Origin of the sequence: Flavobacterium sp. K77, from assembly GCF_021608205.1 — a bacterium.
GTDB classification, from domain to species: domain Bacteria; phylum Bacteroidota; class Bacteroidia; order Flavobacteriales; family Flavobacteriaceae; genus Flavobacterium; species Flavobacterium turcicum.
In genome coordinates this window covers 1-115,343 of sequence record NZ_JAKIHO010000001.1, presented here as the reverse complement: position 1 = coordinate 115,343, position 115,343 = coordinate 1, and the positions used below count along the sequence as shown (strand labels likewise).

The following is a 115,343-nucleotide window of genomic DNA, read 5'->3' as shown; positions in this document are numbered from 1 at the left end:
GATCCAAGCTGCAGTAATTCTTACACCATCCTTTAGAGTATATGGTAACGGTCCACAAAGTTTTTCTAAAGAAGTCGTATCATATACCATATTTGTAATTAAATTATTCAATCTAAAACTAGTAAGAGGTGGGTTTTTCCAACCTAGTTTTTGAAGATAATCTCCTATTTTTGAAGCCATTTTTAAAGGTAAAAAGGCAATCGTTTTTGATTTTTCTTGGTGAAATTCGTGTGCAATCATATCAGCCCAAGACTTTAATTCTAAAGCGGGATAATCTGCTAGGTAGTAATTTTGTTCGAGTGCTTCTTTTGGCGCAAATAATATTTTTTCGAGTTGATATGTAGTATTATGTACAAAACCAAAAGATTTTTTAGGGTTGTAATTGTTTGGGATAAAAAATATTTTTTTGCGAACGGTATCAAAAAATGTTCGGTACGGAATTTCGAAAAAAGGTCCCCAAATAGAGGTAGGTCGGACAATTACAAAATCATGTTTTGCCTTTTCTTGAACTAATTTTTCTCCAATTACTTTGCTTTCGCCATAAAGATTAGGAGGACAAAAATCATCAAATGATTGTGGAATGTAATCGATTTTACACACCATCCTACTTGAAGCATAAATCGTTCTTTTAATATTAGGATGTGTATTAATTACTTTTATCAGGTTTTCAACTCCTTCAATATTTGCAGCATAACCTTCAATTGATTGTGATTCATTTAGATCTGTACGAGCTGCTAAGTGAATTACATAATCAGGTTGAAATACATAAAAACAAGCTTGAAGCTTTTTTATATCAAGAATATTCCCTTGTATCCAGTTATCTACAAACACTTTATTTCGCGGGCTCTTTACATCATAATTGCCTACTTCATGATTTTTTGATGATAAGTATTCGACAAGGTTCGAACCTATAAAACCAGAACCTCCTGTTACTAGAATCTTTGCCATAGGAGTTACTGCTTAGTTGTAGTTTTTTTATACAAAAAGTCAACTTCAATATACTTATTACTTCGGCCTAAATTGAAATCAAGCATGCCTGAAAGTTCAAAGCCAATACCCATTAAATAGGCATTCATCTCAGCAAACGACGGCTGATTAGTGTACAACTGCTCTAAATTAGCTTCGATTATTATGTATTCGATGTTTTTCAATGAGGCTTCAGCTCCTTTTAATACTTCCAACTCGTATCCTTGAACATCTAATTTTAGTAACACAACTTTATTTTCGGAGGCACTTGTGAGCGCAAGAGCATCTAACTTTTTTATTTGCACCTCTATCTGAGATAAATCATTTTCTTGATTTGGATAATGAATATTTGTGGTACTAATATTTAAAATCGAACTGATGTGACCGTACTTATTTTTATTAAAATTGATAGCTCCATCTTCGTTTCCTAAAGCAAGATTGTAGGTTGTAATATTAGTATTTGACTTAAATTTTTTTGCGATTTTTTTGTATAAATCTGGTAAGGGCTCAAATGCATGCAACTTAGCCTTTGGATATAAATGGGTGGCTACGTTTGAAAACTGTCCTGAATTTGCACCAACATCAATAATGGTATCTATATGCGGAACCGTTTTCTTTAAATTAGAAACTACTTCAAACGAGGCCAATGAAAAAATTTTTCCTTGCACTAGTTGTAAAACCCATCTAGACTTCACAACGATAAACAATTGCTTGATCAGTGTAGAATACCTCATTATATTGTCATTATTTTTTTTATAAAAAATCTTATTTTTAATGGTGCAAGATAAAATAAAACCCTCACAATTTGAGATTTGTTAGTAGTGTTTTGTTAGCATTTTAGAATTAAAAAAAACGAGTTCTTGAGTGAATAATTTATTAAATGCAACCCAAATTAAATATTTCGAATAAATATCAAAATAGTAATTCAGTTCTACGTAGTACATTCTTCGCTTATAAATTTACCACTGTAAATCTAAATAACTAGTCTGTCTAGCTTATTTAAAATGAATCCTTTTGGCCGTAAGATCCTTCTCAAATTGAGGTAAAATACTTTCGATAGCAACATTATTAATAACGTACTGTCTTGCCTTCAAGCCCATTTCTTTGGTTTTTTCCGGTTCTGATTTCATTTGAAAAAGCACAGTCTTAATCTGCTCCACAGAATTTTCAGAAAAGTAAAAACCTCCCTGCGAGTTTTTAAAGGTTTCCTTTATTTCAGAACTAGCATGACCTGTAATTATAGATGGCTTTGCGCTAGCCATCATACCTAGAATTTTTGAAGGCATTACAAGATCTTTAAACTCTGGTTTTTGAAATAATACATGCACATCAGCATGGCATAATAAATTACTTAATTCAGAGTACTGTACTGGCGCCAAATAGGTACAATTATCTTTTCCTTGTAATTTTCGTACTACTTCTTCTCGTTTTGCTCCCTCTCCTACTAGATAAAAATGAAAATCTGGATGCGCTTGCATAGCTGTTACAAATTCAATGTAAAAGTCCCAATCTTGTTTTTCGCCAATATTACCTGAGTAAAGAATATTAAATGTATTAGATCTAAAAACAGAATTAACCGATTTCTTATCAGGATCAATTACGGAATAGTCAATCCAATTAGGAAAAAAAACAGGAACAAGAGTCGCTTTTTCTGCTAATTTAGACATCATTCCTTTACTAATTGTACTAGTATAATCGGCTCGGTTAATGATCCATCTTTCAATTGAAAATAACATTTTTGTGTACCATTTACTTTTAGAATCTGATACCATATTACAAGCAGCATCAAATTCGAAATCTTGTATGTGCACCCAAAGCATTCCTCCGTTAATACATTTTATAAACCAACCCAAAATTATCGAAAGTGTAAACGGCATGATCACGATAATAACATCTGCTTTTTTCACTTTAAAAGTATTTACCAAGGAGCCCATAAAAAAATGAAGCATTTGTAAAACACGTTTAAAAAAATTAGGCTTGGCGGGTGTATATTGCTTGAATCTATATACTTTGACATTATTTATGGTTTCCATGAAAAACAACGAACTATTCACATAATTTTCATGTATTTGCCATTGCGGATAATATGGTACTCCAGAAATTACACTTACATCATGTTTTAAGGCTAAAAATTCAGCCATACCAGTCGTGTATAAACCTATGCCACTATCCTCTGGAAAATAATTATGCCCAATAATTGTTATTTTCATAAGTCCCTTTTACCTACTTAAGGTTTCTAAAATTATTTCTTCAATCGCATTAATAAACCTAGTTTCGGTAAAGGTTTCTCTAGCAAATACGCCATTTGCAATCGCTTTCTTTTGTAGTTTATCCCAGTTCTCAATCGTGTACTTCAATTGTTTATACAAATCATCTTCACTTTTTTCAAGACAAAAAACAGCATTTAAATCTGAACAGATATCCGGAATTCCTGCATGTTTTGTAGTCACAATAAAAGCATTAAAGGCCATTGCCTCTAGGATACTAATGGGTTGTCCTTCCATGCTGAAAAATGTTGGCAAACAAAAAACATTACCCCAAATCAACAAATCTTGCTTAGCCGTACCTGATACGGTCCCTAAATAGGAAACGTTATCTAAGTTCAAAAATAAATCATCCAGATTATTGCTTGCAATTGTATTACCTGCAATTCTTACTTCGAGCAACAAACCTTCGTTTTGAAATCTTTGCAGTACTTTAAGCAAAATATTTATGCCCTTTTCTTCCAATAAATTACTTAAAAAAAATAGCTTTACTTTTGAAAAATCTTTACGCTCATGCAACACTTGTTCTGAAACTACTAGTTGATCCTCAACAAAATTATAGACTTCATAAACAGACTCATTTGCGATGAAAGGAGTTAAGTTATCCCTAAGAGACTTACTAAGAACAATTCCCGAATCAAACGAAGCAAGGGTTTTAAAAAAGAATTTCTTTTTGAATCCTTTTAAAGAGCTATATTCTTTTTTGAGATGGTTACTGTGCAGATGCACTACAAGTTTCTTTTGTAAAATTTTTGCCAAGAAAATAAAAGGTGCATATTTTAGAACTCCAAAAAAAGTAATACCTATAGTAATATAGACTACTTGAGCACTCCAAATTTTGTACAACTGTAAATAGGTTTTAAGAAAAGATAATTTATCGATCGAAAATTGTCCAATACTGCTATTTACAGCCTCTGATACTTCTGTATTTATTTGTGAAACATGCCAGTTTTTCATGGAAAATCCATTTGCAACAACTTGATTTGACAAGCTAATTCCTTTTGGTGGTCCGGGAAAAGGTCCTATTAGTAACAGATTTTTTCTCATTGTAAAGTACGTTTACCACACTTAGAAGTGTAAAGTTGCATACAGATTACAAACGAGTATAAGATGATGCCATTTTGCCGTTCTAAAACACTTTCAAAAAGAAATGTAAGCATAAAAAATAGCAGCATAATTACTGCTTCAATATTTTGTTTTTTGATAAAGTCTAATAGAATACAACCCAATGATAAAACATAAAGAACAATACCAAAAATACCTGTAGCAATTCCTATTTGTAAATATTGATTGTGAGCATTGTAATTTTCTTTTGCTAAAACAGTATAACCATCTCTTGCTAATTCGTGGCTCAACACCTTTTGAACATCTCCTACGCCAACACCCAAATAATTTGAATTCTCAATTGCTTTTTGACTTGTACTCCATAAAATGTATCTAATCCCAGAGGAAGTTTCCTTATTGTTAATAACCTTACTGCTATCAAAAACTTCTAAAAATCGGCCTCTAATCTCAGCGACAGAAAGCGACAAAAGGAATAAAGTACTGAAAATTAATACTAATCTAAGAGTCTGTTTCCTGTCACTTGTGCACACTACAAATACACCAGCAAGTACAAAAAACGCTACAATCACTCCTTTTCGAGCCAGAATTAATAGTCCACTAATTATAATTAAAAACAAAATGGCATTCGCAATTTTGCTTTTAAATCCTTGCATTAAAATAAAAAATAAAGCTACTGAAAAAAATAGCGAAAGATAAATAGGATGCTCATTAAAACCCCAAAATTCATAAGTTATAAAAGAATAACAGTAAAATAAATCATGCTTTTGACTAAAATAACCCAGTTGAAATAAGTAAAAATATACCAAACAAGAGTATATACTAGCCGCAATAATAAACGTTTTTTTGAAAATTTGGTTGAATTGTATTCGTGCGTCGTGTGTTAGAAATAAATACCCTAGCGGAATTGCAACAATTGGAATGCAACGTACTAAAACGGTTATTCCTTTTTGAATATTTTCAGAAAACAAAAGACTAACAGCATAGATAAGAAAAAATGTACTAGCTAAAACAAGAGTTTTTAAATTGACTTTTTTCTTTATTTCATTTTTACGAATGTAAAATAGACTCCAAATAAAAAACACAAACACGATTAAAGGTTTTACTTTAAAAGGCAGTAATACATACAAACCACAAAAAAAAGCTACATAGGACGCCATTTTTTCAAGAGTCACGCCTTTCATTACACTTTTCATATTTTACTTGTAGTGTTAGATTTTGTTTTATAGGGTAATTTAACAGCTTTAATAATAACGTAGAACCCATAAAGCACCATGGAATAATAAATAAACCGATGTGAAGATCGCAGGTTGTACTCAAAACTATGAACAACATATAAAACTAAAAGTAAAAATTGCAACGCCGCCCAAAAGTATTTTTTATACAGCACTTGATTTTTTATAAAATGATCCATGACCGAAAAATAATAACCCAATGCAATATAATACAAACAACTAAAAACTGGATATTTTGCCATTTCGCCAATAGCAGTGTAAGGAGCAATCTCGTTTATTCTTAATCTTGAAGCGATTGCATACCAATTTGTCAGTCGTCCTGGCAAAGGACTTAAAGTGGTAATTAAGTTTGATACAGAAGCATTTTTATATAAGACTATGGTCTCTGAAGTAGCATAAAATCCAAAAATGAAAGTATAATAAATATTCATTGCCGTATACTTGAACAATATCTCTGGTTTAGAAATTGTGACTTTGAGATATGGAATTAGACCATGCATATTAGACTCTAAACGCAGGGAAATGTTGTACCCAAAAAATAAGATGACAAACGGAATAAAAAGTAAAAAAAATATCTTTGCCTGTTTTTGAGTCAAAAAGACGGCATAACTCACACCAAATGCTACAAGATAAATAGTAGCTGACCTACTGCCTACTCCTATTCCTATAGTCATTGCAATAAAAAAAGCCGTTAAAGCAACCGATTTATTAGTTCTATAAAGTATACCAGATAAAAGACATAATACAATCAATAAATTTTGATACATGATTTTGAAAATAGAGTTTTCCTTAGGAATATAAGCCACTCTAAAAAACAACAAGGATCCATAATCAATGTAAATTAAAACCAAACAAACCGCGGCTATTACTATAATTACGGTACGTATTTGACTAGTATTTATCTTTATGTTTTGAACATTAATTAGCTTTATACGCTGTTTCGTTAAAACAAAATATGATTTATTAAAAAAACCATATAAAAAAACACCTATGACAAAGAGCGCAAGCATTTTTATATACACTAAAAATGTTCGGTCAAACTTATTTTTACTAATAAAATCAAAATCAAAGAAATTAAATTTCTCGTGTCTTGGATAAAAATTATGATATAAAAATGTTGAGGCTAGTACGGCAATAAAGAACAAAACAAAAACATCAACAGGAGATAGCAAAAATATTTTTCGCTTCCAATAGAACGTGCCTATCAGCAAGATTAGAAAAAATAAACTTACCATCATTTCAAAAATATTAAAAATTACAGCTCTTCAAGCGCTTTAATAGTAGCATTTGCGTTGTAAAAATTAGCCGTATGGCCAACAATATACATATACAAATCACCTTCTTTTTCATCCATTAAAGCAATTTGAGGACTTGATTCAGGACCTTTAAAAACTTTTATAGAGTACGTTGGTGTTTTATATGCTGTGATACTTTCTGCATTCGTAGCTTCATACCATCCAGCAGCATTTTTACCGATAAAAACTTTTCCTGTAAATCTATTCAAAACAACCACTGTATATTCATTATCTTGTACTTGATACAATTCCATTTGGTACTTTTGCTTATTTACAATTTCTTTTGAACTGAATGGATCCGTTTTCTTTTCCTCTTCTTTGCAAGAAACTACTAGCATTAATACAAGTACTAAATAAATAAAGTTTTTCATTTTTTATTTTTTTTAATTCAATTTTTTGCACAAATATAGTTGCAATTTTTAATTTTCATCATTGAATTTTACTATAATAACCACCGCATTAGTGCATTTATTCGAATGGTTTTCAGGGGAATTAAAAAAACGTTTTTCTTTTAAATGCAAAATAAAAAAGAACCAAGACCATAATTACATCTACACCAATTCGAAGTGTTATTAAATTTGCAAAAGATATTTGGTCTAAAAAATACATCAGCATCACCACACAAACATATAACATACACGACAACAATAATGCATAATTGTATTCTTTCAAAGCACCAAATGCGACTAAAGAACAACTTCCTAAAACAACAGAGCAACTTATTACAGGAATAAGTACCACTAAAAGCTCTAATAAACTCGAATATTTTGACATTTGAGTCCCACCAAAAAAAGTCATGAATTCAACTGAAAAATAAAAAATAATTACTGCAAAAAGCAACGAACTACAAAAAGTAAAGAGCATTAATTTTTGTAAAAACACTTTACTTTTGGTTCTAACAATGGAAGGAAAAACTGCTTGTTGAATAACTTCAAATGGAAACACAAAAGCAAACAATATTTTAGAAGCAATATCAAAACCAGAAACTAGACTTTTTGAACAGAAATATCCAATTAAAAAAATAGTTCCAAAGTTCAAAAAAAGTGTAGAAAATCGTCCTAAAAAAAACAAATATCCTTCCTTAAAATAATGTTTTAGAACTGTGCAAGGAACAAGTACAAATTCAAATTTGGCGATCTTAACCAAAAAATAAAAACCCAATCCTCCCCAAACAAGATTAGTAACAACCAAAATCAACACATATCTGACAAGGTCATGCGTATTATTTACAAACAAGAAAGTGAGGACAACAAGCAATGTTCGCGAAACAACACTCACAATTGCGATGGGTTTCATTTTTTCTATTCCTTGAAAATACCAGATCGGAAATAGAATTTCGCCAATTCCCATACACAGCATTAAAAAAATTAGGTGGATATGCTTAGCAATTTCTGCGTTCAAAGAAAATAATCCCACGAGCACAAACCCAATGATAAACAAAAGAGTTTTTATGGTTAAAACAGTCGAAATTATCTCATTTATTTTCGATTTGTTCTCTTTGTTTTCAACAATGTATTTTGCAACATACATATCAAAACCAAAATTAACAAGTATCAAAAAATATTGGGTGAACGAATCAACCCAAGTCAAAATACCATAGCCTTGTTCTCCCAAGGTACGCACCAGATAACCCAACAACAGATACTTTGAGACAATATTAGCAAACTTCACTACTCCAAAATAAAAGAAATTTTGGGCAATTTGAGTGCTAAATGACTGGTATAATTTTTTCAACATGTACTTTCCAGTTAGTTTTTGCACTGTTACAGTGCCTTATCCCATGTTCTAATAGTAATGTTAAATGCTTTTTTAATTTTTTCTTTATTTAAAACACTATAGCTCGGACGCTTGGCAGGTGTTGGATAACTGCTACTCGGAATTGGTTTCAAATCAATATTAACATTATTTACCTCAAAAATTTTCTTAGCAAATTCAAACCAACTGCAGGAGCCTTCATTGCTAAAATGATACAATCCATGCGCTTGGTGATTAGGATTTTTTGATGCAAAAAGAATAATTTGTACCAATGCATGAGCCAAATCAACTGCATGCGTTGGCGTGCCTATTTGATCGTCAACAACTGATAGAGAATCTCGTTCAGCTCCTAGACGCAACATAGTTTTCATAAAGTTCCCTGCAAATTGTGAGTATACCCAAGATGTTCTAATGATGAAATAAGCACCAAAAACCGCTTGAATTGCTTTCTCACCGTCAAGTTTTGTTTGCCCATACACACTTTGCGGATTAGGCAAATCGGTTTCCACATAGGGTTCTACCGCAAGTCCATCAAAAACAAAATCAGTGGATACGTGCAACAATTGCGTTTTAAATTCATCACAAACCTCGGCTAAATATTGTGCGGCGTTTGTGTTAATTGCAATTGCTTTTTCAGGTTCTTGCTCTGCTTTGTCAACCGCAGTATAAGCTGCTGCATTGATACAAAAATCAGGTTTGTATTTTTCAAACTGACTTTGAATGGCTGCTTTATCGGTAATATCTAGCGTTTTTGAATCACAAAACACAAAATCTATTTCAGCGTATCCTGAAGCAATATGCTGCAAGGCTTGGCCTAACTGACCGTTGGCACCGGTCACAAGCACTACCAAACGCATTTGGCTTGATCTAGATTAGGTAAAATTTGATCTTTATCGGAAATCAATAAATCTTCTTCCGAAAATTTCCAATCTATTTGCAAAGCAGAATCGTTGTATTTTAATCCACCTTCCGACTCTTTATTGTAAAAATTATCACATTTGTAGAAAAAGGTTGCCGTTTCGCTTAGGACAACAAAACCATGTGCAAAACCTCTTGGCACAAAAAACTGCCTCTGATTTTCAGCAGATAGTACAACCGAAACATGCTCGCCAAATGTCGCAGATTCGGGACGCAAATCGACTGCTACATCAAGTACCTCGCCACTTAAAACACGAACCAATTTAGCCTGCGCATGCGCTCCAGTTTGATAATGTAATCCCCTAAGCACTCCTTTAGTAGAAAATGATTGATTGTCTTGTACAAAATGAACTTCCTTTTGCACACCGTCTTGAAACGTTTTGGCATTGAAACTTTCCATAAAGTAGCCTCTTTCATCTTGAATTACTTTGGGTTCAATGATGCAACAGCCTTCTAGTTTGGTTGTATTAAATATCATAAATTATTAAATTATCTCTAATAAATGCGAACCGTATCCGCTCTTTAGTAAAGGTTGTGCTATCGTTTTTAACTGCTCTGCCGAGATGTAACCCATTCTAAAAGCAGCTTCTTCAATGGAACCAATTTTTAATCCTTGACGCTCCTCAATTACTTGTACGAATTGAGAGGCTTGCATTAACGAATTGAATGTTCCTGTATCAAACCATGCAGTACCGCGATCGAGAATACTTACTTTTAATTTGCCTCTGCGCAAATATTCTTTGTTGACATCAGTAATTTCAATTTCTCCGCGTTGACTTGGCTTTATATTCGCAGCTATAGCAACCACATCGTTATCATAAAAATAAATTCCAGGAACTGCGTAATTGGATTTTGGTACTAATGGTTTTTCTTCAATAGAAAGTACATTTCCCTCCGAGTCAAAATCAACTACACCATATCGCTCTGGATCGTTTACATGATAGGCATAAATAATACCACCATCAGGATCGTTATTGGCTTGCAAAAGTTGTGACAAACCTGTTCCGTAAAAAATATTATCTCCCAGTACCAAGGCTACTTTATCGCCTCCTATAAACTCTTTACCAATAATAAAAGCTTCGGCAAGACCATTTGGATGTTCTTGCATGGCATATTCAAAACGACAACCCAATTTAGAACCATCGCCTAACAATTGTTGAAACAAAGGCAAATCATGTGGTGTCGAAATAATCAAGATCTCTCTGATTCCTGCCCACATCAAGGATGACAATGGATAATAAATCATAGGCTTGTCATAAATAGGCATCAGTTGTTTACTCACTGCTAGTGTTAACGGATGCAAGCGCGTACCTGAACCTCCTGCTAGAATTATTCCTTTCATGGTAGTTATTTATTGTATTTAACTTTTAGTTTTTGATAAAAACTAACGAATAGGCTACCAAATATGAACAGTCCCACAAACAATAATGGAGCTAAAAATTTAAGTTTGCCATTGATAGATTTTACATTCTTGATGTTGGTCACTAAACTAATTTCTTTGATAACACTATCAAAGTTGATTTTATCCAAACGATTATTACCTTGCTGCTTGATTAGTAACTCTTTATTTTTAATCAAGTCGTTTAGCTGCGTATTTTCGTTGTAATATACCAAACTACTGCCTGGTCCTTTCGGATTTTTGCTAAAATTGTTGACTAAGGTATTTATTTGTTTGATTATCGAATCATTCTCTTTACGGGTCATTTCCAGGTTTTTCAAACTTTCTTTTTTGATTTCCGAGAAATATTTTGAATCATTCAAATACGCCTGCAAAGGTTTCACAAAATCATCTTGACCTACTTTCTTAACTGTAGAAATAGACAATTGATGAAACGGATAATTCTTGCTCGTTAATTCGTTTTCAATTGACTTTGCCGCGCCGCCTTCATCGGCCATGAGTTTTACTAACTCTAAACGCTGCTCATCATTACCTACAAATTTATAGACGTCAATAACTGGAGTTATCTCTATATTTCGTAATTTCAACCTCGTGTCAAACCCTAATTTTTGCAAAAACAAGCTGTCGTTTTCTTTGATTTTAGAATTTAGCAGAGCCACTTTGCCATACAAATAATCCGTAGAGCCAAAATTTGGCATCACAATGATTTCATGATCATAAGCTGTTCTGGATTTATCTAAAAAAAAACCAAGTCCTGCTCCCAAAACAAACAAAACAATCAATACCAAAACATTTCGTTTCAGGAACAAAAAACCTTCAAATAGTCGCAAAAAAACACGATCTACAAAAAGACCCATTTTTGAAAATATTTGAGACAAATCAACTTCTTGATCACTCGAATTAAGTGGCCTATTTTCGCTCATAGGATTGTTATTTTACGTTGAAAATTTGTTCCAATATTTTAATGGTAATCAAATAGGTAGGTTTTACACCAGTTGTTCCTAAACCACCCGAAGCTAATGTACTTCCTGTTTCTAAAGGATTATCTGAGGCATAATAAGCATAACGAACTTTTATATCGCTTGGTACACTTCGTCTGATTTTTGAGGCCGATTGAATGGCTTTTTGATAGTAGGAACCTTCCATTTCAAGACCAATAATTCCCCAAGTTGATTCGTGGAAAAACTTTAATAAATCTCTGTTCTGTAATGAAGTACCCAAAACAGTTACCATTGGACCTGCAAAGACAGCAATGTCATTTCCTTCAAACATGTCGGCAGTTAGTTCGTTTTCAAAGAAATAATTGTCAGCAGTTCCTTCGTTAATATGTGCGTTAGGAATCATGATATCTCCTTTTCCTCCTTCAAGAATTCCTGCTTTACCCATAATCGAAACCGATTTTACATTCAACAAAGTATCTTTCTTGAATGGTTTCAATAACTCATCAATAGTTTCATAAGCTTGTTCTCCAAAAGCATAATCCATAACAATTAGCACCGGTTTTTCAGTATCTACTTGCGCCGTAGGAAACGATGTTTTGGTCCAATTGATTTTAGCTGTATCAAAAATTTGTACATCAATATTAGTTCCTGATGTATCTGGCAAAGAGATCATTCCTTGTTTCAATGCAACTGCTGTAACTTGATTGCGTACCTCATCAGCACCTGATCTACTTAGCTCCTCATAAATAAAGAAATCTGATTTGTCTTTGAACTTCGTTTTCAACACTTCGGTAGCAAAAATCGAATTCATCACACTGTGCATGTTGGCACTGATTACGTGAATTGGTCGGTCTAAAAGCTGATTGGCTTTTAAAACTTCTTTGATATTGGTTGCCCAAATTTCGCCGTGAATGTGGTGTCCTAAACGCTCTCTTAAAATAGGGCTGAAAGTAATCGTTCTTTTATTATCCTCTACAATTTCTTCAATGGCTAGTTTACCCAACCAAAAAATCACGTGTAAAAAACGGTCTGGAGCAGCTGCTGAACCAAAGGCATCATAAATATCTAAAACCTCAGCAAAAGTTCTCCCTAAAATGTTAGCTGCATGCGAAATGGCTTTTTCCTTCTCTATTTGAGTTAGCTTTTTCTTTGATGAAACGGCCTGCTCAAGCTTGATCCAATCACGAGAAACCTCGCCGGCATCATCTAATAAAACACGGTTTCTGATTTTATGTGATTCGATAAAAACAAAAGTCAAGTGCGTTAAAATATCATAAATATCAGATCTTCCTCTTGTAATTTCCACATTCATTTGCTCCTCGTCAATACGGTAGCAATTACGACGTCTTTTTGGAGGAACAATCGCTTGAAAATGCGATTTTGAGTAACCTTCATCCGAAGTAAGATTAATAAAACGACATTCTTCAATTCCTACTGGCAAACGCTCAATTACGTATAAAAGTCCGTTCAATTCTACTTTCTCTTCGGCAATATTCCCGTAAATCTCTGGTCGTAATGCTAACAATGCTTCGCGAAGTGTATCACCAGAAACTCCCATTGGTTTGTAAAATCCTCTATTAAAAAGGTGGCGCATTGTAATGTACATTTTTTCAATGGCTGCCGATGATTCTTGTGCTCTAGAGCGCGATATATTTTTTGTTTCTTTCATTTTCTACTTATTTTTTAACCTGCAAATGTATGACATTTATTGGGTCTTTAACAAATCTGCTATTTTTCTGTCATTAGATAAGCGCGGCACTTTATTTTGGCCACCTAATTTACCAATCGATTTCATAAAATCTTGGAAACCGTTTTTAACTACTTTGGTAACCACTACTTTTTGCAATACCTTGCCCACAATCAAATCGTCATAGTAAACATTTTGTTTGCGCATGGCATTATCTAGCGCTTCCCCAAAAGCTTTGCTGTCCTGTGGTTCGTTCTCAAACTCTATAAACCATTCGTGATACGGCAATCCCTTGGATGGCGTGATTTGTGGGGCTACTGTAAACTCGTTAATTCTGATTGATGTTCCAATAATGGCTTCTTGCAAAGCACTTTCTACCTCTTTGCCGATAACATGTTCTCCAAAAGCCGATATGTAATGTTTAATTCTGCCCGATACAATTATTCGGTACGGTTTTAAACTCGTGAACTGAACGGTATCACCAATGTTATACCCCCAAAGTCCTGCATTGGTAGAAATTATCAAAACATAATTGACATTCAATTCTACTTCACCTATGGTGTAACGTCTTGGATTTTCGGTATAAAATTCGTCACTTTTGATAAACTCATAAAAAATTCCGGAGTTCAACAATAGTAACATTCCTTTTTCCTTTTGAGAATCTTGATAGGCAAAAAATCCTTCCGAAGCGGGAAACAATTCAATGCTGTCTACTTTTCGACCAATTAAATTCTCGAATTTAGCCCGATATGGTTCATAGTTCACACCACCGTAAATGAACAAATTAAAGTTTTTGAAAATTTCGCCCACAGGCTTCCCTCCTTTTTGATGCAGTTTTTCAAAATACATTTGCACCCACGACGGAATCCCGGAAATCACAGCCATATTCTCATGAAACGTTTCTTCTACAATCGCATTTACCTTGGTTTCCCAATCTTCGATGCAATTCGTCTCCCAAGACGGCATTCTATTTTTTTGAAGGTATTTTGGAACAAAATGCGCTACAATTCCGGATAAACGCCCTAGTTTTATTCCGTTTTTTTCTTCTAAAATCGGACTTCCTTGCAAGAAAATCATTTTACCATCTACAAAATCAGCCTTACCAGTTTCGTGAATGTAATGCAAGATCGCGTTGCGGGCGGCCTCAATGTGATACGGCATTGATTCCTTAGTCAACGGAATGTACTTTGCTCCAGATGTAGTTCCTGAAGTTTTGGCAAAATACAACGGTTTCCCTTTCCACAGAATATTGGCTTCACCTTGTACCACTCGGTCAACATAAGGTTTCAGCGCTTCGTAATCGCGCACGGGAACGTACTTAGCAAAGTCGGCCGCAGTTGTAATTTTATTAAAATGGTGGTCCTTGCCAAAAGCCGTATGTTGTGCTTGAGTGATTAATTGCTGCAGTACCTTTTGTTGAGCTACCACTGGATTTGTAGCCCAAACTTGGGTTTTTTGATAAATATTTTTGGCAAAAATCTTTGCTATAATTGATTTTAATGACATCCTGATGAGATACTTTTGAAATGTAAAATACGATTTATTTCGAACTTTTTCTTTTGGCCGCAGCCGTATTTGATGCTGCTTTTTGCTCCTCGATAGCCACTTGTTTGCGCAACTCCAATTCTGCTTCTGATGGAGCTAAATCTAATTTTTCTGCTGTTACTTCAGAAGTTTCTAAAATAGAATCTTTGTTGAATTTAGCATATTCTAACTCACCCGTTAAAACTTTCTTGATGGCTTTTAAATACAAATCATTCTGTTTTATGGCTTTAGAAAGCGAATCTGATTTGAGAGCCAATTCAGTAGCCTCTTTTTTCAATTGCGATGACGAATAGCCTGGAATGAACTCTCGTAAAGGCGTGAATGCAATGATAAATGTAGTTACAAAAATGATTAAGATAGCACCCACACTAGCTACAACAAAAACATTCATTAAGGTGAGTTTTAATGAAAAGGTCTCTTCAAAAGTATCTTCGTTTAGAATTACGAGACGTCTTTTGTTGAATAAATTTTCTTTTATGACTTTTCGCTTTTGTCTTTTTTTGGACATATTCATTGATTATTGAACAAATATAACAATTATTGTGCTTGCATTTACTGCCTTTACAGCAATACAAAAAGCAATTGGTGCAGTGACGTTAATAAATTTTTAACGCTTCGCCCATTAAATAAATGCTGTAAAATGAATTTGTATTCAGTAATTCTATATACCTTTGCTATTAGGTTATTTACAAATTTGCTTCGGCATAAATTATACTATCATGGGAAGATTAGGTGTTACAGAAATCCTTATAATATTAGCTGTCGTTTTATTACTTTTTGGAGGTAAAAAAATTCCAGAATTGATGAAAGGTTTAGGAAGCGGAATCAAAGAATTCAAAAACGCAGCAAAAGACGGTGAACCAGCCAATAAAAAAGAAGAAGCTTCTACAAAAGAATAATTCTTTATAACTAGAATAGAAAGACCCAAATAGCAACTACAATTGCTGTTTGGGTTTTTTTGTAAATTTTTTTGATACTTTTTTTTATATTATTACATCAATAGCTTCTTAAAATTTAATTTGAAAACATTGAAAAAATAACAACAGGATATAATAAAAATCAATTTGCTAAAAACTAAGACCACAATCAAAAAACAATGAAAACAACTCTTGTAACCGTATTGCTTTTAAGTATTCAACTCCTTTTTGCACAAGAAATAACAGGTTCTTGGCAAGGTGAACTAGACGTTCCAGGAATGAAATTGCCACTAATTTTTCACATTAAAAAAGAAGGTGAAAAACTCATTTCAACTCTTGACAGTCCAAAACAAGGGGCCACAAATATTCCGGTTAGTACAACAAGCTATTCTGCTGATCAATTAACGCTTGAGCTTCCTGCATTGGGAATCTCCTACTCCGGAAAAGTAACAAATGAAAGTATTAACGGTACTTTTAAACAAGGTGGAATGGAATTACCCTTGATCCTTTCTAAATTGAACAGACCGCAAACTCCTAAAGCACCCTTTACATATAAAACAGAGGAAGTAACTTTTATCAATTCCTCCGATAAAAATACTCTAGCTTGCACACTATCTGAACCGAACAATTTCAATAAAAAAGAGCCAATTTTGATTATGATTACTGGTTCAGGAAAACAAAATCGTGATTCAGCGCTTTTTGGCCACAAACCCTTTGCAGTAATCGCTGATGATTTTGCTAAAAAAGGTATAGCCACTCTCCGACTAGACGATCGCGGAATTGGTGGCTCATCAAAAGGTACTCCTGATGAAACTTCTTTTAATTACGCTACTGATATCAATGCAGCAGTATTATTTTTAAAAGCAAAAGGTTTTGAAAACATTGGTTTAATTGGTCATAGCGAAGGCGGTATGATTGCTCCCATTGTGGCTAGTACAAACAAAGACGTTAAATTTTTGGTGTTGATGGCTGGGCCAGGTCAACCTATAAACGAACTTCTAGTACTGCAAAATTATTTGGCGGGAAAACTAGCGGGTATGAGTGAAGAAGCGCTTCAAAAAAGCAGTCAAATAAACAGAATGATCTATGATTTTATAAAAAATTACAAAGGCAGCACTTTTGATTCCGACTTTGATAAGTTTATAAATTCATCCTCAGAAAAATTGCCAGACGATGTTAAAAAACAAGTATCAAATGCTTGGTTCAGATATTTTATTGCTTTTAATCCAGACGAATATGTTTCTAAAATAAAGATTCCAGTTTTGGCTATCAACGGAAGTTTAGACTTTCAAGTACCTGCTAAAGAAAATTTGGAAGCCATAAAAAAATCATTGACAAAGGCTAAAAACAAAAATTTCGAAACCTACGAATTTCACGGCATGAATCATCTTTTTCAGGAATGTACAACAGGTGCTATGAGCGAATATGCCGAAATTGAGCAAACCATTTCACCAAAAGTGCTTGATAAAATGAGCTATTGGATAATCGCTAGAAAATAAAAACCGTTTGCTTACAAATTTAGAAATCCCAAAATTCAATGAACAGTATTGAATTTTGGGATTTTTCTATTTTACAAAACCATCGTCAACTGAATTCGCTTTCTGTCTTCATCGACTTCCGTGACTTTTACGGTAACATGTTGGTGGAGTTTGACCACTTCGTTTACATCGCTTACAAAGCCTGCTTTTAGTTGAGAAATGTGTACCAAACCACTTTCTTTAATACCCAAGTCTACAAAACAACCAAAATTGGTAATGTTATTGACAATTCCGTTCAAAATCATTCCTGTTTTTACGTCTTTAATAGTTTTTACATTCGGATCAAATTCAAAAACTTTTGCAGATTTTCTGGGGTCTAAACCAGGTTTTTCTAATTCCTTAATAATGTCTTTTAAAGTCAATAAACCTATTTCAGCCGTAACATAATTTTCTGGTTTGATTAAGGCTGTTTTCTCTTTGTTTCCAATTAAATCAGTTACTTTCAACTTCAAATCTTTGGCCATTTTTTCCACAATTGAATACGCTTCAGGGTGAACTGCCGAGTTATCCAATGGATTTTTTCCGTCTTTAATTCGAATAAAAGCTGCTCCTTGCTGAAAAGCTTTTTCGCCCAAGCGAGGTACTTTTTTAAGTTGTTTTCGATCCTCAAAAGGACCATTTTCTGAACGGTAATTCACAATATTTTCGGCTAGCTTCTCTCCTATTCCACTCACATAGCTCAACAAATGTTTACTCGCCGTATTGATGTTTACTCCTACTGAATTCACGCAACGCACCACAGTGGTATCAAGTTCTTCCTTCAATTTACTTTGATCTACATCGTGCTGGTATTGGCCTACGCCAATGGCTTTTGGGTCAATTTTTACCAACTCGGCCAAAGGATCACTCAATCGGCGACCTATAGAAACCGAACCACGAACCGTGACATCAAAATTTGGGAATTCTTCACGAGCAATTTTTGATGCCGAATATACCGAAGCACCCGCCTCTGAAACAATGAAAACCTGAACCGCTCTATCAAAAGCAATTTTTTTGATGAAGAATTCGGTTTCGCGCGATGCTGTTCCGTTTCCTATTGAAATTGCGTCGATGTTATAGGCGTTTACCATTGATTTTATCTTTTTCATGGCCATAGCGGTTTCGTTTTGTGGCGCATGAGGATAAATGGTTTCGTTGTAAATTAAATCACCTTTTTCATCTAAGCATACTACTTTACAACCTGAACGAAATCCTGGGTCGATGGCTAAAATTCTTTTTTCCCCCAAGGGTGGCGCAAGCAATAACTGCCCTAAATTAGTAGCAAAAACTTGAATAGAATTGGCATCAGCCTTGGCTTTCGCTTCTTGCAAAGCTTCGTTTGAAATGGCAGGATTTAGCAATCGCTTGTAGCTATCTTCAATGGCTAATTGCACGTGTGGCGTGGCTGGACTGTCTCCTTTTAAAACCAATTCGTCAATAATATCATAGGCTTCATCGAGATCTACTTCGACTTTAAACTTGATAAAACCTTCGTTTTCGGCACGAAGCATTGCTAATAATCTATGCGAAGGTGCTTTTGTCAACGGTTCAGACCAATCAAAATATTGATTGAATTTTTGAGCGCCTTCTTCGTCTTTTTTGGTTTTTACTACTTTAGTCGTGATGGTTGCTTTACGCTCGTAAAGGCTTCGTAATTGTTTACGAACAAAAATATTTTCGTTGATCCATTCGGCAATAATATCTCGTGCGCCTTGCAAAGCGGCATCTTCATTCATCACATTATCGTTCAAATATTTAGTAGCCAGGAAATCAACATCATCTTTGTTTTGAGCCATGATGATTTTCGCTAAAGGTTCTAAACCATTTTCTCGAGCCACATCAGCTTTGGTTTTTTTCTTCTTTTTGAAAGGCAAATACAAATCTTCTAATTCTTGTAAATCAAAACTTAGTTGTATTTTTTTATCTAATTCTGGCGTTAATCCGTTTTGCTCTTCAATTGATTTTACGATTGCTTCTTTGCGTTTTGCAATTGCTTCGTATTCTTTTTGAAGCTTGGCAATTTGTTCAATTTGTACTTCATCTAGATTTCCAGTGGTATCTTTTCGATAACGGGAAATAAACGGAATCGTACAATCTTCTTGTAAAAGTTGAACTGTTTTTTGAATATTTATGGCGGCTGTAGCAACCTGTTTTTTAATGAAATCTATATTTGTCATTGTCTCTATTTTCTAAAGGCTAAAATAATATCTTTGACTTCAATTTAAATCAAATGACTGTTTTATTCTATTACTTTTTTGTGATAAACCTAATTGCTTTTGTGAGTATTGGTTATGATAAATATTTAGCTAAAAATCAAAAAAGACGAATATCAGAACGAACTTTGTTAAGTTTTGTATTTTTTGGCGGAACAATTGGTTCAGGAATTGCAATGATAATTTTTAAACATAAAACAGCCAAAAAAAGCTATTTATGGAAGTTTTGGTTACTTACTACTGTACAAATCTTACTGCTTTTTCTGGTCTATTATTTTGGTCTCTTAGGTAATAAAATCTAAATAATTCCCCTTACTAATCACGTCAAAATTAGCTTCTGGATACGCTTTGGCGAAAGCCGTAGGAATTTTTGCTTTTCTGTTTTCGTTCCATTTGAATTCGTACCCTCTCAAAATACCGTTTTCTTCTTCAAGCCAATCTAATTCTTGTTGGTCATAAGTTCTCCAGAAGTAATTAAAAACCGTTTTCTGTGTGTAATTTTGATTTTTTATACGTTCCGAAGCCAAATAATTTTCCCATAAGGCTCCCACATCTGTTCTGGAATCTAACCGACTAAAATTAGCGATAATTGCATTCCGAATCCCGTTGTCATAAAAATACCATCTGTTTGATTTGGTTACTTCTTTGCGTAAATTTTTACTAAAACCAGTAACTTTATAGATAACAAACACTTTCGAAAGTAAATCCAAATAACTTTCAACAGTATTTTTAGAAATACCCAATTGTCTTGCTAATTCTTGCAAGGATACCTCCTGCCCTATTTGAAAAGCAATTAACTTTAATAAATCCAGAATTTTATTGGATTGTTTAATTCCTTCGTAAACTAAAATATCTTTAAGTAAATACGAATTCACGATTTCTTTCAGGTAGTTAATCTTTTCCTCCCATTCTGGATATTGCTCTAATTCTGGATAGGATCCAAAAAGCAATCGTTCTTCTAATTTTTGAGTGGTTTCTTTAAAGTTTTCATACTTAGCAAATTCCATTTGTGCCAATGGAAATAAGTAAATAGTATTTTTTCTGCCTACTAATGGCTCTCCTAACTTACTAGATAAGTCAAAAACCGAAGATCCTGTAGCAATAATTTTGATGTCATCAATAGAATCAACTATCAATTTTAAAATGAGCCCGATATCAGGAATGTTTTGAGCCTCATCAATCACTAACAATTTTACTTTATTTAAAAGACGTTTATAATTAGCAACTGACCTTTCTTTGAGTAAATCAGCATCTTGAATATCTTCGCCATTCAAATGCAAATAATCTTCTTTTGGAATGGTAGCAAGATAATTTTTAATAAAAGCTGTTTTACCCACACGTCTTGCACCTAATAAAATCAATACTTTATTAGGCAAAACTCTTTTAGAAAACAATGTATCTATTCCTCTTTCTAAAAAATTCATAAGCTTGAATTTTAAATATTTAGATACAAATATACTTAAAAAACGTTAATTCAGTCAGTACATTGACCGAATTTACATTAATTCAGTCAGTACGTTGACTGAATTTACATTAATACATTCAATAGAAAATAAAAAAAGCTCGGTTTTTCACCGAGCTTGGTGTAATTATAAAGCTGCGAAGCAGCCAAAATTTTATTGACAGGCTATTTTATTGACACGATTTTGGTGTCTGCCACCTTCAAAATCAGTAGTAATAAAAGCTTCTACCATTTCTAATACTTGTGGAATTGAGGTAAAACGAGCAGGAATACTTATAATATTAGCATCATTATGTTGGCGTGCTAAAATTGCAATTTCTTTGGTCCAACATAAAGCGGCACGAACTTGAGCATGTTTATTAACAGTCATTGCAATTCCGTTTCCGCTTCCGCAAATAACAATTCCTAAATCAGCTTTACCTTCTGTTACATCAGTGGCCACTGGATGCCCAAAATCAGGATAATCAACGCTATCAACTGAATCAGTTCCGTAATTGGTTATTTGATGTCCTTTTGCGATAAGCATTTCAACAATTGCCTTTTTGTAATCTGGTCCGGCGTGATCGTTTCCTATTGAAATTTTCATTTTGTATGTTTTAAGTTGTGTTTTGCAAATTTATATAAAGTATTCAACTATTAAGGAGTAAATACCACTAAGTTTGTTGCCACAAATTGATTGTTATAAACACAATTTTCGGGCTATTTTTATAGTCTTATTTAAAGACTTAATAATGAAATATTTAGCAGTTATTAACAATTTTAATAAGTGTATAAATACTTGTAAATCAGTATAAAATGTATGATTTAAATGTTAAAATTTTGCATTGTTAATACCAAAACGCAACTACTTGATATTCAGTTAACTTTAAGTTAACATAAAATGTTCATAACTTGGGATAGAAAATAAGAAGTATTTTTTGGTTGAATCGAAAAAATAACTAATCAAAAATTGACTTATTAATTCCTAATTTAGTTTGATGAATTTTTAGAAAAGTTATCAATACTCAAAACCACTTTATCAACTGAATTTTTAAAAATACTTATTTACAATTTTTAATTGTTTACAATTATCAACCGTTGTTAATTAAAATTGAAAAGACTTTTAAAATCAACTATTTACTATTTTACAAGTATGTTGATAACTACAAATAACATCTTAAAACTGAAATACAATACTATTTTTAAAAAATTTATTGCCACTATTAACACACTATAATAACAACCAAGAAGATTTTAAAATTTAAATTTTCTTTTTGTTTATTTTAATATATGTTCACAACTTTCAAAAAAGAAAATTCAAAAAATTTTAAAATTGATCTCAAACGATTTTCAAATTGTTGTTCAGGTGATCCAAAAGAGCTTGTACTTTTTCAAAATCGTTTTGATGAATTTTGAGTTTGATTCCGCCGTAGGCAAAACTTCCAAAGGGATCGACTGAAACAAGATTTTCGTTTTCGAACAAATGTACAATCGATTCTTGCTCGAGCAAATGTTTGATAACTATAATTTCGTGAGCGTAATTGAATATGGCAATCGTTTTAAATGTGTCCATTAGTGTTGTTTTTATAAAGATACAATTATTCCGTTATAGTTATATTTTCTTTAAAACTAGGTTGCTTTGGTCGAATACAGTTTAGTATTTCGTAATTTTAGACTTTTAAGAACAGATTTATGAGTAAAAGATTAAGAAAGCCGATAAAGAAAGAGAAAGATTTCTCAGATAAAATTTTAAAAATACTATCGCAAAGTGCCAATAAAGCATTCAATTATAAACAAATAGGAGCTAAGTTAGAATTAGATGATACCGCTAGTAGAAATCAAATCATTAAAGATTTAAAAATATTAGCCTCACAAAACAAGATTATTGAGTCGGAACCAGGGAAGTATTTGGTAAAAGCTGCCAGTCAAGATTATTACGAAGGTAAAATTGATATGACGGGTCGTAAAACAGCCTTTTTTGTTTGTCCAGATCTTGAGGATGATGTTTTTATTCCTACTGCAAACTTGAATCATGCTTTAGATAAAGATATCGTAAAAGTATATGTGTATAACCGCAGAAAAGGAAAACGTCCTGAAGGTGAAGTAATTGAAGTTATAGAACGACACAAAACAGATTTTGTAGGTGTAATTGATATTCAACCTAATTTTGCTTTTGTGTCTACAGCCAATCCTAAAATGTATACTGATATTTTTATTCCAAAGGATAAAATAGGCGAGGCGGAGCAAGGTGATGTAGTTTTGGTGCATATTGAAGATTGGCCAAAACGTGCTGATAGTCCGTTTGGGACTGTTGTGAAAGTTTTGGGTAAACCAGGTGAACATGATACTGAGATTCATGCTATTCTTGCTGAATACGGTTTGCCATCAGAGTTTCCTATTGAAGTTGAAACTTATGCACAAAAAATAGATACTTCGATTACGGAAGAAGAAATTGCCAATCGTCGTGACATGCGTGATACATTGACCTTTACCATAGATCCAAAAGATGCTAAAGATTTTGATGATGCACTATCATTCAAACAATTAGAAAATGGTAATTACGAAATTGGAATTCACATTGCTGATGTATCGTATTATTTAGAAGAAGGAACCATCCTTGACGATGAAGCTTATCAACGTGCTACATCGGTTTATTTAGTGGATAGAGTAGTACCTATGTTGCCTGAGGTGTTGTCAAACTTTGCGTGTTCCTTGCGTCCGAATGAAGAGAAATATACTTTTTCGGCCATATTTGAAATTACTGATAAAGCGCAAGTTGTAAACCAGTGGTTTGGTCGAACCGTAATTTACTCGGATCAACGTTTTGCATATGAAGAAGCGCAACACATCATAGAAACGAAACAAGATGTGATTCCTGTAGAAATTTCGATCACTGGAGCAGCTTATCAAGTTCCTGCAGAAATTGTTGCAGCAACGCTTAAAATGGACGAAATAGCTAAGATTTTTAGAAAAAAGAGAATGGCTGATGGTGCTATTTCTTTTGATAAAGTAGAAGTAAAATTCAACTTAGACGATGCAGGTGAACCTCAAGGTGTTTACTTTAAAGTGTCAAGAGATGCCAATCATTTGATTGAAGAGTTCATGCTTTTGGCTAATAAAAAAGTAGCCGAATACATTGGTAAACAAAAGAAAACCTTTATTTATAGAATCCATGATGAGCCTAACGAAGACAAATTAATAGCCATGCAAACCGTAATTGCTAAGTTTGGTTACAAAATTGATTTCAGAAACAAAGGCGATATTTCGAAATCTTTGAATCAATTAATGGCGGATGTTAATGGTAAAAAAGAGCAAAATTTAATTGATACATTGGCTATTAGAAGTATGAGTAAAGCCAAATATTCTACTGATAATATTGGTCATTACGGACTTGCTTTTGAATATTATTCGCATTTTACATCACCAATTCGTCGTTATCCTGACGTTATGGTACACCGTTTGTTACAGTTTTATCTTGATGGAGGAAAATCTGTTGATGAAGAAACGTATGAAACCAAATGTTTATATTCTTCAACTATGGAAGGTTTGGCAACCAATGCGGAGCGTGATTCTATCAAATACATGCAAGTAAAATACATGCAAGATCATCAGGATCAAGAGTTTTTGGGTGTAATTTCGGGTGTGACAGAATGGGGAATTTATGTTGAAATTATCGAAAATAAGTGCGAAGGAATGGTACGTATTCGCGATATACGTGACGATTATTACACTTTCGATGAAAAACAATATGCCCTGACAGGTGCAACTTCGGGTAGATTATTGCAATTAGGAGACGAAATTTTCGTTAAAGTTAAAAATGCCGATTTAGTTAAAAAACAATTGGATTTTAATTTTTTAAGAAGAAATGAATAATAATTAATTCAAAAAAGTATGAAAAAAATAGCACTATTGGTTTGCCTTGTTGTTGCACAATGGAGCCAAGCACAAGTAACTAGAAATTTAGGTGATTTTGACGAAGTTAAAGTTTTTGACAAAATCAAAGTATTGTTAATTCCCGCCAATGAAAATAAACTCGAAGCCACAGGAGCTCGTGCTGCTGATTTAGAAACAGTAAATAAAAATGGCGAATTAAAAATCAGAATGCCGCTTACTAAATTATTGGCTGGAGAGGATATTACTGTAAAATTGTATTTTAAAGAAATTCAAGCTGTTTCAGCAAGTGAAGGAAGTAGTGTAGAGAGTGAACATGTTTTTAAGCAAACTAGCCTTACTGTAAATTCTAATTCAGGAGCAAATGTTAAACTAGAGCTTGACGTTGATAATGCGACGGTAAAATCAAATTCTGGAGGAATTGTTCACCTAAGCGGAAAAGCGAGCACACAAGACGTAAAAATTACTTCTGGAGGTATTCTTGAAGCAAGAGATTTAAATACGTCACAAACTAGTATTAATGTTTCTGCAGGAGGACAATCAGAGATTCAAGCAAGTGTGCTTGTAAACGCAAAAGTACGTGCTGGTGGATCAATTTTTATCTACGGATCACCCAAACAAATCAATAAGGAAGTATTTATTGGTGGTACTATTTTGGAAAAAAAGTAGTACTTTGCCTTTCCTTTTAGGATAATAAATAGATTTTTAATGATAAACGATATACTGTCTGGAATTCCGTGGGGAGTTTTTCTAAGTTTTATGATTGGTCCCGTTTTTTTTATTTTACTAGAAACGAGTATTATAAAGGGATTTCGTGCAGCTTTGGTTTTTGATTTAGGAGTTGTTTTAGGTGACGTTGTTTTTATTGCAATTGCTTATTTAGGCAGTTACAGATTGATTCAAAGCTTGAAAGACCAGCCTGCTTTGTTTATTTTTGGAGGAGTTATCATGTTGGCTTATGGTGTGATTTCATTTGTTCAACTCAAAAAAGTCGAAAAAATAAACACTGATTCTATTGACAGAGAAATTGTAAAGAAGAATTATTTCAGTCTTTTTATGAAAGGTTTTCTACTTAACATTATCAACATTGGTGTGTTGGGTTTTTGGTTGGCAATTATTATATCTATTGGCCCGAAATTAGAGATGCAAACACCAAGAATGTTGACTTTTTTCGTATCGGTGATCTTAACTTATTTAATTATAGATTGTTTTAAAATACTGTTGGCTAAACAATTAAAAACAAAACTGACTCCCGTAAATATTCTTAAAATAAAAAAAGGAATAAGTGTAGTGATGATGGTTTTTGGGATCGTTTTAATCACTCAAGGTTGGTTTCCTGAAGAAAAAGAAATGGTTAAAAAAGCATTTGAAAAAATAGACAATAAGTAAAACTAAATTCTAATTAATTGACAAAGCCTTGATTCTAATACAATAGTTTCAAGGCTTTTTTATTTTAATATGTAAGTCATTTAAGCTTTATATATCAATTGTTTTCTTTACTATTCTCTTTGGTTCATGCTTAATTTTCTTAATATCTTAATGGTTTAAAAGAAAGAATTGTTCTAAAAATAAATCATAAAAAAAACCTCCAATTTTCTCTGATGGTTAGTAGTTTATCCTACGAATCTATTGGACGGATTCGAACCGTTATTTTATCTTATTTTTTCTAAAAATAAATCATAAAAAAACCTCCAAATTGCTTTGAAGGTTTTAGAGGCATGTCCCTATGCTTGGGGACGGATTCGAACTATAACTTTACCTTATTTTTTCTAAAAATAAACCATAAAAAAACCTCCAAATTGCTTTGAAGGTTTTAGAGGCATCGTCCGGATTCGAACCGGAGTAGGAGCTTTTGCAGAGCCCAGCCTAGCCGCTCGGCCACGACGCCATTGTTTAACGGATGGCAAAAGTACTTAAAAACTTTAATGTTTAAAAGTATTCACTTTAAAACTTTTAAAAATATTTTTTAGAACTCACAATTCACTTTTAGTTTTAAGACCGGAATTCTTCAATTTCGATTGTAACTGATTCAACATCACCACCAATTGGCGGATTTAATTTTGATACTTGTACACGTGCTCTCGTAACACTTTGGCTTTCGTTAAAAATACGTTTGATGATTCGGTCAGCTACATGCTCTAATAAGTTAGAACGAATAGCCATTTCAGTCACGACAATGTGATTTAACAGCACGTAATCTACTGTATCTGCTAGTTGATCAGATAGGCGAGACGTGGCCAAATCAGTTGTAATATCAAGGTTTACCAAGTAATCTGATCCTATTTTTGATTCTTCAATCAAACATCCATGGTAAGAATAGGTGCGGATGTTTTTTAATGTTATAATTCCCATTTGTACTTTTTAAACGTATTTGGTATAAAGTAATTGTAACACTGTGGTAGGTTTCTAACAAACAGTAAACATTAAACCTTAAACTTTTTTATCTTTGCTAAAATAAAACAAAAAAATGTCAACTGAAGAAAAATCACTCCATTTTATAGAACAAATCATAGAAGACAGCATAGCAAACGGTTTCCCGAAAGAGTCTTTGCGTTTTCGTTTTCCACCAGAACCAAATGGTTATTTACACATTGGTCACGCTAAGTCTATTTGCTTGAATTTTGGTTTGGGTTTAAAGTACAATGCGCCAGTAAATTTGCGTTTTGATGATACTAATCCTGCTAAAGAAGAGCAAGAATATGTAGATGCTATTAAAGAAGATTTGCAATGGTTGGGCTTTGAATGGGCTGAAGAACGTTACGCATCTGATTACTTTCAACAATTGTATGATTGGGCTGTAACGATGATTAAAAACGGAAAGGCGTATGTAGATAGTCAGTCTTCTGAAGAAATGGCTGCTCAAAAAGGTACACCTACGCAACCAGGTGTTGATGGACCATATAGAAACCGTTCAGTTGAAGAAAATTTAACTTTATTTGAAGGTATGAAAAATGGAGATTTCCCAGAAGGAAGTCATGTTTTACGTGCCAAAATTGATATGGCTTCTACCAATATGTTGATGCGTGATCCATTGATGTATAGAGTCTTACATCGTCATCATCATAGAACAGGTAATGATTGGAAAATTTATCCAATGTATGATTATGCACATGGAGAAAGCGATTTTATCGAACAAATTTCGCATTCGATTTGTACCCTAGAATTTGTAATGCACCGTGAGTTGTACAATTGGTTTTTGGATCAAATTTATGACGATACGAAAGTGCGTCCGAATCAATACGAATTTGCTCGTTTGAACTTGAATTATACCGTAATGAGTAAGCGTAAATTACTCCAATTGGTTCAAGAAAATATTGTAAACGGTTGGGATGATCCTAGAATGCCAACAATTTCTGGTTTACGCAGACGTGGTTATACCGCTAATTCTATTCGTAAATTTTGCGAAATTATCGGAGTTGCAAAACGTGAAAATATCATCGATTATTCGTTGTTAGAATTTTGCTTACGCGAAGATTTAAACAAAACTGCACCACGTGTAATGGCTGTTTTAGACCCAATAAAGTTGGTTATTACCAATTATCCAGAAGGTCAAGAAGAGTGGTTAGATGCTGAGAACAATCAAGAAGATGAAAGCGCTGGATTCAGAAAAGTACCTTTTTCAAAAACATTGTTTATTGAAAGAGAAGATTTTTTAGAAGATGCTCCTGCTAAATTTTTTAGATTAAGTATTGGTCGTGAAGTACGTTTAAAAAATGCCTATATTATCAAAGGTGAATCTGTTGTAAAAGATGATTCTGGAGAAATTATTGAAATTCATGCTACCTATGATGCAGATAGTAAGAGTGGAAGTGGAAGTGAAGCTAGCCAACGTAAAGTTGCTGGAACATTGCATTGGGTTTCAGTAGCTCATGCTTTGGAGACTGAAGTTCGTTTGTATGACAGATTGTTTTTAGATCAAGCTCCTGACAGTCATAAAGATAAAAACTTCTTAGATTTTATGAATCCGAATTCACTTCAGGTTGTAAAAGGTTATGTAGAGCCTAGTTTGGCTACTGTAAAAGCAGGTGAGAAGTTTCAATTTCAACGTTTAGGATACTTTAATGTTGATAAAGATAGTACGGCTGAGAACATTATTTTCAACAAAACTGTTGGATTAAAAGATGCTTGGGAAGAAAAGGGTAAAAAGGAAGAAAATCTTTTGATGAACACTCAAAAAGATTTGAATAAGTACGTGAAAGAAAAGGATGAAACTGCTGCAGCTTCTCTTTTAATTCCTATTATTGAAAACATTAAGAGTGTTGATAACTACAGTTTGTTAGTGCAAACAGTTGCAAAAAATATCAAAAACGACAACAATGCGTTGTTGTTCGCAAATTTGATTATTCAATATTCTGATAAAGTTGAAATCAATTCGTTTGATGCAGATGTGGTTCAAAAATTCTATACAATGTCGTTAAAAAGTCAATTAGCTTCGGTGCGAGTTGCTGCAATTTTGAATTTGAAAAATGATGCTGATAATTTAGTTTTATTTGAAGCTGTTTTATCAGAATTGAAAAATGTAGAAAAAAACGAAAAAGTGCTTGCTTTACTAAATTAGAAAATCACTTTTTTAATTATAGATATTACCAATACTAAAACTCCTTTAATCGGGAGTTTTAGTATTATTAGTAATTTCTATTTTATTTTTAAAAAATATTATTTTTAACTATTAAAATTGACTTTCATATTTTAAATTTAAGCTATTATTTTTGTTTAGTTATCAGTTTATATGTTTTTAAAATTTTCGTTTATTTAAAGTAATTTATTTAGGTTTTAGGGTGAAAAGTGCTGCTTATTTTGGAATTATGGTCCAATTTGCGCAATGAGTTTTAAAAATGGACTTGTTTTTGATTTTTTCACGTGAAATTTAATTTTTTGAAAATTTTAAAGAAGAATTTTGGTTACCAATTTTATTTTAAAATGAAAGAGTAGGTGATTAGTCAATTTTTGATTTAGTTTTAAAAATAAGTACAGCACAAAAAAAAGAGGCACTTGGCCTCTTTTATTATTTTTCCTCTTCAGGAGTTTCAGTTTCGTTTGTTAGCGGTTCTTGAATTTGTGTTCGCTTTCTATTTTCAGATGGTGCTGATTTTTTTTTCATTAATTCGCCAACTTGGTTTGAAGCACTAAAAGAAGCAATCATATTATTTAGCATATCGCTTCCGGCTTGTGGTGAATTTGGTAACAAAATTAAATTCGAATTTGTGTCGGCGCCAATAGCTTGTAAAGTGTCATAATGTTGCGTAACTACGATTAAAGCCGATGCTTCTTGGGAGTTGATACCTACACTGTTTAATACATCCACACTTTCTACGAGACCTTTAGCAATTTCTCTTCGTTGGTTAGCAATACCTTGTCCTTGTAAACGTTTGCTTTCTGCTTCTGCTTCTGCTTTTGCAACGATTCTAATTCTAGATGCTTCTGCTTCAAATTCTGCTACTGTTTTTTCTCTGTCCGCAGCATTAATTCTGTTCATTGCATTTTTAACTTGAATGTCTGGATCAATATCAGTTACCAAAGTATTTATTATTGTGTATCCATACGTAGTCATTGCTTCGTTTAGTTCACGCTTTACAGCGATGGCAATATCGTCTTTTCGTTCAAAAACATCATCTAGTTTTAACTTAGGCACTTCGGCACGAACTACATCAAATACATAAGAAGTGATTTGATCGTGTGGATATTCTAGTTTGTAAAAGGCATCGTAAACCGTTTCTTTGATTACCATAAATTGAACAGAAACTTTTAGTTTTACAAAAACATTGTCCTTGGTTTTTGTTTCGATGATTACATCTAATTGTTGGATTTTTAAGTTAACACGACCTGCAATGCTATCAATAAGAGGAATTTTTAAATGTAATCCAGATTGTCTGATACTTAAAAATTTACCAAAGCGTTCAATAACAACCGCTGTTTGTTGTTTTACGGTGAAGAAGGAGGACAGTAAAATAAATAGACCAAAGACCAGTAAGATAATTAATGCAATATCCATAATGTTTTTATTATTAGTTAAAAATTACCTCACAATTTACAAAAAAACTTTAGGTTTGTCTTTGTTAATATCATTAATATGAAAAAAATAAGTTTTCTTGGAATCCTGGTTTTTTGTACTAGTATTTCTTTTGCTCAATACAGGTATAAAGATGCTAATCGTATAGGTATTTCTGTAGGAACAAATTATTTTAATTTATTGACACCTGATTTTGAAACCAATCCGGAGTTAGGGTGGAATGCCGGCCTTTCAATGAGAGGTAATTTTTATAACAATTGGGATTTGGTTTATGCGATGCAGTTTAGTGAGCAAAATTTTTCTGTTACAAATAGTAATTTAGAACGCATTTCGTATAAATTAGCGAATGCACAACTGTCCCTACTAGCTAGTTGTAAAGTAGTCGAAAATCATTTGAGTTTTGAATTTGGTCCCGCAGTTCAAGTGAATGGAAAGTTAGGTTTGAATGCTAGTGATGAAAACGATTTCATAAAAGGAACTACTTTGTTAGCCAAGGATTTAAAAAGTGTTTCAAACATTAATGTATATCCTGTTGTAGGTGTTACTTTTGGACTACGTCATTTTAGGGCTAACATTTCCTATCAATATGGTTTGCTTAATACCTTTAGCAATGTAAATAATAGCAGTCCAGCCTCGCAAATTAAAGGGAATGCTAGTATACTTAATGGTAATTTTATTATTTATTTATAGTACAAGTTTGTTTAAAATTAAAAAAGCTTCTATCCTTTGTAGGGTAGAAGCTTTTTGATTTTATAAACTTGAAATAGCTTTGTTGATTCTGGAAATAGTTTCTTCTTTGCCAATAACTTCTACAATGTCAAATAGGTGAGGACCCTTCAGTGCTCCAACCAAACTTAATCTAAATGGTTGCATAATTTTTCCCATTCCAATTTCGTTTTTTGTCATCCAATCTTTTACGATGGTTTCGATATTTAGAGATGTGAAATCAGTAATTTCTTCGACCACAGAAATTAATTCTTGCATCAATGCAGGAGTTTCAGCTTTCCAGTTTTTGCTTGCTTTTTCATCATAACTTGCAGGAGCCACAAAAAAGAAATCACTCATTTCCCAAAATTCTGATACAAAATGGGCACGCTCTTTAATTAAAGAAACAATTTTAGTAAGCTTTGATTCTTCAACAGTAAAACCTTTTTCAACTAAAATAGGAGAGAAGGCCTTTGCTAATTTAGCATCCTCTTGTTTGATTAAATACTGATGATTGAACCATTTATTTTTTTCAGGATCAAATTTAGCTCCTGACTTATGTACTCTATTTAGGTCGAAGTTGTTTACCAATTCTTCCAAACTAAATAATTCTTGTTCTGTTCCGTCATTCCATCCAAGTAAAGCTAGAAAATTTAAAACGGCCTCAGGAAAGAATCCTTTTTCTCTGTAACCAGAAGATGTTCCTTCATCTGTTGTCCAATCTAAAGGAAATACTGGAAATCCCATTTTATCACCATCTCGTTTTGATAATTTTCCGTTTCCAACAGGTTTCATGATTAGCGGTAAATGTGCAAATTTTGGTGCTTCCCAGCCAAATGCTCTATACAATAAAACGTGTAAAGGCATTGAAGGCAACCATTCTTCTCCACGAATTACATGTGATGTTTCCATTAAATGATCATCCACAATATTTGCTAGATGGTACGTTGGCATGCCATCGCTTTTGAATAAAACTTTATCGTCTAAAAGGTTTGTATCAAATTTCACATCACCTCGAATAATATCATGCAAATGCAAAGTCTCATTTACAGGTGTTTTAAATCGAATTACATAATGTTCGCCAGCTGCAATTCTTTTAGCCGTTTCTTCAGTAGAAATTACTAGAGATGTATCTAATTTTTCTCTGTTAGTGTGGTTGTATATAAACGTTTTTCCTTGTTCTTCCTCTAATTTTCTAGCCGCATCCAAGGCATCTGGAGTATCAAATGCATAATATGCATTGCCTGAATTGATCAAATCATCTGCATATTTTTGGTACAGATCTTTTCTTTCGCTTTGACGGTAAGGACCAAACTTTTCGTTTTTACCAATGGTTTCATCAGGAGCAATTCCTAACCATTCTAATGCTTCCATAATATATGCTTCGGCACCAGGAACAAATCGGTTTTGGTCTGTGTCTTCTATGCGTAAGAAGAAGGTTGCATTGTTTTTTTTAGCAAACAAATAATTAAATAATGCGGTACGTACACCGCCTATATGTAAAGGTCCTGTTGGACTTGGTGCAAATCGCACGCGTACTTGTTGAGACATTTTTATAAATTTTTACAAAGATACACTTTCAAAATTTTTAGTGATAGTTTTTTGATTGTTAGTTGTATGTGTCGTTTTATTGCGTGCCATTGATTCTTGAATTTTTTTGTACACTCTAGCGTTATAATTACTATTTTTATTGGTTATATTTTAAATCTAATTCAAGTGGAAATTCAAAAGCTTATTTACAATAAATTAGAATCTTTTATTAAAAAATATTATACCAATGAATTGATTCGAGGTAGTATATTTTTTATAGGTTTGGGATTGTTGTATTTTTTGGTTACTGTTTTTATCGAGTATCTTTTATGGTTGCCACCTGCAGGTAGAACTTTATTGTTTATTGCTTTTGTTGGTACCGAATTGTTTTTGTTAATTCGATTTATCGCTTTTCCAATGTTTAAACTTTTTAAACTTAAAAAAGGGATTAATTATCAGCAAGCTTCTTCAATTATTGGTAATCATTTTCCTGAAGTCAGTGACAAGTTGATTAATTTTTTACAGTTATCAGAGAATAATGTAGTTGGTAATAATTCGGAATTGTGGTTGGCTTCTATCGAGCAAAAAGCAAATGATTTGGCGCCAATTCCTTTTGTAAAAGCTATAAATTTTAGTTCTAATAGACAGTATTATCCTGTCGCAATTGTTCCTGTAATATGTATTTGTTTCATTTATTTCTCAGGTAATAGTGCGGTTATTTCACAAGGTTTAAATCGTGTAGTTCGATTTAATACTGCATTCTCTCCGCCAGCGCCTTTTACTTTTAATATTAAAAATAAAGATTTTATTATTCAACAAGGGATGGATTTTATTCTAAACGTGGAAACGGTCGGTAAGGTTGTACCTGAAAATGTTGTTGTAAAAATAGGAGATGAAAGTTATTTCATGGAAGTTGTTGGAGGGTCTAAATTCCAATATAAGTTTAGTAAACCTGCATCCGATATTGATTTTAGTTTAGAAGCGAATGGAATAGAATCACAAGATTATCATGTTTCTGTTGTAGCTGTTCCTGCTATCGCAAATTTTGAAATGAGGTTAGATTTTCCTGCATACATTAATAGAAATTCAGAATCAGTTAAAGGAACTGGTAACGCTATTGTGCCCGAAGGGACGCGTGTCAGGTGGGTAATGCTTACTCAAGCTACTCAAAGTGTAGTCTTTAATGATGGGATTCAGAATTTTAAATTTAACCGAAGTGATAATTTATTTAGTTTCGCTAAAAATATCAATCAAGATACAGAATATCAAATAGTTACTTCCAATAGTTTTGTTCAGAACTTTGAAAAATTGAATTATCGATTAAATGTTGTGAAGGATTTGTTTCCTTCTATTAATGCTGCTGTAGTTCCTGATAGTTTGAAGGTAGATACTAAGTATATTGTTGGCCAAATTGCTGATGATTATGGCATATCTAAATTGCAAGTAGTGTATTATGATAGAGATAATATCTCTAATGTTAAACGTGGAACAATAACATTTAAGAAAGGTAGTATTGATCAATTTGTTTTTGCTTTTCCTGCTAATTTACCTGTTCAGAAGGGTGTTGTTTATGATTATTATTTTGAAGTTTTTGATAACGATGTTATTCATAATTTTAAGAGCAGTAGATCCGCTGTTTTTTCTAGTCGAGTAGTTACTGATGCTGAAAAAGAGCAGGCAGTGTTACAGCAACAAAACGACAATATTCAAGGTCTGCAAAAATCCCTAAAGGCACAGGATAAACAAATTGACGCTATTGATAAATTACAAAAATCGGGCAAAGAAAAAGACAACTTCGGTTTTAAAGATCAACAAAAAGTTGATGATTTTATTAAACAGCAATCCAAACAAGACGATATAGTTAAAGATTTTGCTAAGAAACTTAATGACAATTTGTCCCAATTTAAATCTGATAAAAAAGATTTGAAAAAAGAAGAATTGCAAAAACGGCTTGATAAAGCTGAAGAAGAAAGTGAAATGAATAAGAAATTATTAGATGAACTGCAGAAATTAAATGATAAAATTCAGAGTGAAGAACTACTGTCTAAATTAGATAAATTCAAGCAAAATAGTAAAAATCAAATTAAAAATTTAGAACAATTAGTGGAGTTGACTAAGCGGTATTATGTCGAGAAAAAGGCAGAACAAGTAGCTGACAAACTTGAAAAGTTATCTGAATCTTTGGACAAGAATTCAGAGTCTGAAGAAAATAATACTATTAAAAAGCAAGAAGACATTAATCGCAATTTTTATAAAATTCAAAACGAGTTGAAAGAATTACGTCAAGAAAATAAACAATTAAAATCACCATTAGACATCCCTAATGATGCTGCTAAAGAAAAAAGTATTGATGATGATTTGGATAAAGCTAATGATGATTTAACCAAAAATAAACAAGAGAAAGCCAAATCGAACCAAAAGAGTGCGAGTAAGAAAATGAAGGAATTGGCTCAAAAGATGCAAGTCGAATTAGAGCAAAGTGAGAAAGATCAAATGCAAGAAGATGTCGCAATGCTTAGAAAAGTATTGGATAATCTATTGGCTTATTCCGTATCGCAAGAAGATTTAATGGAGCAATTCAAGGGGTACAAAACTGGTGCTCCCTCTTTTAATAAAAACATTAAGATTCAGCAAGATTTAAAGCAGCAATTTAAGCATGTTGACGACAGTTTATTTGCTTTGTCTTTACGAAATCCTAAAATCGAGGGAAACATAACAAAGGAGATCGGGAATGTAAGTTACAATGTTGATAATGCAATTAGTAGTTTTACGGAAACCCAATTACCTAAAGGTATATCTCATCAGCAATATGCGGTAGCAGCCTCGAACAAACTCGCTGATTTTTTGAGTGAAATTTTGAGTAATATGCAAATGCAGTTATCTGGAATGGGTAACGGAAAGCCGCAACCTGGTCAAGGTAGTGGTATGCAATTGCCAGATATTATTCAAAAACAGGATGGTTTAGGAGAAAAAATGAAACAGGGATCCAAGCAAGGTAATAAATCTGGTAGTGGTAAACCTGGTAGTGATGGTAAAGCTGGAATGAATGGAAGTGGGGGAGAAGAGGGCGAAGGTGATGCAGAATTGATTTTACAAATTTATCAAGAGCAGAAACTACTTCGTGAATCGCTGCAAAATGAATTGAATAAGCAAGGAGCTGGTGGTTTAGGACAAAATGCTGTTGAGCAAATGAAGCAGCTGGAAAAACAAATTCTGAACAAAGGTTTTAAGAATGAAACTTTACAAAGGATTTTAAATATTAAACAAGAATTACTTAAACTTAAAACGGCTCTCCAGCAGCAAGATCAGGATAATACTAGACAAGCTGAGGGATCGAAAAAAGAATTCAACAGTCGGGTTAATGCACTTCCAAGTGCACTTAGTGATTATTTAAATAGTATTGAAATATTAAATAGACAATCGCTACCTTTGCGCTCGAATTTTAATCAAAAAGTTCAAGAATATTTTAATAAAAAATGATCAATTTTAATTACGAAACTGACTTCGAATTAGACGATGAGACTGCTTTTGAACAGTGGTTAAGTCGCGTTATTGAGTCAGAAAATAAAAAAGAAGGGGAGATTAATTATATTTTTTGCGATGACGATTATTTGCATAAAATCAATATTGAGTATCTTCAACATGACACACTCACTGATATCATTAGTTTTGATTATTGTGTAGGTAGTGAAATAAATGGTGATGTTTTTGTGTCCATTGAACGTATCAAAGAAAACGCATTAGATTTTAATGTTTCTTTTGATGAAGAGTTAAAAAGAGTATTGGTTCATGGTATATTACATTACTGTGGATACAAAGATAAATCTGATGATGATGAGATACTGATGCGTGTTAAAGAAGATGAAAAAATATTATTGTTTCACGTGGAACAATAAACCAATTATAGTAATATTATGTTTCACGTGGAACATGTTTTACCTTTTCTTTGTTTAATTTGTTTCACGTGGAACAAGTACTTTAATAAATCAATGATGCCTCTTTAGGCGTAAAGAATGATATAATGTTTCAAAACGAATATGATGTAATTGTTGTTGGTGCAGGGCACGCGGGTAGCGAGGCCGCGGCAGCGGCAGCAAATTTAGGTTCAAAAACTCTGCTGGTTACAATGAGTTTGCAGAACATTGCACAAATGTCTTGTAACCCTGCTATGGGCGGAATTGCCAAAGGGCAAATTGTTCGAGAGATTGATGCGCTTGGTGGGTATTCTGGAATAGTTTCTGATCGTACTGCAATTCAATTCAAAATGTTGAACAAATCCAAAGGTCCTGCAATGTGGTCGCCGAGAGTTCAAAGTGATCGTATGCGTTTTGCAGAAGAATGGAGAATGATGCTCGAAGGAACTCCTAATCTTGATTTTTATCAAGAGATGGTGAGAGGGCTGATTATTGAAAATGGAAAAGTAAGAGGAATTAAGACTTCCCTTGGTGTTGAGATTCGCTCCAAATCTGTTGTACTAACAAATGGTACTTTTTTGAATGGATTGATTCATATCGGAGAAAAACAATTTGGTGGAGGTAGAGCTGGCGAAAGTGCAGCTCACGGAATTACTGAAGATTTGGTTGCTGTAGGTTTTGAAGCGGGAAGAATGAAAACGGGAACACCTCCTCGTGTTGATGGACGCTCTCTTGATTTTTCAAAAATGAATGAAGAAAAAGGTGATGCGCGCCCGGATAAATTTTCTTATTCGGATGTGACCAAACCGTTAGTTCATCAAAGATCTTGTCATATGACCTACACTTCTTTGCAAGTTCATGATATTTTACGTGAAGGTTTTGATCGTTCACCAATGTTTAATGGTCGGATTAAAAGTATGGGTCCGCGTTATTGTCCATCTATTGAAGATAAAATTAATCGTTTTGCTGATAAAGAAAGGCATCAACTTTTTGTTGAGCCAGAGGGCTGGAATACTTGTGAAGTTTATGTAAATGGTTTTTCAACTTCTCTTCCTGAAGATATTCAATTCAAAGCGTTGAGTTCTGTTGCAGGTTTTGAAAAGGTAAAATTTTTTAGACCTGGATACGCGATTGAGTATGATTATTTTCCTCCTACCCAATTAAAGCATACGCTCGAAACTAAGTTGGTTGAAGGTTTATATTTTGCTGGACAAATCAACGGGACAACAGGATATGAAGAAGCAGCTTCGCAAGGTTTAATGGCTGGTATTAATGCGCATTTAAAAGTTCATGAAAAAGCGCCATTGATATTAAAGCGTGATGAAGCTTATATTGGAGTTTTGATTGATGACTTAATTACCAAAGGTACAGAAGAGCCATATAGGATGTTTACTTCGCGTGCAGAGTATAGGACTTTGTTGCGTCAGGACAATGCTGATTTTAGATTGACTCCGATGTCGTATGAGATAGGTTTGGCATCGGAAGTTCGTTTGAGAAGAATGGAACATAAATTAAACGAGTCTGAAAAGATGGTTGCTTTTTTCAAAGAAACTAGTGTTTCAGTTTCAGAAGCTAATCCAATATTAGAATTAAAAAATACTGCTTTGATTTCGCAAGGGGATAAAATGTTTAAAGTTTTTTCTCGTCCGCAAATTGATTTGGAAGATATCATGAAATTTAGCAAAGTTCAAGAATATGTTCAAGAAAATGAATTGGATCAAGAAATTTTGGAACAAGCCGAAATTCAAGTCAAATATTCTGGTTATATAGAAAAGGAGCGAAATAATGCTGATAAATTAACTCGTTTAGAAGATGTAAAGATTCCTGAAAACTTTGATTATGAAAAAATCAAGTCAATGTCAATTGAAGCAAAACAGAAATTGAGTAAAATTCGACCGGTTACTATTTCACAAGCTTCAAGAATTAGTGGTGTTTCACCAAGTGATATTTCAGTATTACTTATTTACATGGGGAGATAGTGAATCTTGTTCCACGTGAAACTACGGTCGGAAGTCCCGTCATTACTCAGAAATGACAGAATAAAATAATTTTTTAACCCTGAAAAACGCTATTTGTGGTTTTCAGGGTTTCGTTTACTAATAAAAACAAAAGCATATTAAATTAATGGATATTTCAAATCAACAGCCTTTTTTAACTGTTCAAGATCATTCTGTTTCTCAGGAAATTTTTAATTTATACTATGATTCAAATTTAGACATGTTGGTTACACAGCCACAACCTAGTTTGGATCAATTGGGTAAATATTACGAAAGTGACGATTATATTTCACACACCGACAGCAAACGTTCTCTTTTTGAAAAAGCATATCATGTAGTAAAAAGTATTGCGCTCAAAAATAAGTTGAATTTGATAAATCTTGAACAATCGTCAAAAGGAGCTATTTTAGATATTGGTGCGGGTACGGGAGATTTTCTTGCTGTAGCAAAACAAAATGGTTGGACTACTACTGGAATTGAACCTAGCCCAAAAGCTAAATCCATTGCAATTTCAAAGGGAATTTCATTTGTTGAGAATACAACTGATTTGGCTAACTATTCTTTTGATGTTATTACAATGTGGCACGTATTAGAGCATGTTCCAGATCTTGATTTTCAAATTAAAGAACTTAAGCGGTTATTAAAACCTAGCGGAACTTTAATCGTGGCTGTTCCTAATTTCAAATCTTTTGATGCAAAGCATTACGGAAAATTTTGGGCAGCTTATGATGTACCCATTCACTTTTGGCATTTTTCTAAAAAGGCGATCGAACTTTTATTTGCAAAGGAAAATATGAAATTGAAAAAAGTACTTCCAATGAAATTTGATTCTTTTTATGTTAGTCTATTATCAGAAAAATATAAAAATGGTAAAATGAATTTTATCAAAGCTTTTTTTATCGGATTAAAAAGTAATTTGAAGGCAGCAAGTACTAAAGAGTATTCCTCACACATTTATGTGCTAAAAAATAAGTAAAAATCATTTTAAGGCCAATTACAGGCTTTTTTAGGTGTTAACTATGAATTTGTATGTCTTTTTTTAGATCTTTCTTTAAAATTAATATATGAAACACGTTTTAGATAGGTGTAAATGATGTTTTTTATTGAAAACATAAGCTTTGTTTATGGAATAAAAATCAGTTGATTTTTTGCAGTTTTTGCCAATCCTATCTAATTTTTTATATTTTTGTCCTTATTACTAAAAAACTAGAAATTCACAAAATGAAAGCAATGATTCCAAATTTTAAAAAAACTACTCTTTCTCAAAAAAGTAAAAAAGCATTAGTACTCGTTGCTTTATCTGTTGCGTTAGTAAGTTGCAACAAACCAGCCGAAGCTGCAAAAGAAGTAAAAACTGCTTATGTTGATACAGCTGAATTGATGAAAGAATACACTGAAGCAAAAGATCTAGAGGCTAAATATAAGTCTAAAGCGGAAGAAAAAGGCCGTCAATTGGAAGCTGAAATCAATCGTTTCAAACAAGAAGCAGCTAATTTTCAGTCACAAGCGCAAGCTAACGGACAAGAGTGGGCTCAGAAAAAAGGTGCAGAATTGCAAAAAAGAGAACAACAATTAGGATATGCAGAACAGGCGTTGACTCAAGAGTTACAAATGGGAATTAGTAAAGAAAGAGATTCGTTAATTAGTGGAGTTAAAAAATTTATTAAATCTTACGGAAAAGAAAAAGGATACGCTTACATCTACGGTACTGGAGATGCTGCATCAATATTATATGCTGAAGATAAGTTTGATATCACTAAAGATATAATTAAAGCCTTGAACGACAAGTACAAAGGTGCTGCTAAAACAGAAGAAAAAGTAGCGCCAAAAAAGTAAGTAGTAGGGGTTATTAATTCAAAAATATGCCTTCGTCTAGTAATAGATTGAAGGCTTTTTTTATGCGTTTCTAATTCAAATTGTGATCTATTATTTATTCATTTAATAGTATTTTTTCATTTCTATTTAACCATTTTATCAAACGGAGCTATTTTATTATGTTAGTGAGTAATTAAGATTAAAAATTATTACACCCTCTTTTGTTTTAGTCACATTTTCAATACTTTAGTATTTTATTTTATACGCCATGCAAACTATATCCGAAGCTGCTTCTTACACCTTACGATTTATCAATCAAACGCAACGATCTGTTTTCTTGACTGGAAAAGCAGGAACTGGTAAGACCACTCTATTGCGTGAAATTATTCAAACAACTCACAAAAATACTGTAGTAGTAGCTCCAACGGGCATTGCTGCGCTTAACGCCGGCGGAGTGACTATTCACTCGATGTTTCAGTTGCCTTTTGGTGGTTTTATTCCTGATAATTCTGCTCCTCAGTTTTCTGAAAGTACCAAGTTTGAAACTAAAGCAACCTTACGTAGACACTTTAAAATGAGTGGTTTAAAAAAGGCTGTTATTCGAAATATGGAGCTTTTAGTTATCGATGAAGTAAGTATGCTTCGTGCTGATTTACTGGATGCTATGGATTTTATGATGCAAACTGTTCGAAAGAAAAATCTCCCTTTTGGTGGCGTGCAAGTTTTGTATATTGGAGATTTACTGCAGTTGCCGCCGGTGATTCGTGACGAGGAGTGGAGTACTTTAAAAAATTATTACCGTGGAAAGTTTTTCTTTCATTCGCATGTTATTCAGCAACATCCGCCTTTATATATTGAGTTATCAAAAATCTTTCGTCAAACTGATGATGCTTTTATTTCAGTTTTAAACAACTTGCGCAACAATCAAATCACGCAGCAAGATCTACAAACACTTAACCAATTCGTTAAACCTGATTTTGATTTAAAAGCCAACAAAGGATATATCACCTTGACTACTCACAATCATAAAGCTGATGCGATGAATGCGCAGGCATTGGCAGATTTGAAAGGAGAATTGATAACCTATAAACCTGAAATTACAGGTGACTTTCCAGATAAAATTTATCCTGTAGAGCAAGATTTAAAACTTAAAGTGGGCGCTCAAATTATGTTTGTGAAAAATGACTTGTCTTTTGACAAGCATTATTTTAACGGAAAAATGGGTGTCATTAAATCACTTGCTAGTCAAGAAATTCTGGTACACTTTCCTGAGGAAAATAAAACCATTGAGGTTGAAAAGTATGAGTGGCAGAACATTAGGTATAAAGTTGATCCCGCCACTAAAGAGATTGAAGAGGAGGTTTTAGGGACTTTTGTCCATTATCCCATCAAATTAGCGTGGGCCATTACGGTGCATAAAAGTCAAGGATTAACTTTTGACAAAGCTGCGCTTGACGTATCGCAAGTTTTCTTGCCAGGGCAAGCATATGTTGCATTATCGCGTTTACGTTCGTTAAATGGCCTTGTTTTGCTTTCTGCGTTGCGAATGAATGGCATTTCTAATGATCAAGACGTAATGGATTATGCGAATAACAAGGCTAGTGAGGATTTTTTGGCCAACGCTCTACATTTTGAAACCAAAAATTTTATTCATCAGTACCTAGTTCAATCTTTTGACTGGAATGATGTGGCACAAGAATGGCGCAATCACCGCTTTAGTTATAATGAAGATGCTCAAAATTCCGAGAAATCAAAGCACGTGCTTTGGGCAAAAAAACAAGCAAGCGCAATGGATGAATTACTCGCGCCATCGCAAAAATTTATCAAACAACTGCATTCACTTTTCAGTCAAGAAACTGCCGATTTAAATCATATTGCGGCGCGTGTTCAGGCTGCTTATTCTTATTTTTTTAAATCGTTGGATGATCTTGTGTTTGAGATTTTATGGAAAATTGAAGAGGTTAAGCGTAGCAAAAAAGCCAAAACTTTTTTTGATGAATTGACCATTTTAGAGGAAATGCAAACCAAAACGGTTTTGCGATTAATGAAAGCCAAATTGTTGATTGAAATTGTAGTGGCTGGCGAAACGATCTCGAAAGAAAACCTAAGTTCAAGTGAGATTAAATCATACATCAGTCGAAAAACTGAGGCGATTCAAAAGCAGTTCAAAGAATTGAATGTGACCTTGATCGATGATGAAAAAGATTTGCAGCGTTACACATCCAAGAAAGGAAAAACGACTGTTCCTAAAAAATCTACCGTGCAAGAAACCTACGAGCTGTGGGTAGAGAAAAAATCGATTGAAGATATTGCGGCGATAAGGGTTTTAACCAAACAGACTATTTTCGGACATTTTGTAAAATTGATTCAGGCTAAAGCAGTTGCTATACATGAATTATTGCCCGAAGATAAACTTCAAGACTTGGCCGCTGCTTTCGCAGGATATAAAGAAGAATCGCTTAATGCATTAATGGAACAACACGGCACCAAATTTTCTTGGGATGAAGCGCGTATGTACAAGGCTAGTTTGAATTAGGCAGGAATTAAATAATTTTAACTTGGTTTCGAAAGAGGTGTCAATTACTCATTCAATTTATGTTTTTAGCTTCAAAATAGCCGTTTTCAGATATGTTTTTAAAAACTACTACAAAAGCGCCATACAAATACAATTTAAACCGCAAACTGATTAAAAACACAGTTTGTGTTAGGAATATAAATTACATAGCCCAGATAGCAGTGAAAATCCTTGTGCGCGGCTTTTTAGCGCTCAAGATTGTAGCGAATAGCTGGATTAAGCTCATAAAAAAATCCTCAAACAACTTGCGTTATGAGAGGATTGTATTTTATTTTCAAAAGCTATTTACAAGGACTGAATTAAGATCCAAGCATCGGGATTGTGTTTTTCGTTGATTTCTTTTTTTGCTTTTTCAGCTTCGGCAAAAGTGGCATAGCTACCGTAAAGAACAGGAAAATAACCGTTTTTGTTTGGAGCGATACGCTTCGCATTGTAACCCAATTGAGTTAAAGCTCGCAAGGTTTTGTTAGCGTTAAACTCTTCACGATATACACCCGCCATGATATGGTAAGGCATTTTTGCTTCAGGAGTAGCTTTTACAGTTAGTGTTACGGCAGGAATTGGGTTTTTGATAAAAAAAGTAGCTTCTTGTATTTTATTTTGCACCTGTTTTTGCACCGCTGTTTCCACCAAAAGTCTTTCTGAATTGATTTGATTTTGATACATCGGGTAACCTACAGTACCAGCTAAACCTAGTGCTATTGCTACAACTGCAGCATATTTCAAATACGGATTAATAGAACGAACAGCTTCGGTTTCTAGAGTATAAACTGGAGTTTCGTTTTGAACTTCGATAGTTTCATTCGTAACCTCAGTCACTTCTTGAACTACTGGAGAACTTGTAAACGTACTTAGTCCGAAAGAACTAGTTAAATAGTTTGTTGTTTCGCTTGGCGTAAAAACTAAATTGTTTTCAGCGTTCAAACGTAAATCACCGATGTTTTTAAGCACCAAAATTTGTTTTTCTTCCAAAGCTTTTTTCCATGCAAAAACTTCGTATTGAATGGCGCTTACGGCATATTCGTAAGAGGTTTTTTCGGCCAATGCAATGTGGTTAGCTAATAAACCGTCGTTGTTTTTTAAATTGGTGTTAAAAGCAATTCTCTTTCTAGGCGGAGAGAATGAATTCGTAGCTTCATTTCGCCTAGCCGACTGGATTTCGGTCAAGAAAGCTCCGAAACCAGGAACGGTAACACATTGATAACGGTAGAGTAACTGCGCGATGTATAGTTCGATTTTCATACTTACAAAGTTATACAACGAAAATAGTTATCAAAATTTTATTCACAATTTTTATTAACAATTCCGACAAAAATTTATACATTTCAGCCTCAAACTTTTAGCATGAACGAACAGGATTTATTTTATTTGCTGGCACTGCAGCGCGTAGAAGGAGTTGGCGATATTATGGCCAAAAAATTATTGACTCATTTAGGATCTGCCGAAGCTATTTTTACCAGTAAATCAACACAGCTTGCTGCGATTGATGGAGTAGGAGCTATGCTTTTAAAAAATTTAAGAGATAAATCGGTTTTTGCGAAAGCACAAAAAGAATTGGATTTTATAAAAGAAAACAATATCAACACAGCTTTTTTTCAGGACGCAAACTATCCAGAGCGTTTGAAGCAATGCGTAGATGGACCGCTACTTTTGTTCAGTTCCGGGAACATAAATTTAAATAACCGACGCATCATAAGCATTGTGGGTACCCGCCAAATCACTGCTTATGGAACTGAGTTTTGCAGGCAATTGATAGCTGATTTAGCACCACTTGATCCGGTGATTGTGAGTGGTTTTGCTTATGGAGTTGATATTGTAGCTCATCAACTTGCTATGGATTATAACTTGCAAACTATTGGTGTGGTAGCTCATGGTTTAAATCAGATTTACCCGAAAACGCATAAAAAGTATGTGTCCAAAGTGGAACAAAATGGTGGTTTTCTGACTGAGTTTTGGAGTTCTTCTAATCCTGATAAAGAGAATTTTGTTCGCAGAAACCGCATTGTTGCGGGTATGTGCGAAGCTACAATTGTAATTGAATCGGCTGAACGTGGCGGATCGCTCATTACAGCCAATATGGCTAATGATTACAATAGGGATGTTTTTGCAGTTCCCGGACGTGTTACTGATAAGTACAGTCAAGGATGCAACAATTTGATTAAAACACAAAAAGCAAATGTGCTTACTAGCGCAGCCGATTTGGTTTATATTTTAAATTGGGATATTCAAAAAGAAGTAAAACCCGTGCAGAAACAATTGTTTGTAGAACTTGATCCCGAAGAGCAAAAAGTATACGATTATCTGTTAAAAAAAGGCAAAGAGCTTATGGATATTATTGCTTTGCAATGCGATTTGCCTATTTACAAAATATCAGGAATGTTGCTGAATATGGAATTAAAAGGCGTAATACGGCCTTTGCCAGGCAAATTATTTGAAGCAATATAAGTAGAAAAACCGCAGATTCGAAGATTAAATTTTACTATATTCTATGAATCTGCGGTTATTTTAGAAAGTTAATTATATTTCGAATCCTAGTTTTTCGCGTACTTTGGCTAGTACCACATTGGCCACAGCCGAAGCTTTTTGAGCACCAATTTTTAAAAGGGCATCTACTTCAGAGAGGTTATTCATGTAGTAGTTGTATTTTTCTCTTTCTGTTTTAAAGGTTTCGCAAATCAATTCAAACAAAGCTTGTTTGGCATGACCATAACCGTAATTTCCGCCTATATAATTGGCTCGCATTTCAGCTAATTGTTCTTCAGTTGCCAATAAAGCATAAATAGCAAAAGCATTACAAGTATCTGGATTTTTAGGATCTTCGAGTGGTGTGCTATCCGTTTCAATACTCATGACTTGTTTGCGTAACGCTTTATCGTCTAGAAAAATATTAATTATATTGTTAGCTGATTTACTCATTTTTCCGCCATTGGTCCCAGGAATCAACATGCTATCTTCTTGAATTTTAGCTTCAGGAAGTACAAAGGTTTCGCCCATTTGATGATTGAATCTTGAGGCTACATCGCGAGTGATTTCAAGGTGTTGCAATTGATCCTTTCCTACAGGTACAAATTCAGCATCGTACAATAAGATATCAGCAGCCATAAGCATAGGGTAGGAGAACAGTCCTGCATTTACATCATCCAAACGATCTGATTTGTCTTTGAATGAGTGTGCCAAAGTCAAACGCTGGAACGGGAAAAAACAGCTCAAATACCAAGACAATTCTGCTGTTTGTGGCACATCTGATTGTCTGTAAAAAACCACTTTATTAATATCCAATCCACAAGCTAACCAAGCAGCAGCGGTACTGTAGGTATTGGTGCGTAAGGTTTCTCCATTTTTAATTTGAGTTACCGAGTGTAAATCGGCAATGAACAAAAAGGATTCATTTTCAGGTTGATTTGATAATGCTATTGCAGGTATAATTGCACCAAGTAGGTTGCCTAAATGCGGAGTCCCTGTACTTTGAACCCCAGTAAGTATTTTTGCCATTATGATTTTAACTTTTCCCGCAAAGTTCGCAAAGATTTTCGCAATGTTGGCAACGATTGTAAAGTTTTTCTAATAAGTAGTTTTCCAAAACAAATTCTTTTATTTTTATTTGCTCACGATTTCTTAATTTTGAAAGCATGAGAGCATTTAAAATTATTTTTTGGGTATTGTGGCGCGTTTGGTTTTATATTTTGATGGCCATTCCTATATTGGTGATGTTTCCTTTTTTGGTAGCCTCTATTTTGAGGGAAAGCAGTTACCCTTATTTCTTTAAAATGGCCAGGATTTGGGCCAAATGTATTCTTTTTGGAATGGGGTTTCGCTATACCGTAGAGCGTGATCAAGAAATGGAAATAGGAAAGAGCTACATGATTGTGGCCAACCACACCTCCATGACCGATATTATGTTGATGCTAGCCATAACCAAAAACCCTTTCGTTTTTGTAGGTAAAAAGGAATTATCGAAGATTCCATTGTTTGGATTTTTTTACAAAAGAACTTGTATTTTAGTAGATCGTGGCTCTACCAAAAGCCGAATGGAAGTGTTTGATCGTGCTCAAAAAAGGATTAAACAAGGACTGAGTATTTGTATTTTCCCTGAGGGCGGTGTTCCGGATGATGAATCGATTGTTTTAGATAGTTTTAAAGACGGCGCTTTTCGTTTGGCTGTAGAACACCAAATACCAATTGTTCCAATGACTTTTGCTGATAATAAAGAGCGTTTCTCTTATACTTTTTTGAGTGGAAGCCCAGGTTTAATGCGTGTGAAGTTGCACCATCATGTGGAAACCAAAAACAAAGTAGAGGCAGATAGAAAAGAGCTAAAGGAGCAATTGTGGAATCTTATTTACCAACAATTATTAAAGTTTGAAGCCAGTAAAATTAAAAACTAAAACTCACGCCTGAATATAAACCTATGAATGCAGGCTTAAAACTGCTGTTGTTTTGAGAAAAAGTATTGAATTGGTACTTCATCATCGGTTCCAAGTTAAAGCGCAAGGAAGGCTTTATTTGATACGAAAAACCAACACCCACATTGGAGCTAAAGTGTACCGAATTTAAATTATTAGCCTCACCCAACGGAATCCTGCCTTGTTCACTCAAGATTGAAATTTTATTTTGACTTAAAAACAAGGTACTAATACCACCGATAAGGTTAATTCCCCATTTTTTATCAATCAGTGCATACGATAGTTCCATAGGCAACTCAATGTAACCCATTTGTTGGTTGATTTGTCCAGCAGTAGTTTCTTGTAAGTCTGTTTCCAATGAAATTAAAGTTACCAACGTGTTTTCACTCTTAATTACGATAAGTTGGTTTGTTGTATAAGTGATGTTTGGTAGATTTTTACTCATTAAACCAGTAGAATAAACAATGTTTTTGGTATTATAATCTAATGCCAATTTGTTTAAACCGCTGCGTATTTTTACTTTCTTGTTTAATGCATATTGAACTCCTACGCCGTAACTAAGATTTTGCTCGGCTGATTTTGGATTATTGGCAAACTGAGGGTCAATTGCTGAACCTCCAGCGTTAGTATTTAAAAATATTGGAGCTACAGTAGGTTTAATTTGCCATTTTTGTTGACTTTTTTCAGTAGTCACCACTGATTGGACTCCGTCTTTTTGTTGCAAAAGAATTTCTAGTGCGTTAGGGTTAGTTTTTTGTTCCTCTTTTGCGTCTGAATCCGTTGTTGCTACTGCAGGATTGACATTGCTTTTGTTGATAAATGAGTTGCTTGGATCAATGTTGCTTTCATTATCCAAGTTTCTTTTGTAGCTATTTAAATTATTACTCAACTTATCCGTGTTTTTTTCGGTTTCCTGAATGTCATTTTGTACTATACTATTTTTTGTAAAAATTTGATTTTTAATATTATAGCTGCTTGTATTGGTTGTAACAATATTATTTTTAGGATTTACTTTTACAGATGGATTGGTGGTAATCGTTGGATTAGAAACACTTGTAGGCGGAGCCGACACAACCTCACTATTTGGTTTTGTTGAAATACTGGTTTTGCTTTTAAGTATTGGCTCGTCTTTTGGGTTTGTTTTTTTTCCTGTAGCTACTTTATTTTCCTGTAATTCAAGGGTTAAATTTTGGTCAAACAGAAAAAAACAACCCAATACTAAAGCGGCTGCTATACCTGATGATTTTAGCCAAAATGGAACTACTCTTCGTTTCTTTTTGTGCTGTAATTGTGCTGCAATTTGGTCCCAAGTGCCTGCAGCAGGAGTCGCTTCAAAATCTTTGAATTGTTCCTTGAATAAACGATCTATATTTTTGTTATCACTCATTTGGCAGTAGGCAAGGGGTTTATTTTGTAGTAAAGCTCTATTTTTTCTTTCAAAATCGTTCTTGCTCTGGCTAAGTTTGATTTTGTAGTGCCGGTACTTATTTTGAGCATTTCGGCTATTTCTTTATGCGAATAATCATCTAATACATACAAGCTAAAGACGAGTCGGTATTGGTCTGGTAGCTCTTGAATCATTTGCAGTAGGTAATCTAGCGGAATGTTTTCGTCTTCAATTTCGACTTCATCTGCTATTGCAATGGTTTCATCTACGCGCTCCATGAATCGTACGTTTCTGAATTTTTGCAAAGCCGTATTGATCATTATACGTTTGGCCCATCCTTCGAACGAACCACTTCCGCTAAATTGATGTATTTTATTGAAAATGATCAAAAATCCATCTTGTAAATTGTCTTGAGCATCAACGTAACTACTAGAATAGAGCAAGCATACCCCAAACAGTTTTTTAGAAAACAGTTGGTATACTTGCTCTTGTGCTTTAGGGCAGTTTTTTTTACAATCAGAAATTAATTGATCAATGCTCACTTTGCTGTAGAATGATTAGTTGGTAACAGGAATTTCTACCTCCTCAAAGATATTATTTCCTGCAGCATCTTCGCCTTTATAGAATTTAAAAATGTAAGACCCCGTATTGGTTACAAAAAATTGAAAAGAAGTTTCAGATTCTGGCGGAAGTGCTGCATTACAAACTTGATCGTTATCTACCACGGTTTGAACACCAATGGTGCGCACATTTAAGTTTTTGTCATAATAGATTCCCTGATAATAATGACACGATGTTGGTTTTTGGTATTTTAAAGTTATAGTATACGTTTCACCCAATTTAAATTCAGCAGGAACGGTATAACTCGCTATTGGTAATACATCGTAAGTGTAATTATTGGAGTCGTTATCAGTACTACAAGATGCCATACTGACTAATAGTAAAGTAAGTGCAATTAGCTTTTTCATCATGTTTGTTTTAAAGATAAATATTTTCCGCTTACTGTTTTACTTGGCGGCTAATTTATAGATGTATAGACTTTTGAAAGGTTGCGTTTGGGCTAAAAAAAACCCGAATAGATCGGGTTTTAAGTTTTATGCTTCAGCTAATTCTTTAATTTTAGCTTTTATTTTTTCTTCTAATTCATCAGCTAATTCTGGATTGTCCTTGATTAATGATTTAACCGCATCACGACCCTGTCCTAATTTTGTTTCGCCGTAGCTAAACCATGAACCTGATTTTTTCACAATTTCAAATTCAACTGCTAAATCTAAAATTTCACCAGTTTTCGAAACTCCTTCGCCGTACATGATATCAAATTCAGCAACTTTGAAAGGTGGTGCAACCTTGTTTTTAACGATTTTTACTTTGGTTCTGTTACCAATTACATTTTCACCATCTTTAATTTGAGTAGAACGACGAATATCCAAGCGTACAGATGCATAAAACTTTAAGGCGTTACCACCCGTTGTTGTTTCTGGATTTCCGAACATTACACCAATTTTTTCTCTTAATTGGTTGATAAAAAATACGGTACAATTTGTTTTACTGATAGTTCCTGTCAATTTACGCAATGCTTGTGACATTAAACGAGCATGTAAGCCCATTTTAGAGTCGCCCATTTCGCCTTCAATTTCACTTTTTGGCGTAAGCGCAGCAACTGAGTCAATTACAACAATATCAATCGCTCCTGAACGAATTAAGTTTTCAGCAATTTCAAGTGCTTGTTCTCCGTTATCAGGTTGCGATATGATCAAGTTTTCGATATCTACGCCTAACTTCTCAGCATAATTTCTATCAAAAGCGTGTTCTGCATCAATAAATGCTGCAATTCCGCCTGCTTTTTGAGCTTCAGCAATAGCGTGCAAAGTCAGAGTGGTTTTACCAGATGATTCTGGTCCGTAAATTTCGATGATACGTCCTTTTGGATAACCGCCTACTCCAAGAGCTAAATCTACTCCCAAAGATCCTGAAGAAATTACTTCTACCTCTTCAATGGCTTTGTCGCCCATTTTCATTACGGTTCCTTTGCCGTAAGTTTTGTCTAGTTTGTCTAGCGTAAGCTGTAGTGCTTTTAATTTTGATTCTTTTTCTGTGCTCATCTTCTCTTTTGCCTTTTCTTTCATTTAATTGCTTTTTTTATCGCTGTAACCATTTGAATTGTTGTGAATTGCAATTCAGTAGTTGATTTTGATTTTTAAGATTTGTTTTCGTAAAAATACTTTTTTTTTCAATTGAAAATTTTTCTGTTGGTAACAATTTACCTCTGCAATATTATTTTTTTATACAAATAATGCTCGCAACTCTGTAGCTTCTTCGGGTTTCATTTTTCCAGCCAATACCAAACTCAATTGTTTTCTGCGCAAAGCAGCTTCAAATCGTTGTTTTTCTAGATCGGTTTCTGGTATAATTTGAGGTACTTCAACAGGTCTTCCGGTATCATCTACGGCTACGAAAGTGTAAATAGCTTCGTTAGCTTTGGTTTTATTACCAGATTCGCGGTCTTCTACCCAAATGTCAATGTAAATTTCCATTGAACTTTTGAACGAACGCGACACTTTGGCTTCGACCGTAACTACACTTCCTAGCGGAATTGCTCTGTTAAAAGCCACGTGGTTTACTGATGCTGTAACTACAATGCGGCGCGAATGTCTGCGTGCAGCGATACTTGCGGCACGGTCCATACGGGCTAGCAATTCGCCACCAAATAAGTTGTTTAGCGGATTGGTTTCGCTTGGTAAAACTAAATCAGTAAGTGTGGTTAAAGATTCAGAAGGATATTTTGCATTCATAATTTTTGTAAAACTAAAAAGGTTATAGTTGTGTAAAGTGTATGTACTTTGAATTAGTTTAACCAATACACGGCTAAAATTGCGGGAATAAAATAAATGACAATTGTTCTGGCACCATCATAATCTTTGGCTAAACGTTGACCAAACAACAGCATCAGTAATGTGATACACGAAAAAACAGCTCCGTAAAAACCAAAAACCCTACCATTGTTGATGAATAATTCAACGCAACCTACTACGCTAAGTACTCCTGATATTAGTTCTAAAACTAGAATGTTTCCTAATGCAAGTGGCACTTGATTTTTAAGCGGAGTATTAGCAAAATGGCCTTTTAACCATTCTACATTATCTTTCCAATAAAATAGTTTGTCGTAGCCTGATTGTAAAAAAGTAATGGCCAAAAAAATCAAAATTAAAATAGAGGTAATGTTGTTCATGTGTTTATTTTTTGTGGATTAAACGGGTAAGTTTGATAGATAAATCAGTCAATATGATTTTTGCGTTTCCGTTGCGCTCGATATGATACATTGCATTAGATAGCTCAGTGAAAATGGCTTGAATGTTATTTCCGTTCACGAAGGGTGCAAAATTTTCGAGCTTGAATTTTTCGACTTTTGGTTCAATGTAAACTAAGTTTTTGGTCTCGTAATTGAGCAGTAGCGCTTGTCGGAACATTTCGATGCAAAACTGTAAAAACTTCTTTTGTGTTTCACGACCCAAAGCGGCCACCAGTTCGCTCCATTGAATTAAATCTTGAATGGCTGCTGCATTTCCTTTGGCTCTAAATGCTGCACGAACCCAGTCAACAAACCATTTTTCAAAATAAACAGTTTCGCTATCGGGTTGCAATAATTGCAATGCTTTATTGTAGTTGCCTTGTGCTTGATGTGCAATACGTAAGGCTTCATTTGCTGCAATGTTTTGGGTTTTTACTAAAGCATCTGCAATTACGGTTTCGGGTAAACCATTAAAATGCAATACTTGACAGCGCGAACGAATAGTTTGTAAAATATCTTCCTCGTTTTCAGAGATTAAAATAAAAACCGTTTTATCCGTTGGTTCTTCTAGTAATTTTAGCAATTTGTTAGAGGCAGCCGTATTAATTTTATCGGCCATCCAAATGATCATAATCTTATAACCACCCTCAAAGGATTTAAGTGCTAATGATTTTAAGATTTCCTGCGCATCATCAACTCGAATTTCACCTTGCTTGTTTTTTACGCCTAGCATTTGATACCAATCAAACAAACTTCCGTACGGATTATGCTCTAAAAATTGGCGCCATTCGGCTATAAAATCAATACTTTTAGGTTTGGTTTTTACATCTTCGGTGCTTACCGTTGGGTAAATAAAATGCAAATCTGGATGCGAAGTTTTTTCGAATTTTAAATTGCAGGCAGTATTTTCGCCAGTATTTTCGCCATTTTGATTGTTGCAAATAATGTATTGTGCATAAGCAATTGCCATGGCAAGTGTGCCACTTCCCTCAGGACCTACGAACAACTGTGCATGTGGAATACGACCTAAATTAGCACTTCGTGTCAAGTGATTTTTAATGTGTTCTTGCCCTAAAATTTCTGAAAATTGCATGTAGCAAAGATAGCAGAAAATGGTTTAGTCTAAAAGTTTAAATATCAAACTTTGCAATGTCAACCCGCTAGTCTAACAGTTAAAATCAACTTGATAAAAGTATTTTGGTGTTTGTTACTATTGCTATAATGCAAGTTATTCGACAAAAAACAACATTATTTATTGATTTACATCGATTTCGTTGCTGTTAATTTAGTTTTCAATCTTTTTTGGAATTTATTACTAATTTAAAAGTTCTATATTTGTTGCTCTTGGACGTATAATTAATCTAAAAATACACACTGATGAAAACACTAAATGATTTCGATTTCAAAAATAAAAAAGCTTTAATTAGAGTAGATTTTAATGTGCCTTTGGACGAAAACTTCAATGTTACTGATGCTACACGTATCGAAGCTGCTAAACCAACCATACAAGCTATCTTGGCGCAAGGCGGTAGTGTCATTTTGATGTCGCATTTAGGAAGACCAAAAGGTGTAGAAGAAAAATATTCTTTAAAACACATTTTAAAAACTACTGCTGAGGTTCTTGGCGTACCAGTTCAATTTGCAGCTAATTGTGTTGGTGAAACAGCTACAACAGCGGCGTCTCAATTGAAAGCAGGTGAAGTGTTATTGCTAGAAAATTTGCGTTTTCATACTGAAGAAGAAGCGGGTGATGTTGCTTTTGCAAAAGAGCTTGCCTCATTAGGAGACGTGTATGTAAACGATGCCTTTGGTACTGCGCACAGAGCGCACGCATCGACTACTATTATTGCTCAGTTTTTCCCAGAAAGCAAATGTTTCGGTTTGTTATTAGCCAAAGAAATAGAAAGCTTAAACAAAGTTTTAAAAAATAGTGAAAAACCAGTAACAGCAGTTCTTGGTGGATCAAAAGTGTCATCGAAAATTACGGTTATTGAAAACATTTTAGATAAAGTAGATCACATGATTATTGGCGGTGGTATGACTTTTACTTTTGTTAAAGCGCTAGGCGGAAAGGTAGGAGATTCTATTTGCGAAGATGATAAACAAGAATTAGCTCTTGAAATTTTACGATTAGCTAAAGAAAAAGGCGTTCAAATTCACATTCCAGTTGATGTAATTGCAGCAGATGATTTTTCGAATACAGCTAACACAAAGGTGGTTGATGTAAATGAAATTCCTGATGGATGGCAAGGTTTAGATGCAGGACCAAAATCATTAGCAAACTTTAAAGAAGTAATTCTAGCTTCGAAAACTATTTTATGGAACGGTCCATTGGGCGTTTTTGAAATGGAAAATTTTGCAAATGGGACCATTGCTTTAGGTAATTTTATTGCTGAAGCAACTTCTAATGGTGCCTTCTCGCTTGTTGGTGGTGGTGACTCTGTTGCCGCAGTAAAACAATTTGGTTTAGAAGACCGAATGAGCTACGTATCAACCGGTGGAGGAGCAATGCTTGAAATGCTTGAAGGCCAAAGTTTACCCGGTATTGAAGCAATTTTAAAATAGATTTCGATTAAATAAATAATCAAGCTTTGTTGCTTTTTTTATAAATATACTAGTCTTGTAAAAACCTTAGTACTTTACTGTAACTAAGGTTTTTGCACGTTAAGAGGTTATTTATCAGATGAAAAATAGATGAAAAACGGAATTTGTATTGCAAATTGCACTATCGTACTTAGTTATTTACTTACTTTTTGAAGAGATATTTTTAGTAATTTCATTTTTTTAACCTGTAAACAGTTCTTAAAGTGACTAAAATTCTTTCTAAAAGGAGCAAAGATTGCATTTTTAACAATATTTAGTGAAATTTTTAGTTTAAACCTCTTAAGTTTGTGAAAAGCAAATTTATAATCATTTGAAATATAGGTCTTTGATCGTAAAAATATGAATGTAAAAAATACCATTGCCGCAATTGTACTGTTTATTTCAGCGCAAATGTTTGCACAAAACAATCAGGAATTACAAGCTAATATAAAACTAGAACCGAAGATTTCATACCTGGATTCTATTAAAAAAACATTTGTCAAACATCGATTGGCTGCAAGTGTAGACAGTTTGTGGATTAAAGAGTTAACTAGTTTAGATCTGTACAATACAATTTCTGATGATATTCAGAATGGGAATTTTGATCAAAAAATTGATTTTGAACTTCCAACCGATTTGCTTAAAAAACGTTTGGCCGCAATGGATGCCAAGTCTCCGTTTAATATTGAGTACAACATAGGTTTAGAAAATATTATTAAATCCTTTTTAAAAAATAGAAAAAGATCTTTTGAGCGTTTGATGGCCGTATCGGAATACTATTTTCCGCTTTTTGAAGAAGCATTGGCTAGAAAAAATGTACCGTTAGAAATTAAATATTTAGCCGTAGTAGAGTCGGCACTAAACCCTAAAGCGGTCTCTAGAATGGGAGCTACTGGTTTGTGGCAATTTATGTATCAAACAGGAAAACAATACGGATTAAAAATTGACTCGTATGTTGACGAGCGCAGTGATCCACTAAAAGCAAGCGAAGCAGCCGCGAATTATATGACCAATATGTTTAAGATTTTTGGCGATTGGGATTTGGTTCTTGCCTCTTACAATTCAGGGCCAGGCAATGTTTCGAAAGCAATTCGTCGTTCTGGAGGGCAACAAAATTATTGGAACATTCGTAAAAATTTACCCAAAGAAACTCAAGGGTATGTTCCTGCATTTTTAGCTACAATGTACATCTACGAGTACCATAAAGAGCACGGAATTGTTCCTGAAAAAGCTTTTATCAAACACTTTGCTACCGATACTATTCGCATCAAGCAACAGCTAACTTTCAAACAAATATCTGATTTATTAGATGTTCCCGTAGCACAATTACAACTTTTAAATCCTTCGTATAAATTAAATGTAGTTCCGTATTACCACGATCAAGAACATTTTTTGCGTTTGCCACAAGACAAAATTGCTGTTTTTGCTTCTAACGAGGACAAAATGTATGCTTATGCACAACACGAAATGGATCAGCGTGAAAAACCATTTCAAATGTCTAGAGCTGTTGTAGTAAAAGATAGCATCGGTACTAAAGCTAATGATCCTGGTCCTAAATCATCTTTTTATAGAGTACAACGCGGTGATAATTTGTCAAATGTTGCGGCTAAATATGATGTTACTGTAGCTGAGATTAAACAATGGAATAATTTAAGGAGCAATTCACTGGCTTACGGAAAAAGCTTGAGAATTGAACCTCCTACAGGTAAACAAGATAAGATTATAACAAAGTCAATTCGAGAAACAAATCCTGTGGTTGCAGTTAGTACAAGTTCAAAAATCGTCAAGGATGATAAAGAAGCTACCACATCATCAGAGGCAATTTATGTAGTACAAAAAGGCGATAACTTGGGTAATATTGCCAAAAAGCACAATGTTTCTGTAGCTGATATTCAAAGTTGGAATGGCCTTACTACTGATGCTGTTCAAATAGGAGCTACCATACAAATTGCTAAATTAGAAGTAGATACAAAACAAGATCTAGCAAATGCTCAGGAGCGCAGAGATGTTGAATATGTAGTGCAAAAAGGCGATAACTTAAGCGCAATTGCTTCTAAATTTGGAACGTCTTTAAGTGATATCAAACAATGGAATAAGTTAAATGATAACACGATAACAATTGGTAAAAGCTTAATTGTTGCCAAAGATGAAATTGCAATTGTAACCGATAAGGCCTCAGTAAATTCTTTTAAAACCAAAGCTTCAGCGATGAAGAGCAAAAGTTCAAGCTCTGATTATTACGTGAAAAAAGGGGATTCTTTATTCAGTATTGCAAAAAAATATCCGGGAGTTACTACCTCTGATTTGAAAAAATGGAACGGTATTAGCGGTGAACAACTCAAACCTGGAATGAAGCTAAAAATTAACGGATAAACCGATTAACTTCAATAAATTTGGGTTTTATTTTATAATCAAATCGTGATGCGTAAAACCTATTTTCTAATGTTGTTTGTGTCTTTGTTGTTGTTTTCTTGTAAAAAAGAAAGCAGCGAACGCAACCGTCAATCTTCAGGAAAAATAAATACAATTTCGGTTATTATCGATGATCAACTTTGGAATGGTGAAATTGGAGATAGTATTAGAAACAAGTTTGCCTCTCCAGTAATTGGACTACCTCAAGAGGAACCCTTGTTTAATATCAATCAGTACCCTGTTAAGTTACTTGAAGGTTTTATGACCGCAACTAGAGCTATTATTGTTGTTAAAAAAGCAGACAAGAATACTTTCGAAATCAAAAAAAATCAATACGCCTCTCCTCAAAATGTTTTCCACATAACTGGTAAAACCGCAGCCGATATTATTACTTCTCTTGAAAGTAACGCTCCTCAAATGCTGCAAATTATTAAAAATGGGGAATTGACCGAGACCCAAAAACAGCATCAATCAGCGCTTATTGATCCAGCAATTATTAAAAATAAATTTCATATCGGCATTGCTATTCCTACAGGCTATGTTTATGTTTTGCAAAAACGTAACTTCATGTGGCTAAAAAAGGAAAATATTGGTGGTAATACTAGTATTTTGTTATACCAAATTCCGTTGGGAAGTATTAAAAAAAATGCCGAAGCTAGTAGTAGCATTATCAAAATGCGTGACTCTATTGGTAAATTATACATTAGTGGCAAGGAACCCAATACCAATATGATTACTGAAGAGGCATATGCTCCGTATTTTGCAAAAATAGAGTTAGATGGTAAAATAACCTACGAGACTAAAGGAACTTGGCAATTGAATAATGATTTCATGTCAGGACCTTTCATCAATTACGCTATTGTTGATCGTGCTTACAACAGAATTTTAGTATTAGAAGGTTTTTGTTACGCGCCATCCAAAGATAAACGCGATTTAATGCACGAATTAGAATCCATTATAAAATCAGTCACGGTTGTAAAAAGAAAGCGTTAAAATGCTTTAATTTGCATTTCAAAATAAATAGAACACAATGACAATTCAATGGGAAATCAAGGCGTTTGATGCGCTTACAGTACATGAACTATACGATTTATTGCAACTGCGTAGTGAAATATTTGTTGTAGAGCAAAACTGTGTTTATTTAGACCTTGACGGGAAAGATAAAGTAGCCTTGCATCTTTTAGGAGTTTATGAGGGTGCAATTGTAGCACATTCTAGATTGTTTCCTGCTGGTGTTAGTTTTGATAATGCATCAATTGGTCGTGTTACTGTATCTGCAAAGTACCGAGACAGAAAATGGGGTCATGAATTAATGCAACACTCTATTGCTGGCATTGCAGCTCATTTTAACGAAACCAAAATCACAATTGGAGCGCAGTTGTACTTGAAGAAATTTTACGAAAGTCACGGATTTATTCAAACTAGCGAAATGTATTTAGAAGATGATATTCCGCATATTGAAATGATTCGTGAATAGTTAAATTTTTAATATTAAAAATTCAACGCGTCGGTCTAATGCATCTCCTTGCCCTAAAGGATACCTGTTGCCGCAACCGGCATACTGCATACGCAAACTGTTAATTCCTTTTGAGGACAAATACTTGTATACGCTTTTGGCACGGTTTAAGGACAATTTTCGTTCTTTTGTGTCTTTGTCAATAGCATCTTCGTAATAACTTGGAGTACAACAAACATGACCTCTTATTTCAAACTCTAAAGTTTTTTTCTTTTGCAATAGGATCACAATCTTGTCAAGTTCGTTTTTGGTAGCGGCTGTTAATTTGCTGCTTCCTAGCGGAAACAAAATTGTTTCTAAGTAAATGCGGTCACCAACTTTTTGATTGTCTCTAAACGAATTGTAAATTCCTTTGCCATAGCTGTTCTTTTTGACCAAGAACAAGTCGACTCTACGATTTTTAGATCGTATTTCGGATAAATTTTCAATATCATCTTTTTGAATGATGACACGACCTTTGCCTTCAATAATGACAATTTTATTTTGATTGAATCCGTTGGCAGTCAGGATATCTTGCACTGTCATCACCCTTTTTTTAGATAAGTCGTAGTTGTAATCTTTTGCGCCGCGGTCATCGCAATACCCAAATATTTGTATAGATTCGATTTTAGTAGTATCGACGGTTTTCATAAAATCAACAATCACTTGTATTTGATCTTCGGGTAATTTGTGTTTGTCAAATTCAAAATATACCGTAGTCACTGCTCTGTTTTGAGAGTAGCAGGAACTAAAAATCAAAACAATAAGCAAGTGTAGCAATTGTTTCATTACATTTTTAAAATGGCTTTATATTCGGTAGCCGAGTTGAATATAGCTACTCCTCTTTTAATTTCAGTGTTATTTTTGGTGTAATATTGATACAAACCTTCTTGATACTGATATCTCTTGATGATTTCGTCAAGCAATAAATTCTTAATTTCTTTTTGGTGTTTGTCTAGTAAAGCACTTTCTGATTTTTGCAAAGCACTCAATAATTGCTGGTATTCTGCCTGAATAGATTCGTCTAGATTTTCTTTTTTGGCTGCGGCCAAAGTATTCTTCAGGGCCACTTCAGTCTCCGTGTCAAAATTAAATTTTTGGACTTTTAAAAACTGCTTAAAGTCAGCATAATCCGCATCGGTAATCACAGGGATTTGCTTTCCTAAGTTCGGATTTTTATAATAATACACGGTGGCATAATTAAAAATTCCATCATTTCGAAGTAATGCATTGGTAATTGGGCTTGATTTGGCTTCGTCTAATTCTACGTCGGGTTGAATACCGCCACCATCATACACGGTGCGTCCTTTTCGGGTTTTAAAAGCATTAAAATTCTTGGCTTCGGTTTTAATAGCCATGCCATTTTTGTCTTTTTTAGAATAATCCAAAGCTTGAATACATCTGCCAGAAGGTGTGTAATAGCGAGAAATAGTCACTTTTAGTTGTGTGCCAAAGGTTAAATCAACAGGTCTTTGCACCAATCCTTTTCCAAAACTACGACTACCAACAACAACAGCGCGGTCTAAATCTTGCAAGGCTCCAGCAACAATTTCAGAGGCTGAGGCACTTCTTCCGTTAACTAAAATTACCAATGGAATTGTAGTGTCTACCGGGTTTTGAGTGGTTTTGTAAGTGGTGTTATGTTTTTCAATTTTCGATTTTGTAGTTACGATAACTTCGTTTTTTTCTACAAAAAGATTACAGATGTTTACTGCTTCATTTAATAAACCGCCCGGATTGTCGCGCACATCCAAAATAATGCGTTCAGCGCCTTCTTTTTTGAGTTGTTCAAGTGCTTCTTTAGTTTCATTCGAAGCTTTTTTGTTGAAATGCGCTAGAACAATATAGCCTGTTTTGTCGTCAATTTTTGCAAAAAACGGTACTGATTTAATAGCAACTTCGTCAAGAACAATTTCGGTTGTATTTGTTTTTCCTTGACGTAGGTATTTGATGGTAATTTTGGTATTTTTGGCACCTTTTAAAAGTTGCGAAGCATCATCTTTAAAATCAGCTAAAAGCACATCTCCAATTTGAATTATAGCATCGCCAGGACGCAAGCCTGCTTTGTCTGCCGGAAAGTCTTTATAAGATTCTTTGATAATCAACTGATCTTCCTTGCGGGTTAACATGGCGCCAATACCGGTGTACTCGCCAGTATTATTGATCTTAAATCGAACGACATCTTGCTCATTAAAATAAACTGTGTACGGGTCTAAGTTGGCAAGCATTCCTTTTATCGCTTTGTCCATTAAGTCTCCCGGATTGGTTTCATCAACATAATTCCTGTTCAATTCTTTGAAAAGAGTGGTGAAAATTTCAATTTGCTTGGCTATTTCAAAAAAGTCGTCTTTAAAACTGCTTCCAATAAACAGAAAAGAGGAAGCAACAACTGGAATTATAAATTTTTTTTGAAGAAAGTTCATAGGTTGGTGTAAGTAAATTAGAAGTCACTAAAATAACAATAAATCGTTTAATAGTTGGCTATTGACAGCTGAAACATTCGATAGAATTTTCAAATGTCGTTAACCTTTTACGATTTAGTACTGTCTTGGTTTTCGGTTGTTGGTTTCGGACTGTTTTGAGCCACAAACTTTTCAAACAATTGTTTTGTTTTTGTGTTGATTTCTTGATAAGTCAAGCGTTCTTTGGTTTGGTAAAAAAACATAAACGAATATGGTTGGTCCAGATTATCAATCAAAAGGTGTTTGTTTAATCGGTACGTTTCACGCAAAACGCGCTTAAAGTAATTTCGATCTACTGCTTTTTTAAAATTCTTTTTTGAAACGGAAACTCCCATTTTTATTTTCCCGTCCAAGGTGTCGTTTGGGCCAAATGAACCTGCTTTGTAAACCAATCGCAAAGGGTATTTTGAGACTGATTTGCCCTCAGTAAACAACAATCCAATGGTGATTTTGCTCTTTAATTTTTCTGATTTTGGGTAGGTGAAATTCATTTTTGCTGAATAAAAAATTGGTAGTATAACCCGCAAATTTACGATTTAAGCAATAGCAAGTATATTATTTTGCGTTTAAATAGTGCTAAAAATATATTTATTACTTTTGTCGCAAAATTGTAACAGCATGCAAAAACTAATTTCCTATCCTATTTCCGTAATTTATTATCTGTGTTTCGGTCTTACCTTGGTTATTTTTCACCCTATTCAATGGGTTTGTTTCAATGTTTTTGGCTACCAAGCCCATAAAAAAAGTGTTGATTATTTGAACTTTTTTCTGGTAAAGTGTACCAACTTACTAGGAACGCGTTATACTTTTAAAAATGTAGAGAGCATCCCGAAAAATGTACCCTTGATTTTTGTGTGCAACCACCAAAGTATGTATGATATTATTGCAATGATTTGGTATTTACGCCGTTTTCATTGTAAATTTGTAAGCAAGAAGGAACTAGGCAGCGGTATACCCAGTGTTTCCTATAATTTACGTCACGGCGGATCAGTTTTAATTGATAGAAAAGACCCTAAGCAAGCCATTCCGGTTATCAAAGGATTGTCAGAGTATATTGAAAAACACAAACGATCAGCAGTTATTTTTCCTGAAGGAACCCGCAGTAAAACTGGTGTTCCCAAAGCTTTTTCTCAAACAGGCTTGAAAATTTTGTGCAAAAACGCACCTTCATCCTACGTAGTTCCTGTAAGCATAAACAATTCTTGGAAAATAGTTAAATATGGGTTTTTCCCCGTAGGTTTAGGAAATCGCCTTACCTTTGTAATACATAAACCGCTAGCAGTGAGCGAATACAACTTTGCTGATTTGATGGAGAAAACCGAAACAGCAGTTGTTCAAGGAATAAAAATTTAATTTATATATAATGTCAATAAAAAACATTCGATTAGAAGTAATGCAGTTTTTGGAAAAAAACGTAGATAGCTTTGTCGATCAGTACCTGATTCCTGTTGAAAAAATATGGCAACCAACTGATTTTTTACCCAATTCTCAAAGTGAAAATTTCTTTGATGAGGTTAAAGAATTACGCGAAATAGCCAAAGACTTACCATACGATTTTTGGGTTACGCTTGTAGGTGATACCATCACTGAAGAAGCTTTGCCGACCTACGAATCTTGGTTGATGGATGTAGAAGGTGTTGATAACGTGGAGCGCAATGGTTGGGCTAAATGGATTAGACAATGGACAGGTGAAGAAAATCGTCACGGTGATCTATTAAACAAATACTTGTACTTATCAGGTCGTGTAAATATGCGGGAAGTTGAAATGACTACGCAACATTTGATCAACGACGGTTTTGATATTGGTACGGGTACAGATCCTTACAAGAACTTTATTTACACCAGTTTTCAAGAGTTAGCTACCTACGTATCGCACAACCGTGTGGCGCAAATGGCTAAGAAATATGGTGATAACAAACTATCTAAAATGTGCAAAATGATTGCTGGCGATGAAATGCGTCACCACCATGCATACAGCGAGTTTGTGAACCGTATTTTTCAAATTGATCCAAGCGAAATGATGTTGGCTTTTCAATACATGATGAAAGCTAAGATCGTAATGCCAGCTCATTTTTTAAGAGAGTCTGGTGAAAAAATTAGTAGTGCTTTTGAGCAATTTTCTGATTCTGCACAACGTATTGGGGTATATACCGCTGCTGATTATGTAGACATCATGCAAAAATTGATCGACAAATGGGAAATTGATAAGATAGGAAACTTAACTGACGAAGCTGAAAAAGCGCGTGATTATTTGATGAAATTACCAGCTAGAATGGCTAAAATTTCAGAACGATTGGTGATTCCCCAAGAATCGCACATCTTTAAGTGGGTTGAGCCTGCTTTGGTGCGTTAATCAATTCAAACAAAATTATAAGATGTTGAATGCTATTGTATAAACGATAGTGTTCAGCATTTTTTTTAAACCAAATTTTAATGAACTCAGAACAATTAATTACAGATACAATTGCTTTTGTAAAACAAGAATTGCAAAATGCAGAGGGCGGCCACGATTGGTTTCATATCGAGCGTGTGTACAAAAATAGTTTGCTTATTGCTAAGACAGAAGCCTGTGATGCTTTGGTAGTACAACTGGGCGCTTTGCTGCATGACATTGCAGATAGTAAGTTTCACAACGGAGACGAAACCGTAGGACCGAGAGTAGCCAAAGAATATCTAGAATCGAAAGCAGTTTCTCAAAATGTTATTGATCATGTGGTGCTCATTATTGAAAACATCTCGTACAAAGGTGGTAATTTTGAAAAGAAATTCAGTTCAAAAGAATTGGATATTGTTCAAGATGCCGATCGATTAGATGCGATTGGAGCGATCGGAATTGCTAGAACGTTCAATTATGGGGGTTTTAAGAATAGAACGCTCTATGACCCTGAAATTGGCCCAAGAACAGGCATGAGTAAGGAGGAATATAAAAATAACGATTCGCCTACGATCAATCATTTTTATGAGAAGTTATTGCTTTTAAAAGATAAAATGAACACCGAAACTGGTAAACAAATAGCACAACAGCGTCATAAATACATGGAAGGTTTCCTTTCTCAATTTTATGCCGAATGGGAAGGAGAGAAGTAGTAACAAAAAAGAGAGCTCAAATGGCTCTCTTTTTTTTGTTTTTTATTTCCCAGTAAAAACTGCTTTTCTTTTTTCTAAGAAAGCCGTTGTTCCCTCTTTAAAATCTTGCGTTCCAAAACATTTACCAAAGGCTTTAATCTCGGCTTCATAGCCGTTTTTTCCTTCTTTAAAGTTGGCATTTACAGCCTTGATAGCTTTGCCAATGGCATATGGAGAGTTTTTAATTATTTTGTTAGCAATAGTCATACAAAACGCTACTAGTTCTTCTTGAGGTACCACGTGATTAACTAATCCCATTCCGTGAGCTTCGGTAGCTGTTAGCATTCCGGCAGTCATAATAAGTTCCATAGCGCGACCTTTTCCAACTAATTGTGGCAAACGTTGCGTTCCTCCGTAACCCGGAATTACGCCCAATGAAACTTCAGGTAAACCCATTTTTGCATTGTCTGATGCTACTCTAAAATGACATGCCATCGCCAATTCTAAACCACCACCCAATGCAAAGCCGTTAACCGCTGCAATTACAGGAGTTTTTAAATTTTCTATGAAATCGAATAATTTTTCTTGTCCTTCAGCAGCCAATTGCGTTCCTTCTTCAATAGAGAAATGAGCAAATTCTGAAATATCAGCACCAGCAACAAAAGCTTTTTCACCGCTACCAGTTAGTACAATCGCTCTTATTTCGTCATTTTTGGCCAATATTTTAAACGCTTTGTGCAAGTCAGAAATCGTTGCAACATTTAGCGCATTCAGTTTTGTAGGACGATTAATGGTAACCGTGGCAATGTTATTTTCAGTTGTAATTAAAATGTTTTCGTAGTTCATATATTTTGTTTTTATGTGTGCAAAATGGGTAGCGATACCGTAAAAGTGGTTCCTTTTCCGAATTCGCTCTCAAAGGTAATTGTTCCTTTATAATTTTCAATAATGTTTTTTATGATTCCAAGACCAAGCCCCATTCCACTGCTTTTAGTGGTAAATTTAGGTTCAAAAATACGATGTACATCACTTGCCTGAATTCCAACTCCATTATCTGAAACGGTGATCAAAACGGTATTCATTTCTTTACGAATGGTAACGGTAACTTTCTTTTCCTCTTGCTGCTCCGGTATGGACTGAATGGCGTTTTTGGCCAAGTTGGTAATTATCCTAATGAGTTGCGTACGGTCAATTTTAGAAATAATTTCGGGTGATTCGCTTTTAAATTCAATATAATCTTCGTTAAAAATATCCATGGCAAGCTCAACCACTTCAACTACATTCAGTGTTTCGTTTTGTTGTGCTGGCATCGAAGCAAAGTTTGAAAATGCCGAAGCCACAGCGCTCATGGTATCAATTTGTTGAATGAGTGTTTCAGAGTAATCATTCATTTTTTGTTTGACGTTGGCATCAGTGGGGTCAAATTTACGCTGAAAACTTTGCACGGTTAAACGCATTGGAGTCAACGGATTTTTGATTTCGTGCGCCACTTGTTTGGCCATTTCGCGCCAAGCGCCTTCTCGTTCGCTTTGAGCCAATTTAATAGCACTTTTTTCTAATTCATCCACCATGGCGTTATAGGCTTTGATTAGCAAATTAATTTCTTTGCTGTTGGCCTCCAAAACAATTTTTTCGTTTTTTTGGTTCAAGCTAGTTTCACTCAACTTGTCAGAAATGGTTTTGAGTGATTTAGTAATATAAGATGATAAAAAATAGGCTAGCGCAAAGGCCATTACCAACATAAAAGTATACACTTGGCCTAATCGAATCAGGAAGTTTTTGAGCTCGTTTTCGTAATAGCCATCATCCTCTACGTAAGGTAAATTTAAAATACCAAGAGGTTTGAATTTGTCGTCTTTGATTTGACTAAATGCCGAACGGTTTTTTTTACCTTCAATCGTTTTAATGTCTACATACCTTTTTTCAATAGAAGAGCGTACGAGTTTTAAAATGTATTTCGGGATAGGTGGCGCTACTTTATCAACTGAAAAGGACTCTTTTGAGGATTTTAATAATTTCCCATCCAAACTGTAAATATTGATTTCAATATTGTGGATGTGTGCCAATTCGTGAATTTTATCTTTAAAAATCAGATCTAAATTCGCGGCATTCAAAGGATAAGTGGTCGTAGAAAGAATAAAATTAATGTGCTGTTTTACTGCATTTTCATTGCGTTCAAGGCGTTCTTGATGGTATTCTTTAGCTTCATTTTTAAACTGAATAATTGATATTGAGGCTAAAATTACCGAAGCCATTAATATCAATACAATCATGGACAGGAAAATCCTAATCCGTAGTGAAAGCATAGCTATTTTGAAGCTTGTGAACATGTTGATTAATTTACAATATCGGTTTACTGTCTGGTTTTGAATCAAGAATTGTTTCGTTCTCTAATTTTTTTATAAAATTTAAAACCAAGCATGATAATAATAGAGAAAAGAAAAATCCCAATTACTCCGTATATCCAATTGACGGCGTTTTTTAAAATCACTAAAAACACCACAGCAAACAAAATAATGGTAGCTCCTTCATTCCATAATCGCATGAAATTAGTAGAATATTTTACTTCATTTCGTTGCAATTGATTGAAAATTTGCTGGCACTTGGCATGGTACAAATACAGCGCAAAAACAAAGCCAAGCTTTACGTGCATCCATGGCATTTGTAACCAAGCTTGGCCTAGTTCCGTAAAAAACAACATCCAAAAAGCAAAAACACTTGCTAGAATCGCTGATGGCCAAGTGATGATATACCATAAGCGGTACGTCATTATTTTGTATTGGTTTTGTAAGATTTCTTTTTCTGGTGAGGGTTTTGCAGCAGCTTCAATTTGATACACAAACAATCGTACGATATAAAACAAACCTGCAAACCATGTGATTACAAAGATGAGGTGTAGGGATTTAATGTAATTATAGAATTCCATTTTCAATATTTTTTAATTTTTTATTCATTTCTCGGTGCAAAAAGTAAGCAGTGAGCACTGTTGAAAGTACATCTGCAATAGGAAAAGCAATCCATACGCCAAAAATACCTAAAAAATTTGGTAGAATGAGTACCAACGGAATCAAGAAAAACCCTTGCTTACTCAAAGTTAAAAGCAATGCCTTTTTAGCTTTCCCAGCCGCCTGAAAATAAGCCGCACCAATTAATTGTATTGCTATAATGGGCGAAGCTGCAAAAACCCATCGCAAAGCATCGGGAGTTTGTTGCACTACTTGTGGGTCGCTTGTAAAGATTGAAACTATAGATTGTGCAAAAACTACGATTATCAAAAAAATAATTGTTGCTAAAATTGCCGCGTATTTTATAGAGAGTGCAACACTTTCTTTGACACGTGCGTGATTTTGCGCTCCGTAATTATAACCAGCAATAGGTAAAAAACCTTGTGTAATTCCTAAAATAGGGAACAAGGCAAACATTAACATGCGACTTATAATGCCATAAATAGTAACCGAGTGTTCGCCGCCGTAAGTGTATAGAGTGTGGTTTACAATAATCGCCAAAATACTTACTACTCCTTGTCGGGCAAAGGTGACAAAGCTAAGCGTAATAATTTCTTTGCTAATAGCGGTTTGTAATTTGAAATGTTTTATTTCTAGTTTTAGTTCGCTTTTAAAAATAAAGAACCAGCCTACAAATAAAAAACAAGTAGAGTAGGAGATTGCTGTGGCCAATGCAGCGCCTTGCATCCCCATATTTAAAAAACGAATAAAAAGAATGTCTAAACCAATATTTACAAAGGCCGGAATGATCATAGCCACCATAGCAAATTTTGCTTTGCCTTCGGCACGAATAACATTGTTTCCCATCATACAAAGTGCTAAAAAAGGAACACTTAAAATAATTGGCATAAAAAATTCTTTCGCAGGTTTTAAAATAGCACCTTTTGCTCCAAAAAGGTGTAGCATTTCAACACTAAAAAAAAGGCCAGCCACTACAAAAATAGAGGCTAGCACAAAAGTTAATGTGATTTGATTCCCGAAGGTATAAAGCGCTTTTTCGCGATCTCCGGCGCCTAGTGCTCGTGACAGTACAGAGCCACCACCAACCCCAATTGCCATACCAAGCGATGAGATCAAAAATGTTATAGGAAGTACCACGGTAACCGCAGCAATTGCTAATGAGCCAATCCATTGTCCTACAAAAATGGTGTCGATTAAAATGTTGACCGACAAAAATAATATTCCAATTGATGCGGGAACGGCTTGTTTGAACAAAAGTTTTTTGATGTCCTGCGTGCCTAATTCATCGGCTTTTACCGCCATTTATGCAGTAACAGTTTCGGCTGTTGCAGTACTTGTTGTCGTTACTTTTGACCAATTTGTAATCCAGTTGCTTACTGTTTTGCACCAATCATCACTATCATTTAAACAAGGAATTGCCATGAATTTTTCGCCACCGTGGTGCAAAAATTCTTCGTTGGCTTCCATTGCAATTTCTTCCAAAGTTTCTAAACAGTCAGATACAAATGCAGGAGTAACTACAGCAAGATTTTTAATTCCTTTTTCAGGCATTTTGTTCACCTCTACGTCAGTGTATGGTCGTAACCATTTGTCACCCGCTAAACGAGACTGAAAGGTCTGGCTGTATTTTCCTTCTGGAATTCCCAATAGTTTAACTACCTGTTTGGTAGTTTCGTAACATTGATGACGGTAGCAAAACTCATGCGCTGGTGATGGTGTGTTGCAACAAGATCCATCAATTTTGCAGTGTGATTTCGTAACATCTGTTTTACGAATGTGACGTTCTGGAATTCCGTGGTATGAAAACAACAAATGATCATAATCAAAACCTTCTAAATGACCTTTAATGGAGTCGGCTAAGTTTTGTAGATAGTCAGGTTTGTTGTAAAACGCAGGTACTATCGTGAATTTCATTTCAGGGAAATATTTTTTGCGGTGCTCTTCGGCTAATTCTAAAATGGTTGTAGTAGAGGCCATAGCGTGTTGTGGGTACAACGGAAACAACATTACTTCGGTCACTCCTTTGTCGTGCAGTTCTTGTAAACCAGACAATAAGGATGGATTTCCGTAGCGCATTGCCAAAGCAACTGGCACATCAACTTGCGCTTGCACTTTTTCGTGCATACGACGCGAAATAACAACAAGCGGCGACCCTTCGTCCCACCAAATTCTTGAGTAAGCTGCAGCTGATTTTTTAGGTCTCGTTTGTAAAATGATTCCACGTACCAATAATGCACGCAATAAAAACGGAACGTCTATCACGTATTTATCCATCAAGAACTCATCTAAATACGGCTTTACATCTTTTGGGGTTGGACTTTCTGGAGAGCCTAAGTTTACTAATAATACACCTTTCATGTTGTTGTTTTTTGTTAGAACAAAAGTAATTAAACTTACTTTTTATATCCGGAGATTAACTATTTTTTATTTATCGTTTAATATCTAAAATCAATGCCCTAATTCATGTTTGGGTTAATAGACATTAGGTATTTTTTTGGCGTAGTGGCAAATTTCTTTTTGAACGCTGCAATAAAATGACTGCCGGTACTATAGCCGATTTTTAATCCTACTTCGTTCACGTTGTAGGAGCCGCTATCGAGTAGTTTGCGTGCAAAATCCATTTTGTAATCAAATAAAAATCCGTAAACGGTGTCGCCATAAATTTGTTTGAATCCCATTTTCAACTTTTTGATATTCAGCCCCACCTCGTCTGCTAATTCTTGCAATCCCGGTGGCTCTGCCATGTTTAAAATGATGATTTCTTTGGCTTTTTTTATTTTGATTACATTGTCTTCATCAATCAAGAACGGACATTGCTCCGCATTTGGATCCTCGGTACGGTTAAAATACAAGCTCAACAACTCGTAGCCTTTCCCTTTGTAATACAAGTTTTTAATAGAAGGATGCAAATTGTAATGAAACAATTGCGACAATACGATTGCCATTGATGGACTTATATTTCCTTCGTTATAGTATTTTTTGTCCTTATTATCAGCACTCAAAAACGTGATGTAATCAGCTTCGGTAGAGAAAAGAGCGTGAAATTTTTTTATAGAAATTATTACAGAAATAACCCATGAATTTGGAGCTAACTCTAAGTTCAAGGGCAGTTCTTTTTGCGGATTGTATAAAAGCAGCGACTTTTCTTCTTTTAGTTCTAAAGCATAGTTACCCTGATTAAACAAAAACTTGGCATTTCCTTTTAGACCAAAATGAAATTGAATTAAACCACTTGTAGTTTCACGCTGCGCAAACAATGGGGCCGAACTGTCGTTTTGAAACCGAATTAACGTAAAATCGTTTTCAATGTTAATTTCTTCTTCCATGTTTTGATTTCTTTTTTAAAATTTTCAATCCACAGCTAGGCATTAGATTGTTTTTGTCTTTCAAAATTAAATCTTTTTCACGGTTTTATAGAGCGTACGCCGTAATTTTATACAAATTTTATTCTTTGTGCCTTATTTTACGGTAGCATCAATTTCGATGTTAATCTTGTTTGATACTTTTCGTTTTACAACAGCAGGAATAGCAATATTGTAATCACTTGCATTTACTGCAAAGTTCGATACAATCTTAATACCTGCAGCAGTCTTACTAATTTTTGCAGTCGTTTTAACATCATTCGTTTTGCCATGCAACTCTAATTTACCGGTTAGCGGAAACTCTTTTGGTGTTTCACTAAGGTTTTTTACGTCAAAGCCAGAAAGTTTACCTTTAAAAGTAGCTTTTGGGTATTTATCGCTTTCTACGTAGTTTTCGTTAAAATGTTCCTCCATAAGTGCCACTTTAAATCGAAAACCTTTTACTAGTGCTAAACTTGCAATTTCTCCTGTGTTAGGATTCAATACAAATGTGACATTGTTGTTCGAGGCTTTAACTTCTTCAAAAGATGAAACCGATCCTTCAAAGTTAATTTTACCTGTTTTAGTGATCATTTTTTCTTGCGCAAAGCCTGTTAGAGTTAGGCATAATAACGCTAAAGTTATTAATTTCTTCATTTTCAATTATTTATTGTTCTAATAATCCGTCTTGTTGCCATTTTGCAACTAAATCTATCGTAGCTTGTGGCATCCTTGGCCCGCCTTGTGGCATTAGTAAACCATTACCGTTAGGAAGAGAGATGCGGTTTAATAAACCACGATTTGTAATCGATTCTTTCACCTGTGCGTATGTTACTAATGAATTGGGTGCGCCATTTCGTGGTACTGCAGCATGGCAAACTACGCAATTGTTGTCAATAATTGATTTAATGTTTTGATTGTAGGTCACTTTGGCCGTAGAATTAGGAGGTGGCGTTGTTGTAAGTGTTTCTGAATCCTCATTGCTGCAGCTTGTCAAAAGTGCAACAAACGTTAAAGCTGTGAATACTAATTGTGATTTCATGTTTTTTGTTTTAAATTTAGCGTAAATTATTAATTTTTAAATAATTACCAATAGTAGTAAATTATAATTGCATTTACGATAAAAACGAAGCTTTAGTTTTAATTAATATTAAAAAAAAATGACAAAACCATAAGAATCTTTTTCTCGTATATTTGATAAATTTAAAAACTTGTACACCATGAACAAAAAAATACTTGTAGGAATTGCACTTGTAGGAGTAGTTGCTGTTTCTTCTTATCTGTTTTTATACAAAGAACATCGCGATATTAAAACTGAAACAGCTGATTATGTGGTTTCTATTCCTAATATGGATGTTGAATTTCAAGCCAATGATAGCGTTGCCAATGCCAAATATTCAGACAAAACTATTGAATTGGTCGATGTGGTTACTAGTGTTGATGAGGCAAATAACGGAATTGTGTTAGGTGAAAAAGTTTTTGGAACTTTTGCAGAAAAAACATCGCTTAAGGATTTGACGGGAAAAACTATAACCGTTAAAGGTAGATTTTTAGGTTATGATGAATTAGTAGAAGAGTATAAATTAGATCAAATTTCGATAATTAAATAAACAACAATTTTAAAAACCCAAACACATGAAAAAATTAACCTTTTTATTACTTCTATTACCCTTATTGACTTTTGCACAAGATGATTTGTTAGATGGTGTTGAAACCACTTCTGGCAAAGAGAAAGTTACTTCTGCATTCAAGGCGCTTAAAATTGTAAACTTAGAATCTACTAAACTTGCTGCAAAAGGCGATTTATATTTTGTTGTAGCGCACCGTTTTGGATCTGTTAAAGATGGCTTTGAAGGATTTTACGGTTTAGATAATGCCAATACACAAATAAAATTCATATATGGTTTAACCGAAGGTTTACATGTAAGTGCTGCACGTAATCAGTTGGCGTATGATTTTGCTGCAAAATACGCTTTGTTTTCACAAGTTAAAGATGGTTTTCCGGTTACTATTGCTGGTTTCAATAGTATGTCTATCAACAATACATTAAAAGAAAGTTTGTATCCAAATCTAGAATTCAGTGATCGTTTAACCTACGTTGGTCAATTGTTGATTTCTCGCAAGTTTTCAGAAAAATTATCACTTGAGCTTGCTCCATCTATATTTCATGAAAATTTTGTAAATAATCCTTTGCAGGACAATACGCAATATGCAATAGGTATGGGTGGTAGATATAAGTTTTCTAAAAGATGGTCTTTAAATATTGATTATGCTGCTCATTTAAACCGCGCAGGAAATTCAGTTTTCAATAATCCACTTTCTATTGGTTTTGATTTGGAAACGGGTGGACACGTTTTTCAAATGCACTTTACCAACTCACAAGGAATTGACGAAGCAGGTTTCTTAGGAAGAACAACCGGCGATTGGAACAAAGGAGATGTTTTCTTTGGATTTAATTTGGCCAGAGTTTTTTAAGAAGTTAAAAACGAGGAGTTTGTACTATTTTTATTATTTAAAATGAATTTAAATAGCTTTTTTAACACATTTTGAAAAAACCAAGTTAAAATAGTGCACGTATATCAACACAAATACAACAAATAAAAAACAACAAACCTATGAAAACAAACAAGATTTTTAAAAAGGTACTTTGGGCAGGACTAACTATAGTTGTGTTGTTTATTGCCATTTTTATCTTTCATATTATAACGGCTAAGCCCGCTGTATATGATACTCCCAACTTACAAGTGAGCCGAATCGATTTTAAATCAAACATTGACTCTGTGCAAGCAAAGAAAATTTGTGCCGACTTGAGAACGATAGACGGATTGACTTCTGACTCTATCATTGTAAAACGAAATGTGGTTGTATACTTTCACAACAACAAGATTACTAACTCAGAGAAAGTTTACAATGAGTTAATGACAAAAGGTAAATACGATGCACAACGCTACATTTTACCAGAAAGTTTTGCAAGTAAAGAGGTTTGCCCTGTAGATCAAAACAGCGCGAGCTACAAATTATTCCAAAAAGTAAATCAATTTTTTAATTAATCCTTAAATACTTTTATTATGAAACATTTTTCAAAATTAACACTTGGTGTGTTATTAGTTGCATCGGCAACTTTGGTTTCTTGTAACAATGATGATGATGCTGCACCAGCTGCAGAAGCTTCAATCTACACTCGTTTAGGCGGAACTGCAATGGTTGCTGACCCAGATAATTCTGGTCAAATGATCGAAGCTGGAAGATTGTCTTACCGTAAGGTAGTAAACTCTACTATTGGTCTAATTGTAGCTGATGTTCAAAACAATGCATCTGGAAACTTGGCAGCACACTTTGCACCAGTTTTAAGAGAAACAGGTACTACTCAAGCAACAAGTATCGCTAAATTATCAGATAATCTTACTGATTTTTTCTCTTTCAATACAGGAGGAACAAATGCAGTAAACACTTATTCTGGTCTTAACATGGTAGCAGCACATAACCCAGCTACAAACGCACGTATGGGTAAAAAATCAAATGCTGCTGAGTACACTAAATTTGTTGGGTACGTAGGTGCAGCTGCAAATGCTAATGGTGTTGCTTCAAACACAAAATTATATACTGATATTGTTGCAGTATTAGAGTCTTTAAGAGCTCCAATCGTACAAGAATAGTATGAAAAGGTTAAAAACGCTACCTTTTATGGGTAGCGTTTTTATTTCTTTTTTGTTAAATCAATAATGTAGAGTAACGTATTTAAAATTAAATAATTTTTCCAAATACCACTCGATGTTTTGAACCCTAAGCGATATTTTTTAAAATCGCAAATCTTGGAAAAACAAACCCTTTATTTAGAATTAATATATATAGCGCTGTGTTTAAAGCTTGATTTCAGTGAAAACCGACTCTTTTTAGAGCAAAAAAGGCACTAATCAAATTTTTAATTTCATAGCGATATAAAAAGTACCTCTAGCGTTGTTTTTATAAAATAGTTAGTAATAATTTTGTTGAACTTTTTAAGGAAAGTATAATATGGAAAAATTTAGTATGTCCAAAAACACCACTTTTTATGCTTTAGGCTTAAGTTACAAGAAAGCAGACGCAACCATGAGAGGGAAATTTAGCCTTGACGCTAGTGCACAATCAGCACTTTTGGCGCAAGCTAAAGAAGAAGGAATAGAATCCTTAATTGTTACTTCTACTTGTAATAGAACCGAAATATACGGATTTGCTAATCATCCTTATGAGTTAATCAAATTACTTTGTGAAAACAGCAATGGCTCTGTCGAAGAGTTTCAAGAAGTAGCTTACATTTATAAAAGTCAAGATGCTATTAACCACATGTTTCGTGTAGGAACAGGTTTAGATAGTCAAATATTAGGTGATTTTGAAATCATCAGCCAAATCAAAAATGCATTCAAAGTAAGTAAAACAGAAGGTTTAGTAAACACCTTTATGGATCGCTTAGTAAACTCGGTTATTCAAGCGAGTAAAAAAATTAAAACAGATACTGAAATATCATCTGGTGCAACATCGGTTTCGTTTGCATCAGTTCAATATATTATTCGCAATGTAGAAAACATTGGTAACAAAAACATATTGCTTTTTGGAACTGGAAAAATTGGTAGAAATACTTGCGAAAATTTAGTAAAACATACTAAAAACGGTCACATCACCCTAATTAACAGAACAAAAAATAAGGCGGAACAATTGGCCGGAAAATTAAATGTTGTTGTTAAAGATTATGCCAATTTGCAAGAAGAAATTCAGCAAACAGATGTGCTAGTTGTGGCTACAGGAGCAAAGAATCCAACTATTGACAAAACACTTTTGAATCTTAAAAAGCCGCTTTTAATTCTGGATTTATCCATTCCAAGAAATGTAAATCCTGATGTTGCTGATATCGATGGTGTTACATTAATTCATTTAGATTATTTATCTCAAATGACGGATGACACTTTGGAGCGCAGAAAACAGCACATTCCTGCTGCAGAAGCGATTATTGAGGATTTAAAATTAGAGTTAAATACCTGGATGAATGGTCGTAAATACGCGCCAACTATTCATGCACTAAAAGCTAAGTTAAATGATATTGTTGCGACCGAATTGGCGTTACAAAGAAAAAAAACAATTAACTTTGACGAGGAACAAGCGGATTTAATCAGTTCAAGAATCATTCAAAAAATAACTAATCATTTTGCAAGTCATCTAAAAGATGAAAACACATCAGTAGACGACAGCATTGATTTTATTGAAAAAGTGTTTCAAATTGGACAGTTGGCCCCAAAAGTTGTACCTTCAGCAATTGAAGAAAAATACAAGATTAATTTGTCTTAAAATTACACAATAAAATAATCCTTTCGTTTTTTAAGGATGCAATCGTAATATGGCTCAAAAAGTAATTAGAATAGGAACTCGCGATAGCGAATTGGCACTTTGGCAAGCTCATACCGTCCAAAAAAAACTAAATGATTTAGGGTACAAAACTGAAATTGTAGCCGTAAAATCGCAAGGCGATATTATTCTTGATAAGCCTCTTTATGAATTAGGAATTACCGGAATTTTTACCAAAACACTCGATGTAGCTATGATTAATGGCGATGTTGATATTGCGGTACATTCTATGAAAGATGTTCCAACTGCATTACCACACGGAATTGTTCAAGCAGCCGTTCTCGAAAGAGCCAATACACTCGATATTTTAGTACACAAAGGCAATCTCGATTTTTTAAATCAAACTGGAACTATTGCTACGGGTAGTTTGCGCCGTCAAGCGCAATGGCTTAATAAATACCCGAATCATACTGTAGTTGATTTGCGCGGAAATGTAAATTCACGCATGAAAAAACTACAAGAAAGCGACTGGAGTGGAGCTGTATTTGCAGCAGCAGGATTGGAAAGAATCAACCTTAAACCAGAAGATTATATTGATCTAGACTGGATGATTCCTGCACCGGCACAAGGCGCAATGTTGGTAGTTGCCATGGCCGACGATGAATTTTCAAGACAAGCTTTGCACGAGTTGAATGATATTGATACAGAAGTGTGCACCCACATTGAAAGACAATTTTTAAGAACGCTCGAAGGCGGTTGTACAGCTCCAATTGGTGCTTTAGCCGTTTTTGTAGATGACGATATTGTTTTCAAAGGCGTTTTGTTTTCTATTGATGGAAAAGAAAAAATCGAAGTAGAAAAAACCGTTCCAATGCAAGACTGGAAAAAATTAGGGTTTTATTGCGCACAAGAAATTCTTGAAAATGGTGGAGCAGCACTTATGACATCCATCAAAAACAGCTTAAAAAAATAATGGAGCAAATTAGTATTTTATCTACAAAAACACTTTCTGGGGTTCAAAGAAAAGCGGTTCTCGATGCCAACTTTGATCTTTTGGAACAAGATTTTATCGAAATAACAAACATTCCATTTTCACTTCAAAATATTCAAGAAAATCTTATTTTCAGTAGTCAGAACGCTGTTTTAAGTTTGTTAGAACAAGACGGTTGGGAAGGTTTACGAACCAAAACTGCTTTTTGCGTAGGCATCAAAACCAAAGAATTACTGGAGCAAAATGGTTTTACAGTAGATGTTTACATGGACTACGCTTCAGAGCTAGCCGAAATTATCACCTTAATTTACAGTAAAAACAGCTACACTTTTTTTAGTGGTAATTTGCGTAAAGAAACTTTACCGCAAGCACTAAAAGATGCTGGAATCGTGTTTAATGAAATTGAAGTGTACCAAACTAAGTTGGCACCATTTAAAATTTCAAGTCTAGAAAATTTTGCTGGCATCCTCTTTTTCAGTCCATCGGGAGTAGAAAGTTACTTAAAAGAAAATAAGCTAAAAAAAGAAGTTTGCTTTTGCATTGGTGAGACTACCGCGGCGGCTTTAAAAGGAAAAACAAAGAGCATTGTGGTGGCCGAAGAGCCAACTATTGAAGATTTAATTATCGGACTCATAAAATATTATACAAAAGAAGGCGAATAACGCCCATCAAATAGATCAAAACAAACCCTCAAAAAGGAATTAAAAAATAGAATTATGTTAAAAAATGACTTGTTTTTAAGAGCGCTAAAAGGAGAAACTGTTGAACGCCCACCGGTATGGATGATGCGTCAAGCAGGAAGGTATTTACCAGAATTTAGAGCTTTGCGAGACAAATATGATTTTTTCACTCGTTGCGAAACACCAGAATTAGCTGCCGAAATTACGGTGCAACCTATTCGTAGAATTGCTCCAGATGCTGCCATTTTATTTTCGGATATTCTTGTTGTGCCTCGCGCTATGGGAATTCACGTGGAATTAAAAGACAATTTAGGTCCAATAATCCCGAATCCTATTCGTACGATGGAACAAGTAAACCAAGTTTTCGTTCCAGATGTAAATGAAACTTTAGGTTACGTTTTTGATGCTGTAAAGTTGACAAAAGAAATGTTGAACGATGAGGTTCCTTTGATAGGTTTTGCGGGTTCACCATGGACTATTTTTTGTTATGCTGTTGAGGGCAAAGGGTCTAAAAGTTTTGATACAGCCAAAGGATTCTGTTTCTCAGATCCAGTAGCAGCGCACACTTTATTACAAAAAATCACTGATACCACTATTTTATACTTATTAGAAAAAGTAAAATCAGGTGTGAATGCAGTACAAATATTTGATTCTTGGGGCGGTATGTTGTCGCCAGTTGATTACCAAGAATTCTCATGGAAATACATCAACCAAATCATCGATGCCTTAGCTGAAGTAACTCCAGTTATTGTTTTTGGAAAAGGATGTTGGTTTGCTTTGAACGAAATGGGTAAAAGTAAAGCCTCTGCGCTTGGTGTAGATTGGACTTGCTCGCCTAGAAATGCACGTTATTTGTCAGGTGGAAATATCACACTACAAGGTAATTTTGATCCATCAAGATTGTTGTCACCAATTCCAACCATCAAGAAAATGGTTCACGAAATGATTGACGAATTCGGAAAAGACAAATATATTGTAAACTTAGGCCACGGTATTTTACCAAATATTCCGGTGGATCATGCCAAAGCATTTATTGATGCGGTGAAGGAGTATAAACAATAGCTTTTAGCCTAAAGCTTTATTAAAAACATATTTGGAAAAGATAAATAATTTGATGAAAATAAAAATTAACAACAAAAAAAATATTATACCAATAGGTCTGTATTTACTTTGGATTGTTTTTGTTTTATATTTTTTCTTTTTTAAAATAAATTCTTTTTCAAATGAAACTCCTTGTGGAGCTGGATATATGATGATAGGTCTACCTATTTTCACTATTCTTTTCTCTTTGTTTGGCTTATTAATATTGACAGCAATTAATTTGTTTTCAAAAAAGAAGTATTACACTGATTTTGAATTTATATCAATCCCTTTTATTGTTCTAATTGTGATTGTGATATTTACAATGTTTATTTAGATTTAATGAAAAATAAATTTTACACCTACATACAAAATCTCCAAGACCAGATTGTTGCTGGCTTAGAAGCTGTTGAAGGTCATGCCAAATTCAGGGAAGATCTTTGGGAACGTCCTGAAGGCGGCGGAGGACGAACACGTGTAATTGAAAACGGAAATGTAATCGAAAAAGGCGGTGTCAATATTTCGGCAGTGCACGGAAAATTACCCGATTCGATGCAGAAATTATTTAACGTTGGCGAAGCCGATTTTTTTGCTTGCGGATTGAGTTTGGTTATCCATCCTAAAAACCCAATGGCACCAACGGTTCATGCTAATTGGCGTTATTTCGAAATGTATGACGATAACGGAAATATTATCAAGAGTTGGTTTGGTGGCGGACAGGATTTAACGCCCTATTACTTATTTGAAGAAGATGCGATACATTTTCATCAAACTTGCAAAACAGCTTGTGACAAGCACAATCCAGAGTTTTATCCCAAGTATAAAAAACAATGTGATGCCTATTTTTGGAATGCACACCGTAATGAAGCTCGTGGACTAGGTGGTTTATTCTTTGATTATTGCAAAGAAACCGAACAAATGTCAATGGAAAACTGGTTTAACTTTGTAACCGAAGTTGGAAATTCATTTCTTACCGCTTATGTTCCAATATTAGAAAGACGAAAAAATTTAACATTTACCGCAGAACAAAGAACTTGGCAAGAAATCCGAAGAGGTCGTTATGTTGAATTCAATTTGGTGCATGACAAAGGCACTTTATTTGGCTTAAAAACCAATGGAAGAATTGAGTCAATTTTAATGTCATTACCACCACACGTTCAGTGGGTATATGATCATCATCCGGAAGCAGGAAGTGAAGAAGAAAAGTTATTGAAAGTGCTGGAGAATCCTGTTGAGTGGATGGTTTAGCTCCATAGGAGGGTTATATGTACAGCAAATAATATTATTTTTATTCATTTTAGCTCCGTAGGAGCGCAACATTGATAGAAACAATATTGTTTTGATTGAGCACCATAGGTGCGATATATTTATAGAGAATTATATCGATTCATTTTAGCTCCGTAGGAGCGCTATATTTATAGCAATCATCAGTGCGTTGTATTAATAACACATAATGTATGTAATTAAAATTGAATTTCGTAAGAATGACATCTTTAACCAACATCAATTTGTAATGGCAAACACCTATTCTCAAATATATATCCAAATTGTCTTTGCTGTAAAAGGGAGACAAAATCTAATTTCTAGTACATGGAAAGATGAATTGTTCAAATATATCACCGGTATTGTTACAAATGAAGGTCAAAAACTGATTGCGATCAATGGAATGCCAGACCACGTTCATATTCTAATTGGCTTAAAGCCAAATAAAGCTTTATCAGATTTGGTGAGAGATATAAAAGCCAATTCATCAAGATTCATAAATGAAAAAGCTTGGATAAATGGTAAATTTGAGTGGCAAACAGGATTCGGAGCATTTACTTACAGCCATTCGCAATTGACAAATGTTATCAATTACATACAAAATCAAGAAGAACATCATAAATCAAAAACATTCAAAGAAGAATATGTAGAATTTTTAAAATTATATTATGTCGATTTTAAAAATGAATATCTTTTTGATGATGTTTAATTAGAGAAAAATATGTTGCCCTTATCGGGCTTAAAAACAGCACAATAAAACAAATTACTATAAACATTATGCTCCTCTGGAGCTTGAAAAACTAAAAATATGTTCCCATTACAAAGAGGTCGCCGGTTAAGAGTCAACGAATCCATTCGTTCCTTAGTTAGAGAAACTACATTAAGTCCAAGTGATTTTATGTTCCCTATGTTTATTGCCGAAGGTGAAAACGTACAAGTTGAAATTCCATCTATGCCTGGAATTTTTCGACGTTCTATCGATTTAACGGTTAAAGAAGTGCAAGAATTATTCGATTTAGGAATTCGAGCAGTAAATATCTATGTAAAAGTCGATGAAAATCTCAAAGACAACGCCGGTACTGAAGCTTGGAACCCAAACGGACTCATGCAAAACGCCATTCGTGCCATCAAAGCTGCTTGTCCAGAAATGATTGTCATGCCTGATGTGGCTTTGGATCCGTATTCTATTTATGGTCATGACGGAATCATAGCAAATGGCGATGTTGAAAATGATAGTACCAACGATGCTTTGGTAAAAATGGCCGTGTCTCACGCACAAGCCGGTGCCGACTTTGTAGCGCCAAGCGATATGATGGACGGACGCGTACTACGCTTGCGCCAAGGTTTAGATGCTGCAGGGTATCATAACGTGGGCATCATGAGTTATTCTGCCAAATATGCTTCGGCATTTTACGGACCTTTTCGGGATGCTTTAGACTCTGCTCCTAAAGACGCTGATGTAGTAGTTCCAAAAAATAAAAAAACCTATCAAATGGATTATGCCAATCGTCTTGAAGCCATCAAAGAAGCACTTTGGGATGTTGAAGAAGGCGCTGATATGGTCATGGTAAAACCCGGGATTGCGTATTTGGACATCGTTCGCGAGGTAAAAAATGCAGTTCATGTACCCGTAACCGTATACCATGTTTCTGGCGAATATGCCATGATTAAAGCCGCTTCCGAAAGAGGTTGGCTAGATCACGACCAAACCATGATGGAGCAGTTAATGTGCATCAAGCGAGCAGGAGCCAGTTTAATTTCGACTTATTTTGCCAAAGAAGCCGCCATACTTTTAAATAAAAAATAATGAAAAAGATCCTCTGTTTAGTAGCCGTTTGTTGCTTTCTATCTTGTAAAAAAGAAGAAGCCAAAAAAGAATCCTTGTACCCAACAACTACTGAAACCGTTGCTCAAACTCCGGTAGAATTAGGAAAAGAAATTTTTGAAGGAAAAGGAAATTGTATCGCCTGTCACCAAATTGACAAAAAGGTAATCGGTCCCAGCTTACAAGACATTGCGGCTATTTATAAAAGTAAAAATGCCGATATGGTCACGTTTTTAAAAGGTGAAGGCGAGCCAATTGTAGACCCAAGTCAATACGAGGTAATGAAAGCTAACTTTGCACTCACAAAAGCCATGTCTGACGAAGAATTGAAAGCGCTAGAAGCCTACGTATATTCTCATGTAAAATAAAGTTTTTTAGGAGCTTTATCCTGCTATCCGCTGTATTCCCGATAAATTAAAACTACGGCTAGAAATCCTTGTTTTTCTAAATCGGGAGATGCCGCTTCTATCAGGGCTAAAATCAAAGACCATTCACAAGTACGAATGGTTTTTTTATGACCGTATGTAGTCTACAAAGATTATTTTTTTACCTTTAAAAAATGGAAACGGTCTACATCAAAACGCCTTTAGGAATTGCTGCCATTACCGGTGACGTAAATGGTGTTTCTGAAATAACAGTGTTAGAAGAGGGTGAAATATCCGCTCAAATCCCCGATTTTTTACAAGAGGCAGTGCAGCAACTTCAAGAATATTTCAATTCGCAAAGAACTAATTTTACCTTTAAACTCAATCCCAAGGGAACTGAATTTCAACAAAAGGTGTGGAACGCATTACTCGATATTCCGTTTGGGAAAACAAGAACCTATTTAGAACAATCTAAGTTTCTTGGTGATCCAAAAGCCATTCGAGCTGTGGCCTCTGCTAATGGGAAAAACCCATTGTGGATTGTGATTCCTTGTCACAGAGTCATTGGTAGTGATGGTTCTCTTACAGGTTATGCAGGAGGATTATGGCGTAAAAAATGGTTGTTGGAGCACGAAAATCCAACTAAGCAACAAGCTCTTTTTTAGTTGTTTATCAATAAAATTCTTATATTCGTTTTATCAAATCGGTGTAAAATTAAAATCTGCGTGCCATACCATGATCGAAAAAATTAACCTTAATAACATTCTCTTTCTTGATATTGAGACCGTTCCTGAATCTGAAAATTACGATGCTTTAGATCCTGAAATGCAATCGCTTTGGGAACATAAAACCCAATATCAACGCAAAGAGGAGTTTTCTCCCGAAGATTTTTATGATCGAGCAGGTATTTGGGCTGAGTTTGGTAAAATTGTTTGTATTTCGGTTGGTTATTTTACCATCAAAGGTGACATTCGTAATTTTCGAGTAACGAGTTTTTTTGGCGAAGAGAAAAAAATACTTTCCGACTTTAATAATTTACTCAACAATCACTTCAATCAACCGCAGCATGTCTTGTGCGGACACAATGCCAAAGAATTTGATATTCCCTTTTTAGCTAGGCGAATGATTATCAACAATATTGCAATTCCAAACAAGCTCAATTTATTTGGAAAGAAACCTTGGGAAATTCCGCATTTAGATACATTAGAATTGTGGAAATTTGGCGATTACAAACATTTTACTTCTTTGAAATTGATGTGTAAAGTACTCGGCATTCCTTCTTCAAAAGGCGATATCGATGGAAGTCAAGTAGGTCATGTGTTTTATGTGGAAAAAGACATTGACCGCATTGTAACTTATTGTGAGCGAGATACGATTGCTGTAGCGCAAATTTTTCTTCGCTTGCGTAGAGAAGAGTTGTTGATAGAAGATGAGATTATTCATGTGTAAATTTGAATATCAATATCAAAATGCAATGTCAATTTTAAAATTCTTTCATTGAAATTGACATAGTAATTGACATAGTAATTGACATTGAATATCGATTTATTACATTTACAAAAATTATTAGTTATGGTATTGAGCAGATTTTGGTTGGTTATTTTTATTTCATCAATTGTTTTTGTGGTAGTTAGTTTGTTCAGTTCAAACACCTATACAATTGATTATGTATTAAATGGAAAAAAAGACGACCCGATTTTGATTTCTGAAAAAATGCCGGAGCAATTGCCGCTTTTTATCAAAGACAGTATCATAAATGCACCAGATCAAACCATGATAGTCAATCGTGATACTTTAAACTCGGATACAACTTATGTTTTTAAAAATAAAACGGTAAAAATCTACAGTGGCGTGCAAAAATCAGATGGTTTATTGCCTACCTGTAAAAGTACTTTACTCGATTTAGTTTTGCCATTAATGGCCTATTTGGCTTTCTTTTGTGGGTTGATGGAACTGTTAATTATTTCAGGTGCTTCTGGAAAATTAGCCAAAGGATTGAGCCCTGTTTTTGTAAAAGTATTTCCAAGTATTCCTAAAAACCATCCTTCGATTTCGTATATGACTTTGAATTTTGCGGCTAATTTTCTTGGCTTAGATTCGGCCGCAACGCCTTTTGGCCTTAAAGCCATGGAAAGTTTACAAGAAATAAATCCTGAAAAAGACAAAGCGAGTGATGCCCAAATAATGTTCATGTGCTTGCATGCCTCAGGACTTACTTTGATAGCTACTTCAATCATTGGCTACCGTGCTGCTGCAAATGCAAGCAATCCAGCCGATGTAATGTTGCCTTGTATCATTACATCATTCATAGGTACCATTGCAGCCTTTTTGATCGTGGGTATCAAACAAAAAATCAATTTTAAAAGTGCGTCATTGGTATTGGTTTTAATTACGTTAATCGCAGCTATTATTGGTTTGCTGATGTATGTGAACCAATTGGATTTAGTTGGTAAAAACTACTTTACATCTAATCTGTCAGCTTTAATTTTAATCGCTATTATTGCGTTCACTTTAATTTTTTCATTCTGGAATGAAAAGAAATTTACTGCTGCAAGCACTACCGTTTTTGATGCTTTTGTAGTGGGTGCTAACAATGGCGTGAAAACGGGGGTAACTATTTTCCCTTACGTTTTAGGGATGTTAGTTGCTATTTCCTTGTTTAGAAATAGTGGTTTGTTTGAAATCATCAGTAACGGAATTGCCTTTTTATTCTCAAATATGGGTGTAAGTAAAGAGATTACAGATGCTTTGCCAGTAGCCTTGCTACGTCCATTTAGTTCTGCGGGTTCTAGAGGATTTTTGATTGATTCTATGAATACTTTCGGTCCAGATTCCTTAACGGCGCGTTTGAGTAGCATTTTTCAATGTAGTGCCGAAAGTACTTTTTATGTAATTGCGGTTTATTTTGGGTCGGTTAATATCAAAAACACCCGTTACGCTTTAGGAACCATGTTGCTAGTAGACGTAATATGTGTAATTACGGCAATATTTGTGGCGAGCTGGTTTTTTTAAGCCAGTCGAAAAATTTCTGAAAAATGTCCCGAGACTAAGGCTCTCAATTTTGTGGTGATTAATTATAACGGATTAAAATCCGTTGAAAAAACTAAAAACTAATAATTGAACTTTCGTAGGAACACAACATATTGTTAAATTTTGATTTGATTTCGCACGCAGCAATTATCTACTAGGATTTTTAATCAATTTTTCATTCTTTTGAGGGATTCAATAATTTTTTAAATTCATATCACAATGTCAAAATATACCAAATACATCGCCATCGGTTTGCTAATTCTTTTTTTACTAACAAGTATTTTAACGTAGTAGTTTAGCGTTGCTTTTTGAGTAACTTTTAAACTTACACCAACTATTTTATCTTTGTAAAAACATTACACCATGGACTTTATTTATCAGGATCCTTATCCTATTTTAAAAGACGATACACAATACAGAAAAATATCTTCAGACTACGTAAAAGTAGAACAGCTGGGCGATAGAGAAATCCTTACTGTTGATCCAAAAGGTTTGGAGTTGCTTTCGCAAGAAGCTATGAAAGACGTTTCTTTTATGCTTCGTACTTCACACTTAGAAAAATTACGTGCTATTTTGGATGATCCGGAAGCGACAGATAATGACCGTTTTGTTGCGTATAATTTATTGCAAAATGCTGCGGTTGCCATTGATGGTCAATTGCCATCGTGTCAAGACACCGGAACTGCAATTGTAGTGGCAAAAAAAGGAGAAAACGTATACACAGGTGTGGATGATGCCGAGTGGCTTTCAAAAGGGATTTTCAACACCTACCAAGAAAAAAACCTGCGTTATTCTCAAATTGTGCCGATCAGTATGTTCGAAGAAAAGAATTCAGGTTCTAATCTTCCGGCTCAAATTGATATTTATGCCAAAAAAGGAAATACGTACGAGTTTTTGTTTTTAGCAAAAGGGGGCGGTTCTGCCAATAAAACCTATTTGTACCAACAAACGAAATCCCTTTTGAACGAAAAGTCAATGGACGCTTTTGTACGTGCAAAAATTATGGATTTAGGAACTTCTGCTTGTCCGCCATATCACTTAGCGTTTGTATTCGGCGGTACTTCTGCCGAGGCTAATTTGGCTGCTGTTAAGAAAGCATCAGCGGGTTATTACGATCACTTGCCAACTACAGGAAACATGGCTGGTCAAGCATTCCGTGATTTAGAATGGGAGCAAAGAGTGCAACAAATTTGCCAAGAAAGTGCCATTGGAGCGCAGTTTGGTGGGAAATACTTCACGCATGATGTACGTGTAATTCGTTTACCACGTCATGCCGCGTCTTGCCCTGTAGGTTTAGGAGTTTCGTGCTCTGCCGATAGAAATATAAAGGGAAAAATTACCAAAGAAGGTATTTTTGTAGAACAACTTGAGGTGAATCCTGGGCGTTTATTGCCTGCAACTCCGCCACATTTAGAACCTGCTGTAGAGATTGATTTGAACCAACCGATGGCGGATATTCTTAAAAAGTTATCACAATATCCAATTAAAACGCGTTTGAAACTGAACGGAACTTTGATTGTAGCGCGTGATATTGCACATGCTAAAATCAAAGAACTTTTGGATGCAGGTAAACCAATGCCAGAATATTTTAAAAATCATCCGGTGTATTATGCGGGACCAGCAAAAACTCCAGACGGAATGCCATCAGGTAGTTTTGGTCCAACCACGGCTGGAAGAATGGATGTTTACGTAGAAGAATTTCAAAAAGCTGGTGGAAGTATGATTATGCTTGCTAAAGGAAATAGAACGCCACAAGTGATGAATGCTTGTAAAACCTACGGTGGTTTTTATTTAGGCTCTATTGGAGGTCCTGCTGCCATTCTTGCTCAAGACAACATCTTGAAAGTAGAAGTAGTTGACTTTGAAGAGTTAGGTATGGAAGCAGTTCGAAAAATAACAGTAAAAAATTTCCCAGCCTTCATTATTACTGATGATAAAGGGAACGATTTTTTCAATAATTTGTAATTAATAAAAGCAAACTATAAACCGCACAAGCGTGAATGTTTGTGCGGTTTTTTTGCTTCATAAATCTAATTTTATGTCATTTCAAGAAACATTTTCTGAGTTTTATTCCAAGGTTAAAGCAAGTTTGCAGGATGGTACTTTTGCCAAATTAACGCTGGCTAAAACCATTGGGAACACTTTATTGATGAATATTTATGTACGGCCAGTAGTGGTGGAAAATGATTTACAATTGGAGGTTAAGTTTAAATTTCAGCAAGAAGAATTATTCGAAATTCACTCCATAGACAGCGCATTTGATCGTTTATTGCCCTTTGTCAATAATCCGTTTTTGTCAGCAATTTTGTTTACAACAGAGTTTGATTTGACCTACAAATTAAATAAAAAAAGAGCGGTAAGTATGGTGGAGCAATTTCCTAGTTTCACACATGCAGCAACAACGCTAACCGAATATTTAGAAAATAAATAGGAGTACTTAAAAGTCATAAAAAAACCTCAAATGGAGCGCATTTGAGGTTTTTTTATAGGATTTGATGTCTATTAGTTGATATCCATTTCAGGAATATCACCTTCAATTATCAAGTTAGCCTCGGTAGAAGCGATGATGTGTTCCACTGTAACACCTGGCGCGCGCTCTAAAAGCTTAAAACCTGCCGGGGTAACCTCTAGTACCGCAAGCTCGGTTACTACCTTTTTAACGCAACCTACGCCCGTTAAGGGCAAAGAGCATTTTTTAAGGATTTTTGATTCACCTGCTTTGTTTACGTGCATCATGGCTACAATGATATTTTCGGCAGAAGCCACTAAATCCATTGCGCCGCCCATACCTTTTACCATTTTACCTGGAATTTTCCAGTTGGCGATGTCGCCATTTTCGGCCACTTCCATAGCGCCAAGAATGGTTAAATCTACTTTTTGAGAACGTATCATGCCGAAACTCAAAGCGGAGTCAAAAAATGATGCGCCTGGCAAGGTAGTTATAGTTTGTTTTCCGGCGTTAATGATGTCGGCATCTTCTTCTCCTGCAAACGGGAATGGTCCCATGCCTAAAACGCCATTTTCACTTTGAAATTCAACCGAAATATCAGTACGAACATAATTAGCCACCAAGGTAGGAATTCCAATTCCTAGGTTAACATAATAGCCGTCTTGTACTTCTTTGGCAATTCTTCTTGCTATATCTTCTTTTGTTAAAGCCATAATTTTATTTTTGAAACTGGTAAGGTTTTTATAATTTGAGTATTCTTAAATCATAAAATGAAGTCCATATAATTCTTTGCAAACTGAATATTACTTTTGTCTCACAGTTCGTTGTTCAATTCTTTTTTCAAACGTTTCTCCTTGAAAAATGCGTTGTACCATAATTCCTGGAATGTGAATTTCATTGGGGTCTAATGCGCCTACGGGCAAAAGTTCTTCTACTTCGGCAATAGTAATTTTTGCTGCTCCAGCCATGCTAGAGTTAAAGTTTCGCGCAGTTCCTTTAAAAATTAAATTACCTGCTTCGTCACCTTTCCATGCTTTTACAATAGCAAAGTCGGCTTTGTAAGCGAGTTCCATGATGTGCATTTTGCCATTAAATTCGCGAACTTCTTTTCCTTCGGCTACTTCAGTACCGTAACCTGCAGGTGTAAAAAACGCAGGAATTCCGGCTTGTGCAGCACGGCATTTTTCTGCCAAAGTTCCTTGAGGAGTCAATTCCACTTCTAGCTCGCCTGAAAGCATCTGACGTTCAAACTCGGCATTTTCACCCACATACGATGAGATCATTTTTTTTATTTGGCGCTTTTGCAAAAGCAATCCAAGACCAAAATCATCTACACCGGCATTGTTCGAAATACAGGTTAAATCGGTTACGTTTTTTTGAACCAATTCGGCAATACTATTTTCTGGAATACCGCATAATCCAAAACCGCCTAGCATGATAGTCATGCCATTTTCAATGCCTTGAAGTGCATCTTGAACGGTATTTACTTTTTTGTTAATCATAAAAATAAGGTGCTATTTATCGAATTTTAATCTATTGATGAATTGAGTTTTAAATACGATTGCCCTAGCCCAGATAATAGTGGAAATCCTTTTTAAAAGCGATTTTTCATCGCTTTTAAAAAGATTGCAACGTATAGCTGGATTAGCTCCAAAAGAAAATTTTACAATTCAAATTCTTCTGTATCTTGCTCTACAGCAGTCGTGTCTACTACTTTTTTCGGTACATAACAATCTACTTTGATAGATAAGTTAGCCGGTCTTTCAAAAGGTTCTTTGGATACTTTGAGCGCTGGATCTTCGTAACATAATTTCATGAAATAACCCCAAACTGGCAAAGCAGCTGTTGCTCCTTGACCGTAAGTAATACTCTTGAAACGTGCCGAACGGTCTTCGCAACCTACCCAAACTCCGGTTACTAAGTTAGGTACCATTCCCATAAACCAACCGTCCGATTGATTTTGTGTAGTTCCTGTTTTTCCTGCAATTGGGTTTCTAAAAGCATATGGATAACCTGTCCAACGGTTGTCTCCATTCCCACCTCCAGTGGTACGCAAACGGTCACCTGAACCGCCTTCGGTTACGCCTTCCAATAATTTTACAACAGCGTATGCAATGTCTTTATTCAGTACATCGTGTGATTCTGGAATAGGCTCGTATATTACAACACCGCTTTTATCTTCAATTTTGGTGATGAATTGTGGTTTTACATAAACTCCTTGATTAGCAAATGTGCTGTAAGCAGCTACCATGTCTTGTACGGTGATTTCTACCGCTCCTAAGGCAATCGATGGTTGCGTTACAATCTCTGATTTTACTCCTAGCTTATGCGTTAAATCGATAACAGCTTCAGGACCAACTTTGTCAATTAATTTTGCCGATACAGTATTGATCGAGTTGGCCAAACCTCTTTTTAAGGTTACCATTCCGCGGTATTTGTTATCAGAGTTTTTAGGTTCCCAATCTTCGGTTACGTGGTGACGCCCTTTACGAATCATGAACGGACCATCCACAATTGAGTCGCAAGGTGACATATTCAACTGTTCGATTGCTGTAGCATAAACGAACGGTTTAAAGGTAGATCCTACTTGTCTAGCTCCTTGACCTACGTGATCGTACTGGAAATATTTGTAATTAATACCGCCTACCCAAGCTTTGATGTTTCCGGTTTGTGGCTCCATAGCCATCAATCCTGATTGTAAAAAGTGTTTGTAGTAACGAATAGAATCAAGCGGAGTCATGATGGTATCGCGCTCGCCTTTCCAGGTAAAGACTTTCATTTTGGTCTTTTCGCTAAAAGATTTTATGATTTCGTCATCGGTTTTATCCATTGATTTCATTACCGACCAACGGCTAGAAGATTTCATAGCTTGGTTGATAATTTTTTGCGTTTCTACAGCAGAAATGTTAACAAAAGGCGCATTTTTGTTGTCCTTTGATTGGTTAAAAAACTCCTCTTGCAAGTTGGCCATGTGCGCTTTTACAGCTTCTTCAGCGTGCAACTGCATTCTTGAATCGATGGTAGTGTAAATTTTAAGACCATCTTTGTAAATATCGTAATCTGATCCGTCTGGTTTTTTATTCTCTTCTACCCATTTTTTCATGTAATCACGCAAATATTCTCTAAAATAAGTTGCAGTTCCGTCTTTGTGAGTTTCGAGTTTAAAGTTCAATTTAATTGGTAAACTTTGTAATCTTACTTTTTCGTTTTCCGAAATGATATCGGCTTTTTGCATTTGCAAAAGAACCACATTACGACGGTTTTTTACACCTTGCGGATTGCGGACAGGATTGTACAAACCAGAGTTTTTGAACATTCCCACTAATATTGCCGACTCACTTATGGTTAAGTCTTTTGGCTCCTTAGAAAAATACGTTTTGGCAGCAGAACTTACTCCAACTGAATTGTTTCCAAAGTCATATACGTTGCAATACATGGCAATAATTTCATTTTTAGTGTATTGTCTTTCTAAACGAATAGCAATAATCCATTCCTTTATTTTTTGTACAATTCGAAAAGGAAGAAACTTTGAACCTTCCCCGTGAAATAATTGTTTGGCAAGTTGTTGTGTCAACGTACTCGCTCCACCGCTAGTTCCTAGGCTAAAAATAGCTCTAAGGGTACCACGACCGTCAATACCAGAGTGATCATAAAAACGAGCATCCTCAGTAGCAACAAGGGCTTGAACTAGGTTTTTTGGTAAATCAGAATACTTTAATTGCGATCTGTTTTTTTCGAAATATTTTCCAATAACTACTCCGTCAGCAGAGATGACTTCGGTGGCTAAGTTAGAATCTGGATTTTCTAAATCCTCAAATGATGGCATAGAGCCAAAAAGTCCCCAAGAGGCAAATAGGAAGAATAAACCAATACTCCCTAATCCGATAAAGAAAATTTTCCAAAATTTCTTTTGGTAGTAAGCGACGTCTTTAATCTCGCTTTTTGTGCTAGTGTTATTTTTTTTGATTGCCATAAAACTATTTTATTCTTTTTTTTCGATTCTAAAACCTACATCTGTAATTCCGTTAAGTGCTGTAACTCCTGGAACTTTTCCGTTTTCGCGAACTGCTTGTTTGATATGTACTTTGTATTTTGAACGTAGTCGGACGTTTTCTTTATAAAAGAGTTTACTTTCTTTCACATCCGAAAATCCATCACCCAAAAGTGTACCATCAACATCGGCCATTTCATATTCCAACGTGTCTACTTTTGTAAATCCGTTAGGTAATTCCATAGCAACAATCAAAAACAAATTGTTGTATTGGTAGTTGTTGTTCGCTCTTAAGTTGACAAACAAGTTGTATCTCTTGGTCGAGTCAAGAGCCGGAATAGCAAAGGTTACGGTACTGTCTTTGTGCCAAGCTGGACCGACAGATTTATATTCGTCAAAACTTCTTTTCTCGTCACAAGAGCCAAGAAGTATGACTGCTAATAAAAAAAATGCACTATTTTTTATCCACATTTTTAGTAATAATTATAGGTTTTCTAGGGCCTGCCGGTTTCTTGTCAGCAGGTGCTGGCTTGTTGGTATTGGCTGGTTTGTTTGCGTTTTGTGGTTTGTTATTGTTGTTTTTTGGGCGTGGTGGTTTAGGTGCTCCGTTGGCAACAATAGCGTTCTCCGGATTTGGTTTACGCTTGCGGTTGTTCTTTTTCTTGCCTTTTGGTTGGTCAAATCGCGTTAAACTTTCTTGACCCATGGCATTGTTAAAGTTTTTCTCCGGCTCTACAATAACCTCAATCGCATAATCTTCAAGAGATGAAACTTTATTTTTGAGCTTATTCTCAGCAATAATTTCTTTGACTTGGTCTATTTTTAAAACGTGCCAGTTCGAGAAATTGTTGGTATAGGCAAACCACATCAATCCTTTGAAAATATCTTGTTTTTGGCAAATAGCATCCCCTTTTTCGGTGCTTAATTTTGTTTCAAAATCAGGAAAATGCTTCAAAGCATCCATGTAAGTGTCTAGCTCATAGTTCAAGCAACATTTCAGTTTGCCACATTGCCCTGCTAGTTTTTGAGGGTTCAAGGACAGTTGTTGGTAACGCGCTGCTGAGGTATTTACACTTCTAAAATCAGTCAACCAAGTTGAGCAACACAACTCTCTTCCGCAAGAGCCAATTCCGCCCAAACGAGCTGCTTCTTGACGGAAACCTACTTGTTTCATTTCAATACGGGTGCTGAATTCTTTAGCAAAATCTTTGATTAATGCTCTAAAATCGATTCGATCGTTTGCGGTGTAATAAAACGTAGCTTTTGATCCATCTCCTTGAAATTCAATATCCGAAATTTTCATTTCAAGTTTTTGAGCAATTGCCAATTCACGTGCGCGAACCTTCATTGGCTCTTCGCGGTCACGAGCTGCAGACCAAATATCAATATCTTTTTGAGATGCTTTACGGTAAATTTTTGGAATTTCATTGCTGTTTGGGTTGGCTCCTTTTTTCTTCATTTGAATACGAACCAACTCTCCTGTTAAAGTAACAATACCGATGTCGTGACCAGGTGATGCTACCGTAGCAACAATATCACCAATGCTCAAAGTAAGTTTTTCAGTATTGCGGTAAAATTCTTTACGACCGTTTTTGAAACGTACCTCCACACAGTCAAAAGGGGCTTCGCCGTTAGGCAAACTCATATTCGAAAGCCAATCAAAAACCGTCAATTTATTGCAGCTATCGGTGCCGCAAGTCCCATTATTTTTGCAACCCTTTGGTGCGCCACCATCAGAGGTTGAACAACTTGTACATGCCATAATCGTATATGTAGTGTTGTGACAAGCACAACTTAAGTTCTTAAAACGTTTAATTTGTAAAGATAGTATTTTTTAATTTTATGCAACAACGCCAATTTGGAGCAATCACTCATAAAATTATACTAAAAAACCCACTGCAAATGGCGTTGCAATGGGTTGGTTTTGTTTGCTTTACGGCAGTTGAGTTACTCTACAATGCGGTATAGTTTGTCTGATAACCGAATTCTGAAAGGCAATTTGAAAGTACAAGTATCTCCAGCAATAGCTTTTTGTTGCGCCGTTCCGTTCACCATCATTTCCTCAATGGTTAAAATTTGTTCTCCGGTAGTGCTGCCTTTTATCATTACATTATCGCCAATTTTCAACTCATTTTCTTCAATTAAAAACTGACCAATGTTTGATTTTGGGAAAAAGTGAGCGCCTTTACCCAAATATTCTTTCTTGATTTTTACTACTTTTTTTGCAATCGGTTTTCTTTTTGCCAATTCAGTCAAATCAGGAATAGCCGCTAACGGATCTGTATTATTTTTAAAAAGCAACTTGTCTGATTTTCCTTTTTTGAAAATCTTATTTCCGTTTTTTATTCCTCTTCGAATGGCTTTTTGCTCCTCTTCAGGTAAGTGAATTACAGTCACACATTCAACCGAACAACAACCTTGCATTTTTTCTTTGCAAGAATCACACTGAATAAAAAGCAAGTGACAACCTTCGTTTTCGCAATTGGTATGCACATCACAAGGCGCACCACATTGATGGCATTGCGAAACAATATCATCTGTAATGCGTTCGCCCAAACGGTGGTCAAAAACAAAGTTTTTACCTATAAATTTGCTCTCTAGATTTTCTTCTTTTATTTGCTTGGCGTAGTTGATAATACCACCTTCCAGCTGAAAAACATTCTTAAAACCTTGGTGTTTAAAGTAAGCCGATGCTTTTTCGCAACGAATTCCTCCAGTGCAATACATCACCAAGTTTTTATCTTCTTTAAAGTCCTTTAATTGCTCATTAATAATTGGCAACGACTCTCTAAACGTATCTACATCAGGAGTGATGGCGCCTTTAAAATAGCCAATTTCACTCTCGTAATGGTTTCTAAAATCGACTACAATTGTGTTAGGATCGTCTAAAATTTCGTTGAATTCTTTCGCTTTTAGGTGCACACCTATGTTGGTTACATCAAAAGTTTCATCGTTCAAACCATCGGCAACAATTTTGTCACGCACCTTAATCGTCAGTTTCAAAAACGAGTGATCGTCATGCTCCACCGCAATATTCAAGCGCATTCCTTTCATGAAATCGTATGCTTCAACTGTGTCTTTGAAGGCATAAAAATTATCAGCAGGCAATGATAATTGTGCATTGATTCCTTCTTTGGCTACATAAATTCGGCCTAAAACATCTAAAGGATTCCAAGCACGGAACAAATCGTTTCGAAATTGAGTGGGATCTTGAATTTGCGCATAAGCATAGAATGACAAAGTGAGTCTTTGTTTTCCGGCATCATCAATCATGATGGCTCTTTCCTCTGCGCTTAAGGTGTTGTACAGTTGCATGCTATAAACAGTTTAAGTGAGAAATGTATTTTTTGCAAAAGTAGGCAAAAAGGTTCAGAGGCGCAAAGTTTTGAAGGGACTAAGGTCCGCAATCAATAAACAGATTCTTAACTTTCCTTTAAGTATTAATTGTTTATTTTTTTTAGGAGCTATTTCCAGCTGTTCACTATATCTGTTGTGGCGAACCCCGCCACAACAGGATGCCGTTTCCATCTGGGCTAGGGGAGTTGTGGTAAGTAGAAAATTCAGTTTTCAGAGTTGATTTTTTGGTTGAGTTCATTTCGTATTAACTCCATTATTTTCCTTGATGTCGGTATCCATGAAAATTTATGCCAAAATTCATCAGATTTTTGATGTTCAGATAATAATATTAATTCTTTATCTTTTTTTGTAGTAAATATAAGTTCTTCGTAATAATCATGCACAGGGTTTGGTGGAAAAAATTTATGTTTCTTAAAATATTCTTTTTTAGAGTTTAATTCTTTCTTATGTTCATAGAAGTAATTTAGAAAGTCAATGATTTTTATTTGATTTTCTTTTTCATCAATATTCGGAGATATAAACTTTTTCGTAAAGGCTTTTCCATTTTTTAACCAAATAATGTGTGTATTCAGAAAACCCTCTTCATACATTGGTTCTTCATTTATTGAAGTTGTCTCGCAGCCTGTACAATATTTATTATAAATGATTATCGTATCAATTTTTGCATTTCGTAGCTTACTAATAAATTTTTGAGTGTGTACAGAAGATTTTATGATTAAATTGTTTTGTCCCCAAAAAGTGAATGGTAAAAAGAAAAGGAATATTTTTAATAAGAAATGGTTTTTCATAAATGGCTTATAGCTATGGAGAACTATCAAATATACACATCTTTTTAGCACAAAATATCTTCTAGCCCAGATAGCAGTGGAAATCCTTTTTTAACCGCTTTTTAGCGGGGAAAAAGATTGAAACGAATAGCTGGAAATAGCTCCAAATAAAAAAACCACGCCGAAACGTGGTTTTAAATTTTATACTTTGTCAAGTATTAGCAATACTCGTTGAAAGCGTCTTTTAGGTTTTCAGCAATTAGTTCTGCTGGGCGACCTTCAATGTGGTGACGCTCTAGCATGTGTACTAATTCTCCGTTTTTGAACAAAGCCATACTTGGCGATGATGGAGGAAAAGGGAACATGTGTTGTCTTGCAGCATCAACAGCATCTTTGTCAACTCCTGCAAAAACAGTAATTAATTGATCTGGTTTTTTACCACCTTCTAAACTCATTTTTGCTCCTGGGCGTGCATTACGCGCAGCACAACCACAAACCGAGTTTACAACTACAAGCGTTGTTCCTTCTGCTTTTAATGCGTTTTCTACTGCTTCTGCACTATGTAAATCTTGAAAACCTGCTGCAGTAAGTTCTGCTTGCATTGGTTTTACCATTTCTTCTGGATACATATCTTTTATTTTAAATCATTAGTAATTAAGTCCTGCAAAGTTACAAAGTTTACATTCAAGAACAGAACTTCAATTATAAAGTTTTGTTATAGTTTGATTGTTATTTTAGGGCTTTGGCGGCCACGTGAAAAATGGCTTTGATAAACAACATTTTCGGACATTTTAAAATCACCTGAATATCTTCTTTTAGCGAGGTTTCCTCATCTAAAAATTTAAAGATCACCGCTGGATTTCCTTTTTTGAACATCGAAGAAAAAATGTGCGAACCCAATTCGTTTTTTCTATCTAAAATGTCCAACAAAAGCAAATCATACCACCAGAATTTGGTTTTTTTATGAAATTTAGTAAAGTCGGTTTCTCTTTGTAAAAAAGCTACCAATTTACTTGATTTTTTATCGGAATTTTTGAAAGTATAACCCGTACTCGCCTTGGTCCATCCGCCAGAGGTACCAATGTTGATCACGTTTTTAGTATTCGATTTCCAAAAAGGATAACAGGTCATCGGGATGCTGCCTTGTTCTTTTTCAACAATTTCATAGTTCGTAATTCCTAGTTTTTCGATATATTGTTGTATTTCGTTTTCGTATTCTTCTTTTTTTAAATGTTGGTGCGAAAACAAAGTGTATTCCAGTAAAGCTTCGGTTTTAGAGGTGTGCAACACGTACATAAAACGAGTATTTCCTTTTTGTGCTACCGAAAAATCCATGAACGTGGCTTGCTCATTATTGAAAACAGCTTGCTCACTTTTGATAAACCAACCTATAAAATGCTGTTGTAGAACAGGATATTTTTTCTGATTTTCTGCCTTTTGTCTGTGGTAAATACTATTGAATAATTTCGCGCACGAAAAAGATTCGCTTTCCGTTTGTACCAAAATTATAGTTTCAGATTCTTCAATAGTCATGACTTTCTGATTCAAGAAAGTGACGTTTGCTTGTTTCGAAAGCAAATCAAAAACTTGGTTGTAAAAATCAAGTCCTTTCACCATATTGTAGTGATACGGTTGCAAGTCTAAATCCCTGCGAAAAACTGCATTGGCAAACAAAGCCGAATCCCATTTTTTAGAAATAGCTGGTTCCCAAAGTGAATCGGTTGTTTTCCAGAAACACCAGGTTCTATCATTGGTTTTTTTGGAGTTTTCATCCAGTAACAAAATACTTTTATCTGCAAAAGATCCTGATTGAACCATTTTGTAAACCGTCATTAAAGCCGAAAGTCCCGCGCCAGTAAAAATATAATCGTAATGTTTCATGGCTCAAAAATACAACTTTAAGAGCAAAAAATTAATCAAAATGATAACGCAGACCTATAAAAAAGCGTCTCCCTTGATTAGGTCCGTAGGCATAGGTTGGGTCAAAAGTGAGTGCAAATGGATTATCAGCCGTAGGGATTATCGCTCCTGAATTATCAACTTGAACATTTTTATCAAAAGGATCATTGGCGCGTGCTATCAAGAACGGATTTTCACGATTGGGTGTCCAATTAAGTAGGTTTTTAACACCAGCGTACAACTCTAGATTATGAATTTTTTTGAAAGTCATTTGTATATTCTGAATACTGTACGGTCTAGAAATTTCGCGACGCGGATCAAGTTCGCTTAGCAAAGGCAAACGCATCGGTCCAGTAAGATTTCCTGTAAAATCTAAAGATAAAAACCAGTTCGGAATATCATAACTAAATCCCCAACTCACAGAATATCTTTCTGTAAATAGTGGCCTCAAACTAACACCGTCTTGTGTTGTCATGGCATCAAAGTAGCTAGTCCCAATGTTAGCTTTGAGTCCAAACGGGCTAACCCAATCAGCATTGGCGCTGAGTCCGAAAATAGTGGAGTTGCCGTTTAAATTATCATAAATTATTTGATTCGGGTTGATGTCGTAATTTGCAAAAATTCGGTTGGTGAAATAAGTGTACCAAGACGCCAATTCAAGATTAACTACGCCCGCATTGGTCAATTTGAATTTTTTTAGGTAATTTAAGTTTAGGTTGTATGAGGTTTCTGGTTTGAGGTTAGATTGTATCACGACTTCTCGAGCGCCTGATAAAGCTTGATGATCTTCGGTAAAAAGGTTGACAATTCTAAAACCCGATCCAAAATTGAATCGTAAGATATCTGTTGGTGTTGGTTTGAATTTAAATGCAAAACGCGGTGTAAAAATGGAACCGTGATTGTCATTGTAATCATAACGTAAGCCAATAAGCGTGCTGGTTTTTTCGTTGTGGGTGATTTCATCTTGAGCAAAAGCACTGTAAATTTTAGAATGATTTGCTGTTGCCGTTGCGGGCGTGTTGTCATTGTAAAATTGATATCGAAATGCCGTACCAAAAAGTACGGAGTGGTTATTCCAGTTTTTGTCCCAAATGAATTGGCCAAATGCTATTTTCTGATTGGCTAAAAAAGTAGAGTTGCCATAAACGGAGTTTTGGTCGTGGCCAATAACCGAAAATTGAAAATACATTTTTTCGGCTACGGGTAGCTCGTATTTCCCCAAAAATTCATAACGCGAAGTGTAAATGCTTTCGCCATACACTTGGTCTCCGCCTCTAAAACTCTTGTTCCATTGCATTTCTCCGCCCCAGCGGTCTTCATAAAGGTATCGAGATACAAGGCTAAATTCTTTTTTAGAAGCTCTGTTGATGTTTATTTTAGAGAAAAAAGAAGCTCTGTTTTGCAAAGAAACATCGGTAAAATTGTCTTTGTTGTTGTCAATGGGATTGTTGTAAGTGAAATAATTTACACCAAATAGAGCTGTAGCCTTGGAGCCAATATTGGCTTTATAACCAAGGTCAACATTCGTTTCGAGCCAAGATGTAGTAAAAACATCGGCTGTAAATAAAGGAACTGCAAACGGTTTTTTAGTAATAATGTTAATTAAACCGCCTACTGCCTCACTGCCATACAGCGTAGATGCCGCGCCTTTTACTACTTCTATTTTATCAATCATGGCATTTGGAATGCCTGAAAGGCCGTAAACGGTACCGAGAGCGCTTACAATAGGCATCCCATCAATAGTTACCATGGTGTACGGGCCGTCAAGTCCGTTAATGCGAATGTCGCCAGTATTACACACATTGCAATTGTTTTGAGGTCGTAAACCATTTACGTTTTGCAAGGCATCCAAGACATTGCTGGTTGGGTTTTGTTTTAAAAAAGTCGCCGAAATAATCTCAACAGGAACAGGATTTTCTAACCTTTTAACGGGTTTTAGTGTGCCTGAAACTACTACTTCATCAAGTTGATTTTCAGTATTTTCAAGTGCAAAATTAAGTATAATTTCTTGCTCATCTTTTATGTTGACGTTTTTGTTTTTTGTTTGAAAACCGTTTGCTATTACTTGAATGGTGTAATTACCATTTGGAATTTCAGAAAAAAAATACTGTCCTAAACTATCGGTTTGAGTGACAAAAGTGGTTTTTTGCAAGGTAACTTTTGCGCCAAGTATCGGTTGATTGTTAGAGCTTACCATTCCCGATAGGCTTTTTTTGTTTTGGCTGTAGCCGATAAAAAATAGCAACAGCATGCTTATTACAATTGTATTTTTCATTTTATAAAAATATAAATTTAGACAAAGCTAAAAAATAATTTATTAAAAAAGCGATTTGTTTAAAAACAAACCGCTTAGTTCCCCCAAATTAACCAAAACTATAGGGATTTATAAACTTATTTAATGGTCGCCATTGTTTTCGAATCCCATTAAAGTGAGACGAAATGGTGTGTTTGATACTTTTATTTTTTTAATGTCATTATTATTTTTAATGTTGGCCATCCATAACTCGCCTGTTGCAGGTGCAGTGATATAAACAAATCGCTGCGTGAATTCCATTTGTGGTTTTTGCGTTGCTGTTTTTAAAGTTGGCGCAATGATATTTCTTTCAGTTGCAGCTACAGTGAGTGTATTTAAGTCGTACGAAATAAAATTTCCTGAATGCAATAAGATGCCAAGTTTACTATTGTCGTAGCTTACTTTACATTGCATGATATCGGTATTTTCAATTATTGGTTTAACTGTTTTAGCAATAACATCGATCAAGTACGCACCTTTTGCAGCGGTATACCCAACAAATTTGCCTTTGGTGTTGGTTTCAAGTATTGTTCCAAACCATGCAGTTCCAAAACCTTCAGGATGTGGAATTAAACTTTGTTCTCCATTGTTTTTTACCACCAAAATCCCGCTTGCCGAACCAAAAACAGCTTGATCACCATATGCTGCATTGCCATGTATTCCTTTGGTTGCAATAGTAGAGGCAAATAATTCTTTACCAGTTTTGTCAATTATTTTTACTCGCTCAGGAAGTGTTCCAGGAATAGAATTGTCTTTTTCAGTAATAGCATATGTGCCATTCGCAAAAACAGCCATAGCACCATGATGCGCTCTTAATCCGGTAGTAATGGTTTTCATTGTAGCGCCATTTTTGTGGATTTCTGACTCTAGACCTACTGTTAATGTACCATCACCATCATTGAAGGTTAGGATTTCTCCAAAATTACTTTTAAAGTGTGTTGGCTTTGATGAAATACCTGTTAAAGCACCAAATTTTGGTGTTCCTTTTATGTCAACATGATCACCATGAAACTCTAGTCCAGTATCGAAAGTTTCTGTTAAATTGTTTTCGCGGTGAATGATGCCTGCAAAACGCCCAGAAGCACTCGTGTATAAAGCTGATTTAGGGTGTTTGGCTTCAAATGAAATGCTGTTGCCTTGTAGTGGATTTACCAAGGTTAGTGCTGTTGTGGTTTCATCTGAAATTAAGACGCGTAGGTGTTTGAATTCAGCTGTGCTTTCGTCAACTACTGTATCGTTGTTGTCGTCATTCGAGCAGGATTGTGTGACTAGAGCAAGGGTTGCAAACGTTGCTAAAAAAGCTAAAGATTTTTTCATTATTGTTTTTTATTTAGTTTTAAAAATTACTATTCTACTGTGATTGGAAAATCAACTTCAATATCTGTTGCGCCACCGGCATTGGTAATGTCGCCTAGAGCTACATTTGAGGCATTTTTGTTCGGTCCGTGTCGTAAGCTGGCTCTCAAAGTGCCACTTGCTGCAGTGGTCGTGGTAAATGTAAACTCGAGCCCTAGTGGCTTGCCATTTTTATCAAAATTGCTTGGATTTTTAGAATAGGTAAAGGGTTGCACTGTACCTGTTGTTTGAAAAAACATTTGGTGTTCGGTAGCTTCAGCTATTATCTCAGGTGTAATATCTATTGCCGGTATTGCTAAATCGTCTCTAAATGTTATACTTCCATTATAGGTTTTAGATCGCTCAAAAGGACTGCTAATACTAATTTGTGGTGCATTAGCTCCTTCGCCATCAAGGTCTTTGTACTCAAGTACAATGGTTTTTCCAACTGTGGTTGGTACAAATTGTAACCTAACAGTTGTGATGAACTCTCCTTCATTCGCTGGTGCAACCACATCGTCAGTATTGGAGCAGGAGTTAAGTACTAAGGTCGAAAAAACAAGGGCAAAAAATTTAAAAAAGTGCTGCTTTCGATTCTTCATGAAGTAAGATGTTTTATTTTTTAATCTGTTAATGCAATTATGTTGCAAATATATTTATTATTTTTAATAACGCAACAAAGTTGCAATAAAATAAATATATTCTCTTTTTACCTTATTACGTTAGTGTTTTCCCGTGTTCAAAAGCCTAGCTAATACAGTTACGGGTAATTTTTTCATGTGTGTTTTTGGTTTATAAAATTGAGTAAGTGTGCCGCTATGATTCCTGAAGCACCAATGTAAATTAATGGGGTATCGATTTTAAAAATGATTTCCAGTAAAATACTCAGGAATAGAAGGGCGAGCGAGCTGGTTAAAAGGACTGCAACAATCGTCTTCCCGTCGCGCAGTGCGGGTATGGCTGCGCAAAGGCCAATGCAGGCAAATAGTAAATCAAAATAGGGATTGTGATTGACCATTACTGGAAACATACTCAGTATAGGCAATGCTAAACAATGGACTAAACACAAAATAGCGCTAGTTACACCCAAAAAATCTGGAGCTAAGGCTGTTAATTTTTTCATTTTCTTGTATCTTTGATTAATGCAATAAAGTTGCAAATGTATGGTTTTTATCTAAATGCAACAACGTTGCATTAATATATTTTAAAATATGAAAGCAAGCCGCAATACCACAGCAAAAACAACCATTTTAGAGATCATAAAAAATGCCGCAGTGGCTTTATCACATACCGAAATTCAGGCGTTAAGTCAAAACGTATGCGATCGGGTTACTATTTACCGTGTTTTGGATCGTTTGGTATCCGAGGATGTGATTCATAAAATTGTAAATCATGACGGTACCATAAAGTATGCAAGTTGCCATCATGAGCATGAACACGATCATGACGTAGAACATTCTCATACGCACAATCACATCCATTTCAGTTGTACTAAATGTTTAGCAGTGACTTGCCTTGATGAGGTAAAGCCCGTATTTAGTCTTCCTGATAATTATTTGGTACATGATTTTAATTTCACCTTATCAGGTCTTTGCCCAACTTGTTCTTTATAGTTTAGACTTGTCTAAAAATATTTTTTATATTAACTTTTTTGTGTAAGTTTGTCATTACATAGGTTTTGCGCTTTTTATGCACTTGAGCAAAAGAGATGTTGCAATACCTTAATTGTTTGTTATGACTTTTTCCGAAGAGAATTATTTAAAAACTATTTACCATCTTTCTGCTATTGAAAATGCAGCAGTGAGTACGAATGCTATTGCTGAAAAGATGGATACCAAAGCATCATCTGTCACGGATATGCTAAAGAAATTAGCCGAAAAGAACTGCATCAATTACATCAAATACCAAGGAGTTTCACTAACCGATACAGGAAAGTTAGCAGCCAAAATGATTGTTCGAAAGCACCGTCTGTGGGAAACATTTCTAGTCGAAAAACTCGATTTTGCTTGGGATGAGGTGCACGAATTAGCAGAGCAATTAGAGCATATCAAATCAGAAAAGCTCATCAATAAACTGGATGATTTTTTAGGGAATCCAACAGAAGATCCCCATGGTGACCCAATTCCTGATGCTCAGGGTCGTATTCTTAAAATAGAAAAACAACTGCTTTCTGAATGTGAAAAAGGTAGAATCGGAATTTGTGTGGGTGTAAAAGATACTTCGTCTGATTTTTTAAAATACCTCGACAAACAAGAAATTGCTTTGGGTTCTCAAATGGAGATTATAGAAAAAGAAAGTTTCGATGCTTCTTTGCGTATTCGTGTGGGCACGAGTGAAATTACTATATCTCATAAAATTGCTAGTAACATTTATATTCAATAATTATGTTTCAATCGTTAGTTGATTATTTTACCAGTATTGATCCTATTTTAGCTGCGCTCTATGCCAGCTTATTTACGTGGTTTTTAACTGCATTAGGTGCTTCGTTTGTTTTTTTATTCAAAACCATGAACCGAACTGTCCTTGATGGTATGCTTGGTTTTACAGGTGGTGTAATGGTGGCAGCAAGTTTTTGGAGTTTATTGGCTCCAGCAATCGAAATGACAGGCGGAGAAGGTTTTGCAAAGGTAATTCCTGCAGCTTTTGGTTTTTCGCTTGGTGCGGTTTTCATTTTTGGGATAGACAAAGTATTGCCTCATTTACACATTAATTTTAAAGTTTCCGAAGGGGTGAAGTCTCCTTGGCAACGTACCACATTGTTGGTTTCGGCAATTACGTTACACAATATCCCCGAAGGTTTGGCGGTTGGTGTTTTGTTTGGTGGTGTTGCTGCCGGAATTCCTGAGGCGTCAATAGGAGCAGCCTTAACCCTTGCAATTGGTATCGGGATTCAAAATTTCCCTGAGGGAATTGCTGTTGCTATGCCATTACGACGAATGGGAATGAGCCGCTGGAAAAGTTTTATGTACGGACAGTCTTCAGCATTAGTAGAGCCTGTTGCTGCTGTTTTAGGTGCTTTTGCGGTTACTTTTTTCACTCCTATTTTACCTTATGCTTTGGCTTTTGCCGCAGGCGCTATGATTTTTGTGGTTGTTGAAGAGGTAATTCCAGAAACTCAACAAGATAAAAATACTGATATTGCCACTTTAGGTTTTATTGGAGGTTTTATAGTTATGATGGTGCTGGATGTGGCCTTAGGTTAGGAAATAAGTTTTTTGAAAAGAATCAATTAAAATTTATAGTCGCAGATGAAAAAGTCAATTCTATTCCTTTTTATGATGATTAGCAGTTTAGTTTTGGCTCAAAGCCAAAAGCCTGCTAAAGTAAAAATAATCACTGTCAAGCAAAAAGTATGTCGTAGTCAAAAAGGGTTTCAATTTGTTTTAAAAACGATCGAAAACGACTCGCGTTGCCCAGAAGTAATCACTTGTATTTGGGCAGGAGAGGTAAGTGCTGTTCTGCAAGTCTTCGACGGACAGAAACAAGTTGAAGAAACAACTTTGGTTTTTAACGAAAAAAATAAGGAAGCTAATATAAAATGGTTCGCAAAGTATTTACCATTTGAAAAGCGAAAAATTGAAAGCTTGCTGGTGAGGCCATATCCCGTTGAAGGTTCGTCAATAAAACCTGCGGATTACGCCATACAAATAGGCTACATAAAATAGTCTAATTGCAGCCACAGTCAGAACTTCCACAATTTTTATCCTTTGATTTCTTCTTGAAAAAGAACTTTTTGATTAAAAAAGCGACTGCAATAATTAAAGTAGCAAATGCTACTATTTCTTGAATATCCATATTGTAAAGATAAGAAAAAGCAACCTGTCGAGGTTGCTTTTTAGTTGGTAATCACTTTCTAATTAAAGAGTGTGTATTATTTGTTGTTTGTTATTAAAAACGAGCTCCTAAAGATACAAAGAATGTTCTTCCTTCACCTGGTAAAATACCTGGTCCAGGATATCCACCTGCTCTACGGGTAGCGTAATCTTTGTTCAATAAGTTATTAATTCCAGAACGAACATTGTAGCGTTTTAAGAACTTGTATTCAGCTGATAAATCCAATACTTCATAACCGTTTAGTAATCCTGTTACACCGTTTGCTGAAGGCGTAACTGTGTTGTTTGCATCTGTAAACACTTTACCTGAAGTTTTGTATTGTAATGTAGACGAAAAGTGGTCAGTACTATAGCTCAAACCTACATTGTGAATGTAACGTGGCGCGTTTTCAACACGATTACCCTTTAAGTTAGTCGTTGCAATAGCCGATCCTGGTCCAGAAGGTACTACGAAATCAGTATAACGAGAATCAATAAAACTAGTCGTTACAAAAAGATCTACGTTTCCGAAAGTTTTTTCGACACTAAAATATTTAGTGATGTTTACGTTTACAAAGCCTTCAATTCCTTTGTTTACGGTTTCTCCTAGGTTGGTTCTGAATAAGAACGTACCTTGAGTTGGGTTATCATTATTTATAAATTGTCTTACGCCGCCAATACGGTTGTTGTAGCTCAAGTAGAACACACTAAAATCGAAGTTCAAAAATCCTTTCACAACACCGCGGTATCCCAAATCAGCATTGTATCCTGAGGCATCTTTTAAGTTTGGATCTATCACATCTGTTACAGCTGGCGGAGTAATATCTGAGAATAAAACTGGTCTAAAAGCTTGTGTTATATTTCCATATAAGTTCGTTGCGCCGAATTTATATTCCATTCCTAATCCAAACAAGGGTTTGTTTCTAACCATTTGTTTGCTTTCAAACGGAACATCATTTCCAGAAGTGATTCCGAAGCGACCTTCTCCATCAGCGGTGATGTGCTCAAAACGAACTCCAGGAACAACACTCCAATTATCGGTCACCTTAAATTGATTTTCGGCAAAAAAAGCAATGTTTTGAGTTTTAAATTGCAAGTCTCTTGGATATTTTGCTGACGTACTTAAGTCGAAATCAGATCCTGCAGTTCCTGCTCCTTCTTGTTGTCTTTGCGTTTGTGCTTGGTAAGCACGAACTCCAAATGCCAAAGTGTTTTTATTTTTGCCTAAGGTGTACGTATAGGTGTTTCTGTTTTCGATTCCGAAATTTTTATAAAAATCGCGGTCAACTCTTCTATTTCCGTTAGTGTCAGGATTGTTTGGTGTTGCTGTATTTCCAACACTATTTCTTTCTCCAATTAATCCAAAAAGTTTAGTATTCGATTTAATAGAAGGAGACAATTGCGTGTCTAGTGTTAACGCAAACAAATTCCAAGGGGTTCCAAACCAGTTTCTCTCTCTAAAAGATTGTCTAGAATTTGCAGCAAATTGCGCATCTGTCAAACCGCCTGCTTGTTGCATTTGGTAATCCATATTGGTGTATTCTGCTGCTAATTTTGTTTTTTCTGTAAAGGCATATTCTAAAAATACGTGTGAGTTACGTACTTTGTATTGGCTGTTTTCTCTCCATCCATCGGCACTACGAGAGTGGTTGTAGGCATAATAAGAAAACTTGTTGATTTTGCCACCAATAGCGTTATAACTGCTCATTAAGTTATAGCTTCCGGCTGTGTTTTGAGTTTCAAAGCTGAATTTTTTGTTTTGCTCGCGTTTTAAAACGTAGTTCACCATTCCACCAAACTGAGGGCCAAATTGTAATGAAGCACCACCGCGAACTAGTTCAATGTTTTCTACTGCTTCTAAAGGTGGGTTGTAATACGCTTCTGGGTAACCAAAAACATCTGATGAGATATCGTAACCATTTTGTCTAGTGTTTAATTCCCAGCTGCGATTTGGACTTAAACCACGAACTCCGATGTTAATTTGAATTCCAGATCCTTCATTTTCCCAAACAGTAACACCAGGAACACGTGAAAACACTTCGCGCGCATTGTTGGTAGTCAGGTTAGAGGTAAAGGCAGATAATTTTAAAACTTCATTCTTTTTTCCTGAAAAAAGCACGGTTCCTTTCACATCTGGTTGTCTTTCTGGGCTTTGTTTAAATGGGGTAACGGTTACCACTTCTAAATCAACAATCAAAGACTTTGCTCTTAAAATACTGTCCTTTTGTGCTTGTGTAAGTTCTTTTTCTTGTGCAAATGCAAACACAGAAGTAAGTATTGCAACTGTTACTAAACTATTTCTCATTTTTATTTAGATTAATTCTATGCAGCAAAGATAAAACGAAAAACTTATTTAGACAAATTAAAAATAATGATTTTTTAATTTTTAACTGTTGTTGAGGTTGAGGATAGATTCTGGCTCTTATTGTAGGATTTGAAAAGCAATCAAGGCAACGGCATAAGCAAAGGCCGACATGAATAAAAGCTGGCCAGCAGGCCATTTCCAAGAGTTGGTTTCCTTTTTTGTTACTGCCAAAGTACTAGCACATTGCATGGCAAAAGCGTAAAACAAAAGTAGAGAGATTCCTGAAGCAAAATTAAATACTTTTTCGCCTGTAGCGGGATTGATTTCAGCTGCCATTTTGTTTTTGATAGTCACTTCATTTTCGCTACCGCCTACGCTGTAAATGGTTGCCAGTGTACCTACAAATACTTCTCGGGCCGCAAACGAACTGATGATAGCAATACCAATTTTCCAGTCGTAACCTAATGGAGAGATAACAGGTTCAATGGTTTTACCCATAATACCAATATAGGAGTTCTCTAGTTTTTGTGAGGCAACTGCATTTTCAAAATCAGCAGACGATAATGGTTTGTTGATGGTGTTTTGGGTAACAATTTCTTCCGCTTTGTTGAATTTTTCTCCCGGTCCATAAGAGGCCAAAAACCAAAGCACGATTGAAATGGCAAGTATAATTTTACCCGCGCCAAATATAAAAGCTTTTGTTTTTTCGATTACGTTGATACCTACATTTTTAAACAAAGGCAACTTGTAGTTCGGCATTTCAACCACAAAATACGTTTTACTTTGAATCTTAAGGATTTTATTCAAGATATAAGCCGAGAAAATGGCCATTCCAAATCCTAATAAATACAACAACATCAAGGTCATTCCTTGCATGTTTAAAAATCCGAACAAGCGTTCGTCAGGAATAACAAGTGCAATTATAATTGCGTAAACGGGCAGTCTAGCGGAACAAGTGGTAAATGGTGTAACCAAGATGGTGATCAATCGTTCTTTCCAATTTTCAATATTACGCGTAGCCATAATTGCAGGAATAGCGCAGGCAGTTCCTGAAATAAGCGGCACTACACTTTTACCTGAAAGTCCAAATTTGCGCATAATTTTATCCATTAAAAACACCACACGGCTCATGTATCCACTTTCTTCAAGGATGGAAATAAACATAAACAAGAAGGCAATTTGAGGTATAAAAATTAAAATTCCTCCAATACCAGGAATAATTCCTTGCGAAATCAAATCGGTTAAAACACCGGCTGGCAACTGCTCTGCTGCGAGCGAACTCAATGAGGCAAAAGAGGCGTCAATAAAATCCATTGGAATTTTTGACCATTCAAAAATAGATTGAAAGATGACAAACAAAATCAAAAAGAAAATCGCATAACCCCAAACTTTGTGTGTAAGCACGCGATCAAGCTGGCTGCGGTAATCTTTGGCTACGCTGCTATCTACTTTTAAACCTACTTTCAAAACATCGTTAATAAATTGGTAACGTTTGATGGTTTCCTTTTGCTGTAAGCGTTTTAAATCAGAGTGTGATTTGGTAAATGAACTGCGAATTTCATTTCTATCCAAGTTCAAAAAGTTCACATCTTGCGTAATTACCAACCATAATTTGTACAAAAGTTGGTTTGGAAATGCTTTGCGCAAACTATTAAAATAATCCGGATCAATAACCGAAGCATTCAAGCAAGGTTCGCTCGAAATCGATTTGAAGCTCACAATTAACTGCTTTAATTCTTCAATTCCGTAGCCTTTACGTGAACTAACCAAGGCAATTTTGGTGTTTAAATGTTTCTCTAAGTAAGGAATATCAAGAGAAATTCCTTTGAACTTCATTCTGTCAGCCATGTTGATGACAAGAATCGTCGGAATTTCAAGGTCTTTTATCTGGGTAAAAAGTAATAAGTTTCGTTTTAAATTCTCCACATCGGTAACCACAAGAGCTACGTCAGGGTATAACTTATCGTTTTTATTGAGTAATAATTCAATAACAACATTTTCGTCAATAGAACTGGCGTTCAAGCTGTATGTTCCTGGTAAATCCAGAATGTTGGCTTTGATGTTGTTGGATAATTTACAAAAACCAATCTTTTTTTCAACGGTAATTCCAGGATAATTCCCCACTTGTTGATTCAATCCTGTAAGCTGATTAAAAACCGAAGTTTTACCCACATTAGGGTTGCCAATTAAGGCTACATTGATGTTTTGTTTGCTTACCATAGGTTGGTTTTTAATAGGTCTACTGCAATCTCTTTGGCGGTTTCTACTCTAATTGCCACATGTGAACCATTGATGTTTAAAAACAAAGGATCACCAAAAGGGGCAACTTGTAACAGCTCGACCATATTGCCAGGCAAGCAACCCATTTCCAGTAATTTTAATGGAACGGTATCAATATCAAAGTCTTTGATTATGGCTTTTTCGCCTTTTTTGAGAGAATGTATCGTTGTTTGCAAACCTTATTTAGATTGAATTAAGATTGCAAAAATACACATTTTAAAGGAAAGACAAATGTTAATTATTTCAATAATTAGTTGGCAGATTTAGAGGTATGTTGACGTTTTATTTGCGGCCGAGAAAATCACTGAAAAATCGCCTTAGTCAGCGGCCTCTTGTTCACACAAAAAGTTAATGTCTTCAATCAATTTCTTGATGTCCTCTTTGTTGGTCCCGTCATAAAAACCGCGAACTCGTCTTTTAGCATCTACCAAAACAAAGTTTTCGGTGTGTACCATATCATACAATTCACTTGGCTTGCCCAGTTTTACAGCCAAGTACGATTTTCTAGCCATGGCATAAATTTCTTTTTTATCGCCTGTAACTAAATTCCATTTGGCATCGATTACATTGTGTTTTTTGGCGTAAGCCTTAAGCACAGGAACGCTATCCGTTTCAGGAAATACGGTATGTGAGAGTAATTTAACTTTAGGATTTGTGGCAAAAGCTTTTTGAACTTCTTCTAGATTCACTGACATTTTAGGACAAATAGAACCGCAAGTAGTAAAAAAGAAATCGGCTACATAAATTTTTCCTTCGTAATCTTTTTGAGTAATCGTGACGCCGTTTTGGTTCACAAACGAAAAATCAGCAATGGTGTGGTACTTGCTTTTGTATTGTACCGTACTGTCTACCAATTCCGGATTCACATCGGCTGGATTAAAAATAGGTAATGATTTTGCTGGCTTCAAAGCGTTGTAAAATAACGTAAGTATAACGGCCGAAAGCACGAAGAACACTCCTAAAAAAAGACGGTATTTTTTAAATAGCTGTAACATAATCCAATTTTGCCACAAAAGTACAAAATCGGAGCTTGTTTTTTGGTCTTATTAACACAATCTTAGTGCTAGTGGAATGCGCTTAAAAAACAAAATTGTTACCCAATTCGATTAAACCTTTTTGATTTTTTAATGTCCAATCACAATGTTTTGTGATTGTTTATAGAATCGTAAGCAATCACAAAATTTATTAATAGCTTTGTTTACTTAACTAAAAAACTAATTAAAATGAAAAAAACCAACAATAAGCAATTGCTTTTTGTGATTCCTGCAATGATGGCTTTTGCAGTGGGTCAAGCCCAAAGTAATCCTGCGGCTAAGGAGCCAGGGATTAATGTGAATTACATGGACAAAAAAGTGAAGCCAAGTAACGATTTCTTTCGTTACGTAAACGGAACTTGGTTAGACAACACCGCCATTCCAGCTGATAGAACCCGTTGGGGAAGTTTTGATGAATTGCGTCAAAGAACAGATGCGGATGCACTAGCTATTTTAAAAGAGGCAGCAACCAACCCAAAGTACAAGTCAAATACCGATCAAGGTAAAGCGATTAATTTATACAAGTCTATTTTGGACACCATTGGTCGTAACAAAATGGGAATTGCGCCATTGAAACCTTTCCTTAAAAAAATTGATGCGGTTAAAAATGCTAAAGACCTTGAGGCATTATTAATCGAAATGGAGCCAATTGGCGGAATTGGTTTCATGGGAGCGGGCGTTGGTACTGATGCTAAAAACAGTAGTCGAAATGTTATTAATGTAGGTCCAGGTGGAGTAGGTTTACCTGACAGAGATTATTACGTTTCAGAAGATGCCGACTCTAAAGAAAAACGTGCAAAATACGTGCTTCACGTTGCTAAAATGTTACAATTTCTTGGTGATAAGCCAGCCGTAGCTCAAGCAAATGCTGAGAAAATTTTAGCGCTTGAAATCGCAATGTCTAAACCAAGATTAGACAGAGTAGAGCGCAGAGACCGTCGTAAGTCATACAACCCGATGACTTTGGCCGAGTTGAGTAAATTAACGCCATCAATCAACTGGAATAATTATTTTACTAAAATTGGTTTGGCAAAAGTGGATACCGTTATTGTATCACAACCTAAATACATGGTGGCACTTGAAACGATGTTGAAAGAAAACAAAGTGGACCAGTGGAAAGCCTACATGCGTTGGAGTTTATTAAACAGAGCTTCAAGCCAATTGTCTACCGATATTGAAAACGCTAACTTTGAGTTTTACGGGAAAACCTTGACGGGAGCGGTAAGCCAAAGACCACGTGACGAAAGAGCATTGCAAACCATTAATGGTGCTGTAGGTGAAGCTTTAGGGAAATTATATGTAGAGAAAAAATTCCCAGCTGAGGCTAAAGCCAAAGCAGAAAAAATGATCAAAAACATTTTCCGTGCTTTCGAAAACCGAATTAATAACTTGTCATGGATGTCGGCTGAAACTAAAGTTAGCGCCTTGGCTAAATTGAATAAATCCAGAATCAAAATTGGATATCCTGACAAGTGGAAAGACTATTCTGCTTTGACTATCAAGAGTCCAGAAGAAGGCGGAAGCTACTTTGAAAATGCTTTGAGCATGGCCAAATGGCGTTTTCAAGAAAACATTGCAGAGTTAAACAAACCAGTTGATAAAGAGCGTTGGGGCATGTCACCACAAACGGTAAATGCGTATTACAACCCATCAAACAATGAGATTGTTTTCCCAGCAGCTATCTTACAACCACCGTTTTACAACTACCAAGCTGATGAAGCGGTGAATTATGGCGGAATTGGTGGCGTTATTGGTCACGAAATTTCACATGGTTTTGACGATTCAGGATCGCGTTACAACGCTGACGGAAACTTAGTTGACTGGTGGACTGCAGATGATTTAAAACAATTCTCAGCTTTAACAGGAGCATTAGCGGCACAATACAGCGCATTGGAGCCATTGCCAGGAACTTTTGTAGATGGTAAATTTACATTAGGTGAAAACATTGGTGATTTAGGTGGTGTAAACGCAGCTTATGACGGTTTACAATTGTACTTGAAAGAAAACGGAAATCCAGGCTTGATTGATGGATACACTCCTGAGCAGCGTTTCTTTATTTCTTGGTCAACGATCTGGCGTTCAAAAATGCGTGATGAAGCTTTGAAAAACCAAGTAAAAACCGATCCGCACTCTCCAGGAATGTACCGTGCGTATGTGCCTTTGCAAAACATCGATACTTTTTATCAAGCTTTTGATATCAAAGAAAATGACGGGATGTACATTGCACCTGAAAAACGTGTAAGAATCTGGTAATTCAGTACCTTATAAATACAAAACCCATTCGTTAAGGCGAATGGGTTTTTTTATGGCCTCAAGTCAAATTTTAAAGAGAAGAAAGCTGTTGTTTTTTAGGAGCAGTACTTTTTTGCTCCATACACTACTCGTCCCGCTGTGCGCTGTATTTTGCTGTGCAATCCCGAGGTGTCGGGACTTCCCCAGCAAGGATGCCGCTTCCATCGGGGCTACAGTAGTTCGTTTTATTTTCATTACAAAATCAGCAAATGGGATTTGTAAATACCTAAGCGGTTTTATTGTCTTTCTCTCAAGTCTTTTTTAATTGCAATAAGAATTGATTTATGAGAAACTTTGAGATAACATAATGTGTCAGTAGTTATTTATTTCCCTTCAGTTCTTCAATTTTTAACTTTAAGTATTTTCGAACTAATAGATATAAGTCTAGGATTAAGAGCAATGCAATAACTAGTAAGACAGCTGGAATCAGTGCAATTAAGGTTTCTAACATAATAATTTTGTTTGTTTTTTATTTTTATATCGTTTCTAAATTTTATAATAATCGAATGGGTATTTTAAAACTTGTTACATCTCAACTTAGGCTTAAGATCAAAACTTATACAGATGAATCAAAAATTCAAACACATTATTGGTTTTGGTTTGTTTGAAAACATTTGTACCAAACAGTAACAAGTAAATCGTTACGTAGTTGATGATGTGAAAACAATTTACTACCAAGAAACTAAGCAAGTAATCGGTCCATTTTTTATTGGTAAACACCACAAGTACGTGCCAAAACAAGAAGGCATAATTAATAAACAATACATACAATTCAATAGTTGCTTTGTGCAGTATAAAAGGGAAATACAAAGGCGAAATAATTAGGTCTAGGGTAAAAAGTAAAGCATTAAAATAAATCCAAAACACCACATTTTTAGCCAAATTAAATCGCTTTCGAAACAGCGACCAGGTTACTAGAACGGCACACGGAATGGTAAACAAAGTTCTAAATTTAGTAGCTTCAAATACGGTTCTACCAAATTCATTATAACCAAAAGGATTGTCGGCTAGGTGTACTGCATCTTCATAATCGTATATTTTATCACCAATAATAAGTAGGAGTGTAGCGGTGATTAAAAAAAAGGTTACTGGACTAAAATAAGTTTTACGCTGACCCGCAAAATAACCATGGTATACTTTTTTAGGATGCAGAAATAAATCTTTCACCAATTTTAAAATCCCTTTGTCGGTATGGGTAATGGAGTGCCAAAACTCGTGAACTAAATCATGCATGTTCAATTCGCTCACACTTGATTTTTGCCCGCAATGCGAACAAAATTGCCCTTCAAAGGTACGGTCGCAGTTTTTACATAAATGGTGCTGCATAAAAGGTTTTTTTGGTTGGTTTGGTATTGTAACTATACAAATGTAAGATAAATAACGATTAAAAAACCAATACCGCATCTCGACTGCGCTCGATGTGACAAAACCATCTGGTGCTCGTTTGCAACGAGTACCTACTTACTTTATTAACGTAAACAAAGCGTTTGTGACGCGGCTCTATTACATACATTACCATAAAGGCTCCACATTTACGTTACAAAAAACAGTGTTTTCTTCTTCATAATTATCCATCTGGTGCTCGTTTGCAACGAGTACCTACTTACTTAAATACCGAAAACAAAGCGTTTGCAACACGGCTCTATTAAATGCATTACCATAAAGGTTCCACATTTACGTTACAAAATCCCTCTGGTTCCCTCTTCATAATTTCAATAGCTACTATTTACAAAGTCTCCCTTTTTTAAAGCTATTCCTGTTTGATTTATAAGCGTTAGAAACGCTTTTTTTGTATTAGCAAAAGACCAAGCATTTGATGAGTACGAAATTCAAGTAGTAATTGCTTCCTATATTAATTCTTTAAGAGAAATTTTTAGTACTCCAAGGCCATAAATAACGCTACGTTTAAAATTAATGCTTGATGCTTCTGGGAAGTATTTTGTTGGGCAACTTATCTCGCCAATTTCAAAACCATTTTTGAAA

Annotated in this window: 106 protein-coding genes and 1 tRNA gene (1 of these 107 running past the window's edge); 46 read left to right on the top strand and 61 right to left on the bottom strand. The window is 35.0% G+C overall.

Annotated features, from left to right (window positions below; all coding sequences use genetic code 11):
• The 15 genes from L1S34_RS00540 to L1S34_RS00470 form a co-directional block, all read right to left on the bottom strand.
• A protein-coding gene (locus L1S34_RS00540; protein ID WP_236361786.1) for an NAD-dependent epimerase/dehydratase family protein crosses the window boundary here: on the bottom strand, positions 1–948 show its 5' portion. 24 nt of this gene lie to the left of the window's left edge; 948 of the gene's 972 nt are visible here — the first part of the coding sequence; the start codon lies at positions 946–948; the stop codon falls past the left edge of the window.
• A gap of 5 nt (positions 949–953) precedes the next feature.
• Positions 954–1,700 (bottom strand): FkbM family methyltransferase, encoded by a 747-nt coding sequence (locus tag L1S34_RS00535; protein WP_236361783.1) that lies wholly within the window; start codon positions 1,698–1,700, stop codon positions 954–956.
• Positions 1,701–1,961: 261 nt separating this feature from the next.
• A complete protein-coding gene (locus L1S34_RS00530; RefSeq protein WP_236361780.1) occupies positions 1,962–3,176 on the bottom strand; it encodes a WcaI family glycosyltransferase in 1,215 nt (404 codons plus the stop codon).
• Between the two features lie 9 nt (positions 3,177–3,185).
• A complete protein-coding gene (locus L1S34_RS00525; protein WP_236361777.1) occupies positions 3,186–4,076 on the bottom strand; it encodes a glycosyltransferase family 4 protein in 891 nt (296 codons plus the stop codon).
• A gap of 197 nt (positions 4,077–4,273) precedes the next feature.
• On the bottom strand, positions 4,274–5,488 hold the full coding sequence (locus L1S34_RS00520) for an O-antigen ligase family protein (protein WP_236361774.1): 1,215 nt from the start codon (positions 5,486–5,488) through the stop codon (positions 4,274–4,276).
• Entirely contained in the window at positions 5,485–6,762 is a 1,278-nt protein-coding gene (locus L1S34_RS00515; RefSeq protein ID WP_236361756.1) for a hypothetical protein, read from the bottom strand. Before L1S34_RS00515 ends, L1S34_RS00520 begins: the two co-directional genes overlap by 4 nt.
• A gap of 20 nt (positions 6,763–6,782) precedes the next feature.
• Positions 6,783–7,193 (bottom strand): hypothetical protein, encoded by a 411-nt coding sequence (locus L1S34_RS00510; RefSeq protein ID WP_236361742.1) that lies wholly within the window; start codon positions 7,191–7,193, stop codon positions 6,783–6,785.
• 121 nt (positions 7,194–7,314) lie between these two features.
• Positions 7,315–8,559 (bottom strand): oligosaccharide flippase family protein, encoded by a 1,245-nt coding sequence (locus L1S34_RS00505; RefSeq protein WP_236361714.1) that lies wholly within the window; start codon positions 8,557–8,559, stop codon positions 7,315–7,317.
• A gap of 26 nt (positions 8,560–8,585) precedes the next feature.
• A complete protein-coding gene (rfbD, locus tag L1S34_RS00500; protein ID WP_370637552.1) occupies positions 8,586–9,434 on the bottom strand; it encodes a dTDP-4-dehydrorhamnose reductase in 849 nt (282 codons plus the stop codon).
• The gene (gene rfbC, locus L1S34_RS00495; protein ID WP_236361691.1) at positions 9,422–9,973 is read right to left on the bottom strand and encodes a dTDP-4-dehydrorhamnose 3,5-epimerase; all 552 of its coding nucleotides are present in this window, start codon (positions 9,971–9,973) and stop codon (positions 9,422–9,424) included. Before rfbC ends, rfbD begins: the two co-directional genes overlap by 13 nt.
• Before the next feature lie 6 nt (positions 9,974–9,979).
• Positions 9,980–10,837: a glucose-1-phosphate thymidylyltransferase RfbA gene (gene rfbA, locus L1S34_RS00490; protein ID WP_236361688.1), complete on the bottom strand. Its 858-nt coding sequence runs from the start codon at positions 10,835–10,837 to the stop codon at positions 9,980–9,982.
• A 5-nt stretch (positions 10,838–10,842) separates the two neighbouring features.
• Positions 10,843–11,817 (bottom strand): hypothetical protein, encoded by a 975-nt coding sequence (locus L1S34_RS00485; RefSeq protein ID WP_236361686.1) that lies wholly within the window; start codon positions 11,815–11,817, stop codon positions 10,843–10,845.
• 7 nt (positions 11,818–11,824) lie between these two features.
• A complete protein-coding gene (locus tag L1S34_RS00480) occupies positions 11,825–13,504 on the bottom strand; it encodes a DUF6909 family protein (protein WP_236361682.1) in 1,680 nt (559 codons plus the stop codon).
• Between the two features lie 36 nt (positions 13,505–13,540).
• On the bottom strand, positions 13,541–15,028 hold the full coding sequence (locus L1S34_RS00475) for a GH3 family domain-containing protein (RefSeq protein ID WP_236361679.1): 1,488 nt from the start codon (positions 15,026–15,028) through the stop codon (positions 13,541–13,543).
• Positions 15,029–15,062: 34 nt separating this feature from the next.
• Positions 15,063–15,575, bottom strand: coding sequence for a peptidase (locus L1S34_RS00470; RefSeq protein ID WP_166132629.1), 513 nt, complete (start codon positions 15,573–15,575; stop codon positions 15,063–15,065).
• A 211-nt stretch (positions 15,576–15,786) separates the two neighbouring features.
• Here L1S34_RS00470 and tatA point away from each other — a divergent pair, with 211 nt between their 5' ends.
• Both tatA and L1S34_RS00460 read left to right on the top strand, forming a co-directional pair.
• The gene (tatA, locus tag L1S34_RS00465) at positions 15,787–15,966 is read left to right on the top strand and encodes a twin-arginine translocase TatA/TatE family subunit (RefSeq protein ID WP_166132628.1); all 180 of its coding nucleotides are present in this window, start codon (positions 15,787–15,789) and stop codon (positions 15,964–15,966) included.
• Positions 15,967–16,163: 197 nt separating this feature from the next.
• Positions 16,164–17,483, top strand: a complete 1,320-nt coding sequence (locus L1S34_RS00460; protein WP_236361663.1) for an alpha/beta hydrolase family protein — start codon at positions 16,164–16,166, stop codon at positions 17,481–17,483.
• Between the two features lie 71 nt (positions 17,484–17,554).
• On the opposite strand, the gene L1S34_RS00455 is transcribed toward L1S34_RS00460, so the two are convergent.
• Entirely contained in the window at positions 17,555–19,678 is a 2,124-nt protein-coding gene (locus L1S34_RS00455; RefSeq protein ID WP_236361660.1) for a Tex family protein, read from the bottom strand.
• A gap of 53 nt (positions 19,679–19,731) precedes the next feature.
• Between L1S34_RS00455 and L1S34_RS00450 the strand changes: the two genes are divergently transcribed.
• Positions 19,732–20,016, top strand: coding sequence for a DUF1294 domain-containing protein (locus tag L1S34_RS00450; protein WP_236361657.1), 285 nt, complete (start codon positions 19,732–19,734; stop codon positions 20,014–20,016).
• Here the strand turns inward: L1S34_RS00450 and L1S34_RS00445 are convergent.
• The 3 genes from L1S34_RS00445 to L1S34_RS00435 form a co-directional block, all read right to left on the bottom strand.
• Positions 19,999–21,138: an ATP-binding protein gene (locus tag L1S34_RS00445; protein WP_236361654.1), complete on the bottom strand. Its 1,140-nt coding sequence runs from the start codon at positions 21,136–21,138 to the stop codon at positions 19,999–20,001. The two genes, L1S34_RS00450 and L1S34_RS00445, sit on opposite strands and share 18 nt — an antisense overlap.
• A 192-nt stretch (positions 21,139–21,330) precedes the next feature.
• A complete protein-coding gene (gene rpiB / locus L1S34_RS00440) occupies positions 21,331–21,762 on the bottom strand; it encodes a ribose 5-phosphate isomerase B (protein WP_236361651.1) in 432 nt (143 codons plus the stop codon).
• 732 nt (positions 21,763–22,494) lie between these two features.
• The gene (locus L1S34_RS00435; RefSeq protein ID WP_236361635.1) at positions 22,495–22,728 is read right to left on the bottom strand and encodes a DUF2007 domain-containing protein; all 234 of its coding nucleotides are present in this window, start codon (positions 22,726–22,728) and stop codon (positions 22,495–22,497) included.
• 119 nt (positions 22,729–22,847) lie between these two features.
• On the opposite strand from L1S34_RS00435, the gene rnr reads away from it, so the two are divergent.
• Genes rnr through L1S34_RS00420 form a run of 3 tightly spaced genes read left to right on the top strand, consistent with a single transcriptional unit; the run spans position 22,848 to position 26,435 of the window.
• The gene (gene rnr / locus L1S34_RS00430; protein ID WP_236361632.1) at positions 22,848–25,028 is read left to right on the top strand and encodes a ribonuclease R; all 2,181 of its coding nucleotides are present in this window, start codon (positions 22,848–22,850) and stop codon (positions 25,026–25,028) included.
• An 18-nt stretch (positions 25,029–25,046) separates the two neighbouring features.
• Complete coding sequence (locus L1S34_RS00425) at positions 25,047–25,715, top strand: head GIN domain-containing protein (RefSeq protein ID WP_236361629.1); 669 nt, start codon at positions 25,047–25,049, stop codon at positions 25,713–25,715.
• Between the two features lie 39 nt (positions 25,716–25,754).
• Positions 25,755–26,435 (top strand): LysE family translocator, encoded by a 681-nt coding sequence (locus L1S34_RS00420; RefSeq protein ID WP_236361625.1) that lies wholly within the window; start codon positions 25,755–25,757, stop codon positions 26,433–26,435.
• 428 nt (positions 26,436–26,863) lie between these two features.
• On the opposite strand, the gene L1S34_RS00415 is transcribed toward L1S34_RS00420, so the two are convergent.
• Positions 26,864–26,934, bottom strand: a tRNA-Cys gene (locus L1S34_RS00415).
• Between the two features lie 104 nt (positions 26,935–27,038).
• Positions 27,039–27,398: a dihydroneopterin aldolase gene (folB, locus tag L1S34_RS00410; protein WP_236361622.1), complete on the bottom strand. Its 360-nt coding sequence runs from the start codon at positions 27,396–27,398 to the stop codon at positions 27,039–27,041.
• Between the two features lie 115 nt (positions 27,399–27,513).
• Between folB and L1S34_RS00405 the strand changes: the two genes are divergently transcribed.
• Positions 27,514–29,604, top strand: coding sequence for a glutamine--tRNA ligase/YqeY domain fusion protein (locus tag L1S34_RS00405; protein ID WP_236361620.1), 2,091 nt, complete (start codon positions 27,514–27,516; stop codon positions 29,602–29,604).
• Positions 29,605–30,051: 447 nt separating this feature from the next.
• Here L1S34_RS00405 and L1S34_RS00400 read toward each other — a convergent pair whose 3' ends face one another.
• Positions 30,052–31,038 (bottom strand): SPFH domain-containing protein, encoded by a 987-nt coding sequence (locus L1S34_RS00400; protein WP_236361613.1) that lies wholly within the window; start codon positions 31,036–31,038, stop codon positions 30,052–30,054.
• 78 nt (positions 31,039–31,116) lie between these two features.
• Here L1S34_RS00400 and L1S34_RS00395 point away from each other — a divergent pair, with 78 nt between their 5' ends.
• Positions 31,117–31,746, top strand: a complete 630-nt coding sequence (locus L1S34_RS00395; RefSeq protein WP_236361610.1) for an outer membrane beta-barrel protein — start codon at positions 31,117–31,119, stop codon at positions 31,744–31,746.
• Between the two features lie 60 nt (positions 31,747–31,806).
• Here the strand turns inward: L1S34_RS00395 and gltX are convergent, their stop codons facing one another.
• Positions 31,807–33,312 (bottom strand): glutamate--tRNA ligase, encoded by a 1,506-nt coding sequence (gene gltX / locus L1S34_RS00390; protein ID WP_236361607.1) that lies wholly within the window; start codon positions 33,310–33,312, stop codon positions 31,807–31,809.
• Between the two features lie 165 nt (positions 33,313–33,477).
• Between gltX and L1S34_RS00385 the strand changes: the two genes are divergently transcribed.
• The 6 genes from L1S34_RS00385 (at position 33,478) to L1S34_RS00360 (ending at position 43,553) form a co-directional block, all read left to right on the top strand.
• On the top strand, positions 33,478–36,771 hold the full coding sequence (locus tag L1S34_RS00385) for a hypothetical protein (RefSeq protein ID WP_236361602.1): 3,294 nt from the start codon (positions 33,478–33,480) through the stop codon (positions 36,769–36,771).
• Positions 36,768–37,187, top strand: coding sequence for an rRNA maturation RNase YbeY (gene ybeY, locus L1S34_RS00380; RefSeq protein WP_236361599.1), 420 nt, complete (start codon positions 36,768–36,770; stop codon positions 37,185–37,187). The genes L1S34_RS00385 and ybeY overlap by 4 nt, the downstream gene beginning before the upstream one ends.
• Positions 37,188–37,312: 125 nt before the next feature.
• On the top strand, positions 37,313–39,184 hold the full coding sequence (gene mnmG / locus L1S34_RS00375) for a tRNA uridine-5-carboxymethylaminomethyl(34) synthesis enzyme MnmG (RefSeq protein WP_236361528.1): 1,872 nt from the start codon (positions 37,313–37,315) through the stop codon (positions 39,182–39,184).
• Between the two features lie 145 nt (positions 39,185–39,329).
• Positions 39,330–40,178, top strand: a complete 849-nt coding sequence (locus tag L1S34_RS00370; protein WP_166132610.1) for a class I SAM-dependent methyltransferase — start codon at positions 39,330–39,332, stop codon at positions 40,176–40,178.
• Positions 40,179–40,432: 254 nt separating this feature from the next.
• Positions 40,433–41,038, top strand: coding sequence for an OmpH family outer membrane protein (locus L1S34_RS00365; protein ID WP_236363172.1), 606 nt, complete (start codon positions 40,433–40,435; stop codon positions 41,036–41,038).
• A 247-nt stretch (positions 41,039–41,285) separates the two neighbouring features.
• Positions 41,286–43,553 carry a helix-turn-helix domain-containing protein gene (locus tag L1S34_RS00360; protein ID WP_236361503.1) on the top strand — a complete coding sequence of 756 codons (2,268 nt, stop codon included), beginning with the start codon at positions 41,286–41,288 and terminating at the stop codon, positions 43,551–43,553.
• 324 nt (positions 43,554–43,877) lie between these two features.
• Here the strand turns inward: L1S34_RS00360 and L1S34_RS00355 are convergent, their stop codons facing one another.
• Positions 43,878–44,834 carry an SPOR domain-containing protein gene (locus L1S34_RS00355; RefSeq protein WP_166132608.1) on the bottom strand — a complete coding sequence of 319 codons (957 nt, stop codon included), beginning with the start codon at positions 44,832–44,834 and terminating at the stop codon, positions 43,878–43,880.
• Between the two features lie 102 nt (positions 44,835–44,936).
• Here L1S34_RS00355 and dprA point away from each other — a divergent pair, with 102 nt between their 5' ends.
• Positions 44,937–46,037 (top strand): DNA-processing protein DprA, encoded by a 1,101-nt coding sequence (gene dprA / locus L1S34_RS00350; protein WP_236361500.1) that lies wholly within the window; start codon positions 44,937–44,939, stop codon positions 46,035–46,037.
• A gap of 72 nt (positions 46,038–46,109) precedes the next feature.
• On the opposite strand, the gene trpS is transcribed toward dprA, so the two are convergent.
• Positions 46,110–47,084, bottom strand: coding sequence for a tryptophan--tRNA ligase (gene trpS, locus L1S34_RS00345; protein ID WP_236361497.1), 975 nt, complete (start codon positions 47,082–47,084; stop codon positions 46,110–46,112).
• Positions 47,085–47,221: 137 nt separating this feature from the next.
• Here trpS and L1S34_RS00340 point away from each other — a divergent pair, with 137 nt between their 5' ends.
• A complete protein-coding gene (locus L1S34_RS00340; protein ID WP_236361494.1) occupies positions 47,222–47,977 on the top strand; it encodes a lysophospholipid acyltransferase family protein in 756 nt (251 codons plus the stop codon).
• Here L1S34_RS00340 and L1S34_RS00335 read toward each other — a convergent pair.
• The 7 genes from L1S34_RS00335 to L1S34_RS00305 form a co-directional block, all read right to left on the bottom strand.
• Positions 47,967–49,382: a hypothetical protein gene (locus L1S34_RS00335; protein WP_236361491.1), complete on the bottom strand. Its 1,416-nt coding sequence runs from the start codon at positions 49,380–49,382 to the stop codon at positions 47,967–47,969. The two genes, L1S34_RS00340 and L1S34_RS00335, sit on opposite strands and share 11 nt — an antisense overlap.
• The gene (locus tag L1S34_RS00330) at positions 49,379–49,924 is read right to left on the bottom strand and encodes an RNA polymerase sigma factor (RefSeq protein ID WP_166132603.1); all 546 of its coding nucleotides are present in this window, start codon (positions 49,922–49,924) and stop codon (positions 49,379–49,381) included. The genes L1S34_RS00335 and L1S34_RS00330 overlap by 4 nt, the downstream gene beginning before the upstream one ends.
• Positions 49,925–49,939: 15 nt before the next feature.
• Entirely contained in the window at positions 49,940–50,350 is a 411-nt protein-coding gene (locus tag L1S34_RS00325) for a hypothetical protein (protein WP_236361489.1), read from the bottom strand.
• A gap of 126 nt (positions 50,351–50,476) precedes the next feature.
• On the bottom strand, positions 50,477–51,484 hold the full coding sequence (recA, locus tag L1S34_RS00320; RefSeq protein ID WP_166133504.1) for a recombinase RecA: 1,008 nt from the start codon (positions 51,482–51,484) through the stop codon (positions 50,477–50,479).
• A gap of 180 nt (positions 51,485–51,664) precedes the next feature.
• Positions 51,665–52,174 (bottom strand): acyl-CoA thioesterase, encoded by a 510-nt coding sequence (locus L1S34_RS00315; RefSeq protein ID WP_166132601.1) that lies wholly within the window; start codon positions 52,172–52,174, stop codon positions 51,665–51,667.
• Positions 52,175–52,227: 53 nt separating this feature from the next.
• A complete protein-coding gene (locus tag L1S34_RS00310; RefSeq protein WP_166132600.1) occupies positions 52,228–52,611 on the bottom strand; it encodes a DoxX family membrane protein in 384 nt (127 codons plus the stop codon).
• A 4-nt stretch (positions 52,612–52,615) separates the two neighbouring features.
• Entirely contained in the window at positions 52,616–53,764 is a 1,149-nt protein-coding gene (locus L1S34_RS00305; protein ID WP_236361487.1) for a DNA polymerase III subunit, read from the bottom strand.
• A 284-nt stretch (positions 53,765–54,048) separates the two neighbouring features.
• On the opposite strand from L1S34_RS00305, the gene L1S34_RS00300 reads away from it, so the two are divergent.
• From L1S34_RS00300 to L1S34_RS00285, 4 genes are all read left to right on the top strand, one after another.
• Positions 54,049–55,236 (top strand): phosphoglycerate kinase, encoded by a 1,188-nt coding sequence (locus L1S34_RS00300; RefSeq protein ID WP_236361483.1) that lies wholly within the window; start codon positions 54,049–54,051, stop codon positions 55,234–55,236.
• Positions 55,237–55,614: 378 nt separating this feature from the next.
• Complete coding sequence (locus L1S34_RS00295; protein WP_236361482.1) at positions 55,615–57,627, top strand: LysM peptidoglycan-binding domain-containing protein; 2,013 nt, start codon at positions 55,615–55,617, stop codon at positions 57,625–57,627.
• A 48-nt stretch (positions 57,628–57,675) separates the two neighbouring features.
• Entirely contained in the window at positions 57,676–58,659 is a 984-nt protein-coding gene (locus L1S34_RS00290; protein ID WP_236361479.1) for a DUF4837 family protein, read from the top strand.
• 37 nt (positions 58,660–58,696) lie between these two features.
• Positions 58,697–59,143: a GNAT family N-acetyltransferase gene (locus L1S34_RS00285; protein ID WP_236361476.1), complete on the top strand. Its 447-nt coding sequence runs from the start codon at positions 58,697–58,699 to the stop codon at positions 59,141–59,143.
• On the opposite strand, the gene L1S34_RS00280 is transcribed toward L1S34_RS00285, so the two are convergent.
• The 3 genes from L1S34_RS00280 to rnpA form a co-directional block, all read right to left on the bottom strand.
• Positions 59,144–59,950, bottom strand: a complete 807-nt coding sequence (locus tag L1S34_RS00280; protein WP_236361461.1) for an OmpA family protein — start codon at positions 59,948–59,950, stop codon at positions 59,144–59,146.
• Positions 59,950–61,584: a S41 family peptidase gene (locus tag L1S34_RS00275; RefSeq protein WP_236361458.1), complete on the bottom strand. Its 1,635-nt coding sequence runs from the start codon at positions 61,582–61,584 to the stop codon at positions 59,950–59,952. The genes L1S34_RS00280 and L1S34_RS00275 overlap by 1 nt, the downstream gene beginning before the upstream one ends.
• Positions 61,585–61,691: 107 nt before the next feature.
• The gene (gene rnpA / locus L1S34_RS00270; protein ID WP_236361456.1) at positions 61,692–62,114 is read right to left on the bottom strand and encodes a ribonuclease P protein component; all 423 of its coding nucleotides are present in this window, start codon (positions 62,112–62,114) and stop codon (positions 61,692–61,694) included.
• A 127-nt stretch (positions 62,115–62,241) separates the two neighbouring features.
• Between rnpA and L1S34_RS00265 the strand changes: the two genes are divergently transcribed.
• From L1S34_RS00265 to L1S34_RS00255, 3 genes are all read left to right on the top strand, one after another.
• The gene (locus tag L1S34_RS00265) at positions 62,242–62,976 is read left to right on the top strand and encodes a lysophospholipid acyltransferase family protein (RefSeq protein ID WP_236361453.1); all 735 of its coding nucleotides are present in this window, start codon (positions 62,242–62,244) and stop codon (positions 62,974–62,976) included.
• Between the two features lie 10 nt (positions 62,977–62,986).
• Positions 62,987–63,976, top strand: a complete 990-nt coding sequence (locus L1S34_RS00260) for an acyl-ACP desaturase (protein ID WP_236361451.1) — start codon at positions 62,987–62,989, stop codon at positions 63,974–63,976.
• An 80-nt stretch (positions 63,977–64,056) separates the two neighbouring features.
• On the top strand, positions 64,057–64,710 hold the full coding sequence (locus tag L1S34_RS00255) for an HD domain-containing protein (RefSeq protein ID WP_236361448.1): 654 nt from the start codon (positions 64,057–64,059) through the stop codon (positions 64,708–64,710).
• A gap of 42 nt (positions 64,711–64,752) precedes the next feature.
• Here the strand turns inward: L1S34_RS00255 and L1S34_RS00250 are convergent, their stop codons facing one another.
• From L1S34_RS00250 to L1S34_RS00215, 8 genes are all read right to left on the bottom strand, one after another.
• A complete protein-coding gene (locus L1S34_RS00250) occupies positions 64,753–65,535 on the bottom strand; it encodes an enoyl-CoA hydratase/isomerase family protein (protein WP_236361446.1) in 783 nt (260 codons plus the stop codon).
• Between the two features lie 11 nt (positions 65,536–65,546).
• Entirely contained in the window at positions 65,547–66,962 is a 1,416-nt protein-coding gene (locus L1S34_RS00245; protein WP_236363171.1) for an ATP-binding protein, read from the bottom strand.
• A gap of 98 nt (positions 66,963–67,060) precedes the next feature.
• Complete coding sequence (locus tag L1S34_RS00240) at positions 67,061–67,615, bottom strand: CopD family protein (protein WP_236361443.1); 555 nt, start codon at positions 67,613–67,615, stop codon at positions 67,061–67,063.
• Positions 67,602–68,957 (bottom strand): MATE family efflux transporter, encoded by a 1,356-nt coding sequence (locus tag L1S34_RS00235; protein WP_236361441.1) that lies wholly within the window; start codon positions 68,955–68,957, stop codon positions 67,602–67,604. The genes L1S34_RS00240 and L1S34_RS00235 overlap by 14 nt, the downstream gene beginning before the upstream one ends.
• Complete coding sequence (gene hemH, locus L1S34_RS00230) at positions 68,958–70,013, bottom strand: ferrochelatase (RefSeq protein ID WP_236361437.1); 1,056 nt, start codon at positions 70,011–70,013, stop codon at positions 68,958–68,960.
• 98 nt (positions 70,014–70,111) lie between these two features.
• On the bottom strand, positions 70,112–70,981 hold the full coding sequence (locus L1S34_RS00225) for a helix-turn-helix domain-containing protein (protein WP_236361434.1): 870 nt from the start codon (positions 70,979–70,981) through the stop codon (positions 70,112–70,114).
• A 132-nt stretch (positions 70,982–71,113) separates the two neighbouring features.
• Complete coding sequence (locus tag L1S34_RS00220; RefSeq protein WP_236361431.1) at positions 71,114–71,653, bottom strand: YceI family protein; 540 nt, start codon at positions 71,651–71,653, stop codon at positions 71,114–71,116.
• Between the two features lie 10 nt (positions 71,654–71,663).
• On the bottom strand, positions 71,664–72,038 hold the full coding sequence (locus L1S34_RS00215) for a cytochrome c (RefSeq protein ID WP_236361409.1): 375 nt from the start codon (positions 72,036–72,038) through the stop codon (positions 71,664–71,666).
• Positions 72,039–72,216: 178 nt separating this feature from the next.
• Here L1S34_RS00215 and L1S34_RS00210 point away from each other — a divergent pair, with 178 nt between their 5' ends.
• From L1S34_RS00210 to L1S34_RS00125, 18 genes are all read left to right on the top strand, one after another.
• Complete coding sequence (locus tag L1S34_RS00210) at positions 72,217–72,606, top strand: OB-fold protein (RefSeq protein ID WP_236361406.1); 390 nt, start codon at positions 72,217–72,219, stop codon at positions 72,604–72,606.
• A gap of 25 nt (positions 72,607–72,631) precedes the next feature.
• Positions 72,632–73,471, top strand: a complete 840-nt coding sequence (locus tag L1S34_RS00205) for a DUF5777 family beta-barrel protein (RefSeq protein WP_236361404.1) — start codon at positions 72,632–72,634, stop codon at positions 73,469–73,471.
• 140 nt (positions 73,472–73,611) lie between these two features.
• On the top strand, positions 73,612–74,046 hold the full coding sequence (locus L1S34_RS00200) for a hypothetical protein (RefSeq protein ID WP_166132578.1): 435 nt from the start codon (positions 73,612–73,614) through the stop codon (positions 74,044–74,046).
• A gap of 18 nt (positions 74,047–74,064) precedes the next feature.
• Positions 74,065–74,652, top strand: a complete 588-nt coding sequence (locus L1S34_RS00195) for a hypothetical protein (protein ID WP_166132577.1) — start codon at positions 74,065–74,067, stop codon at positions 74,650–74,652.
• 358 nt (positions 74,653–75,010) lie between these two features.
• Positions 75,011–76,315, top strand: coding sequence for a glutamyl-tRNA reductase (hemA, locus tag L1S34_RS00190; RefSeq protein ID WP_166132576.1), 1,305 nt, complete (start codon positions 75,011–75,013; stop codon positions 76,313–76,315).
• 49 nt (positions 76,316–76,364) lie between these two features.
• On the top strand, positions 76,365–77,285 hold the full coding sequence (gene hemC, locus L1S34_RS00185; protein WP_236361401.1) for a hydroxymethylbilane synthase: 921 nt from the start codon (positions 76,365–76,367) through the stop codon (positions 77,283–77,285).
• Complete coding sequence (locus tag L1S34_RS00180; RefSeq protein ID WP_236361397.1) at positions 77,285–77,965, top strand: uroporphyrinogen-III synthase; 681 nt, start codon at positions 77,285–77,287, stop codon at positions 77,963–77,965. The genes hemC and L1S34_RS00180 overlap by 1 nt, the downstream gene beginning before the upstream one ends.
• 54 nt (positions 77,966–78,019) lie before the next feature.
• Positions 78,020–79,045 carry a uroporphyrinogen decarboxylase gene (gene hemE / locus L1S34_RS00175; protein WP_236361394.1) on the top strand — a complete coding sequence of 342 codons (1,026 nt, stop codon included), beginning with the start codon at positions 78,020–78,022 and terminating at the stop codon, positions 79,043–79,045.
• Between the two features lie 31 nt (positions 79,046–79,076).
• Positions 79,077–79,400: a hypothetical protein gene (locus L1S34_RS00170; RefSeq protein ID WP_236361383.1), complete on the top strand. Its 324-nt coding sequence runs from the start codon at positions 79,077–79,079 to the stop codon at positions 79,398–79,400.
• Positions 79,401–79,405: 5 nt separating this feature from the next.
• Positions 79,406–80,311, top strand: coding sequence for an oxygen-dependent coproporphyrinogen oxidase (gene hemF, locus L1S34_RS00165; protein WP_236361370.1), 906 nt, complete (start codon positions 79,406–79,408; stop codon positions 80,309–80,311).
• Positions 80,312–80,576: 265 nt separating this feature from the next.
• Complete coding sequence (gene tnpA / locus L1S34_RS00160) at positions 80,577–81,035, top strand: IS200/IS605 family transposase (protein WP_236363170.1); 459 nt, start codon at positions 80,577–80,579, stop codon at positions 81,033–81,035.
• Between the two features lie 99 nt (positions 81,036–81,134).
• Positions 81,135–82,133, top strand: a complete 999-nt coding sequence (gene hemB / locus L1S34_RS00155; RefSeq protein WP_166132570.1) for a porphobilinogen synthase — start codon at positions 81,135–81,137, stop codon at positions 82,131–82,133.
• Positions 82,133–82,519, top strand: a complete 387-nt coding sequence (locus L1S34_RS00150) for a c-type cytochrome (RefSeq protein WP_236361357.1) — start codon at positions 82,133–82,135, stop codon at positions 82,517–82,519. The genes hemB and L1S34_RS00150 overlap by 1 nt, the downstream gene beginning before the upstream one ends.
• 191 nt (positions 82,520–82,710) lie before the next feature.
• Complete coding sequence (locus tag L1S34_RS00145) at positions 82,711–83,181, top strand: methylated-DNA--[protein]-cysteine S-methyltransferase (protein WP_236361353.1); 471 nt, start codon at positions 82,711–82,713, stop codon at positions 83,179–83,181.
• A 70-nt stretch (positions 83,182–83,251) separates the two neighbouring features.
• Positions 83,252–83,965, top strand: a complete 714-nt coding sequence (locus L1S34_RS00140) for a 3'-5' exonuclease (protein ID WP_210791503.1) — start codon at positions 83,252–83,254, stop codon at positions 83,963–83,965.
• A 123-nt stretch (positions 83,966–84,088) separates the two neighbouring features.
• Positions 84,089–85,528 (top strand): nucleoside recognition domain-containing protein, encoded by a 1,440-nt coding sequence (locus L1S34_RS00135; protein WP_236361341.1) that lies wholly within the window; start codon positions 84,089–84,091, stop codon positions 85,526–85,528.
• Between the two features lie 381 nt (positions 85,529–85,909).
• Positions 85,910–87,511 (top strand): fumarate hydratase, encoded by a 1,602-nt coding sequence (locus tag L1S34_RS00130; RefSeq protein ID WP_236361338.1) that lies wholly within the window; start codon positions 85,910–85,912, stop codon positions 87,509–87,511.
• Between the two features lie 73 nt (positions 87,512–87,584).
• Positions 87,585–87,977 carry a hypothetical protein gene (locus L1S34_RS00125; protein ID WP_236361326.1) on the top strand — a complete coding sequence of 131 codons (393 nt, stop codon included), beginning with the start codon at positions 87,585–87,587 and terminating at the stop codon, positions 87,975–87,977.
• A 71-nt stretch (positions 87,978–88,048) separates the two neighbouring features.
• Here L1S34_RS00125 and L1S34_RS00120 read toward each other — a convergent pair whose 3' ends face one another.
• The 13 genes from L1S34_RS00120 to L1S34_RS00060 all read right to left on the bottom strand — a co-directional run bounded on the left by L1S34_RS00120 (position 88,049) and on the right by L1S34_RS00060 (position 102,760).
• The gene (locus L1S34_RS00120; protein ID WP_236361322.1) at positions 88,049–88,708 is read right to left on the bottom strand and encodes a 3-oxoacid CoA-transferase subunit B; all 660 of its coding nucleotides are present in this window, start codon (positions 88,706–88,708) and stop codon (positions 88,049–88,051) included.
• A 90-nt stretch (positions 88,709–88,798) separates the two neighbouring features.
• A complete protein-coding gene (locus L1S34_RS00115) occupies positions 88,799–89,497 on the bottom strand; it encodes a CoA transferase subunit A (protein ID WP_221915978.1) in 699 nt (232 codons plus the stop codon).
• Positions 89,498–89,658: 161 nt separating this feature from the next.
• Positions 89,659–91,968 carry a penicillin-binding protein 1A gene (locus tag L1S34_RS00110; RefSeq protein WP_166132560.1) on the bottom strand — a complete coding sequence of 770 codons (2,310 nt, stop codon included), beginning with the start codon at positions 91,966–91,968 and terminating at the stop codon, positions 89,659–89,661.
• 9 nt (positions 91,969–91,977) lie between these two features.
• On the bottom strand, positions 91,978–92,457 hold the full coding sequence (locus L1S34_RS00105) for a gliding motility lipoprotein GldH (protein ID WP_236361310.1): 480 nt from the start codon (positions 92,455–92,457) through the stop codon (positions 91,978–91,980).
• Complete coding sequence (locus L1S34_RS00100) at positions 92,441–93,748, bottom strand: PSP1 domain-containing protein (protein ID WP_236361306.1); 1,308 nt, start codon at positions 93,746–93,748, stop codon at positions 92,441–92,443. Before L1S34_RS00100 ends, L1S34_RS00105 begins: the two co-directional genes overlap by 17 nt.
• A 185-nt stretch (positions 93,749–93,933) precedes the next feature.
• Positions 93,934–95,301 (bottom strand): oxygen-dependent tRNA uridine(34) hydroxylase TrhO, encoded by a 1,368-nt coding sequence (gene trhO, locus L1S34_RS00095; RefSeq protein WP_236361304.1) that lies wholly within the window; start codon positions 95,299–95,301, stop codon positions 93,934–93,936.
• A 245-nt stretch (positions 95,302–95,546) separates the two neighbouring features.
• Positions 95,547–96,131, bottom strand: a complete 585-nt coding sequence (locus L1S34_RS00090) for a hypothetical protein (RefSeq protein ID WP_236361301.1) — start codon at positions 96,129–96,131, stop codon at positions 95,547–95,549.
• Between the two features lie 197 nt (positions 96,132–96,328).
• The gene (locus tag L1S34_RS00085) at positions 96,329–96,739 is read right to left on the bottom strand and encodes a BrxA/BrxB family bacilliredoxin (protein ID WP_086452817.1); all 411 of its coding nucleotides are present in this window, start codon (positions 96,737–96,739) and stop codon (positions 96,329–96,331) included.
• 100 nt (positions 96,740–96,839) lie between these two features.
• Positions 96,840–97,991, bottom strand: coding sequence for a lycopene cyclase family protein (locus tag L1S34_RS00080; protein ID WP_236361298.1), 1,152 nt, complete (start codon positions 97,989–97,991; stop codon positions 96,840–96,842).
• Between the two features lie 31 nt (positions 97,992–98,022).
• Positions 98,023–100,284, bottom strand: a complete 2,262-nt coding sequence (locus tag L1S34_RS00075) for a TonB-dependent receptor (protein WP_236361295.1) — start codon at positions 100,282–100,284, stop codon at positions 98,023–98,025.
• 120 nt (positions 100,285–100,404) lie between these two features.
• Positions 100,405–101,619 (bottom strand): hypothetical protein, encoded by a 1,215-nt coding sequence (locus tag L1S34_RS00070; protein ID WP_236361289.1) that lies wholly within the window; start codon positions 101,617–101,619, stop codon positions 100,405–100,407.
• A 29-nt stretch (positions 101,620–101,648) separates the two neighbouring features.
• Entirely contained in the window at positions 101,649–102,239 is a 591-nt protein-coding gene (locus tag L1S34_RS00065) for a type 1 periplasmic binding fold superfamily protein (RefSeq protein WP_236361286.1), read from the bottom strand.
• A 173-nt stretch (positions 102,240–102,412) separates the two neighbouring features.
• Positions 102,413–102,760, bottom strand: a complete 348-nt coding sequence (locus L1S34_RS00060; RefSeq protein WP_236361284.1) for a MerC family mercury resistance protein — start codon at positions 102,758–102,760, stop codon at positions 102,413–102,415.
• A gap of 88 nt (positions 102,761–102,848) precedes the next feature.
• Here L1S34_RS00060 and L1S34_RS00055 point away from each other — a divergent pair, with 88 nt between their 5' ends.
• The 4 genes from L1S34_RS00055 (at position 102,849) to L1S34_RS00040 (ending at position 105,302) form a co-directional block, all read left to right on the top strand.
• Positions 102,849–103,250, top strand: coding sequence for a Fur family transcriptional regulator (locus tag L1S34_RS00055; RefSeq protein ID WP_236361282.1), 402 nt, complete (start codon positions 102,849–102,851; stop codon positions 103,248–103,250).
• Between the two features lie 121 nt (positions 103,251–103,371).
• Positions 103,372–104,019 (top strand): metal-dependent transcriptional regulator, encoded by a 648-nt coding sequence (locus tag L1S34_RS00050; protein ID WP_236361279.1) that lies wholly within the window; start codon positions 103,372–103,374, stop codon positions 104,017–104,019.
• Positions 104,020–104,021: 2 nt separating this feature from the next.
• Positions 104,022–104,840, top strand: coding sequence for a ZIP family metal transporter (locus L1S34_RS00045; protein WP_236361277.1), 819 nt, complete (start codon positions 104,022–104,024; stop codon positions 104,838–104,840).
• A gap of 45 nt (positions 104,841–104,885) precedes the next feature.
• On the top strand, positions 104,886–105,302 hold the full coding sequence (locus tag L1S34_RS00040; RefSeq protein ID WP_236361274.1) for a hypothetical protein: 417 nt from the start codon (positions 104,886–104,888) through the stop codon (positions 105,300–105,302).
• A 223-nt stretch (positions 105,303–105,525) separates the two neighbouring features.
• Here the strand turns inward: L1S34_RS00040 and L1S34_RS00030 are convergent, their stop codons facing one another.
• From L1S34_RS00030 to L1S34_RS00015, 4 genes are all read right to left on the bottom strand, one after another.
• Positions 105,526–107,754 carry a TonB-dependent receptor family protein gene (locus tag L1S34_RS00030; protein WP_236361272.1) on the bottom strand — a complete coding sequence of 743 codons (2,229 nt, stop codon included), beginning with the start codon at positions 107,752–107,754 and terminating at the stop codon, positions 105,526–105,528.
• A gap of 117 nt (positions 107,755–107,871) precedes the next feature.
• Entirely contained in the window at positions 107,872–109,974 is a 2,103-nt protein-coding gene (gene feoB, locus L1S34_RS00025) for a ferrous iron transport protein B (protein ID WP_236361269.1), read from the bottom strand.
• Complete coding sequence (locus tag L1S34_RS00020; RefSeq protein ID WP_166132545.1) at positions 109,968–110,210, bottom strand: FeoA family protein; 243 nt, start codon at positions 110,208–110,210, stop codon at positions 109,968–109,970. The genes feoB and L1S34_RS00020 overlap by 7 nt, the downstream gene beginning before the upstream one ends.
• 141 nt (positions 110,211–110,351) lie before the next feature.
• Positions 110,352–111,029, bottom strand: a complete 678-nt coding sequence (locus L1S34_RS00015) for an SCO family protein (protein WP_236361259.1) — start codon at positions 111,027–111,029, stop codon at positions 110,352–110,354.
• A gap of 228 nt (positions 111,030–111,257) precedes the next feature.
• Here L1S34_RS00015 and L1S34_RS00010 point away from each other — a divergent pair, with 228 nt between their 5' ends.
• Positions 111,258–113,321, top strand: coding sequence for a M13 family metallopeptidase (locus tag L1S34_RS00010; RefSeq protein ID WP_236361258.1), 2,064 nt, complete (start codon positions 111,258–111,260; stop codon positions 113,319–113,321).
• Positions 113,322–113,909: 588 nt separating this feature from the next.
• Here L1S34_RS00010 and L1S34_RS00005 read toward each other — a convergent pair.
• Positions 113,910–114,686, bottom strand: a complete 777-nt coding sequence (locus tag L1S34_RS00005; protein ID WP_236361250.1) for a DUF3667 domain-containing protein — start codon at positions 114,684–114,686, stop codon at positions 113,910–113,912.
• Positions 114,687–115,343: the final 657 nt, after the last annotated feature.

Bases quoted from the DNA above. Each gene is read 5' to 3' on its own strand.
- L1S34_RS00535 (WP_236361783.1), bottom strand. From the start codon at position 1,700: ATGAGGTATTCTACACTGATCAAGCAATTGTTTATCGTTGTGAAGTCT.
- L1S34_RS00530 (WP_236361780.1), bottom strand. From the start codon at position 3,176: ATGAAAATAACAATTATTGGGCATAATTATTTTCCAGAGGATAGTGGC.
- L1S34_RS00520 (WP_236361774.1), bottom strand. From the start codon at position 5,488: ATGAAAAGTGTAATGAAAGGCGTGACTCTTGAAAAAATGGCGTCCTAT.
- L1S34_RS00515 (WP_236361756.1), bottom strand. From the start codon at position 6,762: ATGGTAAGTTTATTTTTTCTAATCTTGCTGATAGGCACGTTCTATTGG.
- L1S34_RS00510 (WP_236361742.1), bottom strand. From the start codon at position 7,193: ATGAAAAACTTTATTTATTTAGTACTTGTATTAATGCTAGTAGTTTCT.
- L1S34_RS00505 (WP_236361714.1), bottom strand. From the start codon at position 8,559: ATGTTGAAAAAATTATACCAGTCATTTAGCACTCAAATTGCCCAAAAT.
- rfbD (WP_370637552.1), bottom strand. From the start codon at position 9,434: ATGCGTTTGGTAGTGCTTGTGACCGGTGCCAACGGTCAGTTAGGCCAA.
- rfbC (WP_236361691.1), bottom strand. From the start codon at position 9,973: ATGATATTTAATACAACCAAACTAGAAGGCTGTTGCATCATTGAACCC.
- rfbA (WP_236361688.1), bottom strand. From the start codon at position 10,837: ATGAAAGGAATAATTCTAGCAGGAGGTTCAGGTACGCGCTTGCATCCG.
- L1S34_RS00485 (WP_236361686.1), bottom strand. From the start codon at position 11,817: ATGAGCGAAAATAGGCCACTTAATTCGAGTGATCAAGAAGTTGATTTG.
- L1S34_RS00480 (WP_236361682.1), bottom strand. From the start codon at position 13,504: ATGAAAGAAACAAAAAATATATCGCGCTCTAGAGCACAAGAATCATCG.
- L1S34_RS00475 (WP_236361679.1), bottom strand. From the start codon at position 15,028: ATGTCATTAAAATCAATTATAGCAAAGATTTTTGCCAAAAATATTTAT.
- L1S34_RS00470 (WP_166132629.1), bottom strand. From the start codon at position 15,575: ATGTCCAAAAAAAGACAAAAGCGAAAAGTCATAAAAGAAAATTTATTC.
- tatA (WP_166132628.1), top strand. From the start codon at position 15,787: ATGGGAAGATTAGGTGTTACAGAAATCCTTATAATATTAGCTGTCGTT.
- L1S34_RS00460 (WP_236361663.1), top strand. From the start codon at position 16,164: ATGAAAACAACTCTTGTAACCGTATTGCTTTTAAGTATTCAACTCCTT.
- L1S34_RS00455 (WP_236361660.1), bottom strand. From the start codon at position 19,678: ATGACAAATATAGATTTCATTAAAAAACAGGTTGCTACAGCCGCCATA.
- L1S34_RS00450 (WP_236361657.1), top strand. From the start codon at position 19,732: ATGACTGTTTTATTCTATTACTTTTTTGTGATAAACCTAATTGCTTTT.
- L1S34_RS00445 (WP_236361654.1), bottom strand. From the start codon at position 21,138: ATGAATTTTTTAGAAAGAGGAATAGATACATTGTTTTCTAAAAGAGTT.
- rpiB (WP_236361651.1), bottom strand. From the start codon at position 21,762: ATGAAAATTTCAATAGGAAACGATCACGCCGGACCAGATTACAAAAAG.
- L1S34_RS00435 (WP_236361635.1), bottom strand. From the start codon at position 22,728: ATGGACACATTTAAAACGATTGCCATATTCAATTACGCTCACGAAATT.
- rnr (WP_236361632.1), top strand. From the start codon at position 22,848: ATGAGTAAAAGATTAAGAAAGCCGATAAAGAAAGAGAAAGATTTCTCA.
- L1S34_RS00425 (WP_236361629.1), top strand. From the start codon at position 25,047: ATGAAAAAAATAGCACTATTGGTTTGCCTTGTTGTTGCACAATGGAGC.
- L1S34_RS00420 (WP_236361625.1), top strand. From the start codon at position 25,755: ATGATAAACGATATACTGTCTGGAATTCCGTGGGGAGTTTTTCTAAGT.
- folB (WP_236361622.1), bottom strand. From the start codon at position 27,398: ATGGGAATTATAACATTAAAAAACATCCGCACCTATTCTTACCATGGA.
- L1S34_RS00405 (WP_236361620.1), top strand. From the start codon at position 27,514: ATGTCAACTGAAGAAAAATCACTCCATTTTATAGAACAAATCATAGAA.
- L1S34_RS00400 (WP_236361613.1), bottom strand. From the start codon at position 31,038: ATGGATATTGCATTAATTATCTTACTGGTCTTTGGTCTATTTATTTTA.
- L1S34_RS00395 (WP_236361610.1), top strand. From the start codon at position 31,117: ATGAAAAAAATAAGTTTTCTTGGAATCCTGGTTTTTTGTACTAGTATT.
- gltX (WP_236361607.1), bottom strand. From the start codon at position 33,312: ATGTCTCAACAAGTACGCGTGCGATTTGCACCAAGTCCAACAGGACCT.
- ybeY (WP_236361599.1), top strand. From the start codon at position 36,768: ATGATCAATTTTAATTACGAAACTGACTTCGAATTAGACGATGAGACT.
- mnmG (WP_236361528.1), top strand. From the start codon at position 37,313: ATGTTTCAAAACGAATATGATGTAATTGTTGTTGGTGCAGGGCACGCG.
- L1S34_RS00370 (WP_166132610.1), top strand. From the start codon at position 39,330: ATGGATATTTCAAATCAACAGCCTTTTTTAACTGTTCAAGATCATTCT.
- L1S34_RS00365 (WP_236363172.1), top strand. From the start codon at position 40,433: ATGATTCCAAATTTTAAAAAAACTACTCTTTCTCAAAAAAGTAAAAAA.
- L1S34_RS00360 (WP_236361503.1), top strand. From the start codon at position 41,286: ATGCAAACTATATCCGAAGCTGCTTCTTACACCTTACGATTTATCAAT.
- L1S34_RS00355 (WP_166132608.1), bottom strand. From the start codon at position 44,834: ATGAAAATCGAACTATACATCGCGCAGTTACTCTACCGTTATCAATGT.
- dprA (WP_236361500.1), top strand. From the start codon at position 44,937: ATGAACGAACAGGATTTATTTTATTTGCTGGCACTGCAGCGCGTAGAA.
- trpS (WP_236361497.1), bottom strand. From the start codon at position 47,084: ATGGCAAAAATACTTACTGGGGTTCAAAGTACAGGGACTCCGCATTTA.
- L1S34_RS00340 (WP_236361494.1), top strand. From the start codon at position 47,222: ATGAGAGCATTTAAAATTATTTTTTGGGTATTGTGGCGCGTTTGGTTT.
- L1S34_RS00335 (WP_236361491.1), bottom strand. From the start codon at position 49,382: ATGAGTGATAACAAAAATATAGATCGTTTATTCAAGGAACAATTCAAA.
- L1S34_RS00325 (WP_236361489.1), bottom strand. From the start codon at position 50,350: ATGAAAAAGCTAATTGCACTTACTTTACTATTAGTCAGTATGGCATCT.
- recA (WP_166133504.1), bottom strand. From the start codon at position 51,484: ATGAGCACAGAAAAAGAATCAAAATTAAAAGCACTACAGCTTACGCTA.
- L1S34_RS00315 (WP_166132601.1), bottom strand. From the start codon at position 52,174: ATGAATGCAAAATATCCTTCTGAATCTTTAACCACACTTACTGATTTA.
- L1S34_RS00310 (WP_166132600.1), bottom strand. From the start codon at position 52,611: ATGAACAACATTACCTCTATTTTAATTTTGATTTTTTTGGCCATTACT.
- L1S34_RS00305 (WP_236361487.1), bottom strand. From the start codon at position 53,764: ATGCAATTTTCAGAAATTTTAGGGCAAGAACACATTAAAAATCACTTG.
- L1S34_RS00300 (WP_236361483.1), top strand. From the start codon at position 54,049: ATGAAAACACTAAATGATTTCGATTTCAAAAATAAAAAAGCTTTAATT.
- L1S34_RS00295 (WP_236361482.1), top strand. From the start codon at position 55,615: ATGAATGTAAAAAATACCATTGCCGCAATTGTACTGTTTATTTCAGCG.
- L1S34_RS00290 (WP_236361479.1), top strand. From the start codon at position 57,676: ATGCGTAAAACCTATTTTCTAATGTTGTTTGTGTCTTTGTTGTTGTTT.
- L1S34_RS00285 (WP_236361476.1), top strand. From the start codon at position 58,697: ATGACAATTCAATGGGAAATCAAGGCGTTTGATGCGCTTACAGTACAT.
- L1S34_RS00280 (WP_236361461.1), bottom strand. From the start codon at position 59,950: ATGAAACAATTGCTACACTTGCTTATTGTTTTGATTTTTAGTTCCTGC.
- L1S34_RS00275 (WP_236361458.1), bottom strand. From the start codon at position 61,584: ATGAACTTTCTTCAAAAAAAATTTATAATTCCAGTTGTTGCTTCCTCT.
- rnpA (WP_236361456.1), bottom strand. From the start codon at position 62,114: ATGAATTTCACCTACCCAAAATCAGAAAAATTAAAGAGCAAAATCACC.
- L1S34_RS00265 (WP_236361453.1), top strand. From the start codon at position 62,242: ATGCAAAAACTAATTTCCTATCCTATTTCCGTAATTTATTATCTGTGT.
- L1S34_RS00260 (WP_236361451.1), top strand. From the start codon at position 62,987: ATGTCAATAAAAAACATTCGATTAGAAGTAATGCAGTTTTTGGAAAAA.
- L1S34_RS00255 (WP_236361448.1), top strand. From the start codon at position 64,057: ATGAACTCAGAACAATTAATTACAGATACAATTGCTTTTGTAAAACAA.
- L1S34_RS00250 (WP_236361446.1), bottom strand. From the start codon at position 65,535: ATGAACTACGAAAACATTTTAATTACAACTGAAAATAACATTGCCACG.
- L1S34_RS00245 (WP_236363171.1), bottom strand. From the start codon at position 66,962: ATGATTGTATTGATATTAATGGCTTCGGTAATTTTAGCCTCAATATCA.
- L1S34_RS00240 (WP_236361443.1), bottom strand. From the start codon at position 67,615: ATGGAATTCTATAATTACATTAAATCCCTACACCTCATCTTTGTAATC.
- L1S34_RS00235 (WP_236361441.1), bottom strand. From the start codon at position 68,957: ATGGCGGTAAAAGCCGATGAATTAGGCACGCAGGACATCAAAAAACTT.
- hemH (WP_236361437.1), bottom strand. From the start codon at position 70,013: ATGAAAGGTGTATTATTAGTAAACTTAGGCTCTCCAGAAAGTCCAACC.
- L1S34_RS00225 (WP_236361434.1), bottom strand. From the start codon at position 70,981: ATGGAAGAAGAAATTAACATTGAAAACGATTTTACGTTAATTCGGTTT.
- L1S34_RS00220 (WP_236361431.1), bottom strand. From the start codon at position 71,653: ATGAAGAAATTAATAACTTTAGCGTTATTATGCCTAACTCTAACAGGC.
- L1S34_RS00215 (WP_236361409.1), bottom strand. From the start codon at position 72,038: ATGAAATCACAATTAGTATTCACAGCTTTAACGTTTGTTGCACTTTTG.
- L1S34_RS00210 (WP_236361406.1), top strand. From the start codon at position 72,217: ATGAACAAAAAAATACTTGTAGGAATTGCACTTGTAGGAGTAGTTGCT.
- L1S34_RS00205 (WP_236361404.1), top strand. From the start codon at position 72,632: ATGAAAAAATTAACCTTTTTATTACTTCTATTACCCTTATTGACTTTT.
- L1S34_RS00200 (WP_166132578.1), top strand. From the start codon at position 73,612: ATGAAAACAAACAAGATTTTTAAAAAGGTACTTTGGGCAGGACTAACT.
- L1S34_RS00195 (WP_166132577.1), top strand. From the start codon at position 74,065: ATGAAACATTTTTCAAAATTAACACTTGGTGTGTTATTAGTTGCATCG.
- hemA (WP_166132576.1), top strand. From the start codon at position 75,011: ATGGAAAAATTTAGTATGTCCAAAAACACCACTTTTTATGCTTTAGGC.
- hemC (WP_236361401.1), top strand. From the start codon at position 76,365: ATGGCTCAAAAAGTAATTAGAATAGGAACTCGCGATAGCGAATTGGCA.
- L1S34_RS00180 (WP_236361397.1), top strand. From the start codon at position 77,285: ATGGAGCAAATTAGTATTTTATCTACAAAAACACTTTCTGGGGTTCAA.
- hemE (WP_236361394.1), top strand. From the start codon at position 78,020: ATGTTAAAAAATGACTTGTTTTTAAGAGCGCTAAAAGGAGAAACTGTT.
- hemF (WP_236361370.1), top strand. From the start codon at position 79,406: ATGAAAAATAAATTTTACACCTACATACAAAATCTCCAAGACCAGATT.
- tnpA (WP_236363170.1), top strand. From the start codon at position 80,577: ATGGCAAACACCTATTCTCAAATATATATCCAAATTGTCTTTGCTGTA.
- hemB (WP_166132570.1), top strand. From the start codon at position 81,135: ATGTTCCCATTACAAAGAGGTCGCCGGTTAAGAGTCAACGAATCCATT.
- L1S34_RS00150 (WP_236361357.1), top strand. From the start codon at position 82,133: ATGAAAAAGATCCTCTGTTTAGTAGCCGTTTGTTGCTTTCTATCTTGT.
- L1S34_RS00145 (WP_236361353.1), top strand. From the start codon at position 82,711: ATGGAAACGGTCTACATCAAAACGCCTTTAGGAATTGCTGCCATTACC.
- L1S34_RS00140 (WP_210791503.1), top strand. From the start codon at position 83,252: ATGATCGAAAAAATTAACCTTAATAACATTCTCTTTCTTGATATTGAG.
- L1S34_RS00135 (WP_236361341.1), top strand. From the start codon at position 84,089: ATGGTATTGAGCAGATTTTGGTTGGTTATTTTTATTTCATCAATTGTT.
- L1S34_RS00130 (WP_236361338.1), top strand. From the start codon at position 85,910: ATGGACTTTATTTATCAGGATCCTTATCCTATTTTAAAAGACGATACA.
- L1S34_RS00125 (WP_236361326.1), top strand. From the start codon at position 87,585: ATGTCATTTCAAGAAACATTTTCTGAGTTTTATTCCAAGGTTAAAGCA.
- L1S34_RS00120 (WP_236361322.1), bottom strand. From the start codon at position 88,708: ATGGCTTTAACAAAAGAAGATATAGCAAGAAGAATTGCCAAAGAAGTA.
- L1S34_RS00115 (WP_221915978.1), bottom strand. From the start codon at position 89,497: ATGATTAACAAAAAAGTAAATACCGTTCAAGATGCACTTCAAGGCATT.
- L1S34_RS00110 (WP_166132560.1), bottom strand. From the start codon at position 91,968: ATGGCAATCAAAAAAAATAACACTAGCACAAAAAGCGAGATTAAAGAC.
- L1S34_RS00105 (WP_236361310.1), bottom strand. From the start codon at position 92,457: ATGTGGATAAAAAATAGTGCATTTTTTTTATTAGCAGTCATACTTCTT.
- L1S34_RS00100 (WP_236361306.1), bottom strand. From the start codon at position 93,748: ATGGCATGTACAAGTTGTTCAACCTCTGATGGTGGCGCACCAAAGGGT.
- trhO (WP_236361304.1), bottom strand. From the start codon at position 95,301: ATGCAACTGTACAACACCTTAAGCGCAGAGGAAAGAGCCATCATGATT.
- L1S34_RS00090 (WP_236361301.1), bottom strand. From the start codon at position 96,131: ATGAAAAACCATTTCTTATTAAAAATATTCCTTTTCTTTTTACCATTC.
- L1S34_RS00085 (WP_086452817.1), bottom strand. From the start codon at position 96,739: ATGTATCCAGAAGAAATGGTAAAACCAATGCAAGCAGAACTTACTGCA.
- L1S34_RS00080 (WP_236361298.1), bottom strand. From the start codon at position 97,991: ATGAAACATTACGATTATATTTTTACTGGCGCGGGACTTTCGGCTTTA.
- L1S34_RS00075 (WP_236361295.1), bottom strand. From the start codon at position 100,284: ATGAAAAATACAATTGTAATAAGCATGCTGTTGCTATTTTTTATCGGC.
- L1S34_RS00070 (WP_236361289.1), bottom strand. From the start codon at position 101,619: ATGAAAAAATCTTTAGCTTTTTTAGCAACGTTTGCAACCCTTGCTCTA.
- L1S34_RS00065 (WP_236361286.1), bottom strand. From the start codon at position 102,239: ATGAAGAATCGAAAGCAGCACTTTTTTAAATTTTTTGCCCTTGTTTTT.
- L1S34_RS00060 (WP_236361284.1), bottom strand. From the start codon at position 102,760: ATGAAAAAATTAACAGCCTTAGCTCCAGATTTTTTGGGTGTAACTAGC.
- L1S34_RS00055 (WP_236361282.1), top strand. From the start codon at position 102,849: ATGAAAGCAAGCCGCAATACCACAGCAAAAACAACCATTTTAGAGATC.
- L1S34_RS00050 (WP_236361279.1), top strand. From the start codon at position 103,372: ATGACTTTTTCCGAAGAGAATTATTTAAAAACTATTTACCATCTTTCT.
- L1S34_RS00045 (WP_236361277.1), top strand. From the start codon at position 104,022: ATGTTTCAATCGTTAGTTGATTATTTTACCAGTATTGATCCTATTTTA.
- L1S34_RS00040 (WP_236361274.1), top strand. From the start codon at position 104,886: ATGAAAAAGTCAATTCTATTCCTTTTTATGATGATTAGCAGTTTAGTT.
- L1S34_RS00030 (WP_236361272.1), bottom strand. From the start codon at position 107,754: ATGAGAAATAGTTTAGTAACAGTTGCAATACTTACTTCTGTGTTTGCA.
- feoB (WP_236361269.1), bottom strand. From the start codon at position 109,974: ATGGTAAGCAAACAAAACATCAATGTAGCCTTAATTGGCAACCCTAAT.
- L1S34_RS00015 (WP_236361259.1), bottom strand. From the start codon at position 111,029: ATGTTACAGCTATTTAAAAAATACCGTCTTTTTTTAGGAGTGTTCTTC.
- L1S34_RS00010 (WP_236361258.1), top strand. From the start codon at position 111,258: ATGAAAAAAACCAACAATAAGCAATTGCTTTTTGTGATTCCTGCAATG.
- L1S34_RS00005 (WP_236361250.1), bottom strand. From the start codon at position 114,686: ATGCAGCACCATTTATGTAAAAACTGCGACCGTACCTTTGAAGGGCAA.